108 protein-coding genes (2 of these 108 cut by a window edge) are annotated in these 115343 nt (G+C 70.5%); 39 read left to right on the top strand and 69 right to left on the bottom strand.

Going from position 1 to position 115343, the window contains the following annotated elements; all coding sequences use genetic code 11:
- Positions 1–685, top strand: the 3' portion of a protein-coding gene (locus J4573_RS37460) for a sensor histidine kinase (RefSeq protein ID WP_208260839.1). The gene continues 443 nt to the left of window position 1, outside the view; only the last 685 of its 1128 coding nucleotides appear in the window; its start codon lies beyond the left edge, outside the window; its stop codon occupies positions 683–685.
- Complete coding sequence (locus J4573_RS37455) at positions 682–1287, top strand: response regulator transcription factor (RefSeq protein WP_208260838.1); 606 nt, start codon at positions 682–684, stop codon at positions 1285–1287. The genes J4573_RS37460 and J4573_RS37455 overlap by 4 nt, the downstream gene beginning before the upstream one ends.
- A gap of 9 nt (positions 1288–1296) precedes the next feature.
- Here the strand turns inward: J4573_RS37455 and J4573_RS37450 are convergent, their stop codons facing one another.
- A complete protein-coding gene (locus J4573_RS37450; RefSeq protein WP_208260837.1) occupies positions 1297–1836 on the bottom strand; it encodes a dihydrofolate reductase family protein in 540 nt (179 codons plus the stop codon).
- Positions 1837–1961: 125 nt separating this feature from the next.
- Here J4573_RS37450 and J4573_RS37445 point away from each other — a divergent pair, with 125 nt between their 5' ends.
- Positions 1962–2849: a LysR family transcriptional regulator gene (locus tag J4573_RS37445; RefSeq protein ID WP_208260836.1), complete on the top strand. Its 888-nt coding sequence runs from the start codon at positions 1962–1964 to the stop codon at positions 2847–2849.
- A 4-nt stretch (positions 2850–2853) separates the two neighbouring features.
- Here the strand turns inward: J4573_RS37445 and J4573_RS37440 are convergent, their stop codons facing one another.
- Entirely contained in the window at positions 2854–4497 is a 1644-nt protein-coding gene (locus tag J4573_RS37440; protein ID WP_208260835.1) for an AMP-binding protein, read from the bottom strand.
- Positions 4498–4576: 79 nt separating this feature from the next.
- Positions 4577–5770: an argininosuccinate synthase-related protein gene (locus J4573_RS37435; RefSeq protein ID WP_208260834.1), complete on the bottom strand. Its 1194-nt coding sequence runs from the start codon at positions 5768–5770 to the stop codon at positions 4577–4579.
- Between the two features lie 151 nt (positions 5771–5921).
- Here J4573_RS37435 and J4573_RS37430 point away from each other — a divergent pair, with 151 nt between their 5' ends.
- Positions 5922–7292: an MFS transporter gene (locus tag J4573_RS37430; RefSeq protein WP_208260833.1), complete on the top strand. Its 1371-nt coding sequence runs from the start codon at positions 5922–5924 to the stop codon at positions 7290–7292.
- Positions 7283–8827, top strand: a complete 1545-nt coding sequence (locus J4573_RS37425; protein ID WP_208260832.1) for an AMP-binding protein — start codon at positions 7283–7285, stop codon at positions 8825–8827. Before J4573_RS37430 ends, J4573_RS37425 begins: the two co-directional genes overlap by 10 nt.
- A 1-nt stretch (position 8828) precedes the next feature.
- Here J4573_RS37425 and J4573_RS37420 read toward each other — a convergent pair whose 3' ends face one another.
- The 4 genes from J4573_RS37420 to J4573_RS54565 all read right to left on the bottom strand — a co-directional run bounded on the left by J4573_RS37420 (position 8829) and on the right by J4573_RS54565 (position 10015).
- A complete protein-coding gene (locus tag J4573_RS37420; protein WP_208260831.1) occupies positions 8829–9059 on the bottom strand; it encodes a hypothetical protein in 231 nt (76 codons plus the stop codon).
- Positions 9056–9247 (bottom strand): hypothetical protein, encoded by a 192-nt coding sequence (locus tag J4573_RS37415; protein WP_208260830.1) that lies wholly within the window; start codon positions 9245–9247, stop codon positions 9056–9058. Before J4573_RS37415 ends, J4573_RS37420 begins: the two co-directional genes overlap by 4 nt.
- A gap of 28 nt (positions 9248–9275) precedes the next feature.
- Positions 9276–9749 carry a carboxymuconolactone decarboxylase family protein gene (locus tag J4573_RS37410; RefSeq protein WP_208260829.1) on the bottom strand — a complete coding sequence of 158 codons (474 nt, stop codon included), beginning with the start codon at positions 9747–9749 and terminating at the stop codon, positions 9276–9278.
- Positions 9750–9835: 86 nt separating this feature from the next.
- Entirely contained in the window at positions 9836–10015 is a 180-nt protein-coding gene (locus J4573_RS54565) for a DUF397 domain-containing protein (protein WP_208260828.1), read from the bottom strand.
- A gap of 239 nt (positions 10016–10254) precedes the next feature.
- Here J4573_RS54565 and J4573_RS37400 point away from each other — a divergent pair, with 239 nt between their 5' ends.
- The 3 genes from J4573_RS37400 (at position 10255) to J4573_RS37390 (ending at position 12363) form a co-directional block, all read left to right on the top strand.
- Positions 10255–11622, top strand: coding sequence for a M1 family metallopeptidase (locus J4573_RS37400; protein WP_208260827.1), 1368 nt, complete (start codon positions 10255–10257; stop codon positions 11620–11622).
- A gap of 10 nt (positions 11623–11632) precedes the next feature.
- Positions 11633–11785 (top strand): alpha/beta hydrolase fold domain-containing protein, encoded by a 153-nt coding sequence (locus tag J4573_RS37395; RefSeq protein WP_208260826.1) that lies wholly within the window; start codon positions 11633–11635, stop codon positions 11783–11785.
- 128 nt (positions 11786–11913) lie between these two features.
- Positions 11914–12363 carry an ATP-binding protein gene (locus J4573_RS37390; RefSeq protein WP_208260825.1) on the top strand — a complete coding sequence of 150 codons (450 nt, stop codon included), beginning with the start codon at positions 11914–11916 and terminating at the stop codon, positions 12361–12363.
- A gap of 371 nt (positions 12364–12734) precedes the next feature.
- Here the strand turns inward: J4573_RS37390 and J4573_RS37385 are convergent, their stop codons facing one another.
- Together J4573_RS37385 and J4573_RS37380 are read right to left on the bottom strand one after the other, a co-directional pair.
- On the bottom strand, positions 12735–13469 hold the full coding sequence (locus tag J4573_RS37385; protein ID WP_208260824.1) for a DUF7873 family protein: 735 nt from the start codon (positions 13467–13469) through the stop codon (positions 12735–12737).
- A 48-nt stretch (positions 13470–13517) separates the two neighbouring features.
- The gene (locus tag J4573_RS37380) at positions 13518–14069 is read right to left on the bottom strand and encodes an LOG family protein (RefSeq protein WP_208260823.1); all 552 of its coding nucleotides are present in this window, start codon (positions 14067–14069) and stop codon (positions 13518–13520) included.
- A gap of 154 nt (positions 14070–14223) precedes the next feature.
- Between J4573_RS37380 and J4573_RS37375 the strand changes: the two genes are divergently transcribed.
- A complete protein-coding gene (locus J4573_RS37375; protein WP_208260822.1) occupies positions 14224–14904 on the top strand; it encodes a GntR family transcriptional regulator in 681 nt (226 codons plus the stop codon).
- Between the two features lies 1 nt (position 14905).
- Here the strand turns inward: J4573_RS37375 and J4573_RS37370 are convergent, their stop codons facing one another.
- From J4573_RS37370 to J4573_RS37350, 5 genes are read right to left on the bottom strand one after another with little or no spacing between them, the layout of a single operon-like run.
- A complete protein-coding gene (locus J4573_RS37370; RefSeq protein ID WP_208260821.1) occupies positions 14906–15718 on the bottom strand; it encodes a TIGR03619 family F420-dependent LLM class oxidoreductase in 813 nt (270 codons plus the stop codon).
- On the bottom strand, positions 15715–17808 hold the full coding sequence (locus tag J4573_RS37365; RefSeq protein WP_208260820.1) for an acetate--CoA ligase family protein: 2094 nt from the start codon (positions 17806–17808) through the stop codon (positions 15715–15717). The genes J4573_RS37370 and J4573_RS37365 overlap by 4 nt, the downstream gene beginning before the upstream one ends.
- Positions 17805–18761, bottom strand: coding sequence for an acyl-CoA dehydrogenase family protein (locus J4573_RS37360; RefSeq protein WP_208260819.1), 957 nt, complete (start codon positions 18759–18761; stop codon positions 17805–17807). The genes J4573_RS37365 and J4573_RS37360 overlap by 4 nt, the downstream gene beginning before the upstream one ends.
- A complete protein-coding gene (locus J4573_RS37355; protein WP_208260818.1) occupies positions 18758–19903 on the bottom strand; it encodes an acyl-CoA dehydrogenase family protein in 1146 nt (381 codons plus the stop codon). The genes J4573_RS37360 and J4573_RS37355 overlap by 4 nt, the downstream gene beginning before the upstream one ends.
- On the bottom strand, positions 19903–20736 hold the full coding sequence (locus J4573_RS37350; protein WP_208260817.1) for an enoyl-CoA hydratase: 834 nt from the start codon (positions 20734–20736) through the stop codon (positions 19903–19905). Before J4573_RS37350 ends, J4573_RS37355 begins: the two co-directional genes overlap by 1 nt.
- A gap of 132 nt (positions 20737–20868) precedes the next feature.
- Between J4573_RS37350 and J4573_RS37345 the strand changes: the two genes are divergently transcribed.
- The 7 genes from J4573_RS37345 (at position 20869) to J4573_RS37315 (ending at position 28873) form a co-directional block, all read left to right on the top strand.
- Entirely contained in the window at positions 20869–22038 is a 1170-nt protein-coding gene (locus J4573_RS37345; protein ID WP_208260816.1) for an ABC transporter substrate-binding protein, read from the top strand.
- Positions 22035–22862: an ABC transporter ATP-binding protein gene (locus J4573_RS37340; protein ID WP_307797205.1), complete on the top strand. Its 828-nt coding sequence runs from the start codon at positions 22035–22037 to the stop codon at positions 22860–22862. Before J4573_RS37345 ends, J4573_RS37340 begins: the two co-directional genes overlap by 4 nt.
- Entirely contained in the window at positions 22859–23590 is a 732-nt protein-coding gene (locus J4573_RS37335) for an ABC transporter ATP-binding protein (RefSeq protein WP_208260815.1), read from the top strand. Before J4573_RS37340 ends, J4573_RS37335 begins: the two co-directional genes overlap by 4 nt.
- Positions 23587–24462: a branched-chain amino acid ABC transporter permease gene (locus J4573_RS37330; protein ID WP_208260814.1), complete on the top strand. Its 876-nt coding sequence runs from the start codon at positions 23587–23589 to the stop codon at positions 24460–24462. The genes J4573_RS37335 and J4573_RS37330 overlap by 4 nt, the downstream gene beginning before the upstream one ends.
- Entirely contained in the window at positions 24459–25532 is a 1074-nt protein-coding gene (locus J4573_RS37325; RefSeq protein ID WP_208260813.1) for a branched-chain amino acid ABC transporter permease, read from the top strand. Before J4573_RS37330 ends, J4573_RS37325 begins: the two co-directional genes overlap by 4 nt.
- 220 nt (positions 25533–25752) lie before the next feature.
- Complete coding sequence (locus J4573_RS37320) at positions 25753–27267, top strand: cellulose binding domain-containing protein (RefSeq protein ID WP_208260812.1); 1515 nt, start codon at positions 25753–25755, stop codon at positions 27265–27267.
- Between the two features lie 94 nt (positions 27268–27361).
- A complete protein-coding gene (locus J4573_RS37315; RefSeq protein WP_208260811.1) occupies positions 27362–28873 on the top strand; it encodes a hypothetical protein in 1512 nt (503 codons plus the stop codon).
- A 21-nt stretch (positions 28874–28894) separates the two neighbouring features.
- On the opposite strand, the gene J4573_RS54560 is transcribed toward J4573_RS37315, so the two are convergent.
- The gene (locus J4573_RS54560; protein ID WP_243774170.1) at positions 28895–29722 is read right to left on the bottom strand and encodes an Lsr2 family DNA-binding protein; all 828 of its coding nucleotides are present in this window, start codon (positions 29720–29722) and stop codon (positions 28895–28897) included.
- A gap of 480 nt (positions 29723–30202) precedes the next feature.
- Here J4573_RS54560 and J4573_RS37305 point away from each other — a divergent pair, with 480 nt between their 5' ends.
- Entirely contained in the window at positions 30203–31030 is an 828-nt protein-coding gene (locus J4573_RS37305) for a dienelactone hydrolase family protein (protein WP_208260810.1), read from the top strand.
- A gap of 5 nt (positions 31031–31035) precedes the next feature.
- Here J4573_RS37305 and J4573_RS37300 read toward each other — a convergent pair whose 3' ends face one another.
- The 10 genes from J4573_RS37300 to J4573_RS37255 all read right to left on the bottom strand — a co-directional run bounded on the left by J4573_RS37300 (position 31036) and on the right by J4573_RS37255 (position 43270).
- Entirely contained in the window at positions 31036–32622 is a 1587-nt protein-coding gene (locus J4573_RS37300; RefSeq protein ID WP_208260809.1) for an ABC-F family ATP-binding cassette domain-containing protein, read from the bottom strand.
- 302 nt (positions 32623–32924) lie between these two features.
- On the bottom strand, positions 32925–35402 hold the full coding sequence (pheT, locus tag J4573_RS37295; RefSeq protein ID WP_208260808.1) for a phenylalanine--tRNA ligase subunit beta: 2478 nt from the start codon (positions 35400–35402) through the stop codon (positions 32925–32927).
- On the bottom strand, positions 35402–36511 hold the full coding sequence (gene pheS / locus J4573_RS37290; protein ID WP_208260807.1) for a phenylalanine--tRNA ligase subunit alpha: 1110 nt from the start codon (positions 36509–36511) through the stop codon (positions 35402–35404). Before pheS ends, pheT begins: the two co-directional genes overlap by 1 nt.
- Positions 36512–36663: 152 nt before the next feature.
- Positions 36664–37725, bottom strand: coding sequence for a sensor histidine kinase (locus J4573_RS37285; RefSeq protein ID WP_307797203.1), 1062 nt, complete (start codon positions 37723–37725; stop codon positions 36664–36666).
- Positions 37726–37874: 149 nt separating this feature from the next.
- A complete protein-coding gene (locus tag J4573_RS37280) occupies positions 37875–38375 on the bottom strand; it encodes an STAS domain-containing protein (protein WP_208260806.1) in 501 nt (166 codons plus the stop codon).
- 306 nt (positions 38376–38681) lie between these two features.
- Entirely contained in the window at positions 38682–39494 is an 813-nt protein-coding gene (locus tag J4573_RS37275) for a TrmH family RNA methyltransferase (RefSeq protein ID WP_208260805.1), read from the bottom strand.
- Positions 39495–39526: 32 nt separating this feature from the next.
- Complete coding sequence (rplT, locus tag J4573_RS37270; RefSeq protein WP_208260804.1) at positions 39527–39904, bottom strand: 50S ribosomal protein L20; 378 nt, start codon at positions 39902–39904, stop codon at positions 39527–39529.
- 70 nt (positions 39905–39974) lie between these two features.
- Positions 39975–40169, bottom strand: a complete 195-nt coding sequence (gene rpmI, locus J4573_RS37265; protein WP_208260803.1) for a 50S ribosomal protein L35 — start codon at positions 40167–40169, stop codon at positions 39975–39977.
- Between the two features lie 209 nt (positions 40170–40378).
- Positions 40379–41032, bottom strand: coding sequence for a translation initiation factor IF-3 (infC, locus tag J4573_RS37260; protein ID WP_372442973.1), 654 nt, complete (start codon positions 41030–41032; stop codon positions 40379–40381).
- Between the two features lie 357 nt (positions 41033–41389).
- Positions 41390–43270: a CASTOR/POLLUX-related putative ion channel gene (locus J4573_RS37255; RefSeq protein ID WP_208260802.1), complete on the bottom strand. Its 1881-nt coding sequence runs from the start codon at positions 43268–43270 to the stop codon at positions 41390–41392.
- A gap of 302 nt (positions 43271–43572) precedes the next feature.
- On the opposite strand from J4573_RS37255, the gene J4573_RS37250 reads away from it, so the two are divergent.
- Both J4573_RS37250 and J4573_RS37245 read left to right on the top strand, forming a co-directional pair.
- A complete protein-coding gene (locus J4573_RS37250) occupies positions 43573–44067 on the top strand; it encodes an NUDIX domain-containing protein (RefSeq protein ID WP_208260801.1) in 495 nt (164 codons plus the stop codon).
- Between the two features lie 67 nt (positions 44068–44134).
- Positions 44135–45085 (top strand): PfkB family carbohydrate kinase, encoded by a 951-nt coding sequence (locus J4573_RS37245; RefSeq protein WP_208260800.1) that lies wholly within the window; start codon positions 44135–44137, stop codon positions 45083–45085.
- Here the strand turns inward: J4573_RS37245 and J4573_RS37240 are convergent.
- Positions 45052–45735, bottom strand: a complete 684-nt coding sequence (locus J4573_RS37240) for an HIT family protein (RefSeq protein ID WP_208260799.1) — start codon at positions 45733–45735, stop codon at positions 45052–45054. The genes J4573_RS37245 and J4573_RS37240 overlap by 34 nt on opposite strands.
- Before the next feature lie 226 nt (positions 45736–45961).
- Between J4573_RS37240 and J4573_RS37235 the strand changes: the two genes are divergently transcribed.
- Positions 45962–47311, top strand: coding sequence for a prenyltransferase/squalene oxidase repeat-containing protein (locus tag J4573_RS37235; protein WP_208260798.1), 1350 nt, complete (start codon positions 45962–45964; stop codon positions 47309–47311).
- 36 nt (positions 47312–47347) lie between these two features.
- Here J4573_RS37235 and J4573_RS37230 read toward each other — a convergent pair whose 3' ends face one another.
- The 7 genes from J4573_RS37230 to J4573_RS37200 form a co-directional block, all read right to left on the bottom strand.
- Complete coding sequence (locus J4573_RS37230) at positions 47348–48172, bottom strand: shikimate dehydrogenase (protein WP_208260797.1); 825 nt, start codon at positions 48170–48172, stop codon at positions 47348–47350.
- A gap of 13 nt (positions 48173–48185) precedes the next feature.
- Positions 48186–49349: an endolytic transglycosylase MltG gene (gene mltG / locus J4573_RS37225; RefSeq protein WP_208260796.1), complete on the bottom strand. Its 1164-nt coding sequence runs from the start codon at positions 49347–49349 to the stop codon at positions 48186–48188.
- Positions 49346–49807, bottom strand: a complete 462-nt coding sequence (gene ruvX, locus J4573_RS37220; RefSeq protein WP_208260795.1) for a Holliday junction resolvase RuvX — start codon at positions 49805–49807, stop codon at positions 49346–49348. The genes mltG and ruvX overlap by 4 nt, the downstream gene beginning before the upstream one ends.
- 118 nt (positions 49808–49925) lie before the next feature.
- Positions 49926–52595 (bottom strand): alanine--tRNA ligase, encoded by a 2670-nt coding sequence (alaS, locus tag J4573_RS37215; RefSeq protein ID WP_208260794.1) that lies wholly within the window; start codon positions 52593–52595, stop codon positions 49926–49928.
- A gap of 2 nt (positions 52596–52597) precedes the next feature.
- On the bottom strand, positions 52598–52966 hold the full coding sequence (locus J4573_RS37210; protein WP_243774168.1) for a hypothetical protein: 369 nt from the start codon (positions 52964–52966) through the stop codon (positions 52598–52600).
- A 4-nt stretch (positions 52967–52970) separates the two neighbouring features.
- A complete protein-coding gene (locus tag J4573_RS37205; RefSeq protein WP_208260793.1) occupies positions 52971–53396 on the bottom strand; it encodes a DUF948 domain-containing protein in 426 nt (141 codons plus the stop codon).
- Between the two features lie 164 nt (positions 53397–53560).
- Positions 53561–54856 (bottom strand): replication-associated recombination protein A, encoded by a 1296-nt coding sequence (locus J4573_RS37200; protein ID WP_208260883.1) that lies wholly within the window; start codon positions 54854–54856, stop codon positions 53561–53563.
- 233 nt (positions 54857–55089) lie between these two features.
- On the opposite strand from J4573_RS37200, the gene J4573_RS37195 reads away from it, so the two are divergent.
- The 4 genes from J4573_RS37195 to J4573_RS37180 all read left to right on the top strand — a co-directional run bounded on the left by J4573_RS37195 (position 55090) and on the right by J4573_RS37180 (position 57646).
- Entirely contained in the window at positions 55090–55578 is a 489-nt protein-coding gene (locus J4573_RS37195; RefSeq protein WP_208260792.1) for a hypothetical protein, read from the top strand.
- Positions 55579–55635: 57 nt separating this feature from the next.
- Positions 55636–56286, top strand: coding sequence for a thioredoxin-like domain-containing protein (locus tag J4573_RS37190; protein ID WP_208260791.1), 651 nt, complete (start codon positions 55636–55638; stop codon positions 56284–56286).
- Complete coding sequence (locus J4573_RS37185) at positions 56283–56999, top strand: DUF305 domain-containing protein (RefSeq protein ID WP_307797202.1); 717 nt, start codon at positions 56283–56285, stop codon at positions 56997–56999. Before J4573_RS37190 ends, J4573_RS37185 begins: the two co-directional genes overlap by 4 nt.
- Positions 57000–57079: 80 nt before the next feature.
- A complete protein-coding gene (locus J4573_RS37180) occupies positions 57080–57646 on the top strand; it encodes a TIGR03086 family metal-binding protein (RefSeq protein WP_208260790.1) in 567 nt (188 codons plus the stop codon).
- A gap of 22 nt (positions 57647–57668) precedes the next feature.
- Here J4573_RS37180 and J4573_RS37175 read toward each other — a convergent pair whose 3' ends face one another.
- Both J4573_RS37175 and J4573_RS37170 read right to left on the bottom strand, forming a co-directional pair.
- The gene (locus J4573_RS37175; RefSeq protein WP_208260789.1) at positions 57669–58919 is read right to left on the bottom strand and encodes a DUF349 domain-containing protein; all 1251 of its coding nucleotides are present in this window, start codon (positions 58917–58919) and stop codon (positions 57669–57671) included.
- A 59-nt stretch (positions 58920–58978) separates the two neighbouring features.
- On the bottom strand, positions 58979–59800 hold the full coding sequence (locus tag J4573_RS37170; protein WP_208260788.1) for a peptidylprolyl isomerase: 822 nt from the start codon (positions 59798–59800) through the stop codon (positions 58979–58981).
- A gap of 211 nt (positions 59801–60011) precedes the next feature.
- On the opposite strand from J4573_RS37170, the gene J4573_RS37165 reads away from it, so the two are divergent.
- Genes J4573_RS37165 through aspS form a run of 3 tightly spaced genes read left to right on the top strand, consistent with a single transcriptional unit; the run spans position 60012 to position 63825 of the window.
- Positions 60012–60755 carry an MBL fold metallo-hydrolase gene (locus J4573_RS37165; protein ID WP_208260787.1) on the top strand — a complete coding sequence of 248 codons (744 nt, stop codon included), beginning with the start codon at positions 60012–60014 and terminating at the stop codon, positions 60753–60755.
- Positions 60756–60766: 11 nt separating this feature from the next.
- On the top strand, positions 60767–62035 hold the full coding sequence (gene hisS / locus J4573_RS37160; RefSeq protein WP_208260786.1) for a histidine--tRNA ligase: 1269 nt from the start codon (positions 60767–60769) through the stop codon (positions 62033–62035).
- Positions 62032–63825: an aspartate--tRNA ligase gene (gene aspS, locus J4573_RS37155; protein ID WP_208260785.1), complete on the top strand. Its 1794-nt coding sequence runs from the start codon at positions 62032–62034 to the stop codon at positions 63823–63825. Before hisS ends, aspS begins: the two co-directional genes overlap by 4 nt.
- Before the next feature lie 70 nt (positions 63826–63895).
- Here the strand turns inward: aspS and J4573_RS37150 are convergent, their stop codons facing one another.
- The 19 genes from J4573_RS37150 to pgsA all read right to left on the bottom strand — a co-directional run bounded on the left by J4573_RS37150 (position 63896) and on the right by pgsA (position 83700).
- Positions 63896–65074 (bottom strand): IS30 family transposase, encoded by a 1179-nt coding sequence (locus J4573_RS37150; protein WP_208260881.1) that lies wholly within the window; start codon positions 65072–65074, stop codon positions 63896–63898.
- Between the two features lie 299 nt (positions 65075–65373).
- Positions 65374–67548, bottom strand: coding sequence for a RelA/SpoT family protein (locus J4573_RS37145; protein WP_208260880.1), 2175 nt, complete (start codon positions 67546–67548; stop codon positions 65374–65376).
- A gap of 503 nt (positions 67549–68051) precedes the next feature.
- A complete protein-coding gene (locus J4573_RS37140) occupies positions 68052–68576 on the bottom strand; it encodes an adenine phosphoribosyltransferase (protein WP_208260784.1) in 525 nt (174 codons plus the stop codon).
- A 117-nt stretch (positions 68577–68693) separates the two neighbouring features.
- Entirely contained in the window at positions 68694–69836 is a 1143-nt protein-coding gene (gene secF / locus J4573_RS37135) for a protein translocase subunit SecF (RefSeq protein WP_208260783.1), read from the bottom strand.
- A complete protein-coding gene (secD, locus tag J4573_RS37130) occupies positions 69836–71638 on the bottom strand; it encodes a protein translocase subunit SecD (RefSeq protein ID WP_307797201.1) in 1803 nt (600 codons plus the stop codon). Before secD ends, secF begins: the two co-directional genes overlap by 1 nt.
- Before the next feature lie 37 nt (positions 71639–71675).
- Entirely contained in the window at positions 71676–72191 is a 516-nt protein-coding gene (yajC, locus tag J4573_RS37125) for a preprotein translocase subunit YajC (protein WP_208260782.1), read from the bottom strand.
- A gap of 203 nt (positions 72192–72394) precedes the next feature.
- Entirely contained in the window at positions 72395–73459 is a 1065-nt protein-coding gene (ruvB, locus tag J4573_RS37120; protein ID WP_208260781.1) for a Holliday junction branch migration DNA helicase RuvB, read from the bottom strand.
- Between the two features lie 25 nt (positions 73460–73484).
- The gene (ruvA, locus tag J4573_RS37115) at positions 73485–74084 is read right to left on the bottom strand and encodes a Holliday junction branch migration protein RuvA (RefSeq protein ID WP_208260780.1); all 600 of its coding nucleotides are present in this window, start codon (positions 74082–74084) and stop codon (positions 73485–73487) included.
- A complete protein-coding gene (ruvC, locus tag J4573_RS37110; protein ID WP_208260779.1) occupies positions 74081–74617 on the bottom strand; it encodes a crossover junction endodeoxyribonuclease RuvC in 537 nt (178 codons plus the stop codon). The genes ruvA and ruvC overlap by 4 nt, the downstream gene beginning before the upstream one ends.
- 82 nt (positions 74618–74699) lie before the next feature.
- Complete coding sequence (locus J4573_RS37105; RefSeq protein WP_208260778.1) at positions 74700–75851, bottom strand: GNAT family N-acetyltransferase; 1152 nt, start codon at positions 75849–75851, stop codon at positions 74700–74702.
- Between the two features lie 82 nt (positions 75852–75933).
- A complete protein-coding gene (locus tag J4573_RS37100) occupies positions 75934–76686 on the bottom strand; it encodes a YebC/PmpR family DNA-binding transcriptional regulator (protein ID WP_208260777.1) in 753 nt (250 codons plus the stop codon).
- 3 nt (positions 76687–76689) lie between these two features.
- Entirely contained in the window at positions 76690–77313 is a 624-nt protein-coding gene (pdxT, locus tag J4573_RS37095) for a pyridoxal 5'-phosphate synthase glutaminase subunit PdxT (RefSeq protein ID WP_307797200.1), read from the bottom strand.
- Between the two features lie 106 nt (positions 77314–77419).
- Positions 77420–78034 (bottom strand): DUF6928 family protein, encoded by a 615-nt coding sequence (locus tag J4573_RS37090; protein WP_208260776.1) that lies wholly within the window; start codon positions 78032–78034, stop codon positions 77420–77422.
- Positions 78035–78236: 202 nt separating this feature from the next.
- A complete protein-coding gene (gene pdxS, locus J4573_RS37085; RefSeq protein WP_208260775.1) occupies positions 78237–79160 on the bottom strand; it encodes a pyridoxal 5'-phosphate synthase lyase subunit PdxS in 924 nt (307 codons plus the stop codon).
- A 95-nt stretch (positions 79161–79255) separates the two neighbouring features.
- On the bottom strand, positions 79256–80290 hold the full coding sequence (locus J4573_RS37080) for a DUF3048 domain-containing protein (protein WP_208260774.1): 1035 nt from the start codon (positions 80288–80290) through the stop codon (positions 79256–79258).
- A gap of 44 nt (positions 80291–80334) precedes the next feature.
- A complete protein-coding gene (locus J4573_RS37075) occupies positions 80335–80871 on the bottom strand; it encodes a hypothetical protein (protein WP_208260773.1) in 537 nt (178 codons plus the stop codon).
- A 14-nt stretch (positions 80872–80885) separates the two neighbouring features.
- Entirely contained in the window at positions 80886–82124 is a 1239-nt protein-coding gene (locus J4573_RS37070) for a glycosyltransferase family 4 protein (protein ID WP_208260772.1), read from the bottom strand.
- Positions 82121–83026, bottom strand: a complete 906-nt coding sequence (locus J4573_RS37065; protein ID WP_208260771.1) for a phosphatidylinositol mannoside acyltransferase — start codon at positions 83024–83026, stop codon at positions 82121–82123. Before J4573_RS37065 ends, J4573_RS37070 begins: the two co-directional genes overlap by 4 nt.
- Positions 83023–83700, bottom strand: coding sequence for a phosphatidylinositol phosphate synthase (gene pgsA / locus J4573_RS37060; protein ID WP_208260770.1), 678 nt, complete (start codon positions 83698–83700; stop codon positions 83023–83025). Before pgsA ends, J4573_RS37065 begins: the two co-directional genes overlap by 4 nt.
- A gap of 298 nt (positions 83701–83998) precedes the next feature.
- On the opposite strand from pgsA, the gene J4573_RS37055 reads away from it, so the two are divergent.
- Both J4573_RS37055 and J4573_RS37050 read left to right on the top strand, forming a co-directional pair.
- The gene (locus J4573_RS37055) at positions 83999–86164 is read left to right on the top strand and encodes an elongation factor G-like protein EF-G2 (RefSeq protein ID WP_208260769.1); all 2166 of its coding nucleotides are present in this window, start codon (positions 83999–84001) and stop codon (positions 86162–86164) included.
- Positions 86165–86375: 211 nt separating this feature from the next.
- Entirely contained in the window at positions 86376–87245 is an 870-nt protein-coding gene (locus tag J4573_RS37050; protein WP_208260768.1) for a polysaccharide deacetylase family protein, read from the top strand.
- A 49-nt stretch (positions 87246–87294) separates the two neighbouring features.
- Here the strand turns inward: J4573_RS37050 and J4573_RS37045 are convergent, their stop codons facing one another.
- Positions 87295–87921 carry an HIT family protein gene (locus tag J4573_RS37045; RefSeq protein WP_372442966.1) on the bottom strand — a complete coding sequence of 209 codons (627 nt, stop codon included), beginning with the start codon at positions 87919–87921 and terminating at the stop codon, positions 87295–87297.
- A gap of 177 nt (positions 87922–88098) precedes the next feature.
- Here J4573_RS37045 and J4573_RS37040 point away from each other — a divergent pair, with 177 nt between their 5' ends.
- Entirely contained in the window at positions 88099–88686 is a 588-nt protein-coding gene (locus J4573_RS37040; protein WP_208260767.1) for an Asp23/Gls24 family envelope stress response protein, read from the top strand.
- A gap of 163 nt (positions 88687–88849) precedes the next feature.
- On the opposite strand, the gene J4573_RS37035 is transcribed toward J4573_RS37040, so the two are convergent.
- Together J4573_RS37035 and thrS are read right to left on the bottom strand one after the other, a co-directional pair.
- Entirely contained in the window at positions 88850–89494 is a 645-nt protein-coding gene (locus J4573_RS37035) for a hypothetical protein (RefSeq protein WP_208260766.1), read from the bottom strand.
- Between the two features lie 48 nt (positions 89495–89542).
- Positions 89543–91519 carry a threonine--tRNA ligase gene (thrS, locus tag J4573_RS37030; protein WP_208260765.1) on the bottom strand — a complete coding sequence of 659 codons (1977 nt, stop codon included), beginning with the start codon at positions 91517–91519 and terminating at the stop codon, positions 89543–89545.
- Positions 91520–91798: 279 nt separating this feature from the next.
- Here thrS and J4573_RS37025 point away from each other — a divergent pair, with 279 nt between their 5' ends.
- The gene (locus J4573_RS37025) at positions 91799–93019 is read left to right on the top strand and encodes a CapA family protein (protein WP_208260764.1); all 1221 of its coding nucleotides are present in this window, start codon (positions 91799–91801) and stop codon (positions 93017–93019) included.
- Here the strand turns inward: J4573_RS37025 and J4573_RS37020 are convergent.
- From J4573_RS37020 to J4573_RS36990, 7 genes are all read right to left on the bottom strand, one after another.
- Complete coding sequence (locus tag J4573_RS37020; RefSeq protein WP_279575713.1) at positions 93003–94493, bottom strand: sugar porter family MFS transporter; 1491 nt, start codon at positions 94491–94493, stop codon at positions 93003–93005. The two genes, J4573_RS37025 and J4573_RS37020, sit on opposite strands and share 17 nt — an antisense overlap.
- Before the next feature lie 53 nt (positions 94494–94546).
- Entirely contained in the window at positions 94547–95182 is a 636-nt protein-coding gene (locus tag J4573_RS37015; protein ID WP_208260763.1) for a class I SAM-dependent methyltransferase, read from the bottom strand.
- Between the two features lie 56 nt (positions 95183–95238).
- Entirely contained in the window at positions 95239–96924 is a 1686-nt protein-coding gene (locus J4573_RS37010) for a SulP family inorganic anion transporter (protein WP_208260762.1), read from the bottom strand.
- Between the two features lie 64 nt (positions 96925–96988).
- Entirely contained in the window at positions 96989–98122 is a 1134-nt protein-coding gene (locus J4573_RS37005; RefSeq protein WP_208260761.1) for an LLM class flavin-dependent oxidoreductase, read from the bottom strand.
- On the bottom strand, positions 98119–99156 hold the full coding sequence (locus J4573_RS37000; protein WP_243774167.1) for an ABC transporter substrate-binding protein: 1038 nt from the start codon (positions 99154–99156) through the stop codon (positions 98119–98121). Before J4573_RS37000 ends, J4573_RS37005 begins: the two co-directional genes overlap by 4 nt.
- A complete protein-coding gene (locus J4573_RS36995) occupies positions 99153–99920 on the bottom strand; it encodes an ABC transporter ATP-binding protein (protein WP_208260760.1) in 768 nt (255 codons plus the stop codon). The genes J4573_RS37000 and J4573_RS36995 overlap by 4 nt, the downstream gene beginning before the upstream one ends.
- On the bottom strand, positions 99896–100663 hold the full coding sequence (locus J4573_RS36990) for an ABC transporter permease (protein ID WP_307797197.1): 768 nt from the start codon (positions 100661–100663) through the stop codon (positions 99896–99898). The genes J4573_RS36995 and J4573_RS36990 overlap by 25 nt, the downstream gene beginning before the upstream one ends.
- Before the next feature lie 154 nt (positions 100664–100817).
- Here J4573_RS36990 and J4573_RS36985 point away from each other — a divergent pair, with 154 nt between their 5' ends.
- On the top strand, positions 100818–102083 hold the full coding sequence (locus tag J4573_RS36985) for a sensor histidine kinase (RefSeq protein WP_208260758.1): 1266 nt from the start codon (positions 100818–100820) through the stop codon (positions 102081–102083).
- A 22-nt stretch (positions 102084–102105) separates the two neighbouring features.
- Positions 102106–102783 (top strand): response regulator, encoded by a 678-nt coding sequence (locus J4573_RS36980; protein WP_208260757.1) that lies wholly within the window; start codon positions 102106–102108, stop codon positions 102781–102783.
- Positions 102784–102792: 9 nt separating this feature from the next.
- On the opposite strand, the gene J4573_RS36975 is transcribed toward J4573_RS36980, so the two are convergent.
- Positions 102793–103749 (bottom strand): quinone oxidoreductase family protein, encoded by a 957-nt coding sequence (locus tag J4573_RS36975; RefSeq protein WP_208260756.1) that lies wholly within the window; start codon positions 103747–103749, stop codon positions 102793–102795.
- A gap of 7 nt (positions 103750–103756) precedes the next feature.
- Positions 103757–104503, bottom strand: coding sequence for an SDR family oxidoreductase (locus J4573_RS36970; protein ID WP_208260755.1), 747 nt, complete (start codon positions 104501–104503; stop codon positions 103757–103759).
- Between the two features lie 46 nt (positions 104504–104549).
- Here J4573_RS36970 and J4573_RS36965 point away from each other — a divergent pair, with 46 nt between their 5' ends.
- Both J4573_RS36965 and J4573_RS36960 read left to right on the top strand, forming a co-directional pair.
- Positions 104550–105773, top strand: a complete 1224-nt coding sequence (locus tag J4573_RS36965) for an acyl-CoA dehydrogenase family protein (RefSeq protein ID WP_208260754.1) — start codon at positions 104550–104552, stop codon at positions 105771–105773.
- A gap of 103 nt (positions 105774–105876) precedes the next feature.
- Positions 105877–106563 (top strand): TetR/AcrR family transcriptional regulator, encoded by a 687-nt coding sequence (locus J4573_RS36960; protein ID WP_208260753.1) that lies wholly within the window; start codon positions 105877–105879, stop codon positions 106561–106563.
- Here J4573_RS36960 and J4573_RS36955 read toward each other — a convergent pair.
- Positions 106490–107326 carry a helix-turn-helix transcriptional regulator gene (locus J4573_RS36955; protein ID WP_208260752.1) on the bottom strand — a complete coding sequence of 279 codons (837 nt, stop codon included), beginning with the start codon at positions 107324–107326 and terminating at the stop codon, positions 106490–106492. The genes J4573_RS36960 and J4573_RS36955 overlap by 74 nt on opposite strands.
- Before the next feature lie 97 nt (positions 107327–107423).
- Between J4573_RS36955 and J4573_RS36950 the strand changes: the two genes are divergently transcribed.
- From J4573_RS36950 to J4573_RS36940, 3 genes are all read left to right on the top strand, one after another.
- Positions 107424–108254, top strand: a complete 831-nt coding sequence (locus J4573_RS36950; protein WP_208260751.1) for an SDR family oxidoreductase — start codon at positions 107424–107426, stop codon at positions 108252–108254.
- A gap of 90 nt (positions 108255–108344) precedes the next feature.
- A complete protein-coding gene (locus J4573_RS36945) occupies positions 108345–109685 on the top strand; it encodes a threonine/serine exporter family protein (protein WP_307797196.1) in 1341 nt (446 codons plus the stop codon).
- Between the two features lie 126 nt (positions 109686–109811).
- The gene (locus tag J4573_RS36940; RefSeq protein WP_208260750.1) at positions 109812–110180 is read left to right on the top strand and encodes a luciferase domain-containing protein; all 369 of its coding nucleotides are present in this window, start codon (positions 109812–109814) and stop codon (positions 110178–110180) included.
- Here J4573_RS36940 and J4573_RS36935 read toward each other — a convergent pair.
- Complete coding sequence (locus tag J4573_RS36935) at positions 110158–111234, bottom strand: LacI family DNA-binding transcriptional regulator (protein WP_307797194.1); 1077 nt, start codon at positions 111232–111234, stop codon at positions 110158–110160. The genes J4573_RS36940 and J4573_RS36935 overlap by 23 nt on opposite strands.
- A 131-nt stretch (positions 111235–111365) precedes the next feature.
- Between J4573_RS36935 and J4573_RS36930 the strand changes: the two genes are divergently transcribed.
- Positions 111366–114629, top strand: coding sequence for a GH92 family glycosyl hydrolase (locus J4573_RS36930; protein ID WP_208260749.1), 3264 nt, complete (start codon positions 111366–111368; stop codon positions 114627–114629).
- Positions 114630–114647: 18 nt separating this feature from the next.
- On the opposite strand, the gene J4573_RS36925 is transcribed toward J4573_RS36930, so the two are convergent.
- Positions 114648–115343 carry the final stretch of a M1 family metallopeptidase gene (locus J4573_RS36925; RefSeq protein ID WP_208260748.1) on the bottom strand. The gene runs 714 nt beyond the window's last position, so 696 of the gene's 1410 nt are visible here — the last part of the coding sequence; the start codon falls outside the window, past its right edge; the stop codon is at positions 114648–114650.

Raw genomic sequence — 115343 nt, 5'->3', positions numbered from 1 at the left:
CAACGTGCTCATACCCGTCCTGTACGCCGGTGCCATCGTCGGCGGCACCCGGCTCGTCCAGCTGGTGAACGAGCTGTACGCCACCCGCACCGAGCTGGCCGCCAACGCCGTCGGGCAGGAACGCGCCAGGCTGTCGCGCGACCTGCACGACCTGCTCGGCCAGAGCCTGTCGGCGATCTCCCTCAAGGGCGATCTGGCGCTACGGCTGCTCGCCAAGGACCCCGAGGCGGCCCGCGCCGAGGTCGAGAGCCTGACCGAGGTGGCCCGCGACGCGCTGCACGACACCCGCGCCATCACCCGCGACGAGCACGCGGTGTCGCTGCGCACCGAGATCGACGGCGCGGCCACCCTGCTCGGCGCGGCGGGCGTTCAGACGCGCCTGGACGTGGCGGACCTCCCGTCGCTGTCCCTGCCCGTACAGAGCGCCCTGGCCTGGGCGGTCCGCGAGGGCACCACCAACCTGCTGCGCCACAGCCAGGCCCAGTCCTGCGTGATCAGCCTGTCCCGCCGCGACGGCACCGTACGGCTGGAGATCGTCAACGACGGCGTCCGTACGGTCGCCGGCCATGGCTCCGGGCTGTCCGGCGTGGCCGAACGGGCCCGCGCCGTCGCCGGTTCGTCGACCGCCACCGTGCGGGACGGGCGGTTCCGGCTCCGTATCGAGGTCCCCGAGGAGGCGCTGTGATCCGCGTACTGATCGCCGAGGACATGCACATGATCCGTACCGCCCTCGCCGCGCTGCTGAGGCTCGAGGACGACATGGAGGTCGTCGCGGAGCTGGAACGCGGCGACGAGGTGGTCGAGGCCGCGCTGCGGCTGCGGCCCGACATCGCGGTGCTCGACATCGACATGCCGGGGCTGGACGGGCTGACGGCCGCCGAGCGGCTCCACGAGAAGCTGCCCGGCTGCCGCGTCCTGGTGCTCACCGGCCTCAGCCAGCCCGGCAACCTGCTGCGGGCGCTGAAGGTCCACGTGCAGGGCTTCATCGTCAAGGACGCCCCCGCCCAGACCCTCACCGACGGCATCCGCCGCATCTCGCGCGGCGAACGCGTCATCGACCCCGAGCTGGTGGCCGCCGCCCTGGAGACGGGCAGCAGCCCGCTCACCGCCCGCGAGACCGAGGTCCTGCGCGTCGCCGCCACCGGCGTCCCGGTCGTCCAGATCGCGTCCGAGCTGTCGCTGTCGCAGGCCACCGTCCGCAACTACCTGTCGAACGCGATCGGCAAGGTCGGCGCCCGCAACCGCATAGACGCCATCCGCATCTCCCGCGACGCCGGCTGGCTGTGAACCCCGGTGTCAGCCGATGGGGGCCGCGACGCTGTAGATGTGCTCGACGGCCCCGTCGGGGAAGGTCCGCGTGGACTCCAGCCGCAGGTGCTGCGGGTCGCTGGCGGCCGTGGTGAGGCAGGTGCCGCCGCCGAGCAGGATCGGCAGCGTGACCACGCCGAGAACGTCGAGCGCTCCGATCCCACGGAACGCCGCGACCGTCTGCTGGCCGCCGACCAGGTGCACGTCGCCCTCGAAGTCCGCCTTCCGCATGAGGTCGAGCAGCTCGGCGGGCTTGGCCGCCGACACGACGTGCGACGGCGTACCGGCCGGCAGGGGCCGCGAGGTCAGCACGAACACCTGAAGGTCGGGCCAGGGCCAGTGCGAGGCCCCGACCGCGGGCTCGAAGGTGTTGCGGCCCATGACGACGGCGCCGCAGTCGGCGATGAACTCCGGGTGCCCGTGCGAGACGCCCGAATCGAAGGTGGGCACCGACAGCAGGGCCGGTCGCCCGTCGGCAGAGGAGATGAATCCGTCGACGCTGACACCGAGGTGGGTCTTGATCCGCATGCTGCACTCCTTTGGCAGGTCAGAGGGGGTGTGTGAATCAAGATTCGTGGACATGGAGGGCCGGATCAACGGCCGATCGATCACACCAGGGATAAGCGATCCTTATCGATCACTAGGATGGGCCGATGGAGCTTCGGGAGGTGGAGATCTTCCTGGTCCTGGCCGAGGAACTGCATTTCGGCCGCACCGCGGAACGGCTCTACCTGAGCCAGCCCCGCGTCAGCCAGACGATCCGCGCGATGGAGGAACGTCTCGGCGGCCGGCTGTTCGACCGCACCAGCCGCCGCGTCCGGCTCACCGCGCTGGGCGAACGGCTGCGCGACGAGTTGGGTCCCGCCCACGAGCAGTTCCGCAAGGCGATCACCATCGCCACCGACCTGGCCCGCGGCGTCAGCGGCGAGCTACGCCTCTGCGTGGCCGGCTACTCCATGGCCGGCCCGGCGTTCACACAGATCGTCCGGACCTTCCAGGCCCGCTACCCCGACTGCCGCCTCACCGTCACCGAGGAGTTCCCCGGCGAGCTCAACCGGCTGCGCACCGGCGCGTACCACCTCATGTGCCACCGCCTGCCGGTCGACGAACCTGACCTGACCGTCGGCCCCACCATGAACCTCGAAGAGTGCGTCCTGCTGGTGCAGTCGGCGCATCCGCTCGCCGAACGCGGCCACGCCACCGCCGAGGACCTCGGCGACTACGCCGTCATCGCCCGCGGCCGCATCCCCAGGCTCATGTACGACACCTACTTCCCGGCCGCCACACCGTCCGGCCGCCCGATCCGGCGCGGCCCGGAGATCGTCAGCACCAGCGACATCCTGCACCTCATCGCCCGCGACGAGGTCGTCCACCCGACCGTCCCGTCGTTCCTCAGCTACTACCACCACCCCGACATCACGCACGTCCCGCTCGCCGGCTTCCCGCCCATGAAGAGCGCGCTGCTCTGGCTCACCAACCTGGAGAACGCCGCGATCCGCGCCTTCGCCGCCACCGCCGCCGAGGTCACCGCCCCGGTCTGATCGCTCAGGCGAAGCGTTGCTGGAGCTCGACCTTGCGCACCTTGCCTGTGGCCGCGGCTCTGGGGAGGCCGTCGACGAGTTCGAGGCGTTCCGGCCAGAAGAACGCCGACATCCCGGCATCGCGCAGCAGCGCTCGCACCCCCTCCAGGCCGATCCCGTCGCTCCCGCCGCCGCCGTCGTCACCGCCGCCGCCGTTCGCCGCGGCGGGGCGGACGACCGCGCAGATCACCTGGTCGGCGCCGCCGAGCACCGGCAGACCGATCACCGCGGCCTCCTCGACCCCGGGATGCCGGGTGAGGATCTCCTCCATCTCGGTCGTCGGCACGAAGAAGCCGTTCCGGAAGACGGTGTCCTTGGTGCGGCCGGTGATGCGGATGCCGCCGCGCCCGTCGTGGCGGGCCAGGTCGCCGGTGTCGAACCAGCCGTCCTCGTCGCAGAACGAGGCGTACAGCTCCTCCCGCCGCAGGTAGCCCAGGCACTGGGTGGGACCTCGCACCCACAGCACGCCGGTCTCCTCCTGTTTCCCGGGGAGCGGGTCGATGCGGAACTCCATGTCGGAGATCGGGCTGCCGTCGCTGTGCGCCGCCCAGTCCAGCGGATCGTCCGGGCGGCTGAGGGTGACCGCGCCGTTCTCGGACATGCCCCACAGCGAGAACAGCCGCCGCCCGATCACCTCGTCGACCTCGTGGACGAGCGGCGTGGGGATCGGCGCGGACCCGCTGACCACGCAGCGCAGGGCGGCCAGGTCGCGCGGCCCGGCTCGCTGGGCGTCCACCAGCGGCCGAAGGAAGTGCGGCGGGGTGTACAGGTAGGTGACCTTGTGCTCGGCCAGCAGGTCCGCCATGGCCGCGCCGTCCGTGGAGTCCTGGAAGACCGCGGTGGCGCCGAGCGAGAGCGGCAGCAGCATGCCGCGCACGAACCCGGTGTAGTGGGTGTACGAGGCGATCATGGTGATCAGGTCGGTGTCGTCCAGGTCGAAGATCCCGGCCTCGCCGCGGAGCGGCGCGTACAGGGTGTTCTGGCTGTGCAGCACGCCCTTCGGCTCGCCGGTGGTGCCCGAGGTGAAGAGGGTCAGGTACGGCTCGTCCGGGCCGAGCCCCCGGCCGCCGAGGTCCGCCGCGTGCGTCTTCTCCCACTCGGGTTCGAAGAAGAACTCGTGCAGATCGCGGGCGCCCTCCGGCCCGGCCCCGCCCGACACCACGACGTGCTCCAGCGACGGCAGCGCGGCGGCGAGGCGCAGTCCGAGCTCGCCCGGAGCCTCGCCGCCGAACTCGGCGAGGGTGATGAAGACGCGGGCGCGGGTCAGGCCGAGATAGGCCTCCAGCTCCCGTTCCCGGTAGATCGGGAGAAGCGGGCAGATCTGTGCCCCGGCGCGCAGGCAACCGAGCGCGAGCACGGTCAGTTCCCAGCCGTTGGTGAGCTGGACGGCGACGGTGTCGCCGGGGCGCACGCCCAGCTCGATCAGGGCGCCGGCGCAGCGGTCGGTCAGCAGGCCGAGCTCGGCGTAGTCGAGCGTACGGGTCTCTCCCGAGCCGGTCCGGCGGGCGATGACGGCCGCCTTGCCCGGGTGTTCTCGCGTGTGCCGGCGCAGGTCGTCGAGGAAGGTCTCGTCTCGCCACCAGCCGCGCCGCCGGTACTCCTCGGACATCCCGTACCTCCGTCTGAATCGCCTCGAACGCCGGATCCGCCGGCTCAGCCAACTCTGCTGGCTCTGCCGGCCTTGAAGATCAGGCCGTGGAGAAGTGCAGGGCCGACCGGGCCGTGGCACGTTCCCACGCGTCGCGGTCGCGGATGTAGAGGGCGTCCGGGGCCTCCAGCGACAGCACCGTCATCCCGGTCCGGTCGAGCCGGTAGGTGATCCGGCCGGTCACCCGCTCGGCGACGCTCATGACGAACGCCTGGGCGGCCGCCCGCAGCGAGCCGTACCAGCGCCCCTCGACCGCCTCCCTGGTCCACGACTGCTCCAGCGACACCTTCTCCCGCATGGTCTCGGCGGGCACGGTGGCGCTCTCCAGTTGCCGGTACGCGTGGAGCAGCAGGCAGGCGGCGGGCATCTCCCGTACCTCCAGGACCTTCTCGCCGCTGTCGATGTGCTCCAGACCCGAGTAGCGGCCGAGGCCATGGCGACCGACCCGGGGGTTGAGGGCTCCGATCAGCTCGCGCAGCCCCGCGGGCTCGCCGTCGAGGGCCACCGGCCGGCCTCGCTCAAAGTCGATCGTGACCTTCTCCGGCTCCTCTTGCTCCCCCGGCGGCACGGCGGCAGTCCAGGTATAGACGTCTTCGGGGACCGGGAACCATTCGGGGTCGTCCAGCAGCCCGGACTCGAACTCCCGGCACCACAGATTGGAATCGCCGCTGTGCGAACGGTTGGCGAAATCCGGAAAGCCGGCCTTCTTGAGCGCGGCCTGCTTTTCGTCACGGCTGATGGCGTCGAGTTCGTACGGGCTGCCGAAGTGTCCGTCAAAGCCGAGTGCGGCAATGGAGGTGTTCAACCTTCGCAGGCTGTTCTGCGACCTGTTGGCGGTGTGCAGCACCACTTCCGCGCCGACCTCATCGGCGAGTTCCACGGCCGCGCGGGCGAGCAGCGGGCGGCTCAGCGAGGAACTGACCGGGTGTATCCCGAGATAGGTCGCCTGGGCGGCGATGGCCGGTGCCACGAACTCGTCGGCGAAGACCGCCGCTCGTTCGGCGTGCACATGCCTGGCCCCCAGCCGCGCCACTCCTCCGGCGCTGTCGTCGTACTCGGCGTCACCGCCCACGCCGACCGACAGCGCGTACACCTCCAGGCCAGGGTGGTGACTGAGCCGCCACAGCAGATAGAAACTGTCCAGCCCGCCGCTGAAGAGCGTCACCACCCGCCCGCCGTTGTGGGCTACCGCCTCAATGTGGTCGAATTCGCGGACGCATTTCTCGGTCCACACATCAAACCTCCGCAACGGCGCACGCCAAGGCCATTCCACACCCCGTTGATCTTGAAGATACGTGCGGCGAACCGATGGCCGGACACCCGGAGTCCTTCCGTTACCATCTTGCAACTTCCATGATCGACACGGGCGGGTAGCGTTCCCCGCGATGGCGATCATGGCACCGGCTCGCGGTAGTTTGACCCTCGGTGTCCTTGCCGCGAGCCAGGTCGTCCTGCTCCTCGACGTGACACTGGTCAACGTCGCCCTGCCCAGCATCCAGCGCGAGCTGCACACCTCGGCGGCCGAGCTCTCCTGGGTCGTCAACGCCTACACGCTGGTGTTCAGCGGCCTTCTGCTGCTGGGGGGCCGCGCGGGCGACATCCTCGGCCACCGGCGGGTCTTCACCGCGGGGGCCGCCCTGTTCACCGTCGCCTCCCTCCTCGGCGGGCTCGCGTTCAACGCCGAGCTGCTCCTGGTCGCACGCGCCGCGATGGGAGCCGGTGCCGCGCTCACCGGACCCGGCTCGCTCGCGCTGATCGCGACCGGGTTCCCCGACGGCAGGGCCAGGAACCGGGCGTACGCCGTCATCACCAGTGCGGGCAGCGTCGGCATGATGCTCGGCATGGTCGTCGGCGGGGCGCTGATCGAGTGGGGAACGTGGCGGTGGACGTTCTTCATCAACGTGCCGATCGGGGCGGCCGTGGTGGTGCTCTCCCGGTCGTGCCTGCACGAGTCCCCGCGGCTCAGGGGCCGCTTCGACGTGGCCGGGGCGCTCACGGCGACCGCGGGGGTGACGCTTCTGGTCTACGGGGTCGTGCGCGCCGCCGAATCCGGCTGGGAGGACGAGCTCGTCGTCGCCTCCCTCGCCGTGGCGGCCGTTCTCCTGGCCCTGTTCGTCGCCGTGGAGGCACGGGCCCCGCAACCGATCATGTCGCTGGGCCTGCTGCGCGACCGCAGGCGCGCGGGCGCCTGCGTCATGCGGCTGCTCCTGACCGCCGCGATGAGCGGCATGATCTTCTTCCTCACCCTCTACGTCCAGCAGGTCCTCGGCTTCGGGCCGCTGGAGACCGGGCTGGCCTTTCTCCCCACCACGCTCACCGTGATCGCCGCGAACAGGGCCGTGCCGTGGCTGCTGCAGCGTGCCGGGCCGAAGCCGGTCATGGTGGGCGGGTCGGTGCTCGCCGTCATCGGGATGGTGTGGCTGACGCAGATCTCGGCGACGAGCACCTACGTGTCGATGATCCTCGGCCCGGTGCTGCTGTTCGGCGCGGGCCACGGCCTGGTCTCGGTGGCGGCGACGGCGATGGCCATGGCCGACCTGCCCGCCGGCGAGCACGGCGGCGCGTCCGGCCTCATCCAGACCATGCAGGTCGGCGGGCCGCTGGGGATCGCCGTCCTCGTCGCCGTCTACGAACAGGTGGGCGGGACCCGCGTCCAGGCGCTCGCCGGAGCGTTCACCGGCGCCCTGGTCCTCTCGCTGCTCATGCTCGGCACAGCCTTGACCGTCTTCGGCACCCGGAGGAGACCATGCACATAACCCACATCGTTCACCGGGCACTGCAGCTGGCTCCCGACGAGCCGGTCACGGTCTACGGCGATCGGATCCGTACGGCGCGCGAACAGGCCGGCAGGGTGGCCCGCCTCGCCGGGGCCCTGCGGGAGCGCGGCGTACGCGACGGTGAGCACGTGGGGATGCTCGCGCTCGGCTCGGACCGCTACATCGAGTTCTTCCTCGCCGTGGCGTGGGCGAACGGGGTGTTCCACCCGGTCAACCCGGCCTGGAGCACGCAGGAAATGATCTACGCGCTGGCCGAGTCCCGGACCGAGATCCTCTTCGTCGACGACGCCTTCCTGGACCGGCTGGCGGAGATCAGGGAGGCCTGTCCCGATCTGCGCGAGGTCGTGCACGTCGGCGACGGGCCGGCACCGGCCGGCCTGCCCGGATTCGAGGCGCTGATCTCGAGCACGGAGCCGATCGAGGACGCCCGCCGGGGCGGCGAGGCCCCCGCCGGCGTCGTCTACACCAGCGGAACGACCGGACGCGCCAAGGGCGTCGTGGTCAGCCACGCCGGCCTGATCCATTCGGCGCTGCTCCTGCCCGCGCGGGTCCCGTGCCACGGCGTCCCCGGCGGGCACATCCTGATCACCTCGAACTTCTCCTCCATCTCCATGCTGATCACCTGGCTGGTCCAGGGGATGTGGGGCGGGCTCACCGTCACCCCGCTCTCGACCGACGTCGACGGGCTCCTGGACGCCATCGAACGCCACCAGGTCACGCACGCGCCGTTCGCCCCCGGCACCCTGCAGCAGATCGTCGATCACCCCGACATCACCTCGCGCGACCTGTCCAGCATGCGGAGCATCGCCTACGGCGCCGCGCCCATCACCGAAGCGCTCCTGACCAGGGTGATGGAGGCGTTCCCCAACGCCGCCCTCCACCAGTGGTACGGGATGAACGAGTTCGGTCTCGCCACGTTGCTGCCGCCGGAGGATCACCTCGCGGGCCGCAAGCTCCGTTCGGCCGGGCGCCCCGCGCTCGGCGCCGAGGTGCGGATCGTCGACGACAAGGCCGCAGAGATGCCACGAGGCCAGGTCGGGGAGATCGTCGTCCGTACCGGCGCCATGATGCTCGGCTACCTGAACAAGCCCGAGGAGACGGCGCGGACGATCCGGGACGGATGGGTCCACACCGGCGACGGCGGCTATATGGACGAGGACGGCTACATCTACATCGTCGACAGGATCAAAGACGTGATCAACGTCGACGGCTGGAACGTCTACTCCACCGAGGTGGAGCAGGCGATCGCGGCCCATCCCGCGGTGGCCGCGGTCGCGGTGATCGGCATCCCCGACGACAAGCCGGGCGAGAAGGTGCACGCGGTCATCGTGCTCAAACACGGCCGCACGGCGAGCGCGGAGGACATCCGGCGGCACTGCGAGCCGCTGATCGCCTGGAAGACCCCCACCAGCTACGAGTTCGTCGCCGCCCTCCCCCTGTCGACCACCGGGAAGGTCCTCAAGCGCGAGTTGCGCGAGCCGCACTGGAAAGGAATGGACCGCCGGGTCAACTGACCTACGGGACGGCGCCGGTGCTCGCCCCGCAGGGGGCCGGTCTCGCTCTTGCCCTCGACGAGGATGGTGTCGCCCACAGCGTGCTCTCCGGCAGAAACCTGACCCGGGCCAGCGCCTCGGCCAGGCTCGGCCCCTCGACGTAGGCCGTGGCCAGCCAGGGAAACCCGGCGTCGACATCGGCGTCGATGACCCTCGCGGTGTAGGCGCCGCTGACCACCCGGGCCGCGCTCACCTCTTGCCGGAACCACTCCCGGGCCCCGGCTCCTCGACCAGCCCCGCGCGGATCACCTTGACCGCGACGAGGCGCCCCGCCGGTGACCGGCACTGACAGACCACGCCCATGCCACCGGCGCCGAGCCGCCTCAGCACGGTGTACTCGGAGATCTGGAGGGGATCCGAGTCGCTGCGAGGCTCCGCCACGTCCCCAGTATCGGGCCTAGATCACCGGCTAGCCGAACTGGCCGGGCTGGTAGTTCCCCGCGGGCTGCTTGACCATGACGTTCATCCGGTTGAACGTGTTGATGATCGAGATGGTGCACACCAGCGCGGAGAGCTGTTCTTCGTCGAAGTGCTTGGCGGCGTTCGCCCACACCTCGTCGCTGACCCCGGTCGCGCTGTCGGCGATGCGGGTGCCCTCCTCGGCGAGCTCCAACGCCGCCCGCTCCGCGTCGGTGAAGACCGTGGCGTCCCGCCAGGCCGAGACGAGGTTCAGGCGCTCCCAGGTGTCACCCGCGTGCACGGCGTCCTTGAAGTGCATGTCGGTGCACCCGCTGCAGCCGTTGATCTGGCTGGCCCGAAGCCGCACCAGCTCCTGCGTCCTCAGCGGCAGAACGGAGTCCGGTACGGAGTGTCCGGCCGTGACGATGTGCTTGATGAACTTCTGAGCGACCTCGCTGCTGTAGAAGTCGATCCGCGCTTCCATAATGATCTCCCTTGCCGTGTTCATGGCTACACACCCATGACGAGTGGGCCAGGCAAGGTGTGACATCCCGAGGGACGGGCTCAGACCTAGCGGTCCTTAAGAGAGGTGAGCAAGGCCCTCCACTGAGCGCCCCCCACCACGATCATCGGCCCATCAGGATCCTTGGAATCCCGAAGGGCAACCACACGATCTTCCGCCCGCGCCACTTCGACGCATTCCTGTGCGGCGCTGCCACTGTGGCTGTTCTTCTGCCACGCCGACGCCACCCTGCGGCCTTGAGGGTGTAGCCGCGTTCTTCCCGCACTTTGCGGAGCACTTGACCGATCCGGCGAAGGCGGATCGTGGAGGGCTGACGCGCGTTCATGACGAGCAGGTTGTCACGCTGAGCAATGAGCGCGCTACAGAATCTTGGAGCTGTCAAAATCCACTGAGTGGGGAAAACCGAACCCTGGATTCCCGTGCTGGCACGATCGATCGCGGGGGCGATCCTCGCGAGCATCAGGGCATGGGCATATCAATCTCCTTGCTGGCGGTCGGGCTGGCCGCGTCCAGTGTCAGTGGGTTCACACCGGGGGCTCCGGGTGTGGGCGACCCGTGGTTTCCGGCCGAGGGCAACGGCGGCTACGACGTTCAGCACTACGACCTCGACCTCTCCTACAACCCGCAGACGCGGCGGCTGGACGGGAACGCGCGGATCGAGGCGCGGGCCACGCAGAACCTGTCGCGGTTCGACCTGGATCTGCAGCAGCTCGATGTGAAGAGCGTGCGGGTGAACGGGCGGAGCGTCTCGTTCAGGCGGGACGGGCAGGAGCTGGTCATCACGCCTGGGCGAGGGCTGCCTAAGGGGTCTGCCTTTGTGGTGCACGTGGCTTACGGGGGTGAGCCCAAGCCGATCGGGGGTGGCGCTCCGCACGGGTTCATCCCGACCGATGACGGTGCCGTCGTGCAGAGTGTTGGGGACGCCGCCTCGACCTGGTTCCCGAGCAACGACCATCCGTCCGACAAGGCGAGCTACGGATTCACCGTGCGCGTGCCGAAGGGACTGAGCGTGGTCGCCAATGGTCGGTTGGTCTCGCGACGTTCGGAGGGTGGCACGACGACGTTCAGGTGGGTCGAGAGGGACCCGATGGCGACCTACCTGGCGACCATCGACATCGGGCGGTGGCAGATCAAGACCGGGAGGACGCCCGGGGGCATCCCGGCGTACGCGGCGGTCGATCCGAGGCTCGACATGGGCTTCTACTGGGACAACACGCTGAAGATCACTGATCTGTGGGCGAAGAAGTTCGGGCGCTATCCGTTCGACTCGACGGGCGCGATCGCGACGAAGGCGACCTACAACGGTAAGGAGCTGCCGTTCTCCGAGGAGACGCAGACGCGGCCTGTCTACTCGGGGGTTCACTCCAGCGCGACGATCGCTCATGAGCTGGCCCATCAGTGGTTCGGCGACAGCGTGAGCATGAAGAGCTGGAACGAGATCTGGCTCAACGAGGGCTTCGCGACGTTCGCGGCTTGGTATTGGGACGAGGTGAAGGGTGGGAAGAGCGCGCGTCAGCAGGCTCGCGACACCTACAACGCCTATCCGGCGGAGTCCGGGTTCTGGAAGGTCGTCGTCGCGGACGCGCGGGTTCCCGACCAGGACTCGGGGGCGCGGGTCTACCTGGGCGGCGCCATGGTGCTGCAGCTGTTGCGGGAACGGCTTGGGGACGAGCGGTTCTTCAAGGTGCTGCGGGCTTGGACGGGTGAGCACCGGCATGGGAACGCGACGTCGAGGGAGTTCGCGGAGAGGGCCTCTCGGGTTTCCGGGCAGGACCTGAGCGGGTTCTTCCGGACGTGGGTCTTCTCCCCCGGCAAGCCGCCGATCGGTGCGTGATCAGGGCGGGATGCCCGACGTTTACGCGACTCCGGCGCCGGCAGAGGATCTGGCCGGGCTGCCGCCGGTCTTTATCGCCACGGCTGAATTCGATCCCGTTCGTGACGAGGGCATGATTTACGCCGAGTTGTGCGCGGTGCTCCGCCGCAGGCTGGCGGCCTAGCGCCGCATCACGCGCCACCTGGTGAACGTTGATCCTGTGGTCCTCGCCAGACCATGGAAAACCGTTCTCTTCCTGTTTCGGTACGACCAGTCTCATCGGTGACATCGACAGGACGAGAAGGGCGCCCGATGCCACCGAAGGAAACCCGCGACTCCGAGCGGGCGGTCATCGCCTCGCTCACGCTCCCCGGCCACGAACGTTCGGCCGCGCACATCGGCCGCTTCGTGCGCGACACGCTCGGCGCCGACCATCCCGCGGTCGACGACGTCAACACGTGCGTGAACGAGGCGTTCACCAACGGGGTGGCGCACACGGCCAGCGGGCGCGGCGGAAAGATCACCGTCACGCTGGCGGCGGCGCCGGGCGTGCTGCTCGCCGAGGTGACCGACGACGGCGCGAACGGGGACCGGCCGCACCTGCGCAGGCCGGGCGTGGAGAGCGGGCGGGGCATGCATCTGATCAACGCGCTGACGGGCGGCTGGGGGCTGCACGCGGACGGTGATCGCACCACGATCTGGATGCGGTTCCCCAGCGCATGGAGCGGGGCCCGGGGGTTTTGCCGCCCCCCGGGCCCCTGAATTGCCGCCCAATTGGCACACCGGCACGTCTTTGAACGTGGATCAGTCTCAAGAGCCCTCGCGCGTTGCCGTTACGCCATCGTCCATCGAGCTGGACGAGCCGGACTCGAACCGGCATCTCGAGGGTGTTCGTCCACGTCCGCGCGATCCGGTGATCGGCGGCGAATGCTGAGTCTGGAGCGAGAGTCTGAGATTAAGGGGCGGCGCCTCTGCCATTTGGGCTACTTCCCCGCGAATGGGGAAGGCGGGGTTCGAACCCGCACTGGACCTTGTCCCGTTCAGCTTCAACTTCAGTTTCAGCTTGCGCTCCTTGCGCACCCTCCGCGCTCGGGCGGAGGGGGTCTATTGAGTTGTCGTGCCGCCGCGGGCCGTCAGCCGAAGAGGTAGCCGAAGACGGCGTCGCCGATCCGCTGGTCGGTGACCTCGGCGCCGTTGGCCTCCTCGCGCGCGAACTTGACCGCGTCCTGCAGCTTCTCGACGCGCGCGAGCAGGTCGTTCACCCGCTTGGCCGGGAGCGCGCCGGAGAACTTCACCGTGGTCCAGGTGCCGACCGGGATGTCCTCGTAGTAGACCTCGACCTGCGCCGGGTGCTTCTCGGTGGCCTCGGCCTTGACGTGGTTGCGCGGGACCTTCTTGGTCTTCACCGTCCGCACGGGCTCGGTGCGCCACACGTCGGTCGAGGCGTCGTGCGTCCAGGCCTCGGCGGCGTCCAGCACCGGCAGCTTCTTCACGAACGTGTGCAGGTCCTTGAGCTGCTTCTCCAGGAAGAGCAGGTAGGAGACCGGCACGTCGCGCAGGAGGGTGTCGCCGTCCACCTTCACGTCCGCGCGGGCCTGCATGTTGGCCCAGTCCTTGGTCGCGGTCACGTCGAAGAGCCTGGTCAGCGACGTCGCCACGTCGCGGAGCACGTCGTCGATCTTGACCTGGACCCGGGTCGACTCGGGCGGCAGCTGCTCGCCCTCCTCGTCCTTGGGCTGGTACGTACGCGAGATGCCCGACAGCAGCGGCGCCTTCTGTACCTGGTGATGCGCGTCCGTGAGGTCCTGGAAGGACTTGCTCTTCACGCCCTTCTCGACCGCGATGATCTGATTCAGCTTCGTCGCCACTGGTGTCGCGCCCCCTTTCGAAATCAGGCACGACCGTAGCAGTGCGAATCAGGCGCTTTCACCAGGTTTTCCCACGCCACCCGTCAGAGCCGCCATCGCGGCGGCGGGGCTGTCGGCGAAGGCGATCATTTCGTTGAGCGGCCGGGCCAGGAAGCCGTCGTCGGCGATGCGGCGCAGCTGCTGGATCATGCCGTCGTAGAAACCGGCGGTGTTGAGCAGCAGCACCGGCTTGGCGTGGTGGCCGTGCTTCTTCAGCTCGAGGATCTCGGTCGCCTCGTCCAGGGTGCCCGTTCCGCCCACCATGACCACGACGGCGTCGGCCGCGGCGAGCATGCGCGCCTTGCGCTCGGCCAGGTCGCGGGTGATCACCATCTCGTCGGCGTTCTGCCGGGCCAGCGGTGCCAGGAACTCCACCGAGATCCCGACCAGCCGCCCGCCGGCGCGCTGCACGCCATCGGCCATGACCTTCATCAGCCCGGTGTCCGAGCCGCCCCAGACCAGGGTGTGCCCGCCGGAGCCGAGCATCTCGGCGAACTCGCGGGCGGGCTTGACGTAGCGCTCGTCGAGGTCGGCGGCGGAGCAGAAGACGCAAACGTTCACTCGAACACCGTAAGCCACGCCCCGCCGAGGAAGATCGGCGCCGTCACTGTCGGCCAGATCACGCCGCCGCGTCGGGGTTTCCGCGTGCCCGAAGCGCGGAGCTGGCAGAATGGGGGCACAGATCATGCTTCATGCATGAAAGGGAGGAACGCTCGTGACGGACGGCGTGGTGCCCAGGCGGCAGGAACGGCCTCAGCTGAGCGACGAGGCCGCCTCCTACGCCCGTGAGCTCATCATGTCCGGGCAGGTCAGGCCGGGCGAGTACGTCCGGGTCGAACGCATCGCGGGCGACCTGGACATCAGCATCACCCCCGCGCGGGAAGGGCTGATGGCGCTGCGCGGCGAGGGCTTCGTCGAGCTCGCGCCCCGCAAGGGGTTCGCGGTGTCGCAGCTCAGTCCCGCGGACATCCGCGACATAGCGTTCGCCCAGGGGGTGCTGGCCGGCGAGCTGGCCGCGCGCGCCGCCCGCAAGCTCACGCCGGAACGGCTGGGCGAGATCGAGCGGGTCCAGGAACTGATCGAGAAGGACGCGAAGTCGGCCAGGCCCGATCAGATAGACGAGCTCAACTTCCTCTTCCACCGCGAGATCTACGTGGCCGCCGAGGCGCCCAAGCTGACCTGGATGATCGACACCGCGACCAAGTACACCCCGCGCCGCTTCCACGCGGTGATCCAGGGCTGGAACCGCATCGCCGTCGAGGACCACCAGGTGATCCTCGGAGCCCTGCGCCTGAAGGACCCCGAAGCGGCACGGGCCGCGATGAACGAGCACATGGTCCACTCCGGGGACCTGCTGGTGGAGCACCTGGACGAGCGCGGCTTCTGGGCCGGTTGAGTCAGAGCCCCTCTGCCGCGAAGCGACGCATGGCGGCGGCGGGGTCGTCGGGCAGGTCGGAGTAGAGCTTCTGCGGGCGCAGCCTGACCGAGTCGGCACCCGCCTGGGCGAGTTCGCCCAGATCTCGGCCGTTGTCGCTCCAGGCAACGACCTCAAAGCCCTCGGGGCGGGCGGTGCGGAGCTCGGTGATGTTGGCCGCCAGCTCGGGGCCGCTCTGGGCGGGGGCGATCCAGCCGTCGCCCAGCTCGATCGCGCGGCGCAGGGCGCGAGGGCCCGCACCGCCGATGAGGATCGGCGGGCGTTCGGCGGGCGCGGGACGCATGGTGAACGCGTCGAGGTCGTAGTGCTCGCCGTGAAACTCGACGGGCTCGCCCGACCAGGCGAGGCGGCAGATCTGGATCGCCTCGTCGAGACGTCCGCCGCGTCCCTCGAACTCCTGCCCGGCCAGCACGAACTCCTCCCGCAACCAGCCCGCGCCCACGCCGCACGACACCCGGCCACCGGTCAGCACGGCGGCGGTCGCGACGGCCTTGGCGACCGCGAGCGGATGGCGGAGCGGCAGCACGTAGACGCTGGTCATAACGCGCAGGGTCCGGGTGGCCTGGCCCAACGCGGCCGCGACCACCCATGGATCGCCCCAGTGCGGAGCGTCCTTCCAAGGGGCGTCGCCGTAGGGGTAGGGGGTGGAGATCTGCTCCGGTGCGGCGAGATGGTCGGCCAGGGAGATTCCCGCGAAGCCGAGCTCTTCGGCCAGCCGGGCCAGCTCGACCACCTGGTCGATGGGCACCTGGGTGAGATGGGCGTACACCTTCACTGCAGGACCACCAGGGCGTCCACGACCAGGGCACCGGTCTCCCCCGCGATGATCGGGTTGATGTCGATCTCGGCCAGCTCGCCGGCCAGGTCGGCCGCCAGCTCCGACAGCCGCACCACGATGTCCACGATCGCCTCCTCGTCAGCGGCGGGACGGCCTCGCACGCCGTGGAGCAGAGCGCTCCCGCGCAGGGAACGCAGGATCTCACGGACCCGTCCGGGCTCGGCGGGCGCGAGGGTCAGGGCGGTGTCCTGCAGCACCTCGACGAACACGCCGCCGAGGCCCGTCATCACCACAGGCCCGAAGACGGGGTCCACGCGGGCACCGGCGATCAGCTCGACGCCGGGGGCCGCCATCCGCTGGACGAGGAGGCGCACGTCGCCGATCCCGGCGTCACGGGCCAGGTTCATGATCTCGGTGGCGGCGTCGCGTACGGCCGTTTCGCCGGTGAGGCCGAGGCTGACGCCGCCCAGGTCGGACTTGTGGGCGACGTCGGCGGAGAGGAGCTTGACCGCGACGGGGAACCCGATCTCGGCCGCGGCGGTGACCGCGTCGCCGGGGGTGGTGGCGGGGCGTTCGGGCGTACAGGGGATTCCGTAGGCGCGGAGCAGCTCCTTGCTCTGCGCCTCGTCGAGCTGCTTGTGGCCCGCGTCGCGGGCGCGCGTGATCACCTTCATCGCGGCGGCGGTACGGGCCGGATCGGGTTCGGTGGGAGCGGGGGTGGCCGAGCCGCCGGCATGGCGTACGAGCATGCCGAGCGCGCGAAGGGCGCGGTTCGCGTCGTCGTAGGCGGGCACGCCGCGTTCGGTGAGGCGGCGCAGCGGCGTGCCGTCGCCACCGGTCCAGGCGACCACGATCGGCTTGTCGGTCTCGACCCGGGCGAGGGCGTCGACCAGCTCGGTGGCATCCCCCGCGAGGACTCCGATGAAGACCGCGATGACGTCGGTCCCCGGATGCGCGCACGCGATGTCCAGCGCGCAGGCGAGGATCTCGGGCTCGGTGTTGAGCTGGGCGGTCATGTCGACCGGATTGGCCGCCGAGCCGTAGGACGGAATGACGGCGGCCATCCGCCGTTGCCACTCGGCGTCCCATTCGGCCTGGCGGAGGCCGAGCTCACCGGCGAGGTCGGTCATCAGGATGCCGACGCCGCCGGACATGGACAGCACGGTCAGCCGGTCGCCCGCCGCCCGCTTGCCGACGGTGAGGATCCGCGCGGCGTCGACGAGGTCGGCCATGCCGTCGACGCGGACGACCCCGGCGGCCTCGAACGCGGCGTCGTAGACCGCGTCGGACCCGGTCAGCGCACCTGTGTGGGAGGCGACGGCCAGAGCGCCCTCGGCCGTGCGGCCGACCTTGATCGCGACGACCGGCTTGTCGAGCTCGCGGGCGCGGCGGGCGGCGCGCAGGAGCTCCGGCCCGTCGCTCACGCCCTCGGTGTAGACGAGCAGCGCGCCCACCTCGGGATCTTCGGCGAGCGCGGTCATCGCCTCGGCGACGGTCAGGTCGGCCTCGTTGCCGGTGTTGACGAACGAGTGCACGCCGATGCCCGCCTGTTGCGCGGCCGACAGCACGCAGGCGCCGAACGCGCCGCTCTGGCTGACCAGCGCGACCGGCCCGATGACCGGCTCCAGGCCGTGCAGAGCGCGGGAGAACGAGGCGACGACGCCGTTCTTCAGCGCCATCGCACCGATGCAGTTCGGCCCGAGGATCCGCATGCCCGAGCTCTCCGCCAGGCGGGCCAGCTCGTCCTGGAGGTCGGCCTCGCCCGCCTCGGCGAATCCCGAGGCGAAGACGACGGCCAGCGCGACTCCGGCCTCGGCGCATTCGTGCAGCGCCGCCATGACGCGGGACGCGGGAACCGTGAGGACGGCCAGGTCGATCGGGCCGCCCGCGGCGGCGAGGGTCGGGTGGCAGGGCAGTCCCTGGACCTCGTCCCTGGCCGGGTTGACGCAGACGATCCGGCCTTCGTAGCCGGCCTCCAGGAGACCGGCGACCGGGCGGCCCGACAGCTTGTCCGGATCGGCGGACGCGCCGATGACGGCGATGGCGCGGGGGGCGGTGAGGGCGGTGAGCAGGTCGGGTCGGGTCACGGGAGACGTACCGCCTCGTCTTCGTCGATCAGGAGGGCGGCCACGCGGAGCCGGTGATGGTCGGCGTCGCCCCAGGAGGAGGTGAGGGTCCAGGTGCGGCGCAGCCAGCGGTGCAGCTCGCACTCGACGGTGTAGCCGATCGCCCCGTGCACTTGGAGGGCCGTGCGGGCGGCGCGGTGGGCGGCGTCGGCGGCCAGCGACTTGGCGGCCGAGGCGTCTCGCGAGGTCGTGGGTGCGTTCGCGGCCAGGGAGTACGCGGCCTGGTGGACCGAGGGGCGCGCGAACTCGACGGCGACCAGGGCGTCGGCGAACTGGTGCTTGATCGCCTGGTACGAGCCGACCGGGCGGCCGAACTGGACGCGCGTGCTCGCGTGCTCGACGCTCATGTCGATCATGCGGCGGGCGACACCGAGCAGGTAGGCGGCCGTGAGGATCGCGCCCCGGTCGAAGGCGGTCGCGGCATCGGCGGTGGGCAGCGGCTCGGTGGCCTGTGCCGACACCGTGAAGAGGCGGCGCTCCTCATCGAGTGAGGGCCGTTCGGCGGTGGTGAAGTCCGTCGCCGCGTGCCAGGCGCCGCCGCGTTCGACAAGGACCAGCGCGGCGCGGTCGGCGGCGACCGCGTGGGAGGTGCCGGGCTCGGTGACCGCCACGACACACTCGCCCCCGGCGACCTTGGGCAACCATGTCCCGGCGAGTGGACTGCCGCGCAGCAGGCCGGTCGCGATGGCGGTCTCGATCAGCGGCTCGGGCGCGGCCGCGTAGCCCGCCGCCTCGATCGGCGCGAGCAGGTCGACGTCGTCGCCGTCCGCCCCGCCGTGCTCTTCGGGAACGAGGAGGCCGGGGATTCCCAGCTCGGCGAGGCGGGCCCATCGCTCCGGGCCGTTCTGCCCGGCGAGGAGCTTGGCGGTGGCGACGCCGAAGTCGCGCTGCTCGGTCGTCAGTCCCAGCCTCATCGGGTCTTCTCCTTCGGTTCCTTCGGCAGGCCCAGGACGCGTTCGGCGATGATGTTGCGCTGGATCTCGTTCGTTCCGCCGTAGATGGGCCCGGCGAGCGCGAACAGGAAGCCGTCCGCCCAGGCCGTGCCGGGCAGGTCGGCGTCGGGGCCGAGCAGCCGGAGCGCGGTCTCGTGCAAGCGCAGGTCCATCTCGGACCAGAAGATCTTGTTGATGCTGGACTCGGGGCCGATCGCCTCCCCCGCCTCCAGCCGGGTCAGTGTCTGGAAGGTGTAGAGCCGGTACGCCTCGGCCTCGATCCAGGCCCGCGCGACGTCGGCGCGCAGGGACTCACCGGGCGCGGTGGCGCGGGCAAGGTCGACGAGACGGTCGGCGGCGGCGAGGAAGCGGCCCGGGGAACGCAGCGTGAGGCCGCGTTCCGAGCCGGTCGTGGACATCGCCACCTGCCAGCCCTGGCCGGGCTCGCCCAGCACGTTCTCGTCCGGGACGAAGACCTCGTCGAAGAACACCTCGGCGAAGCCCGGCTCGCCGTCGAGCTGCCGGATGCCGCGCACCGTGACGCCCTCGGCGTCCAGCGGCACGAGGAAGTAGGTGAGGCCGCGGTGGCGCGTGGATCCCGGCTCGCTGCGGAACAGGCCGAACAGCCAGTGGCCGTGGGTCGCGCGGGTGCTCCAGATCTTCTGGCCGCTGAGCCTCCAGCCACCGTCGGCGCGTTCGGCGCGGCTGCGGATGCCGGCCAGGTCGCTGCCGGCCTCGGGTTCGGACCAGCCCTGCGCCCAGATCTGCTCGCCGCGCGCCATCGCGGGCAGGAAACGGTCGCGCTGCTCGTCGGTGCCGTACTCGAAGAGAGAGGGGGCGAGCAGGAAGATGCCGTTCTGGCTGACCCGCATCGGGGCGCCGGACCGGTAGTACTCCTCCTCGAAGATCAGCCACTCGGTGAGGGAGGCGCCGCGCCCGCCATAGCGCTTCGGCCAGGTGACCACGGCCAGCCCGGCCTCGTGCAGCGCCGCCTCCCATTCCTGGTGCAGCTTGAAGCCCTCGGGAGTGTCCATGGACGGCAACCGGCCCGGGCCGTTGGCGGTCAGCCAGGCGCGTACCTCCGCGCGGAACGCCTTTTCTGTGCTGGTGAAGGCGAGGTCCATCAGTTCCCCTTCATCGTCTTGGCGTCCTGACCGGCGAGCGAGTCGCCGCCGGATTCGGCGTTGTGGGCATGGGCGAGGTGGTGCAGGCCGAAGACCGAGTCCATCCCGGCGTGCATGCCCTGCAGGTCCTCGGCCTGGTTGACGGCCTTCTTGGTGAGGGACAGGCCGAAGCGGGGCATGCGTGCGATGCGTTCGGCGAGCACGTGGGTCTCGGTCTCAAGGTCCGCGCGCGGCACGATCCGGTTGACCCAGCCCAGCTCGTACGCGCGGGACGCGGGCATGCGGTCGCCGGTGTAGAGGAACTCCTTGGCGACGCGGGGCGGCATCACCCAGGGATGCGCGAAGTACTCGACGCCCGGGATTCCCATGCGTACGACGGGATCGGCGAAGAACGCGTCGTCGGAGGCCACGATGAGGTCGCACACCCAGGCGAGCATGAGCCCGCCCGCGATGCAGCCGCCCTGCACCATGGCGATCGTGGGCTTGGGCAGCTCGCGCCAGCGGCGGCACATGCCCAGGTAGACCTCGGACTCGCGGGCGAAGCGGCTCTCTCCCCCGGTTTTGCCCACGTGGTCCCACCACAGGCCTGCTTTGCGCTGGAAGCTCTGGTCGGCATCGCGGCCGGGCGTTCCGATGTCGTGGCCGGCGGAGAAGTGCGGACCGGCGCCCGCGAGCACGACCACCGCGACCTCGTCGTCGGCGGCGGCCCGGTAGAAGGCCTCGTCCAGCGCGTACGTCATCGCGGAGTTCTGCGCGTTGCGGTAGTCGGGCCGGTTCATCGTCACCACGGCGACCCGTCCGCGCCGCTCGTACTCGACAACTTCGGTGGTCATCTGTGTCCCTTCGGTCAACCCATGGACAACATCATGCATGATGCATGAAGATGTCAACTCATCCAGGTCTGACCCTTGCGGGCTATTTGATGCATGAAGCATGATGCCTGCACTATCCGATGAGGGGTTCACATGCGACTCACGACGACGGTGGCCCTGGGGATCACGGGCGCCACCCTGGTCTCCGCCGCCGGCTGTTCCACGGCGTCCTCGGCCGACGACACCATCAAGGTGGGCGTGATCCAGGAGGCGACCGGAAGCTACGCCAACTACGCCAAGCAGTTCACGGCGGGCTTCAAGGCCGGTCTCGACCACGTGACCAAGGGCACCGGGAAGCTCGGCGGCCGGAAGGTCGAGGTCACCTACGTCGACAGCGGCGGCGGCGCGGCCAAGGCGATCTCCCAGGCCAAGGAGCTGATCGGCAAGGGCGCGAAGTTCATCGTCGGCCCGGTCGACTCGGGCATCGGACTCCAGCTGGCCCCGCTCGCCCAGCAGAACAAGGTCGTCTTCATCCCGTCCGGATCGACCGACAAGCTGACCGGCGCGAACGACTACACGTTCCGGGCCAGCATGCAGACCTGGCAGCAGATCGCGACCACCGCCAACTACCTGGGACTGAAGGGCAAGCGAGTCGTGCTGCTGGGCCAGGACAGCACGTTCGGCCAGACCTACGGCCAGACGCTGAACGCCTACCTGGAGAAGGAGGGCCTGCCCAAGCCCGCCGCCTCGATCTCGGTCCCGATGGGCGCGCAGGACTTCACGCCGTTCGCGATCAAGGTCAAGTCCGCGCGGCCCGACGTGCTCTTCGTCGCGTTCGCCGGCACCGGCAAGGCGCAGATGTTCCAGGCGCTCGACGAGCAGGGCGTGCTGGACAGCGCGAAGGCGACCGCGGAGCTGCCCCTCACCGGCGAGTACGCCGCGTTCGGCCATTCGGCGGGCAAGATCGTCTACTACGCGCGCTACTTCCCCGGCGCGGTCAACAGCGCCGAGGACACCGCGCTCATCGACGGCGCGAAGAAGAACGGCGGCCCGAACGAGCAGATCAGCGTCAACGGCTTCACCACCGCCCAGATGATCGACCGGGCCGTCGGCCAGGGCGGCACGGACGTCGGGAAGATGACCACCGCGCTGGAGGGCTGGAAGTTCACGGGGCCGAAGGGCGACTTCGAGATCCGCGCCTCCGACCACGCCATGCTCCAGCCGATGCTCGTCGCCAAGCTCGTCAAGGACGGAGCGAGCTGGAAGCCCGAGCTGGTCAAGGCGCTCGGCCCGAACGACACCGCGCCGTCGGCGGCGAAGTGACCGGCACGCGCGCAGCCGACACCGGCGACACCGGCGTCGCCGGCGGCACCGGCGTCGCCGCTGGGTCGGGAGTGAAGGCCGCGGTCGCGCTTCAGACCGAGGGACTGACGTTCCGGATCGGGTCGGCCGTCATCGTCGAGGACGTCTCGCTGTCGGCGCGGCAGGGCGAGCTCGTGGCGGTGATCGGGCCGAACGGAGCGGGCAAGACCTCGCTCTTCAACCTCATCAGCGGCGTGTATCGCCCGACGGGCGGCACGGTGCGGCTCGGCGAGCGGGACATCACCCGGTATCCCGTTCACAGGCGGGGCAGGCTCGGGCTCGGCCGCACCTTCCAGGCCTCCAGCGTGTTCCCCGCACTGCCCGTTCTGGAGAACGTGCGGCTTGCGGCCAAGACGCACCTCGGCGGGGTCATGAACGTTCTGCGCCGGGCGGGGCGGGACTCCGCGGCCGACGGCGTCGCGCACGACTGCCTGGAGCGCGTGGGCCTCGCGTCACGTGCGAGCGATCTCGCCGGGTCGCTGTCGCACGGCGACAAGCGCAAGCTGGAGCTCGCCCTCGTGCTCGCCCAGGACCCGGCCGTGATCCTGCTCGACGAGCCGATGGCGGGGATGAGCGCGGAGGACGTCCCGGAGCTCACCGAGCTCATCGGCGAACTGCGCGCCGACCGCACCGTGCTGCTGATCGAACACCACATGAACGTCGTACTGGGGCTGGCCGACCGGGTCGCGGTGATGCACCACGGCAGCCTCCTGGCGTTCGACACCCCGGAGAAGGTCATGGCCAACGAGACCGTTCAGACCGCCTACCTCGGAGAGCCGCTATGACGGCCTCTCCTCCCACCCCACTGCTCGAGGTGGCGGACCTGCACGTGCGGATCGGCGGCTCGCACATCCTGCAGGGCATCGAGTTCGGCGTCGCCCGCGACGGCGTCACCGCGCTGCTCGGCCGCAACGGCGTCGGCAAGACGACGACGCTCAAGGCGATCATGGGGCTCGTGCGGGCGACCGGCGACATCAGCCTCGACGGCACGCCCATCAACGGCACGCGCACGTTCTCGATCGTGAAGCACGGTGTGGGCTATGTGCCCGAGGACCGCGAGGTGTTCGGCGGGCTCACCGTCGAGGAGAACCTCCGGCTCGCCGAGCTCGGTGAACGCGGCGCACACGACGACTTCGTCTTCGGGCTGTTCCCCGAGCTGAAGAAGCGTTCGCGGCAGCAGGCCGGGACGCTGTCGGGCGGGCAGCAGCAGATGGTCGCGCTCGCCCGCGTACTGATCAACGACCACCGGCTGCTGCTGGTCGACGAGCCGACCAAGGGCCTGGCGCCCAAGGTCGTCGGCGAGGTCGCCGAGGCCCTGCGCCGCGCCGCCGAGGTCGCCACGCTCGTGCTGGTCGAGCAGAACATCCAGATCGTCCGGGCCATCGCGCGCGACGCGATCGTCCTCGACCACGGCCAGGTCGTGCATACCGGCAGTGCCGCGGAACTGCTCGCCGACGAGGCGCTGACGCGGCGGCTGCTGGGCGTCGGCCGTTCCGAGGGGGCGGTCGCGTGAGCACGGTCGTTCTGCTGACCATCACCGGGCTCGCGCTCGGCGCGCTCTACTTCCTCATCGCGGCGGGGATCTCGCTGGCGTTCGGCCTGATGCGGGTCCTGAACTTCTCGCACGGCGTCTTCCTGACCATCGGCGCGTACGCCGGATACCTGGTCGCGGGCGACGGCGAGCCCGGCACCGGCCGCTTCGTGCTGATGCTGCTGGCCGGAACGCTCGCGGGCGCGGCGGCCGCGGTCGTCACCGAGCTACTGCTGATCCGCCCGCTGTACGGGAACGAGCACGCGCAGCTCCTGGTGACCGTGGGCCTGTCGTTCGCGCTCGTCGCGCTGCTGGAGGAGACCGCCGGCAGCGATCCGCGCGGCTACCACTCCCCCGGCTGGGCGACCTCCACGGCGAAGATCGCCGGCAGCTCGATCCGCGGCAACCGCTTCCTCGCCATCGTCGTCGCCGTCCTGGTGCTCGCGGCGCTCATGGCGTTCCTGCGGCGCACCCGCTACGGCCTGATCATCCGCGCCGGGGTCGAGAACCGCGCGATGGTGACCGCGCTCGGCATCGACGTGCGGCGCGCGTTCACCCTGGTCTTCGCGCTGGGCGGCGCGGCGGCGGGCCTCGGCGGCGTGATCGCCGGTTCGTACTTCGGCCAGGTCCAGCCGCGCGTCGGCACCTCGCTGTTCATCTTCGCGCTGATCGTCATCGTCATCGGCGGCCTCGGCTCCCTCGTCGGGACGGCCGTGTCGGCGGTGATCGTCGGTCTTCTGCAGCAGTTCCTCAACTACTACGCCACGGGCGTCGGGGACCTGTCCGTCCTCGCCCTGCTCGCGCTCGTGCTGCTCACCCGGCCCGCAGGGCTCTTCCGGAGCGTGACCCAATGACGACCAGAAAGGCCGCGCTCGGCGGGGCCGTCCTCATCCTGCTCGCGGTGCTGCCGTTCATCCCGGTCGGGGTGCAGGGCCTGCTTCCCGGGCCGTTCAGCACGTCGGGCACGCTGCAGCTCATGGCGTTGTGCCTGGTCTTCGGGGCACTGGCGCTGACGTACGACCTGCTGTTCGGGCACGCGGGGCTGCTCTCGTTCGGCCACGCGCTCTACTTCGCGCTCGGCGTCTACGTCTGCAACATCGTGATCACCCACGGCGGCCTGTCCTTGATCCCGGCCGTGCTGCTCACGCTGGGCGTCGGCGTGGTCGTCTCCCTCGCGGTCGGCGCCCTCAGCCTGCGGGTGAAGGGGATCGCGTTCGCGATGGTGACGCTGTCGTTCGCCCAGGCCGCCTCCGTGCTCGTCCTGCTCGACCCGGGCGACTACACCGGCGGCGAGGAGGGGCTCGGCCTGGACACCGCGAAGATCCCGCAGGCCTTCGTCGGGGTCGCGAACACCCGCAACCTCTACTGGCTGTCGTTCGGCCTGCTGATCGTGGTGTACGGCCTGGTCCGCTGGACCGCCTCGTCCGAGCCGGGCCGCGCGGCGAAGGCGCTGCGCGAGAACGAGCAGCGCGCCACGGTCCTCGGCATCGCCGCGTTCCCCGTCCGGCTGCTGCTGTTCACGGTCGCCGGAACGCTGGCGACGCTGTGCGGCGTCGCCTATCTCCTGGTGATCGGCAGCTCCACCCAGCAGATCAGCGACGCGCACTTCAGCCTCACCGTGCTGGTCATGGTGGTCCTCGGCGGGCTCGGCAGCCGCTGGGGCGTGGTCGCGGGCGGCGTTCTCTACCACTTCCTCGACGACCGGCTGACCGCCCTCGCCACGACGTCGTTCGTGCACGACCTGCCCGCCCCGCTCCGCGCGCCGCTCTCGCAGCCGCTGTTCCTGCTGGGCGTGGTCTTCATCGTGGTCGTCCTCTTCCTGCCGGGCGGCATCGCGGGCGCGTTCGGCCATCGCAGCCATCAGGCCGCGGCGATCGAGTCCCTGGCCGGTCGTTTCCGGCGAGGCACGAGGCAGCCGACATAACTTGCCGTCATAACACCCGCTCCATCGGCGGATTGTGATGATTTTCGACTGGTTCGGTCCGCAGGCTGGGCTGGTTCGCCGGCCCGGCCGGGCGGGCTTGACCGGAGGGATTGCCACCACCGACCGGCACGGTTAACGTACGGTCGATTGATAGGAAACCTTCCTATAAATCGCCCTCGGGGGACCTCAGCCTGTCCGCGTCTCCTCGCTGGGAGCGACCATGGGACGACATCTCCCCTCCATCATCCTCACCTCGCTCTGCGCGCTCCTCCTCGCCCTGCTCGTGCCGCTCGGCGCGCACGCGGCCGGCACGGCGACCGCCACGTTCACCAAGACCTCCGACTGGGGGTCGGGTTACGAGGGCAAGTACACGATCACCAACGGCACCACCTCGGCCATCAACGGCTGGAAGGTCGAGGTCGACGTCCCCTCCGGCACGTCCATCGGCACGTACTGGGACGCCCTGCTCGCCAAGTCGGGCCAGCACGCCACGTTCACCAACCGCGACTACAACGCGACCATCGCCGCGGGGGCCTCGGTCACGTTCGGCTTCGTCGCCAGCGGCTCCGGCGCCCCGACCAACTGCACCCTGAACGGCGCCTCCTGCTCCGGCGGAACGACACCACCACCCGGAGCCCCCGGCACACCCGGCACCCCCACCGTCACAGCCAAGACCGACACGTCCCTTAGCCTCTCGTGGTCCGCGTCCAGCGGCACAGTCACCGGCTACCGCGTCTACGAAGGCACCACAGTCCGCGCAACCACCACCGCCACGAACGCCACCATCAGCGGCCTGGCCACCTGCACGTCCCACACCTACACGGTCAAGGCGTACAACACCGCAGGCGAATCCCCCGCCAGCGGCTCGGTCAGCGGCACCACCACGGGCTGCACCACTCCCCCGCCCGCGAGCAAGCGCGCCGCCCCCTACCTCTACGAAGGCTGGGGCGACCCGCCCAACCCGGTCACCGTCATGAACTCGACCGGCATCCGCTGGTTCACGATGGCGTTCATCCTCTCCAGCGGCGGCTGCAACCCCGCCTGGGACGGCAGCCGGCCCCTGCAGGGCGGCGTCGACGCCCAGGCCATCTCCCAGATCCACGGCGCCGGCGGCGACGTGATCCCCTCGTTCGGCGGCTGGAGCGGCAACAAGCTCGGCCCCAACTGCCCCGACTCCACCTCCCTCGCCGCCGCCTACCGCAAGGTCATCGACGCCTACGGCCTCAAGTCGATCGACATCGACATCGAGAACACCGACGAGTTCGAGTCCGAGGCCGTCCAGGACCGCATCCTCGGCGCCATGAAGATCATCAAGCAGAACGACCCGAGCATCCAGACCATCCTGACGTTCGGCACCACCACCACCGGCCCGAACTACTGGGGCAACCGCCTCATCCAGCGCGCCGCCGCCCTCCAGGCCAACGTCGACGTCTTCACCATCATGCCGTTCGACTTCGGCGGCGGTAACGACATGTACGGCAACACCGTCAACGCCTCCGAGGGCCTCAAGAACTCCCTCAAGTCCTCCTTCGGCTGGTCCGACGCCACCGCCTACTCCCACATGGGCATCTCCGGCATGAACGGCGCCTCCGACCAGGGCGAGCAGACCACGCCCGCCATCTGGACCCAGATCCGTGACTGGGCCAAGTCCAAGGGCCTGGCCCGCCTGGCCTTCTGGTCCGTGAACCGAGACCAGCCCACCTTCGAGTTCACCAAAATCACCGCCGGCTTCTAACCGACTGATCTCCCCGGTGGGCGACCAGCCCGTCCACCGGGGACAAGCCGAACCCCCCACCCGCATCACATATGTAGTCGATAGCGTACGTAGGGTGAAGTTCTTCAACACTGCGGGACCATGCGACCCCAGCAGGCATTACATGCTGGCATCGGAGCCGAGGCTGCCCAGAGCGCGTGAGCTGGTGAACGACAGGCTGAGCTTCGTCCTACAGGGCCCACGCCAGACAGGCAGGACCACCACGCTCGAAGGGCTCGCCCGCGACCTGACTGCCTCCGGCGACTACTTGGCGATCAGGTTCTCCTGCGAAACCGGCGCGACAGCAGGCGAAGACACTGCCCGTGCGCAGGCTGCCGTACTGGGTGTGATGCGCAACGCGGCGATGGGTACCAAGTTGCCGCCGCACTTCATGCCGCCCAGTTCATGGCCTGCAGCGACACCCGACCGCATGCTCATAAGAGCTCTGCAGACCTGGGCCGAGCGATGCCCTCGTCCACTCGTGCTGTTCTTCGACGAGATCGACACGCTGTGCGGCCAAAGCCTGATCACCGTGCTGCGACAGTTGCGCGACGGGTACGCCTCGCGGACCTCGCGACCGTTCCCCCGCTCTGTCGCGTTGTGCGGCCAACGGGACGTGCGCGATCACGTCAACATCAAGGCCGAGTCATTGCGGCTTGACGACTTCACCTTCGCCCAGGTCGCGCAGTTGTACGCACAGCACACCGGCCACAGCTTCACCGATCAGGCCGTGCAGTGGGCATATGAAGCCAGCCAGGGCCAGCCCTGGCTGGTCAACGCCCTCGCCCACGAGGTCACTCGAAAGGTGACATCCGAACTGATCACCGACCGGCACATGGAAGAGGCCGTCGAACGCCTCATCGTTGAACGCGTCACCCACCTGGACGCACTCCTCACCGACCTTCATGAGAAGGACGTGCGGAACGTACTCGAGCCGATGGTCGCGGGCACTGAAGCGCCCAGTAACCCCTACGGCCTCCCCTTTGTTCGCGACCTCGGTCTGGTCACCCGCACCGGGCCATTGCGAATCGCCAACCCGATCTACCGTCAAGCGATCATCCGAGCCTTGAGCCGATACGTCGAAGATCGCGTAGAGATCGACCCGTCTGCCTTCGTCCTGCCCGACGGCCGACTGGACGTGCCCAGACTCCTGGAAGAGTTCACGCAGTTCTGGGTGGCCAACGGCGAGATCCTGGACGCACGGGAGACCTACCACGAGGCGGCCTGCCAGCTCGTCTTCATGGCGTTCCTGCAACGCGTCGTCAACGGCGGCGGTCACATCGACCGCAAGTACGCCATCGGCCGCCGCCGTGTCGACATCACCGTCCGCAAACCCTTCACCGACGCCGACGGCAAGCGGGCCGTCCAATGGACCGCGATCGAGCTGAAGGTCTGGCGCCAAGGCGGCAGCGATCCCCTCGATGAGGGTCTGGCACAGCTAGACGCCTACCTGGACCGTCTGGGCCTCAAGACCGGCACCCTCGTCATCTTCGATCGACGCCCCGACGCCGCACCGATCCACGAACGCACCGCCACCATCACCGCCCAAACCCCCTCCGCCCGCGAGATCACCCTCATCCGAGCCTGAGCCCGCCATACCTGCGGTGCGTCATTCGTTGAGATCTGTGTTCTGTTGGAATTGGGCGGCTATCTCGAGTGGGATGTGGCCGGGCTCGTTGACCTTGATGCCGCGTGCTTTCGCCCAGGCGCGGATGTCGCCGCTGCGACGACGGGCGGGGTCGCGTTCTTCGGGTGAACGGCGGTCCACGGCCGCCAGGACGGGAGTCGAGGCGTCGCCGGTGACGTGGAGCAGGTTGTTGTGTTGGGCGTTCTGAAGAGCGGCGTCGATGTCCTGCTCCGAGGCCAGGAGGCGCTCGGCCAGGTCCGTTTTGGCGGTGGCGCCGGGCGACCAGAGTGCCGTGGCGACTAAGCCCATGGCCAAATCGTCAGCTGTGGTCCGGGTGAGGCAGCGGGGCGGTTCGGGGGCGCCGGACACCGGCCAGAACCGCAGCAGCCAGGTCCTTCCGGCGGCGTCTGAGCGGCAAATGCGTACGCGGTAGAGGCCGGGCCGTCCCAGTCTCACTCGGCCCTGTGGTCCGTCGGTGGTGACCTGGGTGAGCCTTACGCCTAGACCTGCGGTCAGGAAGGGCGACTCCATCACGTTCTGCCAGCTGTCCTGGTCTTGGGCTGGCGGTACGGGTTTGTCGTGCGCCTGCAAGGTGACCTGGCTGGGCTCGCCCGTGATGCCGTGCAGCCAGCCGTTACCTGCGAGCGCGATGTCTGGCGGGCAGGCGGCGAAAGCGTGCTCGTGCAGGAGATCCAAGTTCAGGTAGGCGAGCTCGGCGGGAAGAGGCGCGGTCCATGGGCCGCCTCGGATGACCAGGGTGCTGAATTCCGGCCGATAGTCGTCATTTGTATATGCGTCCAGGAGCGCCACGGACCAGACGGTAACGGGCGGGGTGTTGTTAGGTACACCGCTGGATGGGGTTTGAGTCCATGGAGTGGTGGGTGGGGGGCTTTTAGCGTTTCGGGCATGACAATCGTGCGCGCTGGAGTGGCGCTGCTGGGGACGGGGCTTGTGGTCGCGTCCGGTGTTCCGGCTCACGCCGGGGTTAAGCCGCCTGTGAGGGGGGCGGTGGTTTCTGCTGTACGGGTGGCGCATATGTCGCCTGAGCAGGTGCGGAAGTATCTGCACGAGGAGAGTTCTACGTTCGACTCGCCTTCGGCTCGGTATGGGGTCGACACGTATCGGGTGGTGTATCGGACGGTGTCGGTCACGGGGCGGCCTACTACGGCCAGTGGGGTCGTCTCGTTGCCTGCGGGTGGGGGGAAGCGGCTGCGGGCGGTGAGTTTTACGCATGGGACTCATGCGGCTCGGTCGATCGCGGGGTCGGTGGCGGCGGACGGGCAGAGCCGGGTGGCGGCGATTCTGTTCGCGGGGGCGGGGTATGCGGGGGTCGCTCCGGACTATCTGGGGCTGGGGCTCGGGCCTGGGTTCCATCCGTACGGGCATGCGGGATCGGAGGCCAGTGCCTCGCTGGATCTGCTGCGGGCGGCGAGGACGGTGGCGGGCTCGCATGGGCGGACGCTGGAGCCCAGGGTGTTCGTTACCGGGTTCTCGCAGGGTGGGCAGGCTGCCATGGCGCTTGGGCGCGTGCTGCAGGGCGGGAAGGATCGGTATCTGCGGCTGGGGGCGCTTGCGCCTATCAGCGGGCCGTACGATCTGCGGCGCGCGGAGATTCCGGCCGCGCTGAATCCGAAGAGCGGGCTCGATCAGAGGACTTCGGTCTTCTACCTGTCGTATGCGATTACGACGTGGGATCGGCTGTATGGGCTGTACGGGTCGCCTAGTGCGGCTTTCAAGCAGCCTTATGCGGGGCGGATGGAGAAGCTGTTCGATGGGCGGGGGGACTTCGAGCAGATCAGTCCGAAGCTACCGACGCGGGTCTCTGATCTGCTGACGCCTCGGTATCGGCAGTGGCTGCTGCATCCGTCGGGGAAGCTGGCGCGGGCCATGAGGGACGCGGACGGCACCTGCGACTGGAAGCCGCAGGTGCCGGTGCGGTTGTACGGGGCGAGCGGGGATGAGCAGGTGGCCTACTCGGACACGAGGAGTTGCGTTCGTGCCTTGCGTGCGCATGGGGTGCGGCCTCAGGTTGTGGACTTCGGGCCTAAGGCTCGGCATTTCACGACGATGTACGTGGGCCTGCCGGGGGCGCTTCGGTGGTTCGGCACGCTGAAGTGAGCTCCTTACATCGGGTCGACTTCGGTTAGGCCCTCCTCGCGGTCCATGTTCAGCCAGCGGGTGATGCCGATGGTGCGCAGGAACGGGAGGTCGTGGCTGACGACGATGAGGGCGCCCTGGTAGGCCTCCAGTGCCTGGGCGAGTTGGCGGGCGCTGGCCATGTCGAGGTTGTTGGTCGGCTCGTCCATCAGCAGGAGCTGAGGGGCGGGCTCGGCCAGCAGGAGCGATGCGAGTACGGCGCGGAAGCGTTCGCCTCCTGAGAGGGTGCCTGCGGGCTGGTCTGCCCGGGCGCCGCGGAACAGGAAGCGGGCCAGGCCGGCGCGGATCGCGTTGAGCGAGGCGGACGGGGCGAACGCTCGGACGTTGTCGACGACGGTCAGGGAGTCGTCCAGGACGTCCAGGCGCTGTGGGAGGTAGCGGACGCCTTCCACGCCGATTTTGGTGGTGAGGTCGTCGGGGGTTGATTCGCCGATGAGGGCCTTCAGGAAGGTTGTTTTTCCTGAACCGTTGGGGCCCACCAGGGCGATTCGTTCCGGGCCTCGGATGATGAGTTCTTCCCGGCCGGTGACGGTGAGGACGGTACGGCCCGCGGGTACTTCGGTGGCGGGCAGCTCCACGCGGATCTCCGCGTCCTCGCGTACGGCGGCTTCGGCGTCGGTCAGGCGGTCTCGGGCGCCGGAGAGCCTCTCTTCGTGCATGAGGCGGTGCTTGCCGGCCGAGACCTGGGCCTGGCGCTTGCGTTCTTGCATGATGATTTTGGGCTCACGCTTGTTCTCCATCATCTTGTTGCCGTAGCGGACGCGACGGGCCAGCTTGATCTGCGCTTCTTCGAGTTCGCGCTTCTGCTTGCGCAGGTCGCTCTCGGCGACGCGGACCATGCGTTCGGCGGCCTCGCGCTCCACGGCGAGGAGTTCCTCGTAGGCCGACAGGTTTCCTCCGAACGACCTGACAGCTCCTTCGCGCAGGTCGGCGATCTCGTCGACCAGGTCGAGCAGCTCGCGGTCGTGGCTGACGATGACCAGGACGCCCGTCCAGGAGCGCACGGCGTCGTAGAGACGGCGGCGGGCGTCCAGGTCGAGGTTGTTGGTCGGCTCGTCGAGGAGGAGGACTTCGGGGCGGGCGAGGAGGAGGGCGGCAAGGGCGACCATGACCGTCTCGCCGCCGGACAGGGTGCCCACCGTGCGGTCCAGGTCCAGGTGGTCTAGGCCCAGCCGGTCGAGTTCGGCGCGGGCGCGTTCCTCCACGTCCCAGTCGTCGCCCACCGCGGCGAAGTTCTCCTCGGTGGCCTCGCCGCGTTCGATGGCGTGGAGCGCGGCGCGGGTCGAGGTGATGCCGAGCAGGTCGGAGACAGTACGGGCGGCGCCCAGCGGGAGGTTCTGCGGCAGGTAGCCGATCTCCCCCGCCACGCTGATCGTGCCCGCGCCCGGGCGCAGCTCCCCCGCGATGAGCTTGAGCAGGGTGGACTTGCCGGAGCCGTTCACGCCGATCAGGCCGGTGCGGCCCGTGCCGAACGCGGCGTCCAGGCCGTCGAGCACGGTGGTGCCGTCCTCCCAGGCGAACGAGAGGTCTTGGCAAACGATGGCAAATGACATGGAGGGTCCTCCGAGACGCGTCGAAATGATCAAGAGACACGTGGAGACACCGCGGAGCTCACCTGAGCTGGGGTCCGCTGAGATCGCATGCGCGGGCCGTAAGAAGGCCACGGGCCAGAAAGGGCCACTGCGCGGTGCCTGCGATCTCAGTTCTTCAAAGGACTCCCCAGACGGGTGGCGATAAGACTCTCGTAGGCTACCCGACGCCTTAACGCGACACAAGTGGCGTTTGGCACATGGGGCCGGGGAATACGCAGCGGCCCCGCACCCGGGTGGGTGCGGGGCCGCGTCGAACGTGACGGTCAGGCGCCTCGGAGGGCGGCTCCGGTGCGTTCGGCGGCGGTGGCCACGGCGGCGTCGCGGGCCTGCGTGGTCTCCTCGGCGGTGAGCGTGCGGTCCGGGGCGCGGAACCGCAGCGTGTAGGCCAGGGACTTGCGGCCCTCGCCCACCTGGTCGCCGGTGTAGATGTCGAACAGGCGGATCGACTCCAGCAGGTCGCCGGCGCCGTCGCGGAGGGCGGTCTCCACGTCGGCGGAGGGCACCGAGCCCTCGACGATCAGCGCGACGTCCTGTGTGGCCACCGGGTAGGTGGACAGGTGGCGGGCGCGGACCGTGCGGGGCTCGCCGAGGCGGCGCAGCTCCAGCTCCATCGCGCAGGTGCGCGGCGGGAGGCCGTACGCCTTGATGACGCGCGGGTGCAGCTCGCCCGCGTGGCCGACGAGGGTCTCCCCCACGTACAGCGCGGCGCAGCGGCCCGGGTGCCAGGGCGCGTGCTGGTCCGCCAGGATGGTGAGCTCCACGCCGACCTCGGCGGCGACGCTGCGCGCCGCCTCGATGGCGTCGGCCCACAGCGCCGGGCGGCCCTCGCCCCACCAGCCGGAACGTTCGCGTTCCCCCGACAGCACGGCGGCGACCCGCTCGGGCTGGTCGGGCAGCGCGGCGTCGACCGAGGCGATCTCCTCGGGCGTCGGGCCGCGGTCGACCGCGAGGCGGGGCGCGGCCTTGGGCGCGTCCGGGCGCGGCCGGTAGACCAGGCCGAGCTCGAACAGCGCCACGTCGTTGAAGCCGCGGCCGACATTGCGGGTCAGCGCCCGCAGCAGGCCGGGCAGCAGCGTCGTGCGCAGCAGCGGCTCGTCCTCCGACAGCGGGTTGGCCAGGCGCAGGGCCTTGCGGCGGGCGTCGTCCGCCGGGAGCTGCAGGTCGTCCCAGTCCTTCTCGCCGGTGAACGGGTAGCTGAGCGTCTCCACGTAGCCCGCGCCGGCCAGGGCGCGGCCGATGCGGCGGCGCAGCCGCTGCTGGGTGGTGAGGCCGGCGCCACCGGTCGGGCGCGGCGCGCGGGCCGGGATGTTCTCGTAGCCCTCGAGCCGGATGACCTCCTCGGCGAGGTCGTTCGGGTCGGTGAGGTCGGGACGCCAGGTCGGCGGCGTGACCACCAGCGGGTCGTCGCCGGCGACCGTGCAGCCGACCTGCTCCAGCCGCCGTACGACCGTGTCGCGGCCGTACGTGACGCCCGCGACCTTGTCGGGGTGGTCGGCGGCGATCGTGACGGTGGCGCGCTCGACCGGCGCCTCGGCGTGCGTGACGCCCGCGACGATCTCGGCGCCGCCGAGCTCGGCGAGCAGCCGCGCGGCGCGGTAGGACGCGTACAGCGGGAGCTCGCGGTCGACGCCGCGCTCGAAGCGGTAGGACGCCTCGCTGTGCAGCTTGTGACGGCGCACCATGCGCGCGGTGCCGATGTCGTCGAAGTGCGCGGCCTCGATCACCATGTCGGACGACTTCTCGTCGATCTCGGTGTTGAGGCCGCCCATCGTGCCCGCCATCGAGATCGGGCCCGACTCGTCGGTGATCAGGATGTCCTCGGCGTCGAGCTTGCGCTTGACGTGGTCGAGGGTCTCCAGGCTCTCGCCCGCCCGCGCGCGCCGTACGACGATGGGGCCGGTCAGCTTGCCGCGGTCGAACGCGTGCAGCGGCTGGCCGAGCTCCAGCATCAGGTAGTTGGTGACGTCCACGGCCAGCGACACCGGGCGCATGCCCGCGCGATGGAGCCGGGTCTGCATCCACAGTGGGGTCTGCGCCTCGGGGTCGAAGCCGCGCACCTCGCGCAGCACGAACCGGTCGCACGCGGTCGGGTCGGCGATGCTCGCCGGGTACACCTCGGCGGTGCCCGCGGGCAGCTCGACGGCGGCCGGGTCGGTGAACGGCAGGCCGTAGGCGGTGGCGGCCTCGCGGGCGATGCCGCGGATCGACAGCGCGTAGCCGCGGTCGGGCGTGACGGCGATGTCGAGCACGTCGTCGCGGATGCCGAGCAGCTCGATCGCGTCCGCGCCGATCTCCGGCTCGCCCGGCAGCACCAGGATGCCGCTGTGGTCGTCGCCGATGCCGAGCTCGGTGACCGAGCAGATCATGCCCTCGGACAGGTGCCCGTACGTCTTGCGCGCACCGATCTCGAAACCGCCCGGCAGAGCGCCGCCGGGCAGGATCGCCACGATGCGGTCGCCGACCTTGAAGTTGGTCGCGCCGCAGACGATGTTCTGCGGCTCGCCGGTGCCGTTGGCCTGGCCGACGTCGACCTGGCAGTAGCGGATCGGCTTCTTGAAGCCGGTCAGCTCCTCGATCGCCAGGACCTCGCCGACCACCAGCGGGCCCCTGATGTCGGCGCCGGCCTGGTCGACGGTCTCGACCTCCAGGCCCGCGTCGATCAGCTTGGCGGCGAGCTCGCGGCCGGTGACGCCCGCCGGCAGCTCGACGTACTCACGCAGCCAGGAAAGCGGGGCGCGCATCAGATCTCCGTTCCGAACGGAAGGGCGAAGCGCACGTCACCCTCCACCATGTCGCGCATGTCCTCGACGCCGTGGCGGAACATCAGCGTCCGCTCCACGCCCAGCCCGAACGCCCAGCCGCTGTAGCGGTCGGCGTCGATCCCGGCGGCGACCAGCACGCGCGGGTTGACCATGCCGCAGCCGCCCAGCTCGATCCAGCCCTCCGAGCCGCAGGTGCGGCACGGCGGGGCGCCGAGCTCGACGGAGGCGCCGCGGCACACGAAGCACTGCATGTCGACCTCGGCCGACGGCTCAGTGAACGGGAAGTAGGACGGGCGCATCCGCGTCTTCAGTCCCTCACCGAACATGCCCTTGACGAACGCGTCGATGCCGCCGCGCAGGTCGGCCATCGTGATGCCCTCGTCGACGACCAGGCCCTCCAGCTGGTGGAAGACCGGCGTGTGCGTAGCGTCCAGCTCGTCGGTGCGGAACGTGCGGCCCGGGACCACCACGTACACCGGCAGCTCGCGCGTCAGCAGCGACCTGACCTGCACTGGCGAGGTGTGCGTGCGCATGACCAGGCCGGTCTCCTCCGCCTCGACGAAGAAGGTGTCCTGCATCGTGCGGGCCGGGTGGTCGGGCTTGAAGTTGAGTGCGTCGAAGTTGAACCACTCCGCCTCGATCTCCGGCCCCTCGGCGACCTCGAAGCCGAGCGACACGAAGACGTCGGCCATCCGGTCCTGGAGGGTGGTGATCGGGTGCCGGGCGCCGCGCGGGGCGCGGTCCCAGGGCAGGGTGACGTCGACGGTCTCCTCGACGAGGACGCGCTGGTCGCGTTCCTCCTCCAGCTCGGCCTGGCGGGCCTTCAGCGCCTGGGAGACCGCACCGCGGGCGGCGCCGATGCGCTTGCCCGCCTCGGCGCGCGCCTGCGGCGGCAGCGCGCCGATCTCGCGGTTGGCCAGCGCCAGCGGCGAACGGTCGCCGGCGTGGGCCAGGCGGACCTGCTTCAGATCATCGAGACCCGTGGCCCCGGCGATGGCCTCAAGGGCCTCGTCGCGGGCTCTGTCGAGCTCTTCCGGCTGCAAGGAGGACACCTCGACAGGGTCGTAGGACTTGTTGGGTGCAGACATGGTGGTAGTGACAACTCCGGTCGGCGTGGGACGCCCGAAAAAAGCCGACGTGATCGTGACTCGGTCGGCATGGGACGCCCGGTGGGCAGTCTAGTGGGCGCAGCGACAAGATCCGGAAAAGCCCGCCGACGTGGGATCCCGTGAGGGAAGGCTCAGGACTGGTAGTCCGGCCCGCCGGCGGGCACGGTAAATCGGAACTCGGCGCCGCCACCGGGCGCCCGCCGTACCGTGATCGTGCCGCCGTGCGCCTCGACCAGGCCCTTCACGATGTAGAGCCCGAGGCCCGTACCGCCGCGGCGGTTGCCGCCGGGACCGCGCCAGAACTGCCGGAAGACGCGCTGGGCGGCCTCGGGCGGGATGCCCTCGCCCTCGTCGCGCACCGACACCGCGGCCCCCTCCTTGTGTGCGTCAGGCTCCATCACGATGGTGACAGTCCCCGCGCCGTGCCGCACCGCGTTTTCCACCAGGTTGCCGACGATCTGGTCGATCTTGTCGGGGTCCAGCCACAGCTCGGGGAACTCGCCCCGGACCTCGAAACGGAACCGGTCCTCGGGGTCCCCGGCCGCGATCCGGCCCGCGATGATCTTGCGGACCTCCTCGGCGAGGTCGACCACCTGGCGGTGCATCTCCAGCCGGCCCGCCTCGATCCTGGACACGTCCAGCAGCTCGGTGATCAGCCGGGTGACCCGGTCGGCGTCGGCGTTGACGGTCTCGAGCATGACCCGCTTCTGGTCGTCGTTGAAGCGGGTCCACTTGGCCAGCAGCGTCGCGGTGAAGCCCTTGACGCTGGTGAGCGGCGAACGCAGCTCGTGCGCCACGGTGGAGACCAGGTCGGCCCGGTCGCGCTCCTGGCGGGCGCGGTGGGCGGCGTCGCGCAGCGAGACGGTGAAGCGCACCACGCGCCCGTCCTCGTCGCGCCGGTAGCCGGCGGTGACCAGCAGCTCGGTGCCGCCGGTCATGTACAGCGAACGCTCGGGATGGCGGACGCGGGTGACCAGGCCCTCGTACGGCTCCAGGCACTTCCACCAGTCGCGGCCCTCGGCGTCGTGCAGCGGCAGCACGTCGCGGAAGTCGCGGCCGAGCGCGCCCGCCGCGTCGATGCCGGTGATCCTGGCGGCGGCGGCGTTGAAGACCAGGACCTTGCCGTCGGGCCCGGCCACCAGCAGCCCATCGGGCAGGTCGTCAGGCTCGTGCGGGGAGTCCACTCCACCCACAACGGCCTCCAGAACACCGGTGAAAACGCCGCCTGTCGGAACGAACTCTATCTGCCCGCGGGCACCTTGCGGGACCCGGAAAACTCCCTACGGCAAGGCTTTTATGACCATCACGCCCAGATGACGCTCCCGAGGAGGTCAGCCGCGGGCTAGGTGGCGGGCGAGTCGGCAGGTGAACCGGCGGTCTGGGCGAGCGCCTCCTCCACGCCGGCGTACAGCGTGAAGACGTTGAGCAGACCGGTGATGACCAGCAGCCGCCGCTGCGCGGGGCGCACCCCGGCGAGCGAGATCGAGCCGCCGTGGTCGGTGCTGCGGTTGTGCGCGGCGACCAGCACACCGATGCCGGTGGCGTCGCAGAAGTTCACTCCGCTGAAGTCCACCACGATCGAGCGGTGACCGGCGGCGTCCAGCTCGCGCAGCTTCTTGCGCAGCGCGTCGGCGGTGTTGAGATCGATCTCCCCCGAGATCGCGGCGACCACCGTGTCGCCATGGGGCCGCACGTCGATGTCCAGCCCGGTCTGCTCCCGTTCGGCGGGCATGTCCGCCTCCTCGGCGCCGGCGGAACCGGCGGGCGTGGATTGCATCGTTCCGGCACGGCATCGGACGGCGAGGCGCCCAGGCGCCCGCGCCGTCTTCCTGTCGTCGGTCATCACAGTCGCCCCCACTCTGCACGGCGTCATCGCCGCCCTCGCCAACACCGTAAGCGTGCGTTGAGATGCGGAAATCCGCCGCCGGGTTGGTATCCCGCTCCTCCTCAGGAACGAGCCGGACGCGCCCGCCTCCCCAAGCGGCGCATCCGTAGAACGCTCATCATCCCAGGTCAAGCGGCGCAAAAAGACGCTGAACGCGTCCGCAAGCGGCCAACAGCGGGGGAACTCTGGGGTAACGGTTCGCGCGCCGGACTCGGGTCTCGCCGAGCGACTCGTCAGGTGACTCGTACCAGAGGACCAGACGCGTCAGACGCGCTGGGCGCGCGCCGAGGCGTACAGGCACACTGCGGCGGCGGTGGCCAGGTTGAGGCTCTCGGCGTGGCCGTAGATGGGCACACGGATCACGTCGTCCACGTGCTGCAGGATCTCCTCGGGCAGGCCCCAGGCCTCGTTGCCGAACACCCAGGCGGTGGGCTCGGCGAGCGTGCCGTCGTCGAGCGCCTCGTCCAGCGTCCGCTTGCCGGCGCCGTCGGCGGCCAGCACCCTCAGCCCGGCCCGCTTGAGCTCGGGGATCAGGACGTCGAACCGGGGCCCGGTCACGACCGGAAGATGAAACAGGCTCCCCGCCGAGGCGCGCACGCACTTGCCGTTGTACGGGTCGACGGAGGCGTCGGTGAACACCACCGTCTCCGATCCGGCCGCGTCGGCGGTCCGCAGGACGGTGCCCGCGTTGCCGGGGTCGCGTACGTGCGCCAGAACGGTCACCAGCTTCGGCCCGGACTCCAGCGCGGACTCCAGCGGCGCGTCGATGAAGCCGCAGACGGCCAGCAGCCCCTGCGGGGTCACGGTCTGCGCGAGCTCGGCCATGACCTCGCCGCTCACCCGCAGCACCGGCACGCCCGCCTGTTCGGCGGCCTGCACCAGCTCGGGGTGGCGCGACTCGGCCTCGGCCGTGGTGAACAGCTCGACGAGGCCGCCGCGGATCTGCAGCGCCTCGCGTACGGCCTGCGGGCCCTCGGCCAGGAAGCGGCGCTCGCGGCGCCGGAACGCGCGTTTGGCGAGCCGCCGAGCGGCCTTGACCCGAGGTGAACGGATCGAGGTCAGCTCGCGGCCCGCCATGCGCTGTGTCGCCTGTTCGCCGTGGATGGAGCTCAGGCCGCCTCGCTGCCCTCGGCGGGCAGCGCGTCCTGGGCGACCTTGACCAGCGCGGCGAAGGCCTCGGCGTCGTTCACGGCCAGCTCGGCCAGCATGCGACGGTCGACCTCGACCTCGGCGGCCTTCAGACCCTGGATGAACCGGTTGTAGGTCATGCCGTTGGCGCGGGCCGCGGCGTTGATCCGCTGGATCCACAGGCGGCGGAACTGGCCCTTCCGGTCCTTGCGGTCACGGAAGGCGTAGGTCATGGAGTGGAGCTGCTGCTCCTTGGCCTTGCGGTAAAGGCGCGACCGCTGGCCGCGGTAGCCGCTCGACCGCTCCAGGACGACCCGACGCTTCTTGGCGGCGTTGACCGCCCGCTTCACGCGTGCCACGTGATGAACTCCTTCGTGGGGGCCGGGGCCTCGGGCCTCGGCCGGTCGTTTGGATGGGGTCTGGCGGCGCTTACTTGCGCAGCAGCTTCTTGATGTTCTTGGCGTCGGCCGGGGACACCACGACGTTGCCGTCCAGGCGCCGGGTCCGCTTGGTCGGCTTGTGCTCGAGCAGGTGGTTCTTGTTGGCGCGGCGGCGCATCACCTTGCCGGAGCCGGTCAGCTTGAAGCGCTTCTTGGCACCACTGTGGGTCTTGGTCTTCGGCATGGTCGCCGTCGTCTCCCTCTACTCCTGGACCCCCGGCTCGTCTCGCCGAAGGCGCGCCTGATCGGACGCATCCCACGGGTCACGTGGTAACGCGCCTGGTCAGGCTCAATGTACGTGCGTCACGACCCTGCCAAAGCAAGATCGCATCAACCTCCGGCCGCCTCATCGGGCTGGATGCGGCGGCCGCGGCCCGGCCGGGCCGTCAAGTGTCAGGCGTCGGCTTCGGCTTCGGTCTCCGCGGCGCGGGACGCCGCGCGCTCGGCCTTGGCCTCGGCCTTCTTCTTGTGCGGACCGATCACCATGATCATGTTCCGGCCGTCCTGCTTCGGACGGGACTCGACGAAGCCGAGCTCCTCGACGTCCTCGGCCAGCCGCTGCAGCAGCCGGAATCCGAGCTCGGGGCGGGACTGCTCACGACCACGGAACATGATCGTGACCTTCACCTTGTCCCCGGCCTTCAGGAACCGCACCACGTGACCCTTCTTGGTCTCGTAGTCGTGCGGGTCGATCTTCGGGCGGAGCTTGATCTCCTTGATGACCGTGTGCGCCTGGTTCTTCCGCGCTTCACGCGCCTTCATCGCTGACTCGTACTTGAACTTCCCGTAGTCCATGAGCTTGGCGACGGGCGGGCGCGCGGTCGGCGCCACCTCGACCAGGTCGAGGTCCGACTCACGCGCGAGTTCAAGGGCCTTGGCGATGGGCACTATGCCCACCTGTTCGCCGTTCGGGCCGACGAGACGGACCTCGGGCACGCGAATGCGGTCGTTGATACGCGGTTCGGCGCTGATGGGACCTCCTTGGGGCCGGATCTCTAAGTCTCTGACCGGTCGTACCCCGGGCCCTTCACGCGAAAAGCCCCGCACGACTCGCATGCAGGGCCACCTTCGGTCGCCTCGGGACCAATGGCCGCCGAGGACGAAGCGACGTGAAACACCTGACGGCGATCACGTTGCCGGACCGAGACCCACCGGCTGTCAGCCGGTCAGGTGGGAGGTGGCCTCCGCTTGAGCGCCCCGCCCGGGCATCCGCGAGGACATCCGTACAGGGCCGGTCGACTACCAAGACTATCACCTGGTAGGCCATGGGGAGAACGCACGCCGCGCCAGCGCGGTCGCAGCGTGCGCAATACCGATCATCTGAAGTGTTCCAACGACCCTGCGGCCCGTTCCATTCCCGGATCGCAAGGCTTCTTCAAGCCTTGAGTCCCGGGCCCCAGGCCCTCAGTCCTCGGAGAGGACGATCACGCGGTCGCCCTCGCCGAAGGTGACCGGCTGGGTCTTGTCCGGGTTCAGCACGACGCCGTAGGTCGGCGGCTCCTGGGCGTGGGCGGCCACCCGGTAGCCGATCGCGACGTCGCCGCCGCGTCCGGCCGACTCCACGACCGAGTGGAAGTCCATCTGGACCCCCGGGGTCACGTAGTCCTCGGCGGGCTTGAGGTAGATCTCCGAGCCCTCCGGCTTGAAAAGGTCGGCGAAGACGGCGGCCAGGTGCCGGTTCTCCGACAGCTGGGTCATGAGCAGGCTGAGCAGCTGGCCGCTGACGATGAAGTCATCGGCCTGGGTGACCTGGGCGAGCTTGCGGTTGCGGTCGTCGCTCATCTCGCTGACGATCGAGTACCGCTGGCCGGTCTCCTGCTGCATCTGGCGCAGGTGCAGCAGCGTGATGAGCGCCCGGCTGTCGGCGTACTGGACGTCGGTCGCGTCGTAGCAGAGTACGATCATGTGGTCGTAGGAGCCGACGTCCAGGGCGTCCAGCGCGGCGCGGTCATCGGTGTCGCCGAGCCGGAAGCTCAGCGTGAGGTGCTCCAGACCCGGCTTGATCTCGTCGAGCTCGATCTTGGCGTCGGGACAGTCGGCCACGATGTCCAGGCTGGAGTTCGGCGTCACGTACTCGTCGAACTGGCGGACAATGTTGGCCGCGCGGCGGTTCCAGCCGAGGATCAGCGTCCGGGAGGGCCGTGGGTCGCGGCGCCGGACGGGGATGATCCCCTCGTCGCTGAGCACCCCGTCCCAGGCGCCGGTCACGACCGTGTCGTTGTCCTCGGAGATGGCGATGATCTGGTCGCCCTCGTCGATGACCGAACCGATCGGCGGGTTCAGCTGGGTGGTGCCGTCCGCTCGCCGCAGGCCGATCACCGACGAGGTCGGGTAGGCGTGCAGCGCCTCACCGAAGGTCTTGCCGACCAGGGACGGCTCCGTGGACATGTAGATCTCGTCGCCGGCGAAGTCGAGCAGGTCCTGGTAGACCACCGACAGCCCGGACTGGCGGGAGGTCTGCACGACGAGCCTGGCGGCGATGTCGTCGGCGTCGACCAGCACGGTCTCCGCGCCGCCCGCGAGCTGGACGGCCGCGCGGTTGCGGGCGTCCTGCACCGTGGCCACGATGTGGTACGGCTCCTTCCGGCGAGTGGGGCTGTTGGTGATCGCCAGGAGCGTCTTGGTCACGTACGCGTCCGGCGCGTCGCCGGGCGGGGTCAGCACGATGATCGACCGGGCCGTCTGCGGGCTCACGATGTCCAGGTCGCCCGGGTCGATCGGGTTGCCACTGCGGCAGACCACCCGCGTGTTGCGGGTGTCCCCGACGAACTTGCGGATGTCCTCTTCCATCTCGACGCGGTCGCGGTCGGCGAGAACTGCGACCCGCCCGCTCCGCTCGCTGGAGTTGGCCTCGACCAGCTCGGAGATGATCGGATAGATCTGCTCCGACCAGCCGATCAGCACGGTGTGGCCCTTCTCCAGCACCGCCGAGCGCCCCTTGCGCAGCTCGGCGATCTTCTTGTTGACGCCGGAGGTCAGCAGGCTGATCAGGGTGCTGGCGAAGAACAGCCCGGCCAGGGCCAGGGCGATGACCAGGAAGCGGTAGGGCAGGCTGCCCTCGGCGGCGTCACCGAGCTTGAAGGTGTTGACCGTGCTCTTCCAGATCTCGCTCAGCGCGTGCCCGAAGCTCGTCGGCTTGGTGTCGAAGACGGAGATCAGGGCGCTCAGGCTGACCACCAGCGCGAGCGACACCACGGCCAGCCAGCCGATCAGCGCCGGAGTGCCGCGCGACATCGTGTTGTCGAACCAATAACGCAGTCGCTGCCGCGGCGTAGGCCCACTCATGAGATCTCTCCCCCCGAAAACCGTCCTGCCAACCGATCATGTCGGATCAAGATCAATAGCATCCCCACGGCGGGGTCAATCTTGTCCTCGCCCCCCGTTGACCTGCTGTTTTATGGCGGTACCCCGCCTTCATATGCGCAAATCCCAGCGACTGCCCCCACTTGGTGCATATCTGCGTCGCACGGTAAAAGGACGGGTTCATGCCGGGTTCATAAAGGTGAGATCGATGTGCCCGGACAGTTCTAAGGCGGCCCCCACCCCGCTTGTTACGGTTAATCAACCGCACTGAGAGAACCCACGCGATGCCCGCAACCGGCAGCGGCACGGCCGCCGCACCGACCAGAACCTCGCCGATCACGCTCCAGTTCGCGCAGAAGGCGTTCATCGTCGCCGACGAGCGCCTGCTCCTGGTCCGCAAGTCCGAGAGCGACCCGTTCCACCCGGGCCGCTGGGAGGTGCCGGGCGGACGCCTGGAGATCGCCCAGGACCTCGACCTCGACGACCACATCCGCCGCGAGGTCTGGGAGGAGGTCGGGCTCAAGATCGATCCCGGCCCGCCGTTCCATCTGTGGCAGTGGTTCATGCCGGCCCGCGGCGAGCCCGCGCCCGCCCAGATCAGGGTGGTGGCGGCGGCCCGGGTGTGCGTGCCGGTGACGACCGAGATCACCATGGACCACCAGACGCCCGACGACCATCTGGACGAGAGCGTCTGGGTGCCGTTCGGCGAGCTGGGCTCCTACCCGCTCATCCCGAGCCTGCGCCCGGTGATGCGGGCGTTCCTGCGCCTGGGCCAGTAACCGGCCACCCGGCGGAGTGGGTCCCCAGCGGGTCACTGAGCAGGCCCGAATCGGGCATAAATCGGACATGGGCACGACCGAGGTCACGGCCAGCTCGCCCGTCCGCTGGCCCGGCCTGGACGGCGCCGATCGGCGCTTCTCCCTGGTGGTGATGGGCGACGTCTTCATCGAGGTACGCGCCGAGCTGCCCGGCACGCGCTTCGCCGCCGTCACCGAGGACCGGCTGGTCTACGCGGCGACCAGGGCCACCGTCGCCGGTACGGGCGTGAACCTCGCCCGCACCGCCACCCGCTACTTCCGGCGCACCGCGCTGCTGGCCAAGGTCGGCGACGACGACTACACGGCGGTGATCAGGCGGGAGCTGCGGCGGCTGCGCGTGCGCGACCTGCTGCGCGTCGAGCACCACAGCACCAACGGCGTCGCGGTCATGCTGCGCGACCAGTCGCCGGAACGCGGGGTACGGCTGCTCGTCGCGGGGCGCGACGGCCCCAACCGGCACCTCGGCGAGACCGACGTCCAGGGGGCGGCGAGCGAGATCCGCCGGGCCGACGTGCTCTTCATGGACGGCTACTCGCTGCTGGCCCCCGACTCGCGTGCCGCGCTGCGCGCCGCCGCGCGGGTGGCGCGGGAGGCGGGCACGCTGGTCGCCTTCGACCTGGTCCCGCACGACATCGACGCGCGGCTGCCCGCGACCGACGTCGTGCCGATCCTCGAACTGGCCGACGTCATCATCACCGAGGCGCCGTCGGTCGCGCGGCTGCTCGGGCGGCCGGAGCCGGTGGGGTCGGGCGAGGTCCGCGCGCTGCTGCCGGCGCTGGACCGGGCCGTCGCGGGCAGGCCGCTGTGGCTGCTGCGCTTCGGCGCCACCTCGCTGGAGCGGGTGCTGGCCCATCAGAGCGAACGAGTGAGGCTGGAGTACCCGAGCGGCTACGGAAGCGGGATCGAGCGGGCGGGCTACGGCGACCGGCTCGCCGCCTGCGAGCTCTACTGGTGGCTCTCCGCGCTCTCCTCGGCGTGACCCTCGGCATGACCCGTGCCCGCCCGGCTCGCCTCAGCCTGGACGGCGGCCGTCGCGCGCAGGATCTCCAGCGTGCGCAGGAACCGGGTCCGGCTGCCGGGAGTGGCGAACGACTGCTGCCAGCGCCACGGCCCGCCCGCGGGACGGCCCTCGTGACGTTCCAGCGCGACCATGGTGGCCCACCGCAGGAACTGGCTCGGCACGCCGTCGCTCGGGTGGACCGTCGCGCGGCCGCCCTCGTCGATCAGCGCGTACGAGCGGCGCGACCGGTAGTAGGCGCGCAGCGCGGCGCGTGAGGCGGGCGCGGCGGGCATGCCGTACCCCTCCGCCACGGCGCGCAGGCGCGGCCCCGCCGGCAGCAGATGCCAGTGCGCGTGGTCGATGCACGCGCCGCCGCCCTGCTCGGTCCCCGGCCCGTGCTCGAACAGCAGCAGCCCGTCGGTCCCGTACGCCGCACGGAACATCCCGTCGACCCGGTCGCGCCACCTGCGCGCGGCGGCCCACAGCCGCGCGTCGAACGCACCGGCGCAGGCGTGGTGCCTCGCCGTCACCAGCAGAAGATGCCCGTCCGACAAAGGCGCCAGATCGGGCATCAGCAAGAAGTCCGCGTCGGCCGCGAGCACCGAACCCGGCCCAGGAAGGTTCGCCATTTCGTTGAACCGGAATCGCAGGGGCGGGCAGAGCACGCAGTCCCGCCCCACATTCCTCCGCATCATGCGCACGACCACGCCTCTCCTCGCTCCCGACCCTCCTGACAGGCCCTCGTAACTCAGGGTGCCCAGAGAGCGTCATATGTGTTGGGTTCCGTGGATATACCCATCCATCACGATGGGTGCAGATTCATGACTTAAGGGGCACATAAGTCATAGAAGAACGATGAACCTAAAAACGCTCCCCGGACTGCTGGCGCCCCCACGCGAGGCCGCGCCGACCGCCATCGACATGGCCGTCCTCGGCGACCGCGTGAACGAGTCGCTCGACGTGCTGCGCGACTCCTACACGCCGAACGCCGCGCCCGGCATGGGCGGCGGCTGGTACCACGAACTGGCCCGCCCCGAACCCGGCACGACCGCGACCGCACTCGGCCTGCTGGCGTTCGTCGAGGCCGGACGTTCCTTCGAGCACTTCGACGAGTGCCTGGCCTTCCTCACCTCCCGGCAGACGACCTCGGCCGATCCGCTCAGGGACGGCGGCTGGGCGACCAAGACCAGCCTCGGCATGCCGGTCGTCGAGGCCACCGCGTGGATCGCGCGCCTGCTCGCCCGCGCGCGCTGTGACCTGCGGGAGGACGCCCCGGACGTGCGGCGCGCGTTCCGCTGGCTGATCCGCAACCAGAACAGCGACGGCGGCTGGGGCTCGCTGCTCGGCTCGCCCTCGCGGGTCTGGCTCACCTGCCTGGCGCTGCGCGCGCTGGTGCAGCTCAACCCGTACCACCCGTCGGTCGAACGCGGCGTCGAGTGGCTGACCGCCGACCGCACCGGGCACCGCCCCGCGTGGGGCGCCACACCGAACGCCGCGCCGACCGTCACGCACACCGCGTTCGCGCTGCTGACGCTGGCGGAGGTACGGCCGGGCGACCACGACGAACGGCTGCTGGCCGCCTACGACTGGCTGCTGCGGACCGTGGACTTCGACGACGACCACACCTGGATCGAGACCTACAACGTCTCCCCCAACGGCTCGGGCTCCAAGCCGATGTGGCGGCTGGCGCTGTGGCACTACGGGCTGCCGATCGCGCTGGCGGCGCTGCTGCGCGACCCGCGCGGCGTTCCGGGGGTCACGGTCAGCCGCGCGTTCCGCACGCTCACCCGCCAGGAGTTCACCGACCCGCGCGTGAACGGCATCCCGGGCGGCGGGCACTCGTCGCTGTGGACGCTGTGGTGGCGGATGGAGGCGCTCACCGCGCTGTCGCGGCAGCCGCTCGCCCATCCCGAGGACGTGCTGCACTGGCTGCCCGACGCCACGATCGTCCAGCGCGCGCACGCACGCAGCCTGCCCCTGCAGGCGCTGCTCCCCCGGCGCCCCCGCGTGGACGTGCTGCTGCTCATCCGCCGCTTCTGGACGACCCTGCTGCTGGCCGGGGTCGCGCTGCTGAGCCTGGTCGGCGTCGCGGTCGGCGCGTGGCACTGGCGCGACTTCTGGCTGAGCGTGAGCCTGCCGATCGTGCTCACGATCGTTCAGGAGGCGGCACGAAAACGGCGCCCGCCCCCGCCTACGGCCCGCTGAGCCCGGCCCGTCAGTCCGAGCAGTCGGTGGCCCGAGTCAGGCGGCGGCGCGCCGGGCCAGCTCGGCCTCGCCCGCGGCGCGCATCGCCTCGACCGGCACGTCGTCGCGTCCGGTCATCATCGCCACCTGCCGTACGGCCTGGTGGAGGAGCATCGGGAAGCCGCCGACCACGACGCCGCCCGCCTTCTCGACGGCGGCGCCCAGCGCGGTCGGCCAGGGCGCGTAGACGACGTCGAACACCGCGGCCCCCGAGGCCGCGACCCGCTCGGCCACGGCGTCGGCCGCACCGCCGGGCAGCGTGGAGACCACCAGGTCGACGGCCAGCAGGTCTTCCAGCCGATCGAGCGTGCCGATCCGCACGTCCAGGCCGAACCGTTCACCCACCTGCGCGGCCTCGCCGGCCCGCGCGGGATCGCGTACGGCCAGCGTGGCGACCCCTACGCCGAGCTGCGACAGCGCGGCCATCGCCGAGGCGGCGGTCGCGCCGCCGCCGAGGACCAGCGCCGAGCCGACGCCGCCGACGCCCGCCTCGTTCAGCGCCGTGACGACGCCGTAGACGTCGGTGTTGTCGCCCTGCCTGCGGCCGTCGCGCAGCACGATCGTGTTCGCGCCGCCGACCGCCACGGCCAGGTCGGACACGGTGTCGACCAGGCCGAGTGCGGTGCGCTTCAGCGGCATCGTCAGCGACAGCCCGGCCCACTCGCCGCCGAGCCCGTCCAGGAACCCGGCCAGCCCCTGCTCGTCGCACTCGAAGGCGTCGTAGGACCACTCGTCCAGCCCCATCGCCGCGTACGCCGCCCGATGCAGCACCGGCGACAGCGAATGGACGATGGGCGACCCCAGTACGGCTGCCCGGGACATGATGAGCTCGCTCTCAGTTCTCGGGGTGAGCCTTCAGCCACACGTCGAGCTTGGCCTTCATCCGCGTGAAGTCCTCGTTGGTCTCGCCGTACTCGGTGTAGCCGGTGGTGGGGTTGGTCGTGACGAAGTAGATCCACGGCCCGTCGGCGGGCTCCAGCGCCGCCTTCAGCGCGACCGCGCCCGGGCTGTCGATCGCGCCGACCGGCAGGCCCTTGACGTAGTACGTGCTGTAGGGCGACTTCACCGCGGTGTCCTTGTAGGACACGTGCAGGGTGCGCTTGTTGAGGGCGTACAGGACCGTCGTGTCCAGCTGCAGCTTGGTGCCCGCCTTGAGTCGGTTGTAGAGGACCCGCGCGATCTTCGGGTAGTCCTCCCTGGTGCCGCCCTCCGCCTGGAGCAGGCTCGCCAGCGTCACGAGCTGTCCGGGGTTCAGATGGACCTGCTTGGCCTTGTTGACCAGGTCGAGGTCGGCCGCCTCCTGCTTGAAGCGGTCCACCATCTGCTTGAGGATCTGCCCCGGGGTCGCGTTGGGGTTGATGTCGTAGCGACCCGGGAACAGGTAGCCCTCGACCTTGCCGCCCGCGTACGGAGGCAGCCCCAGAGTCTTCGGCCGGTCCGCGGCCGCCTGGAACTTGGCCGCCGAGATCCCGGTCTTCTTGGCCAGCAGCTGGTAGATCTCGCTGGCCCGCCGGCCCTCGGGAATGATGATCTGGTTGCCCGAGCGCGACTTGGGATCGAGCAGCAGGGCCATCGCGGCCTTCGACGACATGCGCAGGCGCATCTGGTAGAACCCCGGCTGGACGCTGCCGGCCTTGGGCTCCTTGCCGTAGACCTTCACGAACGCCCGGACGCTCTTGACCACGTCCTTGGCCTGGAGCGCGGTCCCGATCTGGGAGCCGTTGTCGCCCTCCTTGATCTGGACCGTGACATTGCCGGACCCGTCGCCGCTGTAGTCCGGCGGATGCAGCCTGTTGTCCAGCCAGGCGAAGCCGAAGACCCCCGCGGTGCCGACCAGCGCGACGATGAAGGCGAGCGCGAAGAAGAACGCCGCGCGGCCGCTGCGCTTGCGGCGCTTCTGCCGCTTGCGGGCGGTCCGCTGGTCGCGGCGGCCCGGGTGGTCGCCGGGGAGCGGGCCGCGCTCACCGTGCGGGTCTGAGAAGAGATCCAAATCGTTCATGAGCTTCCCCGGACGATCTCGCCTGGCGGACGCCCAGTCAACCGTTCGCCGTCCAGGGCGGCCTGGAGCAGCACCGCGGCCGCCGCCATGTCGACGACCTTGCGGCGCGCCTGACCGTGCACTCCACCGGCGCGCAGCCCGCTCTCGGCGGTGACGGTGGTGAGCCGCTCGTCGTAGAGACGGACGGCGACGTCCGGAGCGAGCCGGTCCGCGAGCAGCCCCGCGAACCGGCGCGCGTCCTGAGCCGCCGGGCCCTCACGGCCCGACAGCGAGGTGGGCAGGCCGACGACGACCTCGATGACCTCGTGCTCGGCGGCCAGCCCGGCCAGCAGGTCGAGGTCGCCCTTACCGCGCTTGACGGTCTCCAAGGGCGAGGCGAGGATCCCGCTCGGATCGCAGCGAGAGACTCCGATGCGGACGCTCCCGACGTCCACCCCGAGCCGAACGCCCTGCCTCATTGCCTCGCTCCGCTCAGCGGCTCACGGCGCCCTTCAGGCGCCGTCTTCCCTCGTCGCAGGCTCCTCAGTCCAGACGACGCCGCGCCGTGAGCGGTTCGCATGCCCCGTAGATCGTCGCTCACATGGCTCCAACTGCTCGTTCCACGGCGGCCAGCGCGTCCGGAACGGCGTCCGGGTTCGCGCCGCCGCCCTGGGCCAGGTCGTCCTTGCCGCCACCGCCGCCGCCGAGGGTCTTGGCGGCGACGCCGACCAGGGCGCCCGCCTTGATGCCGCGCTCCTTGGCGCCCTCGGTCACCGCGATCACCACGACCGGGCGGTCCTTGGGCACGCCGACGACCATGACCACGGCCGGGCGCGAGGTGAGCCGGCCGCGCACGTCCACGGCCAGCTTGCGCAGGTCGTCGGCGCCGGTGCCGTCGGGCGCGCGGTGGCCGACGAACGCCACGCCGTTCACGTCCTTGGCGCCGTCGGCGAGCTGCCCGGCGATCGCCAGGACCTGCTGGGACCGCAGCTTCTCCAGGTCCTTCTCGGCCTCGCGCAGCCGCGTGACCAGGCCGGAGACACGCTCGGGCAGCTCCTCCTTGCGCGTCTTCAGCTGCTCGGCCAGCTGGGCGACCAGCACGTTCTCCTTGGCCAGGAAGCGGAACGCGTCGATGCCGACCAGCGCCTCGACGCGGCGGATGCCGGCGCCGATGGACGACTCGCCGAGCACCTTGATCAGGCCGAGCTGCCCGGAGCGTGCCACGTGCGTACCGCCGCACAGCTCGCGGGAGTAGTCGCCGACCTCGACGACCCGCACCTCGTCGCCGTACTTCTCGCCGAACAGCGCCATCGCGCCCATCGCGCGGGCCTCGTCCAGCGAGGTGTGGAACGCGCGCACGTCCAGGTCGTTGATCAGCACGTCGTTCACCTCGTCCTCGACGTCGCGCAGCACGCTCACCGGCACGGCGCCCGAGGCGGTGAAGTCGAAGCGGAACCGGCCGGGCGAGTTCTCCGAGCCGGCCTGCGCCGCGGACTCGCCGAGCGCCCGCCGGAACCCGGCGTGCACCATGTGGGTCGCGGTGTGCGAGCGGGAGATCGCCCGCCGCCGGTCGGTGTCGATCTCGGCGAACGCGCTGTCGCCCGCCTGCGCCTCACCGCTGCGGACCACGCCGCGGTGCACGATCAGGCCCCCGAGCGGCGACTGCACGTCGGTGATCTCGATGACCGCGCCGTTGCCGAGCCGGATCACGCCGGTGTCGGCGAGCTGGCCGCCGCCCTCGGCGTAGAACGGCGTGCGGTCCAGGACGACCTCGACCTCGGAGCCCTCGCCCGCGGCCTGCACGTTGGCGCCGTTGACGAGCAGGCCGACCAGGCGGCCCTCGCCGATCACGTTGTTGTAGCCGATGAAGTCGACCGCGCCGCCGGCCTGGCCGAGCAGCTGGTCCAGCGCCGAGACGTCCAGGTTGCCGGTCTTCTTGTCCTGCGCGTCCTTCTTGGCCCGGTCCCGCTGCTCCTTCATGAGCCGGCGGAAGCCGTCCTCGTCGACCTGCAGGCCCTGCTCGGAGGCCATCTCCAGGGTCAGGTCGATCGGGAAGCCGTAGGTGTCGTGCAGCTTGAACGCCTGGTCGCCCGCCAGGCTCGGCTTGCCGGAGCGCTTGGTCTCCTCGACCGCCGCGTCGAAGATCGCGGTGCCGGTGCGCAGCGTCTGGAGGAAGGACTCCTCCTCGGCGTCGATCACCGTGTGGATGTTGGCGGCGGTCCGGATCAGGTCGGTGTACTGCTCGCCCATCGCCTTGATCGCGACCGAGGTCAGCTCGTGCATGAGCCCGGCCTCCTCGCCGCCCAGCAGCCGCAGGTTGCGGATGGAGCGGCGCAGGATGCGGCGCAGCACGTAGCCGCGGCCCTCGTTGCCGGGCCGGATGCCGTCGGCGACCATCATCATGCCGCTGCGCACGTGGTCGGCGATGACGCGCAGCGAGACGTCGGAGCGATGGTCGCGGCCGTACTTGGTGCCGGTGAGGTCGGCGGCCCGGTCCAGGACCTTCCAGAGCGTGTCGGTCTCGTAGATGTTGTCGACGCCCTGCAGGATGGCGGCCATCCGCTCCAGGCCCATGCCGGTGTCGATGTTCTTGGAGGGCAGCTCGCCGAGGATCGGGAAGTCGTCCTTGCCGGTGCCCGCGCCCCGCTCGAACTGCATGAAGACCAGGTTCCACACCTCGAGGTAGCGGTCCTCGTCGGCGACCGGTCCGCCCTCGCGCCCGTACTCGGGGCCGCGGTCGTAGTAGATCTCCGAGCAGGGGCCGCACGGGCCGGGCACGCCCATCGACCAGTAGTTGTCGGCCATGCCGCGACGCTGGATGCGCTCCAGCGGCACGCCGACCTTCTTGTGCCAGATCTCCTGGGCCTCGTCGTCATCGGTGTAGACGGTGGCCCAGAGCCTCTCCTCGGGGAAGCCGAAGCCCCCGTCGGCCTCCGACCGGGTGAGCAGGTCCCAGGCGAACGGGATCGCCTGCTCCTTGAAGTAGTCCCCGATCGAGAAGTTGCCCAGCATCTGGAAGAACGTGGCGTGCCGGGTGGTCTTGCCGACCTCCTCGATGTCCGGCGTGCGCACGCACTTCTGCGCGCTGGTCATCCGCGGCGACGGCGGCGTGCGCTGGCCGAGGAAGTACGGCTTGAACGGCACCATCCCGGCGTTGACCAGCAACAGGGTCGGATCCTCGGCGATCAGGCTGGCCGAGGGCACCACGGTGTGCCCGCGCTCTTCGAAGAACTTGAGGAAGCGGCGCGCGACCTCTGCCGACTCCATGATCAGTGGCCATCCTTGTCGTCGTTGCCGGAGCTTTCGATGATCTTGCTCTGGTCGATGGTGCTGTCGATGATCGTGTAACGGGCCTTCAGGACCCGGCGGGGCCGGGCGCCCTCCAGCTCGGGCGGAGCCTGGTCGAGCCTGGTGGCCTCCCGCAACTCCACTTCACGTGCCTGCATCTCGGTACGAACGTCATGGGCGAAGAGTTTCAATCGATCTCCGGCGCCGTGCCCGGCGGTCACCGCGCGCGCCGCCACGCCCTGGGGCGACCACTCGCGGGCGAACCGCTGCACCCGGCGCTTGGCCCGGTGGGTGGCGTAGACGCCGGCGCCAGCGCCGACCGACAGCCAGAACAGCCTCTTGGGGATCATCGGGTCACCGTCGGCCCTTGCCCGCGGCGCGGGCGGGCAGCTGCGGCCGGTCGTCACGGCCGTTGCCGGCGGCGCCCTCGGCGCGGGTGTTGCCCAGCGCCTTGCGCACGCCGTAGGAGAACGCGGCGGCCTTGACCAGCGGGCCGCCCACGACCGAGGTCATCACCGTGGTGACGGCCGACACGTTCTGGGTGACCCCGGCGACCTGCTTGGTGATCACGTCGGTCCGGCCCAGCTGCTCGTTGGCGCGCTGGACGGTCCGGTTCATGTCGTCAAGGAGCGGTCCGGCCTGCTCTCCGATGTCGGACACCACCTTGCTGGCCTCGCCGAGCAGGCGGCTGAGCTTGAGCAGGGTGAGGGCGATGAAGGCCACGAGAATCGCCCAGAACACGGCCACGATGAGGCCTGCCAGTTCTGCACCAGTCAGCATCAGGGCTTTCCGTTCGCTGTGTATGTCTCGGGTAGCGGTGTGTGTCTCGGGCCGGGCTGGTCAGACACCCTACCGTGGTGTCGCGCCCGTGCCGGGGAAGGCTATCGGGCTCAGGTGACCAATCGCGGGATCAGGCGTTCTCACGGGGCCGGGCGTCCTGTCGATCAGCCTTTTCCCGTGCCGTGTCCAGTGCCGCCTCCCGTGCCGCTTCCTGTGCCGCGCAGCACCGAGCGGATCCGCTCCAGCACCTCCGAGAAGCGTCCCTCGGCACCGTGTCTGGTGGGGCGGTAGTACTCACGGCCCTGAACGGCGTCGGGCGCGTACTGCTGGCGTACCACCCCGCCGGGATGGTCATGCGCGTATTTGTACCCGGCGCCGTGACCTATCTTCGCGGCGCCCTTGTAGTGCGCGTCGCGCAGGTGGCCGGGCACCGGCCCGACCAGGCCCTTGCGGACGTCGCCGATGGCCTCGCCGATGGCGGTGACCACGGCGTTGGACTTGGGCGCCAGCGACAGGTGGATCACCGCGTGCGCCAGGTTGATCTGCGCCTCCGGCAGCCCGATCAGCTCGACCGCCTGGGCGGCGGCCGTCGCGGTCTGCAGGGCGGTCGGGTCGGCCATGCCGACGTCCTCGCTGGCCAGGATCACCAGCCGGCGGGCGATGAACCTGGGGTCCTCCCCCGCCTCGATCATCCGGGCCAGGTAGTGCAGCCCGGCGTCGACGTCGCTGCCGCGGATGCTCTTGATGAACGCGCTGATCACGTCGTAGTGCTGGTCGCCCTCGCGGTCGTAGCGGACCGCGGCCCGGTCGACCGCCTTCTCCAGCACCTCCGGCGTGATCGTCTCGCCGTCGTCGACGACCAGGGCGGCCGCCTCGAGGTAGGTGAGGGTGCGGCGGGCGTCGCCGCCCGCCAGGCGGATCAGGTGGTCCTCGGCGGGATTGTCGAGCGTCACCGTGCCGTTCAGGCCCCGCTCGTCGGTGAGCGCCCGGTCGATCACCTCGCGCAGCTCGTCCTCGCCGAGCGGCTCCAGGGTGAGCAGCAGCGAGCGCGACAGCAGCGGGCTGATCACCGAGAAGAACGGGTTCTCGGTGGTGGCGCCGATGAACGAGACCCAGCGGTTCTCCACGGCGGGCAGCAGGGCGTCCTGCTGGGCCTTGTTGAAGCGGTGGACCTCGTCGACGAACAGCACGGTCTGGCGGCCGGCCATGCCGAGCTCGCGGCGGGCCAGGTCGATCTCGGCCCGGACCCGCTTCACGCCGTCGCTGACCGCCGAGATCTCCACGAACCGGCGCTTGGTGGCCATGCTGACCACGGTCGCCAGGGTGGTCTTGCCGGTGCCGGGCGGGCCCCACAGGATCAGCGACATCGGCACGTCGCGGTCGACCAGCTGGCGGATGGGCGTGCCGGGGCCCAGCAGGTGGCCCTGGCCGACGACCTCGTCCAGCCCGCGCGGCCGCATCCGTACGGCCAGGGGCTGGGCACCGTCGGGCAGCGAGGCCGGTACCCCCGCCGGGGCCGCGGTACGCGCCGCCGCGGGGACCTCCTCGGAGGGATCGTCGAAGAGGCCCTCACTCTGCCCCGGTTCCGCCTTGCTCACCCTTCGAGGTTATCCCGGCGTGCGGACATTCCTGTCCGCACGCCGGGCTAGGGTGATCGGGAACCCCCCGACGGAGAACGACGTTGATTCCGAGCGTGACCGAGACCGGCGAAACGGCCAGGCGCCGACGCCACGGGCTTGCTGCGCTGCTCGTGGCGCTGTTCGCCGTCGCCGGGCTCGTCTTCGCCTACGGGCTGGGGCACGCGCCGCCGATGCGGGTCTGCACCGAGCACTCCACCAGCGTTCCGTCGGACGTCGCCGCCCTGCTCGCCCCCGGCGGGCAAGGAGGGCATTCGGCGGGCCACGCTCCAGGGGCCTCCCTGAGGAAGGCGGCCCTGGGGCACGGCTTCGGGCACACCGCGGCGTCGGGCGCCAAGGCGCCCATGAAGCCGCCGCCGCTGAGCCCGGCGGGCGGCTGCCTCGGCCTCGCCGTTCTCCTCGGGCTCCTGGCCCTCGGGCTGGCCGCTCTGCCGCGCCGGTCCGGCGGCCTGCTGCCCGCGCGATTCGGCTGGCTGGTCGGGCCGCCCCGGCAGTGGACACCCTTCTCGGCCCCGCCGGGATCTCTCCAGGTTCTTCGGCTGTGAGAACGCAGCGTCCTTCGCTGCCGTACTCCCATCCGAACATCCCGAGAGGTCTCCCTCATGTCCAAGAACGCCCGCAACCGCGTTCAGGCGCAGAGCGCCCGTGAACGCCTTCAGCAGCAGAACGCCCTGACCGAGCGCACCATCCCCTGGGGCGGCATCGCCTTCTTCGGGGTCATCGGCGTGATCGTCATCGTCGCGATCGGCTACGCCGTCCTGCAGACCCGGCCCGACAAAAAGTCCTCGGCCTCCGCAGACTCCGCCAACACCGCGCTGACCGGTGTGGTGAGCAAGAACGAGCCCAACCGCAACCACGTCTCCGGCTCGGTCAAGTACGACTCGACCCCGCCCATGGGCGGCGACCACGACCCGATGTGGCAGAACTGCGACGGCCGCGTCTACGACAGCCCCCTGCGCAACGAGAACGCCGTCCACTCCCTGGAGCACGGGGCGGTCTGGATCACCTACAAGCCCGGCCTGGCCGCCGCCCAGGTGGACAAGCTGAAGAGCAAGGTCAACCGGACCGACTACACCCTCATGAGCCCCTATCCGGGCCTGGACGCCTCGATCGTGCTCTCGGCATGGGGAAAGCAGCTGAAGCTCCAGGACGCCTCTGACGGCCGTGTGGACGCCTTCCTGAAGGAGTTCGTCAAGGGCCAGCAGACGCCCGAGCCCGGCGCCGCCTGCACCGGGGCCAAGGACACCCCGTGAGCGAGCCCGGGGCAGGGGCCGAGGGCCAAGCCGCGGAGGAGCCTCAGGCCGCCGTGGCCGGGCCCTCGACGGTCGTCCGGCAGGCACCGCGAGGGCGCCGGGTGACCGTCGTCCTCGCGGTGCTGGTCCTGATCGTGGCCGGGGCGTTCGTGGCGCTGCGGGCGACGGGCTCGGACCGGCCGGGCACCGACAGCCCCGAGGCCGGGTTCGCCCGCGACATGAGCACCCACCACTCCCAGGCCGTGGAGATGTCGTTCATCGTCCGGGACCGGACCAAGGACGCGCCGACGCGGCTCCTGGCGTACGACATCATCAACACCCAGCGCGCCCAGATCGGCATGATGACCGCCTGGCTGGACGACTGGGGCCTCCCCCAGGCCGACCCGGCCGGGCGGATGCGCTGGATGAGCGGGCACGCGGGGCATTCGGGCACCGCCGCCCCGGCCGCCGCGGACGGGGCGATCATGCCGGGCATGGCCACCAGGACTCAACTGGCCGAGCTCGGGAGGCTGTCGGGCAAGGACGCCGAGGTGTTCTACCTGCGGCTGATGATCGCCCACCACCGGGCGGGCGTGGACATGGCCCAGGCAGCCCTGACGCTCTCGCGCCGCCCACAGGTCAGGCGGCTCGCCCAGACGATGGTGGACGGGCAGAAGTCGGAGATCGCCCTGATGAACACCATGCTCGCCGAACGCGGCGCCGCCGCCCGCTGACGGCCCGCGCCGGAGACGGGGGCGGGCGACCTTGTCGATATCGCTTGACAGGAAGGTCTTGGCGCGGGTCACTGACCACCATGGCTCAGAAACTCAGCGGCTACCACCGGGCACTCGACCTCTTCGAGGGAGTGGTCGGCGGCGTCGCCCGGGACGGCTGGGACGCGGCGACGCCGTGCTCCGGCTGGACCGCCCGGGACGTCGCCGGCCACATGATCGGCGGGCAGCATCTGATCCGAGCCCTGGCGACCGGTGGCACGCCGCCGGACGTCAACACCGACCCCGGCCGGTACTGCACCGGAGACCCGCTGCTGGCCTGGCGCACGGCGCGCAAGGAGACCGAGGCGGAGCTGACCCAGCAGGCGCTCGGCCGTCAGGTGCCGTTCGGCGCGCTCGGCGACCTGCCGCTCAGCGACTTCCTGGGCGGCTACGCGCTGGAGCCGCTGATCCACACCTGGGACCTGGCGACGGCGTCCGGGCAGCCGGACAGGCTCGACCCCGACCTGGTGCACCACGGCTTCGCCACCGCGCACATCATCGGCGGCGCGCTGCGTGCCGCCGAGCAGCTCGGCCCGGCGCTCACCCCGCCGCGCGGAGCCGACGAGCAGACCCGGCTGCTGGCCTTCCTGGGCCGCAAGTCCTTCTGACCGGTCCTCCGGGGAGGAACGGTCAGGAGAACTCGGCGAGGGTGCGCTCGGCCTCTTCAAGCCAGGCGCGCCGCGCCTCCAGGGCCTCCTCGGCGTCCCGCACGTCCCTGTCGCGGCCGGCGGCGCGGGCCTTGTCCAGCCGCTTCTCCAGCTGCTCGATGGAGTTGCGCAGCTGCGCCACCGTGGCCTCGGCGCGCGCACGCGCCTCGGGGTTGGTGCGCCGCCACTCCGACTCCTCGGCGCCGCGGATCGTCTCCTCGATCTTGCGGAGGCGGCCCTCCAGGCGGTCGCGCTGGTCGCGCGGCACCATGCCGGCCGCCTCCCAGCGCTCCTGGATCTGGCGCAGCTGCTGGCGGGCCTGCCGAACGTCCTTGACCGGCAGCAGCCGCTCGGCCTCGGCGAGGATCTTCTCCTTCTCGTCCGCGTGCACGCGGAACTCGGCGTCGCGCTCGGCGAACGCGGCGCTGCGCGCGGAGAAGAAGGTGTCCTGGGCGCCCTTGAAGCGGGACCACAGGTCCTCTTCGGCGTCCCGTGCGGCGCGTCCGGCCAGCTTCCAGCGGCGCATCAGGTCGCGGTAGGCGGCGGCGGTCTCGGACCAGTCGGTCGAGCCGGTCATCGACTCGGCCTCGGTGACCAGCCGCTCCTTCTCCTTGCGGGCCTCCTCGCGCTGGTCGTCCAGCGTGGCGAAGTAGACCTTGCGGCGCTTGGTGAAGGCGTTGCGTGCGGCGGACAGGCGCTTCCAGAGGGCGGTCTCGGTCGGCCGGTCGATCCGCTCGGCCGCCTTCCACTCCTCCACCAGCTGGCGCAGGCGCTCGCCGCCGTTCTTCCAGTGCGTCTCCTCGGCGGCGATCCGCTCCGCCTCGCCGACGATCCGCTCCTTGATCTCGCGGGCCTCGTGCCGGGCGTGCTCGCGCTGCGCCTTCACCTGCTCACGGCGCTTGCCGACCGCCTCGGTCAGCACCTCCAGCCGCTTCACCAGGGCCTCGAGGTCGCCGACGCAGTGGGCGTCGGTCACCGCCTCGCGGAGCCGCTGGATGCTCTGCTGGGCCTGCGAGGGCTGCAGGTCGGTGGTGCGGACTCGCTGTTCGAGGAGGCCGATCTCGGTGGCGAGCGCGTCGTACTTGCGCTTGAAGTAGGCCAGGGCCTCCTCCGGAGCGCCTGCCTGCCAGGATCCGACGACCCGTTCACCGTCCGTCGTCTTGACGTAGACGGTGCCTTCCTCGTCCACCCGGCCCCAGGGATCGGTCGCGCTGGACACCCTTGCCTCCCGCATCACGGGTCCGGTCGATTCCCATTCAGACCGGACCCTCCACACCTTAATGTCCCGACGCCCTATTTCTTGGCGATCGCGACGTCCTGGACAGTGACCTTCTTCTTCGGTTCGCCGGTGCCGTCCTCGCCCGCCTTCGCGACCCCGGCCTTGGCGACGCCCTCGAGCATGTCGATACCCGAAGTGATCTTGCCGAACACCGTGTAGTCGGGTGAAAGCTGAGAGTCGCCGTACACCAGGAAGAACTGGCTGCCGTTGGTGCCGGGGCCCGCGTTGGCCATGGCCAGCGTGCCCTTGGTGTACTTGGCGCCCTCGGTGTTCTCATTGGCGAACTGGTAGCCGGGACCGCCGCTGCCGCTGCCGGTCGGGTCACCGCACTGCAGCATCTGCAGGCCCTGGCTCGTCGACAGCCGGTGACAGTGGCTGCCGTCCCAGTACTTCTTCTTGGCGAGGAAGGCGAACGAGTTCACCGCGCAGGGCGCCTTCTTGCCGTCCAGCTCCAGCCCGATGTCGCCCTGGCTGGTCTTGATGGTGGCGTTGACGACGTCGTTGTAGACGGGCTTCGCCGGGGGCGTGCTCTTGTCCTTCAGCGCGCCGGACTCCTGGGAGGCGGTGTAGCTGCACTCCCCGGCCTTGGCGCTCGCGGGCGTGCTGGGCGTGGCTCCGGCGCCGGCCGCGTTGTTCTTGCCCTTGTCCTTGTTCTTGTCGTCACCGGAGGCGGACATGGCGACAATGGTCGTGGCGCCGGCCGCGATCACCACGACCGCGACCACGGCCCCAGCGATCTTCGTGCGCCGAGCCCGCGCCTCCCGGGCGAGCCGGGCCTGTTCCTGGCGCTCATAGCGCTGCCGCGCGAGCTCCTTCTTACGGTCCTTCCCCGCCACGTGCCTGCCCCTCCGCTGTGATCAGGTGAACGTGCAGCGCATAGTAGCGGTACTGACTGAAAGGTTGTGCCATACCGGACTCTCCCGCGACACGGCGATCCTTGGATCTCGTTCGCGGAGGCCAGGGCCGCGCCGGTACCCTCAGGACTGCCGCCATATGCCTGCTTGGCTCTCAGACTGGCCAGAAGACTGGCTTGAAGGAAGGACGACCGTGCTCGTCGCCGGGTTCCCCGCTGGTTCGTTCGCCGCGAACTGCTACCTCGTGGCGCCCGCCGCCGGCGAGGAGTGCGTGATCATCGACCCGGGCGAGGGGGCCGAGGCCGGGATCGACGAGATCATCCGCGAGCACCGGCTCAAGCCGGTCGCGGTGCTGCTCACGCACGGCCACATCGACCACGTCTGGTCGGTCGCCCCGGTCTGCGGCGCCAAGGACGTCCCCGCCTATATCCACCCCGACGACCGCGAGCTGCTGAGCGATCCGGCCAAGGGCTTCCCGCTGGCCGCCAAGCAGCAGCTGCTCGGCGGGCTGACCTTCAGCGAGCCCGACGACGTCAAGGAGCTGTCGGACGGCGCGGTGATGCGGCTGGCCGGTCTGGAGTTCACGGTGGACCACGCCCCGGGCCATACGCCCGGGTCGGTGACGTTCCGGACCCCCAAGACCGAGCAGCTGCCCGATGTGATCTTCACCGGGGACCTGCTGTTCCAGGGGTCGATCGGCCGCACCGACCTGCCGGGCGGCTCGTACGAGGAGATCCTCAAGAGCCTGTCGCGGGTCTGCCTCTCCCTTCCGGACGAGGCGGCCGTCCTGCCCGGCCACGGCGATCAGACCACCATCGGCCGCGAGCGCGCCGCCAATCCGTTCCTATCCCCGCTTTCTTCGGGGGGTACAGGGGGGTCGTCCCCCCTGAAAGGCACAGATCTGGCGCCCTCCGACGGCCCTCACAAGGGATTCTGACCTCAAAGATCATGAGTTCTAGCTTTCAGGCCCCCAAGGGGGTCAAGGAGTACGTGCCGCCGCGCGCGGACCTTTTCTACGCCATCCGGCAGGCGTTCGCCGAGCAGGCCCGGCTGGCCGGTTACGGCTATCTGGAAATGGCCGTCTTCGAGGACACCACGCTCTTCAAGCGGGGCGTCGGCGAGTCCACCGACGTGGTCAGCAAGGAGATGTACACCTTCGAGGACCGCGGCGGGCGCTCCCTGACGCTGCGGCCCGAGTTCACCGCGGGCGTGCTGCGCTCGGTGCTGGAGCACAACCTCCACAAGGAGGGCGGCCTGCCGGTCAAGGTCTGGACCACCGGCCCGGCGTTCCGCGCCGAACGGCCTCAGGAGGGCCGCTACCGACAGTTCTACCAGCTCGACCTGGAGGCGATCGGCAGCGAGGACCCGCAGGTCGACGCCGAGACGATCGCGATCGCGTGGAACTGGTACCAGGGTCTCGGCCTGCGCCAGGTCCGGCTGCTGCTGAACTCCCTCGGCTGCAAGGAGTGCCGTCCCGCCTACCGGACCCGGCTGCAGGAGTTCCTGCGCGGCCTGGACCTGGACGAGGCCACCCGCGCCCGCATCGAGATCAACCCGCTGCGCGTCCTGGACGACAAGCGCCCGGACGTCCGGGCTCGGCTCGAGGGCGCCCCACTGATGGCCGACCACCTGTGCGGGGCCTGCAAGGCCCACTACGACCGGGTCAGGGAGCTGCTGGGCGACCTCGGCATCCCGTGGGAGGACACCCCCACCCTGGTGCGCGGGCTGGACTACTACACCCGGACGACCTTCGAGTTCGACCACCCGCTGCTCGGCGCCCAGTCGGGCATCGGCGGCGGCGGGCGCTACGACGGCCTGTCGGAGGACATCGGCGGTCCCCCGCTGCCCGGCATCGGCTTCGGGCTCGGCCTGGACCGTACGATCCTGGCCCTGGAGGCCGAGGGCGCGCAGTTCAGCGCCCCGCCCCGCTGCGAGGTGTTCGGCGTCCCGATCGGCGACGAGGCCGAACGCACGATCTTCGGCCTGGTGGCCGACCTGCGCCGCGCCGGGATCGCCGCGGACATGGCGTACGGGGGCAAGAAGCTGAAGGGCGCCATGAAGGACGCCGACCGGTCCGGGGCCCGCTACGCGCTGATCCTCGGCGAGCGAGATATCGCCGCCGGGTCCGTCCAGCTGAAGGACCTGGCCGAGGGCGACCAGAGCGCGGTGCCGCTCACCGAGATCACTTCGACGTTGAAGGAAAGGCTTTCACGATGATCCGCTCGCACGAGGCGGGGACGCTCCGCAAGGAGCACGCCGGGCAGCAGGTGACGCTGGCCGGATGGGTGGCCCGGCGCCGCGACCACGGCGGCGTCACGTTCATCGACCTGCGCGACGCCTCCGGCACCGCGCAGGTCGTCTTCCGCGAGGAGGACGCGGCGCACGACCTCCGCTCTGAGTTCTGCGTCCGGGTGACCGGCGAGGTCCGGGTGCGGCCCGAGGGCAACGAGAACCCCGAGCTCCCCACCGGCGAGATCGAGGTCTCCGCGATCGAGATCGAGGTGCTGTCGGAGGCCGCGCCGCTGCCGTTCCCGATCGAGGGCGACGTCAACGTCAACGAGGAGGTCCGGCTCAGGTACCGCTACCTCGACATCCGCCGCGAGCAGGTCGCCCGTGCCCTCAAGCTCCGGTCCGAGGGCCAGTTCATCGTGGGCGACGTCCTGCGCGGCCACGGCTTCGTGAACGTCGAGACGCCCACCCTGACCCGTTCCACGCCCGAGGGCGCGCGCGACTTCCTCGTGCCGGTCCGCCTGAAGCCGGGCCACTGGTACGCCCTCCCCCAGTCGCCGCAGCTGTTCAAGCAGCTGCTCATGGTCGGCGGCCTGGAGCGCTACTACCAGATCGCCCGCTGCTACCGGGACGAGGACTTCCGCGCCGACCGGCAGCCGGAGTTCACCCAGATCGACATCGAGATGTCGTTCGTCGACCAGGACGACGTCTTCCAGGTCGGCGAGGACCTGGTGGCGCGCCTCTGGAAGGACCTCGCCGACTACGAGATCCCGCGGCCGATCCCCCACATCACCTACGCCGACGCCATGGCGCGCTACGGCTCGGACAAGCCGGACCTGCGCTTCGGCAACGAGCTGACCGACATGACGGCCTACTTCGCCGACACCACGTTCCGCGTCTTCCAGGCCCCCTACGTCGGCGCGGTCGTGATGCCCGGCGGCGCGTCCCAGACCCGCAAGGAGCTGGACGGCTGGCAGGACTGGGCCAAGGCCCGCGGCGCCCGCGGCCTCGCCTACGTGCTCGTCCAGGAGGACGGCGCCCTGGGCGGCCCGGTCGCCAAGAACCTGTCCGACGCCGAGAAGGAAGGCCTCGCCGCCAAGACGGGCGCCAAGACCGGCGACGCGATCTTCTTCGGCGCGGGCAAGCCGCACTCGACCCGCGAGCTCCTCGGCGCGGCCCGCCTGGAGATCGGCCGCCGCTGCGAGCTGATCGACGAGTCCGCGTGGGCCTTCTGCTGGGTCGTGGACGCCCCGAACTTCGAGCCCGTCGAGGACGACAAGGGCGAGCAGATCGGCTGGACCTCCGTCCACCATCCGTTCACCGCGCCCAAGGCCGAGTACGCCGACACCTTCCAGGACGACCCGGGCTCCGCGCTCGCCAACGCCTACGACATCGTCTGCAACGGCAACGAGATCGGCGGCGGCTCCATCCGTATCCACCGCGCCGAGATGCAGCAGCGCGTCTTCGACGTGCTCGGCCTTTCCAAGGAGGACGCCGAGTCCAAGTTCGGTTTCCTCCTGGAGGCGTTCAAGTTCGGTCCCCCGCCCCACGGCGGCATCGCCTTCGGCTGGGACCGCGTCGTGACCCTCCTCGCCGGTCAGGACTCCATCCGCGACGTGATCGCCTTCCCGAAGGCCGCGTCCGGCTACGACCCGCTCACCGCCGCGCCCACGCCCATCACCGAGCAGCAGCGTAAGGAAGCCGGCGTCGACATCCGCCCCGAGGACCTGGAAGAAGCCGAGAAGGCCGAGAAGGAAGCGAAGGCCGAGAAGGCCTGACCCCGGGCGTACCAGCGAAAGGCCCCGCATCCGATGGCGGATTCTCGGGGTCCTCGCAACACCTGATGGCCTATGTGGTTGTCAGTAGATCACGCAGGCGCTCGGCTGGGGTTGCCCAGCCGAGCGTTTTGCGTGGTCGGCCGTTGAGTTGCTGGGCGACGTGTTCGAGGTCTTGGGCGCTGTGCGCCGACAGGTCGGTGCCCTTGGGGAAGTACTGGCGCAGCAGGCCGTTGGTGTTCTCGTTGGAGCCGCGTTGCCAGGGTGAGTGCGGGTCGCAGAAGTAGACCGGCACGCCGGTGGCGACGGTGAACTGCTGGTGCGCGGCCATCTCGCAGCCTTGGTCCCAGGTCAGCGAGCCGCGTAGGTGTGCGGGCAGGGTGGCGATCAGGGGCACCAGCACGTCGCGGACCTCCTCGGCGGTGTGGCCGCCGGGCAGATGACCGAGCAGGACGTAGCGGGTGGAGCGCTCGACCAGGGTGACGATCGCGGTCTCGCTGCGGGGGCCGACGATCAGGTCGCCTTCCCAGTGACCGGGCACCGCCCGGTCCTCGACCTCGGCCGGCCGATCGGAGATCATCACCATCTCGTCGACGAACCGGCGGGTGCGCTGATCTGCACTGCGGTGGGGTTTGCGGCGGGTGCGCCCGGTGCGCAGCGCGTCCGCGACCTCGCGGCGCAGCCCGCCACGGGCCTGGACGTAGATCGCCTGGTAGATCGTTTCCGGACTCACCCGCATGCTCTGTTCGTCGGGGAACTCGATGACCAGAGCGTGACAGATCTGCTCGGGTGACCACCGCTCGGCCAGCCCATGGGCGACGAACTCGCGCAACCGGCCCGCCTGGGCGAGCTTGGAGACCTTGGGCCGCGGCCGGCTCTTGGCCCATGCCCGCTGGGCCCGATGCGGCTGATAGACGCCCTCGACGGAACGGGCGTCGATCTCGCGTTTGACGGTGGAGGCCGGCCGGCCCAGTGCCCGCCCGATCGCGCGCAGCGACCGGCCCTCACGACGCAGGTCAGCGATCAACTCCCGCTCGGCCACGGTGAGGAAGCGGGGGTGCAACCTGGCCTCGACTGCCGCGACAGACGGCTCTGTCGCGGCGGCAACGGTAGTGATCATGCCCGTTGTGTAGTCGATCCTGCGCCCGTTGGGATGCAGGCGCGCGTGGCCGATCTGCCGGATCCCGCGATCCCAGTCCTGGGCAGTACGCTCATGCACCCCGACCTGCGCCGCGGCCTCCCGCCGCCGCACCCCGGCCGCGCGCAGCCGGTCATACTCCGCCCGCCCCGGATGCCCGCTCGTGCCCGTCTTCCCACGACCACGCACCCGGCCTTCCGCGCCCACCCATACGCCGTGGCAGGGTTGGCCCCGACCGCCCGAGCAGCACCCGAGATGCTCCCGTTCTCCCGGTCCAGCGCCTCCAAGAACCTCGCCCTCAACCCCTCAAAACCCACGATCCCCGCAACTCCCTGAAGCTCAGGGTGTTGCGGGGATCGCTAGAACCCGCCCGATCGGATGCGGGGCCTTTGCTTTGCCGTACGAGCTCTGGCCTAGCGGTTGGTGCCGCTGGTGACCCTGTAGACGTCGTAGACGCCGTCGATGGAACGGACGGCCTTGAGGACGTGGCCCAGGTGCTTGGGGTCGCCCATCTCGAAGGTGAAGCGGCTGACGGCCACCCGGTCCCGGGTGGTGGTGACGGACGCCGACAGGATGTTGACGTGCTGGTCGGAGAGCACGCGCGTCACGTCGGACAGGAGCCGGGGTCGGTCCAGCGCCTCGACCTGGATGGCCACCAGGAAGACCGAGTCCTCGCCCGGCGACCACTTGACGTCGATGAGGCGGTCGGGCTGCTCCTTGAGCTGGGCCACGTTGACGCAGTCGGCGCGGTGCACGGAGACGCCGTGGCCGCGGGTGACGAAGCCGACGATGTCGTCGCCGGGTACGGGCGTACAGCAGCGGGACAGGCGTACCCACACGTCGGGGTCGCCCGCCACCACCACGCCGGGGTCGCCGGTCGTACGGGTGCGCTTGCGCTTGGTCGGGAGCGCGATCTCGGCGAGGTCCTCCTCGGCGCTCTCCACGCCGCCCAGGGCCTCGACCAGGCGCTGAACGACGGTCTGCGCGGAGACCTGGCTCTCGCCGACTGCGGCGTAGAGCGAGGACACGTCCGGGTAGCGCATGTCGCGGGCGAGCGCGAGGAGCGCCTCGCCGGACATCATGCGCTGCAGCGGCATGTTCTGCTTGCGCATGGCACGGGCGATGGCGTCCTTGCCGGACTCGATCGCGGTGTCGCGCCGTTCCTTGGAGAACCAGTGCTTGATCTTGTTGCGGGCGCGGGCGCTCTTGACGAAGCCGAGCCAGTCGCGGCTGGGGCCCGCGTCGGGCGACTTGGAGGTGAAGACCTCGACGGCGTCGCCATTGTCCAGGGTGGATTCCAGCGGCACCAGGCGGCCGTTGACGCGGGCGCCGATACAGCGGTGACCCACCTCGGTATGGATGGCGTACGCGAAGTCGACCGGAGTGGCGCCTTGGGGCAGCGCCATGACGTCGCCCTTGGGCGTGAAGACGAAGACCTCCGAGACCGAGAGGTCGAAGCGCAGGCTCTCCAGGAACTCGGCCGGGTCTGCCGTCTCCTTCTGCCAGTCCAGGAGCTGGCGGAGCCACTGCATGTCGGCGGCCTTGCGGCCCGCGACGGTCTCTTCCTTGTACTTCCAGTGCGCGGCGACGCCGTACTCGGCGCGGCGGTGCATGCCCCAGGTGCGGATCTGCAGCTCGACCGGCTTGCCCTCCGGCCCGATGACCGTGGTGTGGAGGGACTGGTACATGTTGAACTTCGGCATCGCGATGTAGTCCTTGAACCGGCCGGGGACCGGATTCCATCGCGCGTGGATCGAGCCGAGCGCCGCGTAGCAGTCGCGGACGCTGTCGACCAGGACCCGGATGCCGACCAGGTCGTAGATGTCGTCGAAGCTGACGTCCCGGGCGATCATCTTCTGGTAGATCGAGTAGTAGTGCTTCGGGCGGCCGGTGACGGTCGCCTTGATCCGCGCCTCACGCAGGTCCGTCGAGACGTTCTCGATCACGTCCTGCAGGAACACGTCGCGGCGCGGCGCGCGCTCGGACACCAGGCGGGCGATCTCGTCGAAGCGCTTGGGATAGAGCGTGGCGAACGAGAGGTCCTCCAGCTCCCACTTCAGGGTGTTCATGCCCAGGCGGTGCGCGAGGGGCGCGAAGACCTCGAGGGTCTCGCGGGCCTTCTTCTCCTGCTTGTGGCGGGGCATGTAGCGCAGCGTGCGCATGTTGTGGAGCCGGTCGGCGAGCTTGATCACCAGGACCCGGATGTCGCGGGCCATGGCGACGACCATCTTGCGGACGGTCTCGGCCTCGGCGGCCTCGCCGTACTTGACCTTGTCGAGCTTGGTGACGCCGTCCACCAGGGCGGCGATCTCGTCGCCGAAGTCCGAGCGCAGCTCGTCGATGGTGTACGGGGTGTCCTCGACGGTGTCGTGCAGCAGCGCGCCGCAGAGCGTCTCGGTGTTCATGCCGAGCTCGGCGAGGATGGTGGCGACCGCGAGCGGATGGGTGATGTAGGGATCGCCGCTCTTGCGCTTCTGGTCGCGGTGGTAGTGCGCGGCGACGTCGTACGCGCGCTCGATCAGCCGCAGGTCCGCCTTCGGATGCGTGTTGCGGACCGTCTTGATCAGTGGTTCGAGTACCGGGTTCATAGTGGGGCCGCGCTGGGCGCCCAACCTGGCGAGCCTTCGGCGCACCCGGGCGGCAGACGGTGGGATCGTGGCCGGCGTGGGCCTGGACGGATGGGACGGGGGTTCGGCTGCGGGGACGGCTGCCTGTCGCTCGGCCGCGGGTCGCTCGGCGGCGGATCGCTCGGCTGGAGCCCGGTCGGTGGCGGGCCGCTCGACTCCCGGCTGCTCGGTGGCGGGCTGTCCGGTGGCGGGCCGCTCGGCGCGTGGGGACGGCGGTGCGTCAGGTCGTACGGCACCCTCGCTCGTGGCAGGGGCTTCCGCGGCGGGCTTGCGGGCCTCGGTCCTCGCACCGTCGTCGCCCTGGCCTGCCTTGGTGACCGCGTCGTTCACCGCGTCGGTCGATACCACCTCACCTGGCACCCAGCCTCCCCTGTCATGTGGGCGCCCGCTCCCTCTCCGCCCCGCGGGAAGCGCCCGTTCCCCCGGACCGCGATGCCGTCAGTGTATCCGGCACCTATTTCGTGCTAGACCGTAACCAACGAGTGGACGTCCAGATTCCCCAGTTTGTCCCGTCCATGCAGGAACGACAGCTCCATCAGGACCGACAGCCCGACCACCTCGCCGCCGCCGCGGCTCACCAGGTCGGCGGCCGCCCGGGCGGTTCCCCCGGTGGCCAGCACGTCGTCGACGATCAGCACCCGTTCCCCGGGCCCGAACGCGTCGACGTGCATCTCGATCGTTTCGGTCCCGTACTCGAGATCATAGGTCGCCTGGAGCGTCTCCGACGGCAGCTTGCCCTTTTTCCGTACCGGAACGAATCCGGCGCCGAAGTGGTAGGCGATCGGCGCGGCCAGGATGAACCCGCGCGCCTCGATGCCGACGATCTTGTCGACGGTACCGCGGCCGTAGTGGTTGACGACCGCGTCCACGACGCCGGCGAAGGCCACGTGGTCGGCCAGCAGCGGGGTGATGTCCTTGAACAGCACGCCCGGCTTCGGGTAGTCGGGCACGTCGCGGATCCGGTCCTGGATCAGCCGGTCGAGGTCCATGGTCGCTCTCTCCTGGTCACGGGGCCGTAAGCCCGGTCATGCGACGGCCGTGCCCACTCCCGCGCTTGGGGGGTGGGCACGGCCGTTGATCGCTGTGCTTTCGCTACTGGGCGAGTACTACTTGCCGCGGCGCTGCTGCCTGGTGCCCTTCTTGGGCTGCTGGCGCTGCCCCGTCTGGACGACCTTGCGCACGGTCACCGAGGCTGGGGCGTCGTCCTCGGGAACGTCGTCCACCTCGTCGTCGCCCGCGGCCTCCGTGGCCTTGGTGACCTTGGCCGCCTTGGCCTGGCGCTTGCCGCTGCTCTCGCGGCGGGCGATGTTCTCCCGCAGCTGGCGGTACTTCGGCTCGCGCTCCTTCAGCTGGACCAGCAGCGGCGTCGCCACGCAGATCGAGGAGTACGTACCGACGATCATGCCGACGAACAGCGCGAGCGACAGGTCCTTCAGCGTGCCCGCGCCGAACAGCGTGGTGCCGATGAACAGGATCGCCGCGACCGGGAGGATCGCCACCAGGGAGGTGTTCAGCGAGCGCACCAGCGTGCTGCTGAGGGCCTGGTTGGCCGCCTGACTGTAGGTGATCTTGGAGGAGGAGTTGAGCGGTCTGGTGACCTCCTTGATCATGTCGAAGACCACGACCGCGTCGTACAGCGAATAACCCAGGATCGTCAGGAAGCCCAGCAGGGTCGCGGGTGTGACCTCGAATCCCGACCAGGCGTAGATGCCCGCCGTGATCACCAGGTCGTGCACCAGCGCGACCACCGCCGCGAGCGCCATCCGCCATTCGAACGCCACCGACAGGTAGGCGATGATCAAGATCATGAAGACGATGAGCGCCTGCCACGCCTTCTTGGAGATCTCACCGCCCCAGGACGCGCCGACCACCTGCGTGGTGATCTGGTTGGCGGGGACGTTGAGGTCCTTGGAGACGCTCTGCTTGACCTTGGCGACCTCGGTCGAGGTGAGGCTCTCGGTGGTCACCCGCCAGTTGTCGCCCGCCTTCTGGACGGTCGGGTCGCCGTGCACCCCGCCGTCGGTGACGGCCGTGCGGACATCGGTGATCGAGGAGCCCTTCGGCGCGGGGATGGTGAAGACCGACCCGCCCTTGAACTCCACACCGAAGTTGAGGCCCTGCACGAGCAGCCCGACGAGCGAGAAGACGATCAGGAGCCCGGAGATCGAGTACCAAATCTTCGGCCGCCCGACGATGTCGGCGCTGAGCTCGCCGCGGTAGAACCTGCTGAGAACCGAGCTCTTGGCCATCATGCCTCCTGGCTCTTGGTCCGGGCGGCGGGCGGCGTCGGTCCGCTACGGCGGAGCCGGTTCCGGTCGAGGCCGGAGAACTTGTGGCCTCTGCCGAAGAACTCGGTCCGCGACAGCAGCGCCACCAGCGGCTTGGTGAAGAAGAACACCACCACGACGTCGATCAGGGTCGTGAGGCCCATCGCGAACGCGAAGCCCCGCACCCCGCCGACCGCCAGGAAGTAGAGCACCAGGGCGGCGATGAAGGTGACCGCGTCGGCCACCAGGATCGTGCGCCGCGCCCGCTTCCAGGCGTTCTCCACCGATGGTCTCAGTGTTCGCCCGGCTCTCAGTTCGTCGCGCAATCGTTCGAAGTAGACAATGAACGAGTCCGCGGTGATACCGATCGAGACGATCAGACCGATGATGTGCGGGAGCGTGAGCCTGAAGCCCATCCCCTCGCCGAGGATCACCACCGACAGGTAGGTGGTGGCGCCGGCGACGACGAGGCTGCCGACCGCCACCAGGCCGAGGCCCTGGTAGTAGAGCAGGCAGTAGATCACGACCAGGCCGAGGCCGATCGCGCCCGCGATGAGGCCACCGTGCAACTGGTCGGCGCCCAGCGTCGAGGAGACCTCGTCGATGGAGCTCTGCTGGAACTCCAGCGGGAGCGCGCCGAACTTCAGCACGTTCGCCAGGTTGTCGGCGTAGGACTGGGTGAAGCTGTCGGCCGGGCCGTCGATGCTCGCGGTGCCGCCGGTGATGGCGCCCTCGCGGATCTGCGGCGCCGAGACGACCTGCCCGTCCAGGATGATCGCCACCTGCGCCTGCGGGGCGCTCGGGTTGGCCTGGTAGGCCTTGTAGGCGTCGGAGGTGACGTCGCCGAACTGCTTGGTGCCCTGGCCCTTGAACTTCAGGCTGACCGACCAGCTCTGCCGGCCGTTCTGCGGGTCAGGCGGCAGCGCGTTCGCGCCCGAGACCTGCGTGCCCTCGACCCGGACCGGCCCGAGGATGTACTTGGTGACCTGGCCGTTCTCGGCCTTCTGGTCACACGCCGCGACCCACTTCAACGCCGGGTTGTTGGAGCCCGGCACCGTCGGGCCGCCGTTCGGCGAGCAGACCAGCGACTGGTACTGCTTGATCACGGCCTGGTCGTCGATGCCGCTGAAGTCCTGCCCGGCGGCGTTCGGGTCCGGCGGCACCGTCGGCGTGGTCGTCGGCTGACCGCTCGGCGTGGCCGAGGGCGACGGCTTGCCCGAACCGCTCGGCGTGGGCGTCGGCGCCGCGAGGGCCCCCGACACCGCACGGCCGCGCGGGGTCGAGGTGTCCGACGGCTTCACGCCCGCCTTGGGCGAGCCCGACGGCGACGCCGACGGGCTCGGGCTGCCCGAGGTCGAGGCCGTGGGCGTCCCCGACGGCAGCGGCTGCCCGTTCGGCGTGCTGGCCCCCGACGCGTACACCTGCCGGAACTGCAGCTTGGCGGTCTTGCCGATGGTGTCGACCACCTGCTGCTGGCCGGCACCGCCGATGCTCACGATGATGTTGTTGGTGCCCTGCTTGGACACCTCGGCGTCCGCCACACCCAGGCCGTTGACCCGCTGGTTGATGATCTTTACGGCCTGGTCCATCTGGGCGGTGGGCGGCGTCTTGCCGGCCTCCGTCTTGGCCGTGAGCGTGACCGTCGTGCCACCGGCGAGGTCGAGCCCCAGCTTGGGCGTGATCTGCCCCTGCAAGAGCATGATCACCGTGAGGATGCCCAAGACCGCGAAGAACCCGAGGAGCGTACGCCCGGGCTTGGGAACGTTGCTGCTAGGCGAAGCCACTGGTCGTCTTATCCCGTCTTATGTCGTTGCCGGAGCGTCAGGCGGAGGGCTTCTCCGAAGAGGCCTTCGCCTTGGCCGGGGTCTCGACGACCTCGTCCTCCGCGTCGTCGGCAACGCTCGTGGAGTCGCCCGTGTCGGCCTTGGCGGATGCCTTGGCGTCCTTGGCGTCGTCCTTCGACAGGTCGATCGACCCCTCGCCGGACTCGGCCTCGGTCTCCTCAAGGTCGTCGTCGTCCTCGAGCTCGTCCTCGACCTCGTCGTCCTTGACGACGTTCATGACGGCCTGCTTGACGAACCGAGCCTCGACACCCGGAGCGATCTCCAGCACGAGCCCGTCGTCGTCGCTGGAGACCACGGTGGCGTACATGCCACTGGTGGTCATCACGCGCGCGCCGGGCTCGATGGCGCTCTGCATCTGCTGCTGCTCCTTGCGGCGCCGGCTCTGAGGCCTGATCAGCAAGAAGTAGAAAACCAGGGGTATGGCGAGCAGGAGCAGGAGGTTGAAGGCACCACCGCCGCCGCCCGACGCCGCAATAATCTTGTCGCTGCCCATTACTGGGGCATCCTTCCGATGTGGTTTGCCCAGCCAATTGCCACAATGGCCTCGCTCTAGGGCCCGTCGGCTGGAGACGGTGACCAAGTCCCGGAGTCTAGAGAGTACGCGAGAACCCGGCAACGACGTGACGAGCGACGGCGCCGGGAAGTTCCCAACCCGTTACTCCACGCCTGCCCTACCGTGACCGGTTTCCCCTGACACTACCTCTCCTCGTCCGCTCCATCGTCGATCTCGAAGAGGGCGGCCATGGGAGACGAGGGTGGCGGGGTGAGGCCGAGATGGGCCCATGCCGCGGGGGTCGCGATGCGCCCCCGGGGCGTGCGGGCCAGCAGCCCCTGCCTGACCAGGAAGGGCTCGGCCACGACCTCGACGGTCTCGGGCTCCTCCCCCACCGAGACGGCAAGGGTCGAAAGGCCGACCGGCCCGCCGCCGAACTTGCGCATGAGGGAGGCCAGCACGGCCCTGTCCAGGCGGTCCAGGCCCCGTTCGTCGACCTCGTAGAGGGTGAGGGCCGAACGGGCCAGGTCCTTGGTGATCACGCCGTCCGCCCGCACCTCGGCGTAGTCGCGGACGCGGCGCAGCAGGCGGTTGGCGATGCGCGGGGTGCCGCGGGAACGGCCCGCGACCTCGGCGGCGCCGTCCGGCGCGATCTCCACGTCCAGCAGGCCCGCGGACCGCTTGACGATCACCTCGAGCTCGCCCGGGTCGTAGAAGTCCATGTGGGCCACGAAGCCGAAACGATCACGCAACGGTCCCGGCAGCATGCCCGCGCGGGTGGTCGCGCCGACCAGGGTGAACGGGGCGATGTCCAGCGGGATCGCGGTCGCGCCCGGGCCCTTGCCCACGACGACGTCGACCCGGAAGTCCTCCATCGCCATGTAGAGCATCTCTTCGGCCGGGCGGGCCATCCGGTGGATCTCGTCGAGGAAGAGGACCTCGCCCTCGGAGAGCGTCGACAGGATCGCCGCCAGGTCCCCGGCCCGTTCGATCGCCGGGCCCGAGGAGATCCGCAGCGGCGCGCCCAGCTCAGCCGCGATGATCATGGCGAGTGTCGTCTTGCCCAGGCCAGGCCCTCCCGACAGGAGGACATGATCGGGGGTCCGGCCGCGCCGTAGGGCGCTGTGCAACACCAGGGACAGCTGCTCACGGACGCGATGCTGGCCGATGAAATCGTCCAGCTTCTTGGGCCGGAGCGCGGCCTCGATGACCTGCTCCTCCGGCCCGTCGGCGTCGGAGGAGACCAGGCGTTCCTCGTACTCGCTCATACGCGCCGCACAGCCTCTTGTTCGCTCACTTACTCAGTTTCTTCAGGGCGGCCTTCAGGAGGACGGGGATCGGCGGGGTCTCCTCGCCATCCAGCTCCGCGGCTACCAGATCGACGGCGGCGTCGGCGTCCTTGGCCGTCCAGCCGAGATTGATCAGACCGGCCTGGACCTGGTCGCGCCACGCGGCCGCCCTGGGGGTCTGGCGGACCTCGACGCCGCCGATCGGCGAGCCCAGGCGGTCCTTCAGCTCCAGAACGATGCGCTGGGCGCCCTTCTTGCCGATGCCGGGGACCTTGGTGAGCGCGGTCACGTCCTCGGTGGTCACGGCCATGCGCAGCGCGTTCGGCGTGTGAACGGCCAGCATCGCCAGGGCCAGCCGGGGGCCGACGCCGCTGGCGGTCTGGAGGAGCTCGAAGACCCCGCGCTCGTCGTCGTCGGCGAAACCGAAGAGGGTGAGCGAGTCCTCGCGTACGACCAGGGAGGTGGGGACCTGCGCCTGCTCGCCGACCCGCAGCCCGGCGAGCGTGGCGGGGGTGCACTGGACGGCGTAGCCCACTCCCCCGACGTCCACCACGGCACCGTCGGGTCCCGCGGCGGCCACCCTGCCGCTGACGAACGCGATCAAATCCGGGTCCTTCCGTTCGGGCGTGCGGCGTTCAGGCGCGCGGCGGCCAGCCGGGACTGGGCGCCGCCGCGCCAGACGTGACAGATGGCCAGCGCCAGCGCGTCGGCCGCGTCGGCGGGCTTGGGCGCGGCGTCCAGCCGGAGCAGCCGCGTCACCATCGCGGTGACCTGGGCCTTGTCGGCCCGGCCGTTCCCGGTGATCGCGGCCTTGGCCTCGCTGGGGGTGTGCATCGCGACCGGCAGGCCGCGCCGGGCGGCGGCCACCATGGCGATGCCGGCGGCCTGGGCGGTGCCCATCACGGTGCTGACGTTGTGCTGTGCGAAGACCCGCTCCACCGCGACGGCGTCGGGCTTCAGCTCGTCCATGATCGCGTTGATGCCCTCCTCGATGCCGAGGAGGCGGAGCGCGATGTCGTCGTCGGGGCTGGTGCGGATCACGCCGACGGAGACCAGGCTGAGCGGCCTGCCGGGAGCGCCCTCGACGACCCCGACGCCGCACCTGGTGAGCCCCGGGTCGATCCCCAGCACCCGCACGGCCCACCCCTTCGATCATCTGTTCGGCAACCGACACGCTATCGGACCAGGATGGCATCGTCCCGCATGGGCGCGCGCGGGGTCAGAAGTAGTCGTGCATGAACGGAGCGGCCTCGAAAGCAGCGCCCAGCAGGGCCTGGTCGCCGCCGGAGATCATGCCGCTGCGGCGCAGGGCGGCGACCCGGACGCCTGCGTAGAGCGCCGACAGGCCCTGGATGCCCATCCGTACGGCCGCAGGATCGTCGCCGGCGCGCTCCAGCGCGCCCCGCCCGTCCTTGATCACCAACCGCCACGAGCCGCTGTTGGCGGGCAACTGAGCGTCCACGACGTGCAGCGGGACCTCGGCGCTCACCCCCGCCGGGTAGCCGCGCCGCTCGAACGCCGCCGGGGCGTCCACCACCCGCAGCATCCACTGGTTGCGCTGGAACCGATCCGAGTAGCGCTCGGCGAGCGACCACAGGACGGGATCGTAGGGATCCACGTAGGCGCTGACGGTCTCGACGACCGAGGAGCCCGAGCCGACGATCGCCCAGAGCGCGCGCGAGGTGCGCTCGGAGCCCGCGACCACCCGGTCGACGTCCAGCGAGGCGCCGTCGGCGCTCCAGCGGTAGGAGAGGAAGCCGTCCTCGGCCAGGTAGCAGTAGATGCGTTCGTCGGCCAGCTTGAGCCGCCAGGAGGCGGCCCCCGCGTCGACCGGGCCATGGTCCAGAGCGCCCTGGTAGACGTCGCGGAGCACCCGCACGATCTCCTCCGCGTCGTCCGGCCCCACCCTGCGGACCGGCACCGGCTCGGCGGAGAGCGTACGCAGCGCCTCGGCGGGGAGCGTGATCCGGTGCTGGGCGCCCGCGTGCTCCCAGCCCAGGCTGCGGTAGATGCGCGTCGTGGCCGGATAGAGCGCCGACACCACGTCGCCTCGCTCGGCCGCCAGGTGCAGGATCGCGGTGACGATCTCCCGGCCGGCGCCGCGGCCTCGATCCTCGGGCGCGACCGTGACGCCCGAGACCCCGCCCATGGAGACCTCGCGCCCGTGCCACCACTGGCCGAACGCCAGCACCCGGGCCGTCGCGACCAGCCGGTCGCCCTCGAATCCGCCCAGCTGGCGCCCGGCGTCCACGGCCGTCCGCGCGAACGCCAGCCACGACGCCCGATCCCGTTCGGGCACGTACCCGAAGGCCCGGGTGCGAGCGTCCAGAACGGCGTCGAGGTCGTCAACGGTCAGCGCGCGGATCTCCATGGGCCCGACCGTACGGCATGGCAGAGACGGCGGACGCCGCCGTCCCCTCGGGGGCGGCGGCGTCCGTCAATGATCTGCTCGGCTACGCGTCGATCTTCTCCATGACCTCGTCGGACACGTCGAAGTTGGCGTAGACCTCCTGGACGTCGTCGGAGTCCTCCAGCGCGTCCAGCAGGCGGAACACCTTGCGGGCGTTGTCCTCGTCCAGCGGCACCGACATGGTCGGCAGGAACTTGCTCTCCGCCGACTCGTAGTCGATCCCGGCCTCCTGCAGCGCGGTGCGGACCGCGACCAGGTCGCCGGCCTCGGAGACGACCTCGAAGCTGTCCCCGATGTCGTTCACCTCCTCGGCGCCGGCCTCCAGGACCGCCATCATGACGTCGTCCTCGGTCGTACCGGCCTTGGCCACGATCACGACGCCCTTGCGGTTGAACATGTACGACACCGAACCGGGGTCGGCCAGCGAGCCGCCGTTGCGGGTCAGGCCGACGCGGACCTCGGAGGCCGCGCGGTTGCGGTTGTCGGTCAGGCACTCGATCAGTACGGCGACGCCACCGGGCGCGTAGCCCTCGTACATGATGGTCTGCCAGTCGGCGCCGCCGGCCTCCTCACCGGCGCCGCGCTTGCGCGCGCGCTCGATGTTGTCGTTCGGGACCGAGCTCTTCTTCGCCTTGAAGATCGCGTCGTACAGCGTCGGGTTGGCCTCGGGGTCGCCCCCGCCGGTCCGCGCCGCCACCTCGATGTTCTTGATCAGCTTGGCGAAGAGCTTGCCTCGCTTGGCGTCGAGGGCCGCCTTCTTGTGCTTGGTGGTCGCCCATTTGGAATGGCCGGACATCTGTCAATCCTCCTGCTCCATCGCCCGGCGCACCAGATCGGCGAAGTAGTGGTGCACACGGTGGTCGCCCGTCAGTTCCGGATGGAAGGCGGTCGCCATGAGGCGGCCTTGACGGACGGCGACGATCCTACCGGCGTTCGTGCCGGTCTCGGCGCGACCGAGCACCCGCACGTCGTCTCCGACCCTCTCCACCCAGGGTGCCCGGATGAAAACGGCGTGGTACGGCGCGTCGTCGTCCATGCCGTCCAGCCGCACGTCGGACTCGAACGAGTCGACCTGGCGGCCGAAGGCGTTGCGGCGCACCGTCATGTCGATGCCGCCGATGGTCTCCTGGCCCTCCATGCCGTCCTGGATCCGGTCCGCCAGCATGATCATGCCGGCGCAGGAGCCGTAGGCGGGCATGCCCGCCTCGATCCGCTTGCGCAGCGGGTCGAGGAGGTCGAACGCGCGGGCGAGCTTCCACATCGTGGTGGACTCGCCGCCGGGGATGACCAGGGCGTCGACGCGTTCCAGCTCCTCGGGGCGGCGCACCGCAAGGGTCCGCGCCCCGGCCTCCTCGAGGGCGAGCACGTGCTCGCGCACGTCGCCCTGGAGAGCCAGCACACCGATCTCGGGCACAGCAGTCACGAATGAAACCCTTCCGGGGAGTCTGCACGGGGAACATCCGTTACAACGCCCCGACGCCCGCCGATCTTCCCATATCAGGGGGTGTGGCCGGGTATCGGCGAGGGCTTCAGCAGAGCTTGAAGCGGCGCAGCGGCAACTCCATCGGCAGGAAGCCGTCCTCGCCGCGCTCGGCGATCTTGCGCCCGAACATGCACGAGGCGGCCAGCGCCAGCCCGAACTCCTCGGTGTCGAACGGCAGCGGAACGTCGGGCGTGCCGCCGTCGATGCCCTTCCAGAACGGCTCCTCGGCGGGCAGCCGGGTGCCCTGGTCGACCACCACGCCGTCCTCGGCCGTCACGAAGACGTCCCGGAGCAGGGCGCCCGCCTCGTACCAGCGGAACCAGCAGCCGGAGATCACGCTGTGCAGGACCAGCACGCCGCAGGACGCGCCGGGCAGCGCCGCCGCCGCGGTGTCGGCGATCCGGCGGGCGTCGTCGTCCAGGCAGAACAGCCGCCGGTCGCACAGCAGCAGGGCCTTGTCATAGACCCCGACGAACAGTTCGTCCTCGTACGGCCAGAGCGCGAAGTCCAGAACCGTGTCGCCGGTCTCCACCAGGGTCGCCGCTGGATACAGCCCGTGGGCCAGGCTCGCCGCCGCCTCCGGATCGGGCTTCAGACCCGGTTGGAACACCTCGGCAGGTTCCCCGACGCTCGCGCAGGCGAGCGCGACCGACCAACCCATGTTCGTCCCCTCCCGCGGTCGAGCCGCCGCATCGACCGCGCGGTAAGCGTAATCCTTACCTGCCACCGCTGTGGAGGGGCGGCGAAAAGTAACCGCCCGGTCACCGGACCGGGCGGTTACCTCTGATCGAACGGCGTGTCGCTTCCGAATCCTGTGCGGTATCCGGGCGGACTGGTGGGCCTTACCCGTGGGCCTTAAGGGCCTACCAGCCGCGGTGGGCGAACTTCTGGTCCTCGCCGAGCGAGGCGACGTTGATGCCGACCATCGCGTCGCCGAGCCCGCGCGAGACCTTGGCGATCACGTCGGGGTCGTCGTGGAAGGTGGTGGCCTTCACGATGGCCTCGGCGCGCTGGGACGGGTTGCCGGACTTGAAGATCCCCGAGCCGACGAACACGCCCTCGGCGCCCAGCTGCATCATCATCGCGGCGTCGGCCGGGGTGGCGATGCCGCCGGCGGTGAACAGCACGACCGGCAGCTTGCCGGCCTGCGCCACCTCCTTGACCAGCTCGTACGGGGCCTGGAGCTCCTTGGCGGCCACGTACAGCTCGTCCTCGGGCAGGCCCTGCAGCTTGCGGATCTCGCCGCGGATCTTGCGCATGTGGGTGGTGGCGTTGGAGACGTCGCCGGTGCCGGCCTCACCCTTGGAGCGGATCATGGCCGCTCCCTCGGTGATGCGGCGCAGGGCCTCGCCCAGGTTGGTGGCACCGCACACGAACGGCACGGTGAAGGCCCACTTGTCGATGTGGTTCTCGTAGTCGGCCGGGGTCAGCACCTCGGACTCGTCGATGTAGTCGACGCCGAGCGCCTGGATCACCTGAGCCTCGACGAAGTGCCCGATGCGCGCCTTGGCCATGACCGGGATCGAGACGGCGTTGATGATGCCGTCGATCATGTCCGGGTCGCTCATCCGGGAGATGCCGCCCTCGGCGCGGATGTCGGCGGGGACGCGCTCCAGGGCCATGACGGCCACGGCGCCGGCGTCCTCGGCGATCTTCGCCTGCTCGGGCGTGACGACGTCCATGATCACGCCGCCCTTGAGCATCTCCGCCATGCCGCGCTTCACCCGGGCGGTGCCGGTCGCGGGAGTGGTGTTCTCAGGGACGGAACTTGCAGCGGACACGGGCATTCCTCACATGAACGGACGACGGATATGTCTCCATGATATTGCCTGCTCCCGCCGCATCTCGACCCGGCACAGTGTCAGGACACGCAGGGGGCCTCTTACGGCATGTAGGGCTTGCCCTCGTTGACCAGCACGACCCAGACCTGGCCGGGCGGGAAGTTCAGCGGCTTGCCGTCGGGGGTGGTGTAGGTCGTGCCCTTGTCCTCCGAGGGCCGCGACCACTGGGCGTCGAAGGCCTTGCCGTCGCGCAGGACGGTGGCCTTGCCCGTTCCGACGGACTTGATCAGCGGGGTGTAGGCGCCGAGCACGTCCTTGAACTGCGACCGGGTCGTCTTGACCTGCTGGACGACGACGGTCTTGCCGCCCAGCTGCCCGCCCTCGCGGGCCATGTCCGGCCGTCCGTTGAACGAGGTGAGCCAGCGGTTCTGCTTGGCCGACCAGGAGAAGCCCATCGTGGTGGCGGGCCACTTGGCGGTGAAGTTCTTGATCGGCTTGCCGCCGTCGGGCGCCGGCCCGAACGTGAAGCCGATGTCGCGCGGCCCGGTCGCCTTCGGCGCCTGCTTGAGCAGGTCCTTGGGGTTGGCGAACAGGTTGTAGGGGATCGGGTGCTCGCCGTAGCGGTAGTACGCCGAACCGCCGTTGTCCTGGGAGATGTCGAAGACCGGCGCCCGGCGGATGTACTTCTTCATCGCGGGCTGGACGCCCGAGAACGCGAAGGCGGGCTTGCCGAACTGCGGGAGGATGTGCAGGTCGGAGATGCGCGCGCTGCGGACCGCGCCGACCCGCTTGGGGAGCTTGGACGAGAAGATCGCCATCAGCCGGGTCTCGCCGCCCTCGACCTGCTCGACGTAGACGATGTCGGCGTCCTTGACGCCCGCCTGGGGCATCGAGGAGCGGGTGTTCTCGACCTTGACCGCGAGGACGGGGTTCTTCAGGCCGGTCTTGCCGCCGTTGAACGGATGGGTGGTGGGCGCGGGCGTCTCGCTGGCCGGCGGCGCCTCTGGACTCGACGGCGTGGCGGTCTTGTGCTTGTCCGAGCTCGAGCACGCGGCCAGCGCGCCGCCGAGCGCGACGACCCCCAGCACCGCCGCCGCCCGACCCTGGACGGTCCCGTTCCATGCGGTTCGCACCATTCACCCTTTCTGCCGGTGACCCGCCAGAGGTTACAGGGAGTGGCTTACAGCTTGGGTGGATCGTCGTCTATCTCGAAAAAGCCCGGTACGGGAGCCCGTCCTGCCAGGGGCAACACGCGGATGAGAAACTTCCGGCGGGCGATCCGGGCCGCTGACACAGCGTCGTTGTAGAAGCGCCGCGCGTAGGCGACCTTGGCCGCGGCGGCCCCGAGCTCCTCCAGAACGGCCTGGCCGTTGCCCCTGGCCTCCAGGGTCACGGCGAAGTCGGGCTGGTCGACCACCGCGCGCAAGGCCCGCGACAGGTCACTCTCGGCGAACTCGCGATTGTCGGAGTCGGCGGTCCGCGCCTCATGCGCCGCCGTGGCCAGTACGAGGCTGGTCGCCGGGTCGAGCAGATGCGAGGCGGCCAGCTCCAGGGCGACCGCGGCCCGCCGGACGAGGGCGGCGTCCAGCGCCGCCCTCGCCGTCTCGACGCGCACGTGCAGCCGGTCCAGCCGGGTCGCACGCCAGGAGACGTAGACGCCGATCAGGAAGACGACGGCGACCCAGAAGAGCACGTCGATGATCCAGTCGGGGAACACCGCTCAGCTCCTCATCAAGCCAGGGCGCCGGACTCGACGACCCCGCCGCTGCCGAGCGCGACCGTCTCGTACACCCGCAGGACGTCCCTGGCCACCGAGGACCAGTCGTAGGCGCGCACGGCGGCCCGTGCCTCCGCCGACAGGTGCTTGCGCCGGGCCGGATCGTCCAGCAGCTCCCCCGCCGCCGCGGCGAGGGCCTCGGGTTCTCCCACGGGGAAGAGCGCACCCGCCCTGCCGCCGAGCAGCACCCGGTCGAACGCCTCGATGTCGCTGGCCAGGATCGGCGCGCCCGCCGACATCGCCTCGGCGAGCACGATGCCGAAGCTCTCGCCGCCGAGGTTGGGCGCCACGAAGACGTCCACCGAGTGGTAGGCGCGGATCTTGTCCTCCTCGCTCACCATGCCGAGCAGCACGACCCGGTCGCGCAGCTCGTGCGAGACCTTGGCGATCGCGTCGTCGGCGTCGCCGGGACCGGCGACCAGCAGCCGCAGGCCCGGCCGCTGGCGGCCGAGGATCTCGAACGCCTTGAGCAGCACCTGCAGCCCCTTGCGCGGCTCGTCCATCCGCCCGAGGAAGCCCAGCGTCCCGCCCCCGGAACGGCTCTGGTCGCCATCGGCGTTGCCCGAGGGGGGACGACCCCCCACACCCCCCGGCGGGGCGGGGAGAGGGCTTCGCCGGTGGTCGCCCTCGAGGCGCCCCGGCCAGCCCGGCAGCGGCTCGGCCATCGCGTAGCGCTCGGTCGCCACCCCGTTCGGGATCAGCACGGCGTCGCCGCCCAGGTGGGCGACCAGGGTCTTGCGGGCGGCCTCGGACACCGCGATCCGGCCGGTGATCTTCTCCAGGGCGCTCTGCAGAATCGGCGCGGTCACCGAGACCACGCGCGACTTCTCGTACGAGGCGTGGAAGGTGCCGACGATCGGGCCGTCGGCCGCCCAGCAGGCCAGCAGCCCGAGCGACGGCGCGGCGGGCTCGTGCACGTGCAGCACGTCGAACTCGCCCTCGTTGATCCAGCGCCGGACGCGGCCCGCCGACAGGAAGCCGAACGCCAGCCGCGCCACCGAGCCGTTGTAGGGAACCGGGACGGCCCGGCCGGCCGACACCACGTACGGCGGCAGCGGGGCGTCGTCGTCGGCGGGCGTCATCACCGACACGTGGTGGCCGAAGCCGATCAGCGCCTCGGCCAGGTCGCGGATGTGCTGCTGCACACCGCCGGGGACGTTCCAGGTGTACGGGCAGACGATCCCGACCTTCACCGGCCGGCCCCCGCCAAGTCCTCCACCCACACCTTCTGGAGCATGTGCCAGTCCTCCGGATGCGCGGCGATGCCCTCCTGGAAGGCGCGCGCGAGCTCCTGGGTCATGACCTGGATCTTCTCCTGTCTGCCGCCCTCGTCCGGTACCGGGATCTCGTCGTGGACCCGTGCTCCCCAGTATTCGCCCTCGTACCAAAGGGTCACCGGGAAAAGCGCCGCACCGGTCTGAACGCAGAGCGCCGCGGAGACGGCCGGCATGCGGGCGGTCCGCCCGAAGAACTCGACGTCGATGCCGCTCTCGGTCAGGTCGCGGTCGACGACCAGGCAGACCGGCCTGCCGGAACGCAGCCGCTGGGCCATCCGCCCGAACGCCGAGGCGCCCTTGTGCGGGAGCACCTCCATGCCCAGGCCCTCGCGGAACTCCACGAACCGGTCGAACAGCGACTCGGGCTTCAGCCGTTCGGCGACGGTGGTGAACGGGTAGCCGCTGTGCACCAGCCACGCGCCCGCCTGCTCGTAGTTGCCCATGTGGGGCAGCGCCAGCACCGCGCCGCGACCCGAGTCGAGGGTGCCGAAGAGCTTCTCGTGGCCGGTGACCCGCATCTTGCCGACGATGCGGTCCTTGTCGTACTCCGGCAGCCGGAAGACCTCCAGCCAGTAACGGAAGTACGAGCGCATGACCTTCTTGCTCAGGAGGCGGACCTCGTCGTCGACGGCGTCCTTGCCCAGCACCCGGCACAGGTTCTTCTCCAGCTGCTTCACCCGCCCGCCGTGCTGCTGCCAGGTGCGGTCGGCCAGGGCGTTGAACGCCAGCCGCGCGGTGCGTTCGGGCATCTTGCGGACCACGGTCCAGCCCATCGCGTACGCGGCGTCCATGACCTCGTCCTGCAAGGGCAGGTTCATGTGCGCGACTCCGCGGATGACTCCTCGGTCCGGGGGGACTCCTGTGACCCTTGCGACTCGGTCTTCGGCTTCTGTTCCGCCTGCGCCTGCTTGTAGACCGTGCCGAGCCGCTGGCCGACCGTGATCGTGCTGAGCACGGCGAGCACCACGAGCCCGGCGGCCAGCACGTAGGGGACGCCGAGGCCGTCGAGGCCGGTCGCCACGAGCACGAGGATGGTGCGCTCGGCGCGTTCGGCGATGCCGACGTTGCAGGTGTAGCCGAGGCTCTCGGCGCGGGCCTTGGCATAGGAGGTCACGACGCCGGCGACCATGCAGTAGAGCGCCAGCGCGGCGAGCGTGTCCCGGTCGCCCTCGCGGTAGAGGCCGATCATCAGGCCGGAGAAGATCGCGGCGTCGGCGATCCGGTCCATGGTCGAGTCGAGGAACGCGCCGAACTTGGAGATCTTGCCGGTGACCCGGGCGACCGCGCCGTCGAGCATGTCGAACAGCACGAACGCGGTGATGACCATCGTGCCCCAGAAGTACTCCTGGTGCGGGAACCAGCCGATCGCGCCGGCGACCACGCCGACCGTGCCGATGATCGTGACGGCGTTGGGCGTGATCCCGGTCCGCGCGACCGCCTTCCCGATGGGGGTGAGGACACGCCCCAGCGCGGGCCGTACTTTGTTGAGCATCGCCGTCCGTTCTCAGATTTTCTTTGGGGGCGCCCGCCGACCGAGCGCAGCCATCGTAGTGCGCCAGGTGCTCAAAGGTGGCGGAGGCAGGGCGTAGATCCCGGTACGGGTGGAAAGAGATGACGGGTAGTTGAAGCTCACCCCTTGAGATCCTGGCCGTCACGGGAAATGGTGATGACACGGGTGTGACGCCGGTCACGCCATGGCGCCGCACTCGGACGCGAGCCCGACCCGCACGGGCCGGGCGCGACAACTGCGCGCACGGGCCGCACGCGAGGGCCCGTCCGAGGAGGTAGTCATGGCCGACAGAGGAGGACACCCGGGAGCCGCCGGCAGGGCACCGGAGGCCGGCTCGCCCGACAAGGTGCGCAACGTCGCGCTGGTCGGCCATTCCGGGGCGGGGAAGACGACGCTGGTCGAGGCCCTGCTCGCCGAGACCGGGACGATCCAGCGGGCCGGCCGTGTCGAGGAGGGCACGACGGTCAGCGACTTCGACGAGGTGGAGGTGCGCCAGCAGCGCTCGGTCAACCTCGCCCTCGCACCGTTCATGCACGGCGACATCAAGGTCAACCTGATCGACACCCCCGGCTACGCCGACTTCGTCGGCGACCTGCGGGCGGGCCTGCGCGCCGCCGACGCGGCGCTGTTCGTGATCTCGGCGGTGGACGGCATCGACGGCCTCACCCGGATGCTCTGGGAGGAGTGCGCCGCGGTCGGCATGCCGCGCGCGGTCGTGATCACCAAGATCGACCAGCAGCGGGGCGACTTCGACGACGTCGTCCTCAGCTGCCAGGACGCGTTCGGCGAGGGCGTGCTGCCCTGCTACTTCCCCGCGACGTCTGGCGAGGAGGTCACCGGCCTCATCGGGCTGCTGACCCAGCGCTGCTTCGACTACTCCGGCGGCGACCCGGTCGAGTGCATGCCCGACCCGCGGTTCGCCGACCAGATCGCCGAGCAGCGGGCCTCGCTGATCGAGGGGATCATCCAGGAGAGCGAAGACGAGACCCTCATGGACCGGTACCTGTCCGGTGAGGAGATCGACGTCAAGGCGCTCATCGAGGACCTGGAGACGGCGGTGGCGCGGGGCACGTTCTATCCCGTGCTCGCCACCTCGGTCCCGCACGGCGACCACCCCGGTCCGGTCATCGGCATGCGCGAGCTGCTCGAGGTCATCACCCAGGCGTTCCCGTCGCCGCTCGAACACGGCATCCCGCCGGTCACCGCGGTCTCGGGCGGGCCGTCCAAGCAGATCGAGTGCCTGCAGGAGGGGCCGCTGGTCGCGGAGGTCGTCAAGACCACCTCCGACCCGTACGTCGGGCGGATCTCGCTGGTCAGGGTGTTCTCCGGAACGCTGCGCCCCGACACCGTCGTGCACGTGTCCGGACACGGCCTGGCCGACCGCGGCCACGAGGACCACGACATCGACGAGCGCGTCGGCGCGCTCACCTCACCGCTCGGCAAGACCCAGCGCACGTCGACGTCGTGCGGCGCGGGCGACATCGTCGCCGTCGCCAAGCTCAGCCGGGCCGAGACCGGCGACACCCTGTCGGCCGCCGACGAGCCGCTGCTGATGGCGCCGTGGTCGATGCCCGACCCGCTGCTGCCGGTGGCGATCCGCGCGCACTCCAAGGCCGACGAGGACAAGCTGAGCCAGGCGCTCGGCCGGCTGGTCGCCGAGGACCCGACGCTGCGGCTGGAGAACAACTCCGAGACCCGCCAGCTGGTCCTGTGGTGCATGGGCGAGGCCCACGCGGACGTCCTGATCGAGCGGCTGCGCACCCGCTACGGCGTCGAGGTCGAGCGGATCGACCTGCGCGTTCCGCTGCGCGAGACGTTCGGCGGCAGCGCGCCCGGCCTCGGCCGGCACGTGAAGCAGAGCGGCGGGCACGGCCAGTACGGCATCTGCCACATCGAGGTGGAGCCGCTGGGCTCCGGCGGCGGGTTCGAGTTCGTCGACAAGATCGTCGGCGGCGTGGTCCCGCGCCAGTTCATCCCGTCGGTCGAGAAGGGCGTCCGGCAGCAGATGGAGCGCGGGGTGTCGGCGGGCTACCCGCTGGTCGACATCAAGGTCACGCTGCGCGACGGCAAGGCGCACTCGGTGGACTCCTCCGACATGGCCTTCCAGGCGGCGGGCGCGCTCGGGCTGAAGGACGCGGCGGGCAAGGTCCCGATCCTGCTGCTCGAACCGGTCGACGAGGTCGGCGTCCTCATCGCCGACGACTACGTCGGCGCGGTCATGTCCGACCTCACCTCCCGGCGCGGGCGCGTGCTCGGCTCGGAGGCGGTGCCGGGCGGCCGCACGATGATCAAGGCGGAGGTGCCGCAGCTGGAGATCATCCGGTACGCCATCGACCTGCGGTCCATGTCGCAGGGCACCGGCACGTTCAGCCGCGTCTTCCTGCGGTACGAGCCGCTGCCCTCGCACCTGGCCGACAAGGTCGCCGCCGACTCCAAGGAGGGCTGACGGCAGGAAGGCCGACCGCCAAGCTGACCGCCGAGGCTGACCGCTCAGGCTGACTGCCCAAGCTGACTCAGGCCGGGGAGGACCGGAAGGTCGATCCGCCGGTAAGGCGCCCGAATGAGCGCCTTACCGGCGGATCATCCTTGAGGCGGACAGTGGTTCACCCGTACGGCGGACGGAGTCTTCCCAGGCTTATGCCATTCTTACGTTTGCTATGACAATTACGGGGGATGAAGAAACGCCCGCGAAGCCTGGCCGCAGGGGCTTCCTCAAGGGCGTCGGCATCGCGGCGGGCGGCCTGGCCGTCGGCGCGGGCAGTGGTTACGCGGCCGCGGACGCGGCGCCGGAAGGCACCCCGGCGTCCGCGATGTCGGTCCCGGTCGCCGGGCCCTGGCAGCCCGTGCACGGGCACGTCGACGTGACCTGGTCGGTCGACACCTCACAGAAGCTGGTCGCGCTGACCTTCGACGACGGCCCGATGCCGAACTGGACCTCCATGGTCCACGACGTGCTGGACGCCGAGAAGGTCAAGGCCACCTTCTTCCTGGTCGGCGAGCGGCTGGTGAAGAACGCCCGGCTGGTGCACGGCCGGATGGACCGCCACGAGGCCGGCAACCACACCTGGCAGCACGCCGACCTGTCGCGGCTGTCGCACGAGAAGGCCGTCGAGCAGATCCACCGCGCGCACGCGGCGATCGAGCAGATCACCGGCAAGGAGGCGCGCCGCCTCCGGCCCCCGTACGGGCAGCTCGGCGGCACCACGCTGAGCGCCGCGGGCTCGCTCGGCTACGACCTGACGATCTGGTCGATCAAGATGCTCGAGAAGACCTACGAGAAGAACCCGCCGAAGCTGGTCGACTACATCGTCAACAACACCAGGCCCGGGACGATCGTGCTGGCCCACGACACCGGCCACCCCGACCGCCTCGTCGCGCTGAAGAACCTCGTGCCCATGATCCGCGGCCTGCGCGCCAAGGGGTACGAGTTCGTGACCGTCTCCGAGCTGGTCGAGGCCGCCGGTCCGCCCGCGGCCCCGACCAAGCCCACCCCGGTGGAACAGGCCGCGGGCCAGCCCAAGCCGTAGAGGCCCGGCTCGCCCAGGCAGCAAAGACCCGGCTCGGCCAGTTACCCGGTCAGGCGCCCGGCCAGGCGTCGGCGAGCAGCTGGCGGGTGTCGCGGAGCAGCTGCGGCAGCACCTTGGTGTGGCCGACCACCGGCATGAAGTTGGTGTCGCCGCCCCAGCGCGGCACGACGTGCTGGTGCAGGTGGGCGGCGATGCCCGCGCCCGCGACCAGGCCGAGGTTCATGCCCACGTTGAAGCCCTGCGCGCCGCTCGCCTTGCGCAGGGCGGTCAGCGAACGCTGGGTGAAGGTGGCCAGTTCGCCGTACTCGGCCTCGTCCAGCTCGGTGTAGTCGGCGACGTGGCGGAACGGCACCACCATCAGGTGCCCTGAGTTGTAGGGGTAGAGGTTCAGCACCGCGAAAACCGAGTGCCCGCGCGCCACGACGAGGCCTTCCTCGTCCGACATCTTGGGAATTTCGCAGAACGGGCAGCCGTCTCCGGAACCCCCGCCGCTCGGCTTGTTCTCCCCCTTGATGTACGCCATTCGGTGGGGGGTCCACAGCCGCTGGAAGTTGTCGGGTATGCCCGCACCGCCCCGTTCTTCCTCGTAATGGGGCTTGCGTGCGTTCTCCGTGCCCGACTCGGGCGCGTCGTCGCGCGCCTCCTGCACCACGGGCTCCTCCGGCTCTACGCTCAAGGCGGCGCTCTCCTTTTGTTCACGGCCTGACCAGCAGCATAGAGAGAGAAGCCGGACGGCCTGAAGCCGGGATACCCGGCGGCGTCCGGAAAGGCGCCCTTGAAATCCAGACTTGAGCGGGCGCGGCAGGCGCCTCTTCGACACCATGGAACACCATCCACCTCTGGGGGCTGATCGATGACCGAGCTCGACAAGGGCTATTCGGGGAACGGCGGAGAAGGGCCGCGTCCCGAGGTCAGGTCCATGCCGTTCTTCCCCGGCCCGTCCGGCCAGGCCGTCCCCCAGTCGACCGGGGCGCCGCTGACCCCGCCGCCGCTGGTGCCCGCGCAGGCGCCGGGCGGCCGGCACTCGCAGCCGCGCGACACCTCCGACCACGTTCCGATGCAGCCGCTGGAGGGCCGCGAGCCGGCGTCCGCCGGGTCGCTGGTGAAGGGCCGGATCACCATAGAGGACGAGGTCATCGAGAAGATCGCGACGCTGGCCGCGCTGGAGGTCACCGGCGTCGCGCAGCTCGTCGGCCGGCTCGAGCCGGGCGACGAGCCGCACCTCGGGCCCGGCGGGCGCGGCGTGCGGATCCACGTGCACGACAACGAGGTCACGCTCGACCTCAGCGTGATCATGGAGTACGGCAGCGTGATCATGGACGTGGCCAAGGTCGTGAAGACCAACGTGGCCCGCGTGGTCGGGCTGATGCTCGGCATGCGGATCGTCGCGGTGAACGTCGCCGTCGAGGACGTCCGGATGCCCGCCGAGGCCAAGGCCTAGCCGAAGCCAAAGGCCAGGCCGAGCACGTCCCAGGGCAGGGATCGGGGTCGTTCCCCTCCCGCCCACAGGAACGACCCCGACGACTGGTCACGCACTCTAGACACGGCGGAGCGCGATACCAAGCAGTTTCTCGCTGGTCAGGACGCCCGGCCCGTGCGGGGCCTCAGCCCGGGGTGGCGTAGCAGTTGTCCATCGCGGCGCCGACCGAGAACGTGGTCACCTTGACCCGCTCGACCAGGGCCGTGGGCACGCCGTTGAAGGTGAGCGTGACCGGGGCGCCGCCCTTGACGCTGGACTGCCGGGTGACGCTCGGCCGCCCGCGCAGGGACGCCTCGGCCTTGACCAGCCCGCTGCCGGCCACCTTGATCATCACTTCCAGGGCGCCGCCGACGTCGTGGTAGACGGCCGTTCCGACCGGGCACATGCCGACGCCGGTGCCGCCGCCCGAGCCCGGCAGCGGCGGTCCTTGATCGCCGCCATTGCCGCCCTGGCCGGAGCCGGATCCGGACGACTGCCCGGGGTAGGGGCGGCCGCTGTTGTTCTGCTGGGGCGCGGGGTTGCTCGGGAACGGGGAGCCGCCGCCGTTGCCCGGGGTCGTGGACCGGCCGGTCGTCTGGCCGCCTCCGCCGCCCGCGGTCGGCCCGGCGCCCGCGGCGCCGGAACCGTCGTCCTTCTTGACCAGCGGCATGATCAGCACCACGATCGCCGCGACCACCAGCGCCGCGGTGCCGCCGTAGCCCAGGGCCCGGAGGACCCGGTTCCGGAGCCGCCCCGACTTCTTGGGCGACCCCGGCTTCCTGGACTTCATCTCCGCGAATCTCCCCGTTCGGTACAAGTGACCGTCGAGGCTACCAAGTCAGACCTGGACCCGCGCCTCGACCGCCTTGACGACCTCGTCCACGGCGTCCTCGATCGCGACGCCGTTCTTCTGCTCGCCGTTGCGGTAGCGGAACGAGACCGCGTCCTTGGCCACGTCGTCGTCACCGGCCAGCAGCATGAACGGGATCTTCTGCTTCTGGGCGTTGCGGATCTTCTTCTGCATCCGGTCGGAGGAGGTGTCCACCTCGACCCGCACGCCGCGCTCCCGCAGCCCGGCGGCGACCTTCTCCAGGTGCGCCACGTGGTCGTCGCTGATCGGGATGCCGACCACCTGGACCGGCGACAGCCACGGCGGCATCGCGCCCGCGTAGTGCTCCACCAGCACGCCGAGGAAGCGCTCGATCGACCCGAACAGGGCCCGGTGGATCATCGCCGGGGTCTGCCGCGAGCCGTCGGCGGCCTGGTACTCCAGGCCGAAGCGCTTGGGCTGGTTGAAGTCGAGCTGGATGGTGGACAGCTGCCAGGTCCGGCCGATCGCGTCCTTGGCCTGGACGGAGATCTTCGGGCCGTAGAAGGCCGCGCCGCCCGGGTCGTCGACCAGGTCCAGGCCGGACTCGGTCGCGGCGTGCCGCAGCGCCTCGGTGGCCTCGTCCCAGTCGGCCTGCTCGCCGATGAACTTGTCGGAGTCGTCGCGGGTGGACAGTTCCAGGTAGAACTCCGACAGACCGAAGTCGCGCAGCACGCTCAGCACGAAGCTCAGCAGCGACTTGATCTCGTCGGTCATCTGCTCCTTGGTGGTGTAGATGTGCGCGTCGTCCTGGGTCATGCCGCGCACCCGGGTGAGGCCGTGCACGACGCCCGACTTCTCGAACCGGTAGACCGAGCCGAACTCGCCGAGCCGCAGCGGCAGCTCGCGGTAGGACCGGCCGCGCGCCCGGAAGATCAGGTTGTGCATCGGGCAGTTCATCGGCTTGACGCGGTAGTCGACCCCGTCCAGCTCGAACGCCGGGAACATGTCGTCGCCGTAGTAGGGCAGGTGGCCCGACAGCTCGAACAGCGACGACTTGGTGAGGTGCGGGGTGTTGACGAACTCGTAGCCGGCCTCGGCCTGCCGGCGGCGCATGTAGTCCTCCATCTCCTTGCGGATGATGCCGCCCTTGGGATGGAAGACCGGGAGGCCGCTGCCGAGCTCGGGCGGGAAGGAGAACAGGTCGAGCTCGGCGCCCAGCTTGCGGTGGTCGCGCTTCTCGGCCTCTTCGAGGAACTTCAGGTACTCGTCCTGCTTGTCGCGCGACTCCCAGGCGGTGCCGTAGATGCGCTGGAGCTGCGGGTTCTTCTCGCTGCCCCGCCAGTACGCGCCGCCGCTGCGCATCAGCTTGAACGCGGGGATGACGCGGGTGGTCGGCAGGTGCGGACCCCGGCAGAGGTCCTTCCAGCGCAGGTCGCCGGACTTGGCGTCAAGGTTGTCATAGATGGTCAGCTCGCCCGCGCCCACCTCGACGTCGGCGCCGTCGTCGGACCCGGCGGAGCCCTTGAGGCCGATCAGCTCCAGCTTGTAGGGCTCGCCCGCCAGCTCCTCGCGCGCGTCGTCGTCGGAGACCGGGCGCCGGGAGAACCGCTGGCCCTGCTTGACGATCTCGCGCATGCGCTTCTCGATGCGCTTCAGGTCGTCGGGGGTGAACGGCTCGGCGACGTCGAAGTCGTAGTAGAAGCCGTTCTCGACCGGCGGGCCGATGCCCAGCTTGGCCTCGGGGAACAGCTCCTGCACGGCCTGCGCCATCACGTGCGCGGCCGAGTGCCGCATGATCGCCCGGCCCTCCATCGAGGAGATCTCGATCGGCTCGACCACGTCGCCCTCGCGCACCTGGTACTCCAGGTCGCGGGGCTCGCCGCCGACCCGGGCCGCGATCACGCTCCGCCCGTCCGCCTCGAGCGCCTGCCCGGCGGTCGTGCCGGCGGGCACCACTCGCTCGCTTCCGTCGAGGGTGATGCGCAGCTCAGACACGGTGGACACGGGTACTCCTCTGCGGGTCGTTACTGGGGATCGTCGCCAGGATCAGATGGCGTTCGCATGCTATCGAGCCGAGGCCCTGACAGCAGTGAGGCCCCGGGATGGTGTCCCGGGGCCTCACCGCGTGCGAAGTTCAGAGCATGCGACCGTGGCGCCGGGAGCGACCCGGCGTCGTCGTCTCGTCTACGGCCGCCATGGTTTACATGGTAGCCGTAAACCTTCCGCAATGAGGCGGCGATTCGCGCGGCCCCTCCCCCGCGGCCCCGCCTAGCGTCCCGCTCCGTGCGCACCTTGCCCGCCGCCGCGATGGCGGCCCTCACGCTCGCCGCGCTGGCCTCGGGATGCCAGGACGACTCCGAGCACGTCAGCAGCCGCAACGCCGGCGGCCACGGGGGCCTGCCTGCCGCGACCGCCGTGCCGCCCGCCGCGCCGTCCTCGGGCCTGCCCGGCGGGCTTCCGCCGGCCGCCTCGGCTCAGCCGCGGGTGCCGGGGACCTTCACGGTGGCGGCGAGCGGCGACGTGCTGCTGCACGACTCGGTCTCCCGGCAGGCCCGCCTGGACGGCGGCGGACAGCGTGACTACCGGGCGATCCTGGCCTCGGTGAAGCCGGTGATCTCCTCGGCGGACCTGGCGATCTGCCACCTGGAGACGCCGCTCGCCCCGCCGCGCGGCCCGTTCAGCGGCTACCCGGCGTTCAGCGTCCCGCAGGAGATCGCCCCGGCGCTCGCCGACCTCGGCTACGACACCTGCTCGACGGCCTCCAACCACACCCTCGACAAGGGCGCGGCGGGGGTCGACCGGACGCTGAACGTCCTGGACCGCGCCGGGATCGCGCACACCGGCTCGGCGCGCAACGCGGCGGAGGCGGCCCGGCCGGACATCCTGCGGGTCGGGCCCGAGAAGGTCCCGGTGGCCCAGCTCTCCTACGCCTACGGGTTCAACGGCTACAAGATCCCCAAGGACAAGCCCTGGCTGACCAACCAGATCAGTGGGGCGCGCATCCTGGCCGACGCCAAGCGGGCCCGGATGGCGGGCGCCAAGGTCGTCATCGTCAGCATGCACTGGGGCAGGGAGTACGAGCACAAGCCGACGGCCGGGCAGATCCAGCTGGCCCGCAAGCTGCTGGCCTCGCGCGACATCGACCTGATCATCGGCCATCACGTGCACGTCGTACAGCCGTTCGGGCGGGCGACCAACGGCAAGTGGGTCGCCTACGGGCTGGGCAACCTGATCGCCAGCCAGGGGCCGAACGCGGGCGACAAGCACGAGGGCATGGTCGCCCGGTTCACCTTCGCCCGCTCCGGCGCCCGCTGGAAGGTCACCCGCGCCGAGATGGTGCCGACCCTCATCGACCCGGGCCCGCCGTTCCGCCTGGTCGACGTGACCGCGTCCCTGGCGGACCCGAACCTGGACGGACCGCGGCGGCAGCAGCTGAACGCGGTGCTCCAGCGAACCTACGCGGTCGCCCGCAGCCGCGGCGCCGCTGTCACGCTCGCCCGCTAGCGTGCTCCAGATCCAGGTCGTCCATGTCCTCCAGCTCGCGCCCCTTGGTCTCGGGCACGTTCTTGATGACGAACAGGAAGGCCAGGACCGCGAAGACCGTGTAGAGCCCGTACGCCAGGCCCAGTGAGACCCCGGACAGGCCGGGGAAGGTCACGGTGATGATCCAGTTGGCGATCCACTGGGCGGCGGCGGCGACGGCCAGTGCCGAGGCTCGGATGAAGTTGTTGAACATCTCGCCGAGCATCACCCAGACGACCGGGCCCCACGTCGCGGCGAACGAGACCACGTAGAGGTTGGCGGCGATCAGCGCGGCGGTGCCGGCGAACCCGTCCAGCTTGGGATCGCCGTCGACGATCGGCGCGGTGGCGAAGCAGAGCGTCATGACGCCGAGCGTGATCGCCATGCCCGCGGCCCCGACCAGCAGCAGCGGCTTGCGGCCGACCCGGTCGACCAGGGCGATCGCGATCAGCGTGGACACCACGTTGACGACCGAGTTGATCACCGAGGTGAGCATCGCGTCGTTCTCGCTGAAGCCGACCGCCTGCCACAGCGACGACGAGTAGTAGAAGATCACGTTGATGCCGACGAACTGCTGGAACACCGACAGCAGGATGCCGACCCACACGATCGGCATCAGTCCGAACCGCGACCCCTTCAGGTCGCGCAGCGTCACCGGCCGGTCGCTGGCGATCGACTTGACGATCTCGCTCAGCTTGGTGTCGACGTCGCCCTTGCCCATCACCTTCAGCAGCACCTGGCGGGCCTGGCCGAGCTGCTTCTTCTTGACCAGGTAGCGGGGCGACTCGGGGATCGTGGTCGCGATGACCCCGTACATCACGGCGGGGACCACGGCGCTGGCGAACATCCAGCGCCACGCCGTGCCGCCCCACGGGAACTCGCCGCTCGCACCGCCGTCGGACACCCGTGCGATCACGTAGTCGACGACCAGGGCGGCGAAGATCCCGAGCACGATCGCCATCTGCTGCAGCGAGCCGAGGCGCCCGCGCATCGAGGCGGGCGAGATCTCGGCGATGTAGGCCGGCGCGATGACCGAGGCCGCCCCGACGCCGAGACCGCCGATCACCCGCCAGAAGGTCAGGTCCCAGGCGTTGAACGCCAGCGCCGAGCCGATCGCGCTGATCACGAACAGGATCGAGGCGATCTGCATCACCCGGATCCGCCCGATCCGGTCGGAGATCGGCCCGGCGAACCAGGCGCCGATCGCGCAGCCCAGCAGGGCCGAGGCCACCACGAAGCCCTGGACGAACGAGCTCAGATGGAACTCGGACTTGAGCGCGTCGACGGTGCCGTTGATCACCGATGAGTCGTAGCCGAACAGGAAACCGCCGAGCGCCGCCGCGCCTGCCAGGAGCATGGCGGTGGCCGCCGCGTGCGACGGCTGTACTTGCTGCGGCGGCGCGCTCGGCGCCTCACCGCTCCCCCCGAGAGCCATGATCCAGATCTTGCCCAGCATCCCGGAACGTTATGCAGTGATCCGGTCACGCGGCGCTATTACCGCCAAGCCCGTCAGTCGCGGACGGCCCTGCCGAGGACGTGGGGCTGGGCCGGGTTGGGCATTCCGGCCTCGGGGAAGTCGAAGCGCCGGACGCCGGTGATCGTGAAGCCGGAGGCGGCGATGAGCTCGTCGGTCGGCCGCGAGCAGTGGCAGCCGCCCGCGATGAAGGGCCAGACCACGTCGGCGTAGCGCTGGAACCGGACGAACTTGGGCGATCCGGACCGGACGTGCTCGTAGAACCGGAGCTCGCCGCCCGGCCGCAGCACCCTGCGGATCTCGGCCAGGGCGCGGACGGGGTTGCGGACCGAGCACAGCACGAGCGAGGCGACGGCCACGTCGAACGAGGCGTCGTCCAGGTCCAGGTCCTCCGCGGACCCGGCCCGCACGGCGACCGGCACCGGGGCCGCGGCCGCCGCCTCGGCCGCCAGGCCGCGCAGGCGGGGTTCCGGCTCGACGGCGACCACCTCGGTGACGCTCTTCGGGTAGTGCGCGAAGTTGGCCCCATGACCGGCGCCGACCTCCAGGGCGCGCCCGGTGGCGCCGTGGAGGAGCTCGTCGCGGTGCTCGGGCACTCCGGCCTTCGCCATCATGGCGTCCATCCGGGGATAGATCCGCGCGAAGATCGGATGCCTGATGTCTGCGTTCATCCACGCAGTCTCCGTCGATCTCCAGGCCCCCGCAAGATCGGAGCGGGCCCGGATGATCAGGTCGGGGCGACCGAGGGGCGGGCCGCGACGGCCGGAACGGCGGCCGGAGCGCTGGCCAGCAGGGCTCTGGCGTGCGCGATCGCCTCGGGAGTGTCGAGAAAGACATTCCCCTCAAGGCCACCCATAACGGTCAGAACTTCGGTGTGCCCGGGGCGAACCCCGGACGCCAGCACGGCGATGCCGCGGTTGTCCAGCGCCCTGATGGCGTTCCGCAGCAGCCGCGCGCCGGTCGCGTCGATCGTGCTGACCCGCGACATCCGCAGGATCACCACGCGCACGTCGGTGACCTCGGAGAGGCGGCGCAGGAAGTCGCTCGCCGCCGCGAAGAACAGCGGGCCGTCCAGGCGGTAGGCGACGATCCGCTCGTCGAGCAGCCGCCGTTCCTCCGCGCTGTGATCGGCCCCGGGCAGCTCCACCCGTTCCACCTCGGCGTTGGCGGTGCGCGCGACGGCCCGCAGCGCCAGCAGGATCGCCGCGCCGAGGCCGACCGCCACGGCCGTCACCAGGTCGAGCGCGACCGTGACCAGGAACGTCAGGCCCATCACCACGCCGTCGCCTCGCGTGGTGCGGGCGAGGGCGCTCACCGCCCCGACGTCGACCATGCGGGCGGTCGTGGCCAGCAGGACGCCCGCCAGGGCGGCCAGCGGGATGCGGCCGACCAGCGGGGCCGCGGCGAAGACCACCACGCCGAGGATGGCGGCGTGGGTGAGCGCGGCGAGCCGCGAGCGGGCGCCCGCCCGGACGTTCACGGCCGTCCGGGCGATGTCGGCGGTGGCCGGGACGCCGCCGAACAGCGGGGTGATCAGGTTGGCCAGGCCCTGGCCGAACAGCTCGCGGTCGGGATCGTGGCGTTCGCGCACGCTCATGGCGTCGGCGGCCGAGGCGCACAGCAGGCTGGCGAGCGCGGCCAGAGCGGCGACGGCGAGGGCCGAGGGCAGCAGTTCCTCCAGCGCGGCGGGGTCGAAGAAGGCCAGCGAAGGGGCGGGAAGCCCGGCGGGCAGGTTGCCGACCCGGGCGACGTGCACACCCGCGAGGTCGGCGGCCAGGGTGACCACGGCGACGACGGGCAGCGAGAACGGGATGCCGGGCCGCAGCCGGGCGCCGACGAGCAGCGCGACGGTGACCGTGAGAGCCATCAGGACCGGCGCGCAGGCCGGATGCGCGGCGAACCGGGCGACCGCCTCGGCGGCGACCCGCCAGACCTTGTCGCCGTGCAGCCCGCCGATGCCGAGCACCGCCGGGACCTGCTGGAGCGCGATGACCACGGCGATCCCGGCGGTGAAGCCCTCGATCACCGGCGTGGGCAGGAACCTGGCGTACCGGCCGATCCTGGCGGCGGCCAGCACCAGCAGGACGGCCCCGGCCATCAGCCCGACCATGAACGCGCCCCGCGGGCCGAACCGGTGCACGATCGGCACCAGCACCACGGTCATCGCCCCGGTCGGGCCCGAGACCTGGAGGTTACTGCCGCCGAACAGGGCGGCCAGCGCGCCCGCGACGACGGCCGTGGCGAGCCCGGCGCGGGCGCCGACGCCGGAACTGGCGCCGAACGCCAGGGCCAGCGGCAGGGCCACGATCGCGACGGTCACGCCGCACAGCAGGTCGCGCGCCGGATCCTGGCGCATGGCCGCCAGATCTCGGCGTCCGGGGAGCATCGGGAGGGACATCCGCAGCGAGCGCATGACGCGAAGCTACGTTCGGTGACACAGAGTCACGATCGGTCGGAGCCAAACTGCCTCCATGTGACTACACGGCGTAGTCACGGCGGCGCAGCTCCGACAGCACCCCCTCACCGAACCAGTACGCCTCCTCCAGGTGCGGGTAGCCGGACAGGATGAACTCCTCGATGCCGAGCGCCGCGTACTCCTGGATCCGGTCGGCGACCTCGGCGTGGCTGCCCACCAGCGCCGTGCCGGCGCCGCCGCGGACCAGGCCCACGCCCGACCAGAGGTTCGGGTAGATCTCCAGGTCGCGGACCGCACCGCTGGCCCGGAAGTCCTCGTGCAGGCCGCGCATCCGCTGCTGCCCGACCGACTCGCTCGCGGCCAGGACCTGTTGCGCCTGGGCGATGTGTGCCGGGTCGACACCCGCGAGCAGCCGCCCGGCCTCGGCCCAGGCCGCCTCGGAGGTGTCACGGCTGATGGTGTGCAGCCGGATGCCGAAGCGCAGCGTGCGGCCCTCGTCGGCGGCGAGCTTGCGCATCCACTCGATCTTCTCGGCGACCTGGCCGGGCGGCTCGCCCCAGGTCAGGTAGGTGTCGACGTGCCTCGCCGCGACGGGACCGGCCGCCTGCGAGGAGCCGCCGAAGTAGATGTCGGGGATCGGGTCGGGCGCGCGGGCGGTCGTCGCGCCTTCCACGTGGTAGTGCTCGCCCTTGAAGTCGAACGGCTCGCCGCCCCACGCGCCGCGCAGGATCGACAGGAACTCGCCGGTCCGCGCGTACCGTTCGGCGTGCTCGAGGTGGTCGCCGAACCGCCGCTGCTCGGCGGGCTCGCCGCCGGTCACCACGTTCAGCAGCAGCCGCCCGCCGGAGATGCGCTGATAGGTGGCGGCCATCTGGGCGGCGAGGGTCGGTGAGATGAAGCCGGGACGGAACGCGACCAGGTACTTCAGCCGCGTGGTCTCGCGCAGCAGCGCCGCGGTGACCAGCCAGGCGTCCTCGCACCAGGTCCCGGTCGGGGTGAGCACGCCCTCGAAGCCGAGCTGCTCGGCGGACCGGGCGACCTGGGCGAGATAGTCGATGTCCGGCGGGCGCACCTGCTCGGCCGTGCCGGGCCGGGCCGCGGGCCGCCCGACGCCGATCGGGATGCTGTGCCCGCCGCCGATCAGGGCCCGGCTGTCACCGGTGGTGGGGAGAAACCAATGGAACTTCAGGCTCACGGGGTCGCCGCCTTCCCGGACGTCGTGGCGAGGTCGTTGAAACGGCGGTCGAAGAAGTCGTCGATCTTCACCTTGCCGGGCAGGACCTTGGCGTCGCTGAACAGGTCGGCGAGCTGCTGCTCGGAGTTCACCACCGTGTCGTCGATCGGGATGACCTTGGTGACCTTGCGGTCCACGGCCTTCTGCGAGACCGGGACCGACAGGCCGGTCTGCTGGGCCCACAGCTTCGCCCATTCCGGGCGGTGGGCGTCGGCCCAGGCGATCGCGCGCTGGTAGCGCCCGACGAAATCCTTGAGGGCGGCGGTCCTGGCCTTGTCGCCCAGGACCTTCTTCGAGGTGACCGCGAAGGCGTACCCGTTGGTGTAGCCGTTGCCGTCCAGCAGGATCCGGCCGCCCGTCTGCGCCTCCACCTGGGCGGTGTAGGGCTCCCAGATGGCCAGAGCGTCGATCTTGCCCGCGCTGAACGCGGCGAGCGAGTCCGAGGGCTGCAGGTACTGCGGCTGGACGTCGTTCAGGCTCAGCCCGTTCTTCTTCAGGACCGACAGCAGGTGGCCGTGCGCGGAGCTGCCCTTGGCCACCGCGATCTTCTTGCCCTTCAGGTCGGCCGCGGTCCGCAGGGTCGAGCCCTTGGGGACCAGGATCGCCTGACCGGCGAGGCTGATGTCGAACGCGCCGACGATCCTGATGTTGGACCGGGCGGCGGCGGAGAAGATCGGCGGGGTATTGCCGACGTAGCCGAAGTCGACCGCGCCGGCGTTGATCGCCTCGAGGATCGGCGGCCCGGAGGTGAACATGGCCCAGTTCACCTTGTACTTGACGCCGTTCAGCTGGCCCGCCGCGTTGAGCAGCGCCTGCAGGCCCGCGCCCTTCTGGTCGCCGAGGTGGAGCGTCACCTTCGAGAAGTCGATGGAGCCGTCCTTGCCGATCGCCGCGTTCTTGGCGTCGCCGCTGTCGCCGCAGGCGGCCAGCGTCCCGGCCGTGAGGGCGACCGCGGCGGCGAGCGCGCCGAGGCGGCGGGTGATGCGGATGGTCATGCGGTTCCTTCGGGGGTGACACCGAGCCGGGCGAGCAGGGTCGCGCGCAGCTCGATGAGTTCGGGATGGTCGCGATGGCGCGGGCGGTCGAGGTTCACCGGGGACTCATGGCCGATGCGGCCGTCCTCCAGGACCAGGACGCGGTCGGCCAGCAGCAGGGCTTCGTCCACGTCATGGGTGACGAGCAGGATCCCGGGGCGGTGCCGGCCCCACAGGTCCAGGACGAGCCGGTGCATGGTGATGCGGGTCAGCGCGTCCAATGCGCTGAACGGCTCGTCGAGCAGCAGCAGGTCCGGGTCGCGGACCAGCGCGCGGGCGAGCGAGGCGCGCTGCGCCTCGCCGCCGGAGAGCGTGAGGGGCCAGGCCCCGGCCTGTTCGGTGAGCTCGACCTCGGCGAGTGCCTTCTCGGCCGCGGCGCGCGGGTCGGCGGCCTTCAGCCCGAGGGCCACGTTGGCCCAGACACGCTTCCAGGGGATGAGCCTGGGCTCCTGGAAGGCGACCGAGACGGTGCCCGAGACGTCCGGCTCGCCATCGGTGGCACGGTCCAGGCCGGCGAGCGCGCGCAGGAGCGTGGACTTGCCGGAGCCACTGCGGCCGAGGAGCGCGACGAATTCACCGCGGGCGATCTCAATGTCGATCTCGTCCAGGACGGTGCGGTCACCGAAGCGCTTGGTCAGCCCCCGCACCCGGGCGACGTGCTCGGCACTCGTCGCGGGGCCGTCGCTCGTGGCGGGTTCGATCAGACCAGGAAGCCCTTGCGCCATGTCAGCGCTCTCCTCTCCAGCAGGCGGACGAGTGCGTCGGTGAGCAGGCCGAGCGCCGCGTACACGACCAGGCCCAGCACCACGGCGTCGGTCTGCAGGAACTCGCGGGCGTTGTTGATCATGTAGCCGAGCCCGGAGCTCGCGTTGATCTGCTCGGCGACGATGAGCGCCAGCCAGGCGATGCCGAGACTCTGCCGGAGCCCGACCAGCGCCTGGGGCAGCGCGCCCGGCAGCACGACGTGCCGGATCAGGCCCGCCCTGCTCAGCCGCAGCGTCTCGGCGACCTCGGCGAGCCTGCCGTCCACGCCGCGGATGCCGGCGAAGGTGTTCAGGTAGAGCGGGAAGGCGACGCCGAGCGCGATCAGCGCCACCTTGGGCGTCTCGCCGATCCCGAACCAGAGGATGAACAGCGGGATCAGCCCGAACAGCGGCAGCGCCCGCAGCATCTGCATGGGCGGGTCCACCGCGTTCTCACCGAGCCTGCTGAGCCCGGCGACCAGGGCCAGCGCGATCCCCGCGGCGGCGCCGATGAGGAAGCCGATGACGACGCGCTGCACGGACGTGCCGATGGCGTCGGCGAGCGTGCCGTCCTTGATCAGGTCCAGGCCGGTCGAGGCGATCGCGGCCGGGGCGGCGAGCAGCCGGTCCGGCAGCAGCCCGGTCGAGGAGGCCAGCTGCCAGAGGAGCAGCACCGCCACCGGGCTGGCCAGGCGACCGAGGGACGAAAGGGACGAGAGGCGCACGGAGAGAGCGTCGCGCATATTCCCTATTTAGTCAATCGGTTATATCGGTTAAGTAGGACACGCGCGGATGTGTGCCGATACCCAGGGACCGCCTCCGATCTCCCCCTCCAGGGGCAGGCCGGCGCGGTCGGGGCGGGCCTAGGCTCGACGTGAGATGAACGAGTATGAACCTTCCGTGGCGCACAAGCGCGTGGTCCTGACGCAGGGCATCCGCGACGCCGTCCTGAGCCGGCCCGAGCGGACCCGCTGGATCCTGCCCGGCTCGATGTGGCTGCGGATCCCCGCGCTGCTGCTGCTGACGGCGCTGACGATCGGCTTCACCGCGGGCACGATCGCCATCCCGCTGAACGGCTATCACGACCACGGCGACATCAACGTGACCCTCGCCTGGCTCCTCGGGGTCGCGCAGGCGCTGCCGCTGATCTTCGCCCCCGTCCGCCCCGTGCTCGCCTGGCGGATCAGCGCGACCGGCTTCGTGATCGGCGCGGTGGCCTTCCACGGCAAGTACTTCTGGCCGTGGCCGGTGACCGCGTGGCTGGCGTTCATGCTCATCCTGTTCTTCGTCGCGGCCGGGTCCGAGCGGCAGACGACCGCGGGCGTCGGCGCGGTCACCGTGCTGGTCGTGCTCGCGCCGGCCTCGCTGTACGCGATGCCGGGCTGGTTCGGGCTGATCCTCACCGGCCTGGTCGTCGTCGCGCTGACCTTCGGCGACGCGGTCGGCGGCCGGTCGGCGGCCGAACGGAGCCTGCGCGAGCAGGAGGAGCTGCGCAAACAGGACCTGGCCAAACAGGCGGTGCTGGAGGAACGGGCCCGGATCGCGCGCGAGCTGCACGACGTGGTGGCCCATCACATGTCGGTGATCGCGATGCAGGCCGAGGCCGCCCCGTACAAGATCCCCGACCTGCCGGACGCGGCGCTGCAGACCTTCGTCGTCGTGCGCGACGCCGCCCGCGACGCGTTGACCGAGACCCGCCGCGTGGTGGGGCTGCTCCGTTCCGACGACGAGGGCGCCGAACGGGCGCCGCAGCCCGGCCTGGACCGGGTCGAGGACCTGCTGGCCGGGGCGCGCCGCTCCGGCCTGGCGGTCGGCCTGGTGATCGTGGGCGTGCCGCGCGAGGTGTCGGCGGGCGTCGACCTGTCGGCCTACCGGATCGTTCAGGAGTCGCTCAGCAACGCCGCCCGCTACGCGCCCGGCTCCCGCGTGCAGGTCGAGATCAGGTACGACGGGGACCTGCTCAAGGTGACCGTCGTCGACGACGGCGCCCGCACCACCCCCGACGAGTCGCACGGCGGCGGGCACGGGCTGGTCGGCATGCACGAGCGCGTCGCGATGCTCGGCGGCTCGCTGGACGCCGGATCGCTCGACGGCGCGGGCTGGCGGGTGGCGGCCGAGCTGCCCTATGGAGATCCGGCGGCGTAGCGGTTCGTCATAGAGTTCCCTCGTGACGATTCGTGTGCTGATCGCCGACGATCAGGTAATGATCCGCGACGGGCTCGCCGCCCTGCTGTCCTCGGATCCCGAGATCGAGGTGATCGGTCAGGCGGGCAACGGGCGCGAGGCGGTCGAGATGGCCCGCAAGCTCGACCCGGACGTCATCGTGATGGACATCCGGATGCCCGAGATGGACGGCCTCGCCGCGACCGCCGAGCTGGTCGGCGACCAGCAGGACCAGGACGTCGACCCGGCCGGGCTCCGGCCCAAGGTGCTGGTCCTCACCACCTTCGACCTCGACGAGTACGTCTACGAGGCCCTCGGCGCCGGTGCCAGCGGCTTCCTGCTCAAGGACGCCTCCGCGGCCGACCTGGTCAGCGGGGTCCGCGTGGTCGCCGCCGGGGACGCGCTGCTGGCCCCCTCGATCACCCGGCGGCTCATCGGCGACTTCGCCCGGCGCCGCCGCCACCAGCGCCCGAGCCCGACCGCGACGTCCTCGCTCACGCCCCGCGAGCTGGACGTGCTGCGCCTCATCGCCCGCGGCCTGTCCAACGCCGAGATCGCCGGCGAACTGGTCCTGGCCGAGCAGACGGTCAAGACCCACGTGGGCCACGTGCTGACCAAGCTCACCCTGCGCGACCGCACGCAGGCCGTGGTGTACGCCTACGAGAACGGCCTGGTCGGCTAGAGGCCCACGTCAGCGGGACGGGTCCAGGATGAGCTTGCCGCTGGTGCGGCGGGCTCGCATGTCCTCGTGCGCCTTGCGGACCTCGGTGAGGCCGTACTCGCCGCCGTTGATGACGCGCATGTTCCCGTCGGCGGCGAGGGCGAACAGGTCGCCGAGGGCCTGGCGCATGATGTCGCCGGGGAGCTGGAAGACGTGCGCCAGCCACATGCCCGCGATGGTGGTCGAGTGCGACATGAGGTTGGCGGGCTGGACGGGTGCGGGCGGCTTGCGGGAGGCCATGCCGTAGAAGGCCAGGCGGCCGAACGGGGCGAGGGCCTTCAGGCTGTCGTCGGTGACGGTCCCGCCGGTCATCTCCAGGACGATGTCGACGCGCTTGCCGCCGTTGGCGGTGATGAGCGCGGACTTCATGTCGGGCTCGTTGGCGTCGATCGCGACGTCGGCGCCCAGCTCGACGGCGAGCTCGCGCTTCTCCTTGGAGGAGGCGGTGGCGATGACGCGTCCGGCGCCCCAGGCCTTGGCGAGCTGGACCGCGAGCGTTCCGACGCCACCGGCGGCGGCATGGACGACGACGGATTCGCCGGGCTCCATGTGCACGCTGCGGCGCAGCAGGACCCAGGCGGTGGCGCCCTGGACGACCATGCTGAGCGCGGTGACGTCGTCGATGCCGTCGGGCACGTCCCAGGCGAGGGCCTGCGGCGCGAGCGCCTTCTCGGCGTAGCCGCCGCTGCCGACCAGCGCGACGACGCGGCGGCCGTCCGCGGTGGTGCCGACGACCTCGCCGCCGGGGACCATCGGGAGGGTGGAGGGCGAGAGGTAGCTGTTCTCGGCCTGGTGGGTGTCGGCGTAGTTGATGCCGGCCCGGGAGACGTCGATGAGCAACTGGCCCTCGCCCGCGACCGGGTCGGGCAGCTCGGTGACGTTCAGGACCTCGGGGCCGCCGAACTCGGTGATCTGGATCGCGCGCATGTCTCTCCTACCTCGGGCCGGGTACGCCGCGGAACGTGAACGGGCCGGACTCGCGGCCGGGCACGACGAACCACGCCTCGCCGGTGCCGTCGGAGCTCACGATGCTCATGAACGCGTTGACGACGTCCGAGACCTCGAGGATCGGGAACCCGGTCTCGGTCAGGTGGTCCTTGATCGGGATGAGGATGTCGGTGTCGGCGAACGAGGGGCACAGCGCGTTGACGCGGATGCCCTCGGGCTCGTAAGTCGGGCCGAGCGCGCGGACCAGCCCGACCACGGCCGCCTTGTTGGCGCCGTAGATCGGGTCGAACGGGGTGGCGGTGAGGCCGGCCATGCTCGCGGTCGCCACGATCTGGCCGCCGCCGCGTGCGCGCAGGGCGGGCAGCGCGGCGTGCACGCCGAACGCGACGCCGTCGAGGTTGATGCCCATCGCGCGCCGGTAAGCGGTCAGGTCGAAGTTGTCGCCGAGGTCTCCCCCGCCGGCGATGCCCGCGTTGAGGAACGCCAGGTCGAGCCCGCCGAAGCGCTCCACCGCGGTCGCGACCGCGGCCTCGCTGTCGCCGGGCTCGCGGACGTCGCAGCGCACGAACGCGCCGTCCAGCTCCTTGGCCAGCTCGGTGCCGCGCTCGGTGTCGACGTCGGCGAGCACGACCGCTGCGCCCTCGCCCACCAGGCGGCGTGCGACGGCCGCGCCGATCCCGTTGGCGCCGCCGGTGATCAGGGCGACCTTCCCGGCCCCCTCAAAGCCCGTCATCCGTGCTCCCTCCACAAGTAACTGACCCGTCAGTTACTATAGCTGAATGGACTTCGGTTTGAGCGCGCGGGCCCAGGAGTACCTCGGCCTGCTGCAGGACTTCATGGACTCCCACGTCTACCCCGCCGAGCCGGTCTACGCGGCCCAGCGCCGCGAGCTGCGCGCCGCCGGTCAGGAACACACCGTCCCTCCCATCGTCGAAGAGCTCAAGGTCGAGGCCCGCAAGCGGGGCCTGTGGAACCTCTTCCTCCCCGACGCGCAGGACCCGGCGCACGGCTTGAGCGTCACCGACTACGCCTCGCTCGCCGAGATCACGGGCCGCTCCCCCAACCTGGCGCCCGAGGCCATCAACTGCGCCGCGCCCGACACCGGCAACATGGAGGTGCTGCACCTGTTCGGCACGCCCGAACAGAAGGAGCGCTGGCTGACGCCGCTGCTGAACGGCGAGATCCGGTCCGCCTTCGCGATGACCGAACCGGACGTGGCGAGCTCGGACGCGACCAACATCTCCACCTCGATCGTGCGCGACGGCGACCACTACGTGATCAACGGCCGCAAGTGGTGGATCAGCGGCTCCGCCGACCCGCGCTGCAAGATCATGATCGTGATGGGCAAGACCGACCCGGACGGGCACCCCTACCGGCAGCAGTCGATGATCCTGGTGCCGCTGGACACCCCCGGCGTCGAGGTGGTCCGGCCGCTGCCCGTGTTCGGCTACTCCGACCAGCACGGCCACTGCGAGATCCGCTTCACCGACGTGCGCGTCCCGGTGGCGAACCTGGTCGGCGAGGAGGGCGGCGGCTTCGCCATCGCCCAGGCCCGCCTCGGGCCCGGCCGCATCCACCACTGCATGCGCGCCATCGGGATGGCCGAGCGCGCGCTGGAGCTGATGTGCGAGCGCGCCGTCTCGCGCGAGGCGTTCGGCGGCCCGCTCGCCAAGCAGGGCGTCGTGCGGCAGCAGATCGCCGAGTCCCGGATGGCGATCGAGCAGGCCCGCCTGCTCACGCTGAAGACCGCCTGGCTGATCGACAAGCACGGCCCGAAGGGCGCCCGCGCCGAGGTCGCCGCCATCAAGGTCATCGCGCCGCGCGTGGCGCTGGAGGTCGTGGACCGCGCCATCCAGGTGCACGGCGGCGCCGGGGTCAGCGACGACACCCCGCTGGCCGCGATGTGGGCCGGGCTGCGCACGCTCCGTCTCGCCGACGGCCCCGACGAGGTGCACGTCCGCTCGGTCGCGCGGGCTGAACTGGGTAAGTACCTCGGCACATGACCTGCTCATGGTCGCGGCTCCGCCGCTCCGGGTCATGGGGCGCCGACGCCTCGTCTTCCCTCGTCGGTCGTTCCTCCCTCCTCAGTCCAGACAAGGCGGCCCCATGACCGGCACCACGGGGGACACGGCGGCACCGGGCGTACGGCGCCGGATGCCGTACGCCCAGCGGCGCGAGCAGCTGCTCGGCGTGGCGCTGGAGGAGTTCGGGCGGCGCGGCTACCACCTCACGCAGATGGAGCACGTGGCCGCCGCCGCGCAGGTCTCCAAGGCGCTGCTCTATCAGCACTTCACGTCCAAGGAGGACCTGTTCGCCGAGGTCACCGAGGCGATCGTCGGCGAGATCACGGGCCGGCTCAACGCCGCCGTGCTCGCCGAGCAGGGGTCGGTGGACGGGATCCGCGCGATGGTGCGGGTGCTGTTCGACTACGCGACCGAGCAGCCCGACGCTTGGGCGCTGGTGATACGGCATCTCGACAAGCCCGAGGTGGGTCTTGAGCTGCGCGAGATGCGCGACCGGCTCGGCGCCGCGTTCGCCGACCTGCTGCTGCGCCGCCGCCGCGCCGACCCGGAGATGACGCCCGCCGAGCTGGAGGCCAACGAGCGGCGGGCGCGGCTGCTGGTGCCGCTGATGTACGGGTCGATGCTCTCGATGGTCTCGTGGTGGCTGGAGCACCCCGACACCCCGCGCGAGCGGGCCGAGGGGATGGCCGTGGAGTTCATCTGGCTGGGTCTGGACCGGCTCCGTCACGGCGAGCGGCTGCCGCGCTCTCATCCGGATAGTGAACGATGATGCTCTTGTCCGGGTCGTCCTCGACGGTCAGCTTCACGTAGCGCAGCGTCAGCTCGCCGCGTTCGGGATGCCGGACGCGGCGCTTGGACGCGGTGAACGGGATGACGTCGTGGGCGTCCCAGAACTCCCGGAACTCCGCGCTGGTCGCCTGGAGGCGCCCGACGATCTCGGCGTAGCGCGGGTTGTCGAGTTGCCGTCCGGCCTCGTTGCGCAGCAGGCCGACCAGCCAGCGGGCCTCTCGTTCCCACTCGACCAGCCAGCTTCGCATCCAGGGCTCGTGGAAGGTCAGCCACACCGCGTTGCGCTCGGCCGCGGGCCGGTCCGCGAGCCCGGCGAACAGCTCCTCGACCGGCGCGTTCCAGGCGACGATGTCGAAGCACCGGGTGACCACGTGCGCGGGGTTGGGTTCGAGCAGCCGCAGCAGGTCGCGGACCTCGGGACCGACCTGGGGCGGCGGCGCCTCGTTCGGTGGCGTCTCCCCCGCCAGCTCCAGCAGGTGGCGGTGCTCGACGGCGTCCAGGCTCAGCACCCGCGCGAGGCTGTCGAGCACCTGCCGCGAGACGCGGGCCGGGCGGCCCTGCTCGAGCCAGGTGTACCAGGTGACGCTCATCCCGGCGTGCGCGGCGACCTCCTCACGCCGCAGGCCGGGCGTGCGCCTGCGCGGCCCGTGCGGCAGGCCGAGGTCCTCGGGGCTGCGGCGTGCCCGCCTGGACCGCAGGAACTCCCCCAGCTCCCTGCGCCGGTCCTGTGTCGCGGTCGGCATGGCGGCCACCTCCACACGCGCGCTTAAGCCTGTTAGTCCGGTTAACAGCATTAACTGCACTCTGCCTAGGGTCAAACCGGCGGCGGAGCATGGGCGCATGAGCACACGCACCGTACTGATCACGGGGGCCGCCGGCGGGATCGGCTCGGCCACCGCACGCCGCCTCACCGAAATGGGCTGGGAGGTGTACGGCGGCGTCCGGCGCGCGTCCGACACCGATCGGCTCCCGGCCGGAGTCCATCCGCTCGTCCTGGACGTCACCGACGAGGAGACGATCGCCGCTGCCGCCAAGGACGTCGAGGCACGGACCGGCAGCCGCGGCCTGGACGCGCTGGTCAACAACGCGGGCGTCATCGTCCAGGGCCCGGCCGAGCTGGTGCCGATGGAGGCGTGGCGCCGGCAGTTCGACATCAACCTGTTCGGTCTGGTCGCGGTCACCCAGGCCGTGCTGCCGATGCTGCGCGCCGGGGGCGGCGGCCGGATCGTCAACGTCGGCGCGATCAGCGCGCGGGTGACCGCGCCGACGCTCGGGCCGATCGCGGCGTCCAAGGCGGCGGTCGCTTCGCTGAGCGAGACGCTCCGGATGGAGCTGCGCACGTTCGGCGTCCAGGTGTCGCTCGTCGAGCCCGGCGCGCTGCAGACCGAGATCTTCGACAAGGCGGGCGACGCGGCGCGCGCGGCGGGCCTGCGCGGCACCGCGGCCGATCAGCGGCTGTACGGGCCGATGACCGCCGCCGTCGAGAAGGCGACCGCGAACATGAAGCCGGGGCCGGTCGACGCGGCCGTGAAGCGGATCGTCGACGCGCTCACCGCACGACGCGCGGCGACGCGGACGCTGGCGGGCCGGGACGCGCGGATGTTCGCCGTGCTGACAAAGCTGCCCGACCGCACCCGGGACCGGCTGGTGTCGCGCGCGCTCGGAGTCTGAGGACCCCGTCCGAAGACCGCGTCTAAAGACTCGGCCATCACCTGCGCGGACGCCGGAACGGCCGGTCGCGCGTGGTTACGCTGGCCGACCGTGACGTCGGATTCGGGCGAGTACGCCGCGATGGAGGCCGCCCTGCGGGGCGCGCACGAGCCGGGCGTCGGCGCCGAGGCGTACACCACCATGGACCTGGCGCTGCGCGTCGGCGAGCTGATGCTGGCGGGCGGCGAGACCGCCGAGTCGGTGGACCGGGCGATGAGCCGGATCACCTACGCCTACGGCCTGCCGCACTGCGAGATCGACGTGACGCTCGCCGCCGTCGGCCTGTCGTACCTGCCGCGCGGCGGCCGGCCGCCGGTCACCGCCGAACGGCGGGTACGGCGCAGGCTGCCGAACTACGCGCGGCTGGTCGCCGTGCACGAGATGGTCCGCGCGGCGGCCGCGGGCAGGCTCACGCTGCAGGAGTCCAAGTTCGCCCTCAGCGACATCATCGGGCGCCCGACCGTGTACCCGAACTGGCTGACGGTCGGCGCGCTGTCGCTGCTCGGCGCGGCGGGCGCGGTGCTGGTCGGCGGCGGGTTCTACGCGGCGGTCGCGGCGTTCGTCGCCACCCTGCTCGGCGAGCGCACCGGCGAGTGGCTGGGGCGCCGCGGCATCGCCGACTTCTTCCAGATGGCGCTGGCCGCAGCGATCGGCTCGCTGGTCACGGTGCTGCTCGCCTGGAGCGACACCCCGATCCGTTCCGGCTCGGTCATCATCGGCGTCGTCATCGCGCACATCCCCGGGCGCGCGCTCGTGGTGTCGATGCAGGACGGCATCGCGGGCGACCTGGTCACCGGGACGACGCGGCTGGTCGAGGTGCTGTTCACCATCACCGCGATCCTGAGCGGGATCGGCTCGATCATCTACCTCGCGGCGCGGTGGGGCGTGCCGATCTCGCTGGAGAACCTGCCGACCGCGCCGCGTTCGGTCGCGGCGGCACAGACCCTCGGCGCGGCCGCGATCGCGGTGGCGTTCGCGGTGTTCCACCTGGTGCCGCGCGCCTACCTGCTGCCGGTCGCGGTCGGCGGCGTGCTCGCGTGGGGCAGCTACGTCGAGCTGCGGCAGCTGGAACTGCCCGCCGCCCCGGCGACCGCGATCGCCGCGACGGTCGTCGGCGCGCTCGGCACGGCCTACGCGCGGCAGCGGCGCGTGCCCGCGCTCGTGTGCGTCACCCCGTGCATCGCGCCGCTCATGCCCGGAACGCTGATGTACCGCGGGATGCTGGAGCTGACCGGCGGCGACACCGGGCAGGGCGCGCTCATCCTCGTCGAGGCGCTCGCGACCGCGCTCGCCATCGGCGCGGGCGTCTACATCGGCGCCGAGCTGCTGCGCGTGATCCGGCCCGCCCGCCGCATTCTTCGTCCCACCCGACGCATCAGCACCCGAGCGTAACGATTTCGACTCAGGCGGTTCCGCCGAGTGTCCATCGGGCGCAACCATGGCGGTGTGGCAGCCCACGGGAATGGCTCGATTTCCCTAGCCGGGCGGATAGTCGACCGGCTCAACTCCTGGCCTGGGGTGGCGAAGGTCAGGGCCGACTGCGGGATGGGCGTCGCTCTGACGGCGGGCGGCAGTCAGATCATGCACCTGCACACCGACGACGAGGCCGAGCTGCGGCTCAGCCGTCCGGTGATAGAGCGCCTCGGCGGCGTGCTCACCGAGTCGGGGCGGGTGCGGATCAAGCCGGACAGCGAGTGGATCGCGGTACGGCTGGACACCGATTCCGACATGGCCCTGGTGGTGTCGCTCGCGAGCGTGGCCATCAAGGCCAGCACGGCGGCCGATATCGCACCGCACTCCTACGCGCCCTGCGGCGCGGCCCGTGCCGCGCCCGAAGGAACGCTCCGGCGCCTCACGACCGCCATCAGGGGCAGCCGGGACCGTTAGGGTCGCCCGCGACGGGGCCGCTCAGCTCGTTGGCCTCCGGGCCGATGAACTCTCCCGAACCGGGTCCGCTCAGCTCGCCGGAGCCGCGGACGATGAGGCGGGTGGGCAGCAGGACGCGGGCGGGCGGTCCGCCCTCGCCCCGGATGCGCCGCGCCAGGATCTCGGCGGCGCGGCGTCCCATGTCGGCGGGCTCGTGCGCGACCACGGTGACCGGGGTCGCGAGCAGGTCGGCGAGCTCGAAGTCGTCGAAGCCGACCAGCGCGACCCGTGCGCGCGCCGCGCGGATCGCCCGCAGCGCGCCTGCGGTCAGCAGGTTGTTGCCGGTGAACACGGCGGACGGCGGGTCGGGCACGGCGAGCAGCTCGTCCATCACGTGACCGGCGCCCGCGACGTCGTGCTGCCCCATCCGCACGATCGCCGGGTCGTAGGCGATGCCGCTCTCCTCCAGCGCCTCGGCGTACCCGCGCAGCCGCTCCCGCGCGGTGAAGATCTTCGGCAGGTCGCCGAGGAACGCGACCCGCCGGTGCCCGTGCGCGACCAGGTGCCGGACCGCCTCGCGCGCGCCGCCCACGTTGTCGATGAGCACGGTGTCGACGTCGAGGTCGCCCGGCCGGTCCAGGAACACCATCGGCGTGCCGAGGGCCAGCTCGGTCTCCAGATAGCCGTGGCCGGTGCCGCACGGCACGACCAGCAGGCCGTCCACCCGCCGCTCGCACAGTGAACGGATCAGGCGGCGCTCGCGTTCGGGATCCTCATCCGAACTGCCCGAGATGACCAGTCCCCCGCCGGCGCCCGCCACGTCCTCCACACCCCGTGCGATCTGCGAATAGAACGGGTTGGCCACGTCCTTGATGACCAGGCCGATACTGTGAGTCCGCCCGCCGCCGCGCAGCGACCGGGCGAGGTCGTTGCGCTGGAAGCCGAGCCGCGCGATGGCGGCACGGACGCGTTCGGCGGTGTCGGGCCGCACGCCGGCCTCGTCGTTGACCACCCGGGACACGGTCTTGAGGCTGACGCCCGCCGCAGCGGCCACCTCGCGCATGGTGGGTCGCACAACGACAACGATGTCATCCGGCCACGGCGCGGCGTCTGGCCTGATCCGGCCATTGACGGCCGCACCGAGAGAGATCACGATCGGGTTTCTTGACAACGTTGTCATCGGGTTGACCCCCGAGGAGGAAAGGCATGTCCAAACGCCTGGCGGCGGGCCTGTTCGCCCTGCTCCTGGTTCCCCTCGCTCCCTTCGCTCCCACCGCGGCGAGCGCCGCACCGGCAGCTCCCGACCTCACCTCCTACGTGAATCCGTTCGTCGGCTCTCAGGACGGCGGACCCGACTTCGGCCACGGCGGCGGCGCCGGCATGAACTTCCCCGGCGCCGTCACCCCGTTCGGGATGATGCAGTGGAGTCCCGACACCGTCCGCACCTCCGGCGGCGGCTACAAGTACGAGGACAACCGCCTGCGCGGGTTCTCGATGACCCACATCAGCGGCCCGGGCTGCACGGGCGCGCAGGACTTCCCGGTCGTTCCCCTCTCCGGCACCATCGGCCGTTCACCGGCCACACACGGCGCCGACTACGTCCAGACCTTCAAGCACGAGAACGAGCAGGCCAGCCCCGGCTACTACGGCGTGACGACCGACACGGGGGTGAAGACCGAGCTGACGGCGACCAACCGCGCCGGGGTCGGCCGCTTCACTTTCCCTGCCGGTAAGCCCGGCACCGTCCTGGTGAACGTCACCGGCTCGATCAACGGCGTCGAGGACGCCGAGGCCACCATCAAGGGCAACACCGTCTACGGCTGGGCCAAGACCGGCGGCTTCTGCGGCACCAAGAACCAGTACTACGTCTACTTCCACGCCACCTTCGACCGGCCCGTGAAGGCCTACGGCACCTGGAAGGACGACTCGGTCCAGCCCGGCGACGCCGACGCGCGCGGCTCGGCGCCCGCCAAGGTGCCGCAGATCGCGCCGAAGACGGTCGGCCGGATCCACAACGGCCCGGCGGGCAAGCCGCTGACCCCCGAGCGGCGCGCGTTCACCGGCGATGTCAACGTCAAGGGCCCCGGCACCGGGCTCTACCTGCAGTTCGACTCCGACCAGCCGGTGCAGATGAAGTCGGGCCTGTCGTACGTCAGCGTCGACGGCGCCAAGGCCAACCTGAAGCGCGAGGTCGGCGGGCACGACTTCGACAAGGTCCGCGACGACGCGCGCAAGGACTGGCAGAAGCGGCTCGGCCAGGTCAAGATCACCGGCGGCGCGGCCGACCGGCTGAAGACCTTCTACACCGCGCTCTACCACGCGTTCCTGCAGCCGTACGTCTTCGACGACGCGGACGGGACCTACACCGGGTTCGACTACCGCACCCACAAGGTCCGCAAGGGACATCACCAGTACGCGACGTTCTCCGGCTGGGACATCTACCGCAGCGAGGCGCAGCTGCTGTCGTTCCTGGCGCCCGACGTCGCCTCCGACATCGCCCAGTCGATGTACGACGACGCGCACTCGATCGGGGACGTGTGGGACCGCTGGTCGCACCAGAACACCGTCACCGGCGTGATGAACGGCGACCCGTACCACTCGATCATCGCGTCCGCGTACGCGTTCGGCGCACGCGACTTCGACGCCAAGGGCGCGCTCACCTCGATGACGGCGGGCGCGGAACGGGTCGGGCCCAAGTCCGGCTACACCGAGCGCCCCGGCAACGCGCAGTACCTCAAGCTCGGCTACGTGCCGGGCGACGTCGCCACCACCGAGGAGTACGGGGCGGCCGACTTCGGCATCGCCCAGCTGGCCGGGCGGCTCGGCGACGACGCGACCGCCGAGAAGTACATGCAGCGTTCGCACGGCTGGCAGAACCTCTACAACCCGCTGAACGGGTGGATCCAGCCGCGCTTCGCCGACGGCTCTTTCTTCAGCCCGTTCGACCCGGCCGACTCCGGCTGGTACGTGGAGGGCAACGGCGCCCAGTACCACTGGATGACCTATCCGGACGTGAAAAGCCTGTTCAACGCGATGGGCGGACGAGAGGAGGCGGCCAAGCGGCTGGACGCCTTCTTCGCCAAGCTCAACGCCGGGCCGCACGAGCCGCTGGCCTACCTGGGCAACGAACCCTCGCTTCAGTCCCCGTGGCTGTACGCGTGGGCGGGCAAGCCGTACCGGACCCAGGACGTGGTCCGGCGGGCGCGGACCGAGCTGTTCAAGCCGACGCCTAACGGCCTGGTCGGCAACGACGACCTCGGCACGATGTCGGCCTGGTACGTGTGGGCCTCGATGGGCATGTACCCGGTGATCCCGGGCCGTGCCGAGCTGATGGTGAACGGGCCGGAGTTCCCCAAGATCGAGATCCGCCGGTCCTCCGGGCAGCAGTTCACCATCACCGCGCCGGGCGCCTCGGACTCGACGCCGTACGTCCAGTCGCTGAAGGTCGACGGCAAGGCGACCTCCAAGGCGTGGCTGCCGGAGTCGTTCGCGTCCAAGGGCGGCAAGCTGGACTTCACGATGGGCTCGGCGCCCAACACCGAGTTCGGCTCGGCGGAGGCCGACGCGCCGCCGTCGTTCGGCGAGGGCGGCCGGTCCTACCTCACGGCCGTCAGCCCGGGCCTGATCCCGCTGGAGCCCGGCGGCAGCGGCACCACCACGCTGCGGGTGCAGTCGCTGACCGGTGGCGGGGACGTGACCTGGAAGGCGAACCCGCCGGCCGGGATCACGGTCACGCCCTCCTCCGGGACGCTCAAGGTGCCCGCGTCCGGGCACGCCGACCAGCAGGTGACGATCTCGGTCGCCGCCGACGCCAAGGTCGACTACCACTCGGTGCCGTTCGAGATCCCGGGCGCCGGTGACGCCGGGGTGACCGTCAACGTCGCCCACAAGGGCACGATCGAGTGGTACCAGAACAACGCCGGCATCTCCGACGACGACAACCCGGGCCTGGCCAACTTCGACGGCGGCGGCTGGTCGTACTCCAGCCAGGCGCTCGCCGCCGCGGGCTTCGGCCCCGGCAAGCAGGTGACCTGGAACGGCTTCACCTTCGGGTGGCCGGGCCGCAAGCCCGGACAGCTGGACAACGTGCAGGCCATGGGCCAGACGGTCGAGCTGACCGACGCGCCCAAGGCGGGCAAGCTGGCCTTCCTCGGCTCGGCGGGCAACGGCGACGTCCAGACCACCGTGACGGTCACCTACACCGACGGCTCGACGCAGAACGCGACGGTGGGGCTGAGCGACTGGGCGCTCAGCGCGGACGCCTACCCGCCCAGGTTCGGCAACGAGATCGTCGCCAAGACCCCGTACCGCAACAGCGGCGACGGGACACCCGACAAGATCAACGTCTATGTGTTCGGCGCCGCGCCGATCGGGCTGGACGCGAGCAAGCAGGTGAAGAGCTTCAAGCTCAACACCCCGTCCACGGGCGGCGGCTCGTTCCACGTGTTCGCGTGGGCGTTCGGCGGCTAGCGCTCTGGCGCCGGTGATTCAAGGCAGGTCCTCGGCGGCGGGCTTCTTCTTCTGGAACAACCAGGTGTTGAAGACGCCGCCGAGGTTCTTGCCCGACATCGACTGGCACAGGTCAATGAACTTCTGGGTGTCGACGTTCCCGTAGCGGTACGTGGACGTCCAGGCCCGGAGGATGTCGAAGAAGGTCTTGTCGCCCACGGCCTCGCGCACCTTGTGCAGGACCATGGCGCCGCGGATGTAGACCGGGTCGCCGGAGATCTCGTCGGCCGGCGGGTCGGTCGGCGGGAACGCCCAGGTGTCGCCCTCGGTGTCGGTGTAGGAGTTGTGGAAGTTCTCCTGCACGGTCTCCTCGCCGTGGTCCTCCTCCCAGATCCACTCGGCGTAGACGGCGAAGCCCTCGTTCAGCCACATGTCCTTCCAGCTGCTGGGCGTCACCGAGTCGCCGAACCACTGGTGCGACATCTCGTGGACGACGAGCTTCTCGCTGGGCGCGGCCTCGAAGAACGGCTTGGTCTGGGTCTCCAGCGAGTAGCCGACGTCGGGCGTGTGATCGACGATCGCCCCGGCGCTGCTGAACGGATAGGGCCCGAACAGCCTGCTCCCCCACTGGATGACCTCGGGCACGAGCTTGGTCAGGTCCCGGCTGTCCTCGTCCACCTCGTCGGGGTCGACGGCGATGTAGACCGGGCGGCCGTCGGCCTTGAACTGCTTCAC

The organism is Actinomadura barringtoniae (assembly GCF_017573505.1).
Classification (GTDB): Bacteria; Actinomycetota; Actinomycetes; order Streptosporangiales; family Streptosporangiaceae; genus Spirillospora; species Spirillospora barringtoniae.
This window is presented reverse-complemented; position numbering and strand designations above follow the sequence as displayed.

Bases quoted from the DNA above. Each gene is read 5' to 3' on its own strand.
- J4573_RS37300 (WP_208260809.1), bottom strand. From the start codon at position 32,622: ATGTCATTTGCCATCGTTTGCCAAGACCTCTCGTTCGCCTGGGAGGAC.
- J4573_RS37140 (WP_208260784.1), bottom strand. From the start codon at position 68,576: ATGGACCTCGACCGGCTGATCCAGGACCGGATCCGCGACGTGCCCGAC.
- J4573_RS37065 (WP_208260771.1), bottom strand. From the start codon at position 83,026: ATGAACCTGCCCTTGCAGGACGAGGTCATGGACGCCGCGTACGCGATG.
- hisS (WP_208260786.1), top strand. From the start codon at position 60,767: ATGAGTTCTAGCTTTCAGGCCCCCAAGGGGGTCAAGGAGTACGTGCCG.
- J4573_RS36970 (WP_208260755.1), bottom strand. From the start codon at position 104,503: ATGACGGGCTTTGAGGGGGCCGGGAAGGTCGCCCTGATCACCGGCGGC.
- J4573_RS37245 (WP_208260800.1), top strand. From the start codon at position 44,135: ATGGGCACGACCGAGGTCACGGCCAGCTCGCCCGTCCGCTGGCCCGGC.
- yajC (WP_208260782.1), bottom strand. From the start codon at position 72,191: ATGGGCAGCGACAAGATTATTGCGGCGTCGGGCGGCGGCGGTGGTGCC.
- J4573_RS37210 (WP_243774168.1), bottom strand. From the start codon at position 52,966: ATGATCCCCAAGAGGCTGTTCTGGCTGTCGGTCGGCGCTGGCGCCGGC.
- J4573_RS37255 (WP_208260802.1), bottom strand. From the start codon at position 43,270: ATGAGTGGGCCTACGCCGCGGCAGCGACTGCGTTATTGGTTCGACAAC.
- aspS (WP_208260785.1), top strand. From the start codon at position 62,032: ATGATCCGCTCGCACGAGGCGGGGACGCTCCGCAAGGAGCACGCCGGG.
- J4573_RS37275 (WP_208260805.1), bottom strand. From the start codon at position 39,494: ATGGCGGGCCGCGAGCTGACCTCGATCCGTTCACCTCGGGTCAAGGCC.
- J4573_RS36985 (WP_208260758.1), top strand. From the start codon at position 100,818: ATGAACGAGTATGAACCTTCCGTGGCGCACAAGCGCGTGGTCCTGACG.
- J4573_RS37175 (WP_208260789.1), bottom strand. From the start codon at position 58,919: ATGCGGGAGGCAAGGGTGTCCAGCGCGACCGATCCCTGGGGCCGGGTG.
- J4573_RS37040 (WP_208260767.1), top strand. From the start codon at position 88,099: ATGACCGAGCTCGACAAGGGCTATTCGGGGAACGGCGGAGAAGGGCCG.
- alaS (WP_208260794.1), bottom strand. From the start codon at position 52,595: ATGGAGTCGGCAGAGGTCGCGCGCCGCTTCCTCAAGTTCTTCGAAGAG.
- J4573_RS37100 (WP_208260777.1), bottom strand. From the start codon at position 76,686: ATGTCCGGCCATTCCAAATGGGCGACCACCAAGCACAAGAAGGCGGCC.
- J4573_RS37145 (WP_208260880.1), bottom strand. From the start codon at position 67,548: ATGAACCCGGTACTCGAACCACTGATCAAGACGGTCCGCAACACGCAT.
- J4573_RS37410 (WP_208260829.1), bottom strand. From the start codon at position 9,749: ATGGAAGCGCGGATCGACTTCTACAGCAGCGAGGTCGCTCAGAAGTTC.
- J4573_RS37450 (WP_208260837.1), bottom strand. From the start codon at position 1,836: ATGCGGATCAAGACCCACCTCGGTGTCAGCGTCGACGGATTCATCTCC.
- J4573_RS37055 (WP_208260769.1), top strand. From the start codon at position 83,999: ATGGCCGACAGAGGAGGACACCCGGGAGCCGCCGGCAGGGCACCGGAG.
- J4573_RS36995 (WP_208260760.1), bottom strand. From the start codon at position 99,920: ATGGCGCAAGGGCTTCCTGGTCTGATCGAACCCGCCACGAGCGACGGC.
- J4573_RS37240 (WP_208260799.1), bottom strand. From the start codon at position 45,735: ATGGCGAACCTTCCTGGGCCGGGTTCGGTGCTCGCGGCCGACGCGGAC.
- secF (WP_208260783.1), bottom strand. From the start codon at position 69,836: ATGGCCAAGAGCTCGGTTCTCAGCAGGTTCTACCGCGGCGAGCTCAGC.
- J4573_RS37235 (WP_208260798.1), top strand. From the start codon at position 45,962: ATGAACCTAAAAACGCTCCCCGGACTGCTGGCGCCCCCACGCGAGGCC.
- J4573_RS37000 (WP_243774167.1), bottom strand. From the start codon at position 99,156: ATGACCATCCGCATCACCCGCCGCCTCGGCGCGCTCGCCGCCGCGGTC.
- pheS (WP_208260807.1), bottom strand. From the start codon at position 36,511: ATGTCTGCACCCAACAAGTCCTACGACCCTGTCGAGGTGTCCTCCTTG.
- J4573_RS37425 (WP_208260832.1), top strand. From the start codon at position 7,283: ATGCACATAACCCACATCGTTCACCGGGCACTGCAGCTGGCTCCCGAC.
- J4573_RS37205 (WP_208260793.1), bottom strand. From the start codon at position 53,396: ATGCTGACTGGTGCAGAACTGGCAGGCCTCATCGTGGCCGTGTTCTGG.
- J4573_RS36960 (WP_208260753.1), top strand. From the start codon at position 105,877: ATGACCGGCACCACGGGGGACACGGCGGCACCGGGCGTACGGCGCCGG.
- J4573_RS37090 (WP_208260776.1), bottom strand. From the start codon at position 78,034: ATGGGTTGGTCGGTCGCGCTCGCCTGCGCGAGCGTCGGGGAACCTGCC.
- J4573_RS37400 (WP_208260827.1), top strand. From the start codon at position 10,255: ATGGGCATATCAATCTCCTTGCTGGCGGTCGGGCTGGCCGCGTCCAGT.
- J4573_RS37200 (WP_208260883.1), bottom strand. From the start codon at position 54,856: ATGCGGCCGCGCGGGCTGGACGAGGTCGTCGGCCAGGGCCACCTGCTG.
- J4573_RS37445 (WP_208260836.1), top strand. From the start codon at position 1,962: ATGGAGCTTCGGGAGGTGGAGATCTTCCTGGTCCTGGCCGAGGAACTG.
- J4573_RS37320 (WP_208260812.1), top strand. From the start codon at position 25,753: ATGGGACGACATCTCCCCTCCATCATCCTCACCTCGCTCTGCGCGCTC.
- pheT (WP_208260808.1), bottom strand. From the start codon at position 35,402: ATGCGCGCCCCGCTTTCCTGGCTGCGTGAGTACGTCGAGCTGCCGGCG.
- ruvX (WP_208260795.1), bottom strand. From the start codon at position 49,807: ATGAGGCAGGGCGTTCGGCTCGGGGTGGACGTCGGGAGCGTCCGCATC.
- J4573_RS37180 (WP_208260790.1), top strand. From the start codon at position 57,080: ATGGCTCAGAAACTCAGCGGCTACCACCGGGCACTCGACCTCTTCGAG.
- J4573_RS37345 (WP_208260816.1), top strand. From the start codon at position 20,869: ATGCGACTCACGACGACGGTGGCCCTGGGGATCACGGGCGCCACCCTG.
- J4573_RS36975 (WP_208260756.1), bottom strand. From the start codon at position 103,749: ATGCGCGCGATCCAGATCACCGAGTTCGGCGGCCCCGAGGTCCTGAAC.
- J4573_RS37080 (WP_208260774.1), bottom strand. From the start codon at position 80,290: ATGGTGCGAACCGCATGGAACGGGACCGTCCAGGGTCGGGCGGCGGCG.
- J4573_RS37325 (WP_208260813.1), top strand. From the start codon at position 24,459: ATGACGACCAGAAAGGCCGCGCTCGGCGGGGCCGTCCTCATCCTGCTC.
- J4573_RS37335 (WP_208260815.1), top strand. From the start codon at position 22,859: ATGACGGCCTCTCCTCCCACCCCACTGCTCGAGGTGGCGGACCTGCAC.
- J4573_RS37010 (WP_208260762.1), bottom strand. From the start codon at position 96,924: ATGCGCTCGCTGCGGATGTCCCTCCCGATGCTCCCCGGACGCCGAGAT.
- J4573_RS37280 (WP_208260806.1), bottom strand. From the start codon at position 38,375: ATGACCGACGACAGGAAGACGGCGCGGGCGCCTGGGCGCCTCGCCGTC.
- J4573_RS36955 (WP_208260752.1), bottom strand. From the start codon at position 107,326: ATGCCGACCGCGACACAGGACCGGCGCAGGGAGCTGGGGGAGTTCCTG.
- J4573_RS36965 (WP_208260754.1), top strand. From the start codon at position 104,550: ATGGACTTCGGTTTGAGCGCGCGGGCCCAGGAGTACCTCGGCCTGCTG.
- J4573_RS37250 (WP_208260801.1), top strand. From the start codon at position 43,573: ATGCCCGCAACCGGCAGCGGCACGGCCGCCGCACCGACCAGAACCTCG.
- pgsA (WP_208260770.1), bottom strand. From the start codon at position 83,700: ATGCTCAACAAAGTACGGCCCGCGCTGGGGCGTGTCCTCACCCCCATC.
- J4573_RS37440 (WP_208260835.1), bottom strand. From the start codon at position 4,497: ATGTCCGAGGAGTACCGGCGGCGCGGCTGGTGGCGAGACGAGACCTTC.
- J4573_RS37395 (WP_208260826.1), top strand. From the start codon at position 11,633: ATGCCCGACGTTTACGCGACTCCGGCGCCGGCAGAGGATCTGGCCGGG.
- J4573_RS37050 (WP_208260768.1), top strand. From the start codon at position 86,376: ATGACAATTACGGGGGATGAAGAAACGCCCGCGAAGCCTGGCCGCAGG.
- J4573_RS37190 (WP_208260791.1), top strand. From the start codon at position 55,636: ATGTCCAAGAACGCCCGCAACCGCGTTCAGGCGCAGAGCGCCCGTGAA.
- J4573_RS37015 (WP_208260763.1), bottom strand. From the start codon at position 95,182: ATGAACGCAGACATCAGGCATCCGATCTTCGCGCGGATCTATCCCCGG.
- rpmI (WP_208260803.1), bottom strand. From the start codon at position 40,169: ATGCCGAAGACCAAGACCCACAGTGGTGCCAAGAAGCGCTTCAAGCTG.
- J4573_RS37430 (WP_208260833.1), top strand. From the start codon at position 5,922: ATGGCGATCATGGCACCGGCTCGCGGTAGTTTGACCCTCGGTGTCCTT.
- J4573_RS37230 (WP_208260797.1), bottom strand. From the start codon at position 48,172: ATGTCCCGGGCAGCCGTACTGGGGTCGCCCATCGTCCATTCGCTGTCG.
- J4573_RS37355 (WP_208260818.1), bottom strand. From the start codon at position 19,903: ATGGACCTCGCCTTCACCAGCACAGAAAAGGCGTTCCGCGCGGAGGTA.
- J4573_RS37350 (WP_208260817.1), bottom strand. From the start codon at position 20,736: ATGACCACCGAAGTTGTCGAGTACGAGCGGCGCGGACGGGTCGCCGTG.
- J4573_RS36950 (WP_208260751.1), top strand. From the start codon at position 107,424: ATGAGCACACGCACCGTACTGATCACGGGGGCCGCCGGCGGGATCGGC.
- J4573_RS36930 (WP_208260749.1), top strand. From the start codon at position 111,366: ATGTCCAAACGCCTGGCGGCGGGCCTGTTCGCCCTGCTCCTGGTTCCC.
- J4573_RS37020 (WP_279575713.1), bottom strand. From the start codon at position 94,493: ATGCTGGGCAAGATCTGGATCATGGCTCTCGGGGGGAGCGGTGAGGCG.
- J4573_RS37360 (WP_208260819.1), bottom strand. From the start codon at position 18,761: ATGAGGCTGGGACTGACGACCGAGCAGCGCGACTTCGGCGTCGCCACC.
- J4573_RS37390 (WP_208260825.1), top strand. From the start codon at position 11,914: ATGCCACCGAAGGAAACCCGCGACTCCGAGCGGGCGGTCATCGCCTCG.
- J4573_RS37105 (WP_208260778.1), bottom strand. From the start codon at position 75,851: ATGGAGATCCGCGCGCTGACCGTTGACGACCTCGACGCCGTTCTGGAC.
- ruvB (WP_208260781.1), bottom strand. From the start codon at position 73,459: ATGAGCGAGTACGAGGAACGCCTGGTCTCCTCCGACGCCGACGGGCCG.
- pdxS (WP_208260775.1), bottom strand. From the start codon at position 79,160: ATGCCCGTGTCCGCTGCAAGTTCCGTCCCTGAGAACACCACTCCCGCG.
- mltG (WP_208260796.1), bottom strand. From the start codon at position 49,349: ATGAACGATTTGGATCTCTTCTCAGACCCGCACGGTGAGCGCGGCCCG.
- J4573_RS37035 (WP_208260766.1), bottom strand. From the start codon at position 89,494: ATGAAGTCCAGGAAGCCGGGGTCGCCCAAGAAGTCGGGGCGGCTCCGG.